Annotated in this window: 75 protein-coding genes and 2 pseudogenes; 43 read left to right on the forward strand and 34 right to left on the reverse strand. The window is 71.8% G+C overall.

The genetic code is table 11. From position 1 onward, the window contains the following. Positions 1-312: 312 nt before the first annotated feature. From ABZ453_RS36130 to ABZ453_RS36140, 3 genes are all read left to right on the forward strand, one after another. Positions 313-990, forward strand: a complete 678-nt coding sequence (locus ABZ453_RS36130) for a hypothetical protein (RefSeq protein ID WP_359021848.1) — start codon at positions 313-315, stop codon at positions 988-990. A gap of 159 nt (positions 991-1,149) precedes the next feature. Next, positions 1,150-2,325 carry a 4-hydroxybenzoate 3-monooxygenase gene (locus ABZ453_RS36135; RefSeq protein WP_359021850.1) on the forward strand — a complete coding sequence of 392 codons (1,176 nt, stop codon included), beginning with the start codon at positions 1,150-1,152 and terminating at the stop codon, positions 2,323-2,325. A gap of 157 nt (positions 2,326-2,482) precedes the next feature. Continuing rightward, positions 2,483-3,370 carry a Bax inhibitor-1/YccA family protein gene (locus tag ABZ453_RS36140; protein WP_359021852.1) on the forward strand — a complete coding sequence of 296 codons (888 nt, stop codon included), beginning with the start codon at positions 2,483-2,485 and terminating at the stop codon, positions 3,368-3,370. A gap of 71 nt (positions 3,371-3,441) precedes the next feature. On the opposite strand, the gene ABZ453_RS36145 is transcribed toward ABZ453_RS36140, so the two are convergent. After that, complete coding sequence (locus tag ABZ453_RS36145) at positions 3,442-3,672, reverse strand: DUF4287 domain-containing protein (RefSeq protein WP_133045944.1); 231 nt, start codon at positions 3,670-3,672, stop codon at positions 3,442-3,444. 104 nt (positions 3,673-3,776) lie between these two features. Here ABZ453_RS36145 and ABZ453_RS36150 point away from each other — a divergent pair, with 104 nt between their 5' ends. Continuing rightward, positions 3,777-4,088: a hypothetical protein gene (locus ABZ453_RS36150; protein WP_359021853.1), complete on the forward strand. Its 312-nt coding sequence runs from the start codon at positions 3,777-3,779 to the stop codon at positions 4,086-4,088. A 23-nt stretch (positions 4,089-4,111) separates the two neighbouring features. On the opposite strand, the gene ABZ453_RS36155 is transcribed toward ABZ453_RS36150, so the two are convergent. The 3 genes from ABZ453_RS36155 to ABZ453_RS36165 all read right to left on the reverse strand — a co-directional run bounded on the left by ABZ453_RS36155 (position 4,112) and on the right by ABZ453_RS36165 (position 7,606). After that, entirely contained in the window at positions 4,112-4,888 is a 777-nt protein-coding gene (locus ABZ453_RS36155) for a hypothetical protein (protein WP_207929874.1), read from the reverse strand. Between the two features lie 282 nt (positions 4,889-5,170). After that, positions 5,171-6,388, reverse strand: coding sequence for an acetyl-CoA C-acetyltransferase (locus tag ABZ453_RS36160; protein ID WP_359021855.1), 1,218 nt, complete (start codon positions 6,386-6,388; stop codon positions 5,171-5,173). 177 nt (positions 6,389-6,565) lie between these two features. Continuing rightward, positions 6,566-7,606 (reverse strand): SGNH/GDSL hydrolase family protein, encoded by a 1,041-nt coding sequence (locus tag ABZ453_RS36165; RefSeq protein WP_359021856.1) that lies wholly within the window; start codon positions 7,604-7,606, stop codon positions 6,566-6,568. A gap of 162 nt (positions 7,607-7,768) precedes the next feature. Between ABZ453_RS36165 and ABZ453_RS36170 the strand changes: the two genes are divergently transcribed. Next, positions 7,769-9,157, forward strand: coding sequence for a cystathionine beta-synthase (locus ABZ453_RS36170; protein WP_359021858.1), 1,389 nt, complete (start codon positions 7,769-7,771; stop codon positions 9,155-9,157). Between the two features lie 420 nt (positions 9,158-9,577). Here the strand turns inward: ABZ453_RS36170 and ABZ453_RS36175 are convergent, their stop codons facing one another. The 5 genes from ABZ453_RS36175 to ABZ453_RS36195 all read right to left on the reverse strand — a co-directional run bounded on the left by ABZ453_RS36175 (position 9,578) and on the right by ABZ453_RS36195 (position 13,373). Next, on the reverse strand, positions 9,578-10,006 hold the full coding sequence (locus ABZ453_RS36175; protein ID WP_359021950.1) for a hypothetical protein: 429 nt from the start codon (positions 10,004-10,006) through the stop codon (positions 9,578-9,580). 88 nt (positions 10,007-10,094) lie between these two features. Next, positions 10,095-11,024, reverse strand: coding sequence for an ABC transporter substrate-binding protein (locus tag ABZ453_RS36180; RefSeq protein ID WP_359021859.1), 930 nt, complete (start codon positions 11,022-11,024; stop codon positions 10,095-10,097). 12 nt (positions 11,025-11,036) lie between these two features. Beyond that, a complete protein-coding gene (locus ABZ453_RS36185) occupies positions 11,037-11,699 on the reverse strand; it encodes an ABC transporter permease (RefSeq protein WP_359021861.1) in 663 nt (220 codons plus the stop codon). Position 11,700: 1 nt separating this feature from the next. Beyond that, positions 11,701-12,342, reverse strand: coding sequence for an ABC transporter permease (locus ABZ453_RS36190; protein ID WP_133045951.1), 642 nt, complete (start codon positions 12,340-12,342; stop codon positions 11,701-11,703). Next, positions 12,339-13,373: an ATP-binding cassette domain-containing protein gene (locus tag ABZ453_RS36195; RefSeq protein WP_359021863.1), complete on the reverse strand. Its 1,035-nt coding sequence runs from the start codon at positions 13,371-13,373 to the stop codon at positions 12,339-12,341. The genes ABZ453_RS36190 and ABZ453_RS36195 overlap by 4 nt, the downstream gene beginning before the upstream one ends. A 141-nt stretch (positions 13,374-13,514) precedes the next feature. On the opposite strand from ABZ453_RS36195, the gene ABZ453_RS36200 reads away from it, so the two are divergent. From ABZ453_RS36200 to ABZ453_RS36210, 3 genes are all read left to right on the forward strand, one after another. After that, positions 13,515-15,620 carry an aromatic amino acid ammonia-lyase gene (locus ABZ453_RS36200; RefSeq protein WP_359021865.1) on the forward strand — a complete coding sequence of 702 codons (2,106 nt, stop codon included), beginning with the start codon at positions 13,515-13,517 and terminating at the stop codon, positions 15,618-15,620. Further along, positions 15,620-16,480 (forward strand): MurR/RpiR family transcriptional regulator, encoded by an 861-nt coding sequence (locus ABZ453_RS36205; RefSeq protein ID WP_359021866.1) that lies wholly within the window; start codon positions 15,620-15,622, stop codon positions 16,478-16,480. Before ABZ453_RS36200 ends, ABZ453_RS36205 begins: the two co-directional genes overlap by 1 nt. An 83-nt stretch (positions 16,481-16,563) precedes the next feature. Next, entirely contained in the window at positions 16,564-17,148 is a 585-nt protein-coding gene (locus ABZ453_RS36210; protein WP_359021868.1) for a hypothetical protein, read from the forward strand. A 19-nt stretch (positions 17,149-17,167) separates the two neighbouring features. On the opposite strand, the gene ABZ453_RS36215 is transcribed toward ABZ453_RS36210, so the two are convergent. From ABZ453_RS36215 to ABZ453_RS36235, 5 genes are all read right to left on the reverse strand, one after another. Further along, complete coding sequence (locus ABZ453_RS36215) at positions 17,168-17,542, reverse strand: hypothetical protein (protein WP_359021869.1); 375 nt, start codon at positions 17,540-17,542, stop codon at positions 17,168-17,170. A 54-nt stretch (positions 17,543-17,596) separates the two neighbouring features. Continuing rightward, entirely contained in the window at positions 17,597-18,097 is a 501-nt protein-coding gene (locus ABZ453_RS36220) for a roadblock/LC7 domain-containing protein (RefSeq protein ID WP_356768710.1), read from the reverse strand. A gap of 13 nt (positions 18,098-18,110) precedes the next feature. Then, positions 18,111-19,091 (reverse strand): transcriptional regulator, encoded by a 981-nt coding sequence (locus tag ABZ453_RS36225; protein WP_359021871.1) that lies wholly within the window; start codon positions 19,089-19,091, stop codon positions 18,111-18,113. Beyond that, the gene (locus ABZ453_RS36230) at positions 19,088-19,495 is read right to left on the reverse strand and encodes a hypothetical protein (protein WP_208781072.1); all 408 of its coding nucleotides are present in this window, start codon (positions 19,493-19,495) and stop codon (positions 19,088-19,090) included. The genes ABZ453_RS36225 and ABZ453_RS36230 overlap by 4 nt, the downstream gene beginning before the upstream one ends. Before the next feature lie 169 nt (positions 19,496-19,664). Next, entirely contained in the window at positions 19,665-21,041 is a 1,377-nt protein-coding gene (locus ABZ453_RS36235) for a diaminopimelate decarboxylase (RefSeq protein WP_359021873.1), read from the reverse strand. A gap of 163 nt (positions 21,042-21,204) precedes the next feature. Here ABZ453_RS36235 and hutU point away from each other — a divergent pair, with 163 nt between their 5' ends. The 4 genes from hutU (at position 21,205) to hutI (ending at position 26,676) form a co-directional block, all read left to right on the forward strand. Further along, entirely contained in the window at positions 21,205-22,869 is a 1,665-nt protein-coding gene (gene hutU, locus ABZ453_RS36240; protein ID WP_359021875.1) for a urocanate hydratase, read from the forward strand. A gap of 65 nt (positions 22,870-22,934) precedes the next feature. Beyond that, entirely contained in the window at positions 22,935-24,137 is a 1,203-nt protein-coding gene (locus ABZ453_RS36245; protein WP_359021952.1) for an allantoate amidohydrolase, read from the forward strand. Next, positions 24,128-25,468 (forward strand): formimidoylglutamate deiminase, encoded by a 1,341-nt coding sequence (locus tag ABZ453_RS36250; protein WP_359021954.1) that lies wholly within the window; start codon positions 24,128-24,130, stop codon positions 25,466-25,468. The genes ABZ453_RS36245 and ABZ453_RS36250 overlap by 10 nt, the downstream gene beginning before the upstream one ends. A gap of 20 nt (positions 25,469-25,488) precedes the next feature. Next, a complete protein-coding gene (hutI, locus tag ABZ453_RS36255; RefSeq protein ID WP_359021877.1) occupies positions 25,489-26,676 on the forward strand; it encodes an imidazolonepropionase in 1,188 nt (395 codons plus the stop codon). Here the strand turns inward: hutI and ABZ453_RS36260 are convergent, their stop codons facing one another. Both ABZ453_RS36260 and ABZ453_RS36265 read right to left on the reverse strand, forming a co-directional pair. Further along, positions 26,677-28,206 carry an RICIN domain-containing protein gene (locus tag ABZ453_RS36260; protein ID WP_359021879.1) on the reverse strand — a complete coding sequence of 510 codons (1,530 nt, stop codon included), beginning with the start codon at positions 28,204-28,206 and terminating at the stop codon, positions 26,677-26,679. Positions 28,207-28,407: 201 nt separating this feature from the next. Beyond that, positions 28,408-29,334, reverse strand: coding sequence for an RNA polymerase sigma factor SigF (locus ABZ453_RS36265; protein ID WP_359021881.1), 927 nt, complete (start codon positions 29,332-29,334; stop codon positions 28,408-28,410). A gap of 239 nt (positions 29,335-29,573) precedes the next feature. Here ABZ453_RS36265 and ABZ453_RS36270 point away from each other — a divergent pair, with 239 nt between their 5' ends. The 6 genes from ABZ453_RS36270 (at position 29,574) to ABZ453_RS36295 (ending at position 34,908) form a co-directional block, all read left to right on the forward strand. After that, a complete protein-coding gene (locus ABZ453_RS36270) occupies positions 29,574-29,951 on the forward strand; it encodes an STAS domain-containing protein (RefSeq protein WP_133045966.1) in 378 nt (125 codons plus the stop codon). 226 nt (positions 29,952-30,177) lie between these two features. Continuing rightward, the gene (locus ABZ453_RS36275) at positions 30,178-30,732 is read left to right on the forward strand and encodes an ATP-binding protein (RefSeq protein ID WP_359021883.1); all 555 of its coding nucleotides are present in this window, start codon (positions 30,178-30,180) and stop codon (positions 30,730-30,732) included. Between the two features lie 229 nt (positions 30,733-30,961). Next, positions 30,962-31,648 (forward strand): LPXTG cell wall anchor domain-containing protein, encoded by a 687-nt coding sequence (locus ABZ453_RS36280; protein WP_359021885.1) that lies wholly within the window; start codon positions 30,962-30,964, stop codon positions 31,646-31,648. Positions 31,649-31,691: 43 nt separating this feature from the next. Beyond that, a complete protein-coding gene (locus ABZ453_RS36285; RefSeq protein WP_359021887.1) occupies positions 31,692-32,516 on the forward strand; it encodes a hypothetical protein in 825 nt (274 codons plus the stop codon). Next, positions 32,513-33,601 carry a hypothetical protein gene (locus ABZ453_RS36290; protein ID WP_359021889.1) on the forward strand — a complete coding sequence of 363 codons (1,089 nt, stop codon included), beginning with the start codon at positions 32,513-32,515 and terminating at the stop codon, positions 33,599-33,601. Before ABZ453_RS36285 ends, ABZ453_RS36290 begins: the two co-directional genes overlap by 4 nt. Before the next feature lie 62 nt (positions 33,602-33,663). After that, entirely contained in the window at positions 33,664-34,908 is a 1,245-nt protein-coding gene (locus ABZ453_RS36295) for a hypothetical protein (RefSeq protein WP_359021956.1), read from the forward strand. A gap of 66 nt (positions 34,909-34,974) precedes the next feature. On the opposite strand, the gene ABZ453_RS36300 is transcribed toward ABZ453_RS36295, so the two are convergent. Continuing rightward, positions 34,975-36,471 carry an oligopeptide:H+ symporter gene (locus ABZ453_RS36300; RefSeq protein WP_359021890.1) on the reverse strand — a complete coding sequence of 499 codons (1,497 nt, stop codon included), beginning with the start codon at positions 36,469-36,471 and terminating at the stop codon, positions 34,975-34,977. A gap of 293 nt (positions 36,472-36,764) precedes the next feature. Here ABZ453_RS36300 and ABZ453_RS36305 point away from each other — a divergent pair, with 293 nt between their 5' ends. Beyond that, on the forward strand, positions 36,765-37,442 hold the full coding sequence (locus tag ABZ453_RS36305; RefSeq protein WP_240863652.1) for a response regulator transcription factor: 678 nt from the start codon (positions 36,765-36,767) through the stop codon (positions 37,440-37,442). A gap of 100 nt (positions 37,443-37,542) precedes the next feature. Further along, complete coding sequence (locus ABZ453_RS36310; protein WP_359021892.1) at positions 37,543-38,832, forward strand: ATP-binding protein; 1,290 nt, start codon at positions 37,543-37,545, stop codon at positions 38,830-38,832. Between the two features lie 765 nt (positions 38,833-39,597). Here the strand turns inward: ABZ453_RS36310 and ABZ453_RS36315 are convergent. Beyond that, positions 39,598-40,101, reverse strand: a complete 504-nt coding sequence (locus tag ABZ453_RS36315; protein ID WP_359021958.1) for a GtrA family protein — start codon at positions 40,099-40,101, stop codon at positions 39,598-39,600. A 237-nt stretch (positions 40,102-40,338) separates the two neighbouring features. On the opposite strand from ABZ453_RS36315, the gene ABZ453_RS36320 reads away from it, so the two are divergent. The 6 genes and pseudogenes from ABZ453_RS36320 to ABZ453_RS36345 all read left to right on the forward strand — a co-directional run bounded on the left by ABZ453_RS36320 (position 40,339) and on the right by ABZ453_RS36345 (position 44,873). Next, positions 40,339-41,532 carry a 5-(carboxyamino)imidazole ribonucleotide synthase gene (locus ABZ453_RS36320; protein ID WP_359021894.1) on the forward strand — a complete coding sequence of 398 codons (1,194 nt, stop codon included), beginning with the start codon at positions 40,339-40,341 and terminating at the stop codon, positions 41,530-41,532. Further along, positions 41,529-42,053, forward strand: a complete 525-nt coding sequence (gene purE, locus ABZ453_RS36325; RefSeq protein ID WP_208783521.1) for a 5-(carboxyamino)imidazole ribonucleotide mutase — start codon at positions 41,529-41,531, stop codon at positions 42,051-42,053. The genes ABZ453_RS36320 and purE overlap by 4 nt, the downstream gene beginning before the upstream one ends. Then, complete coding sequence (locus ABZ453_RS36330) at positions 42,050-43,237, forward strand: dipeptidase (protein ID WP_359021896.1); 1,188 nt, start codon at positions 42,050-42,052, stop codon at positions 43,235-43,237. The genes purE and ABZ453_RS36330 overlap by 4 nt, the downstream gene beginning before the upstream one ends. 25 nt (positions 43,238-43,262) lie before the next feature. Further along, a pseudogene (locus tag ABZ453_RS36335) lies at positions 43,263-43,380 on the forward strand (type II toxin-antitoxin system prevent-host-death family antitoxin); the annotation flags it as partial. 94 nt (positions 43,381-43,474) lie between these two features. Continuing rightward, positions 43,475-43,631 (forward strand): annotated as a pseudogene (locus tag ABZ453_RS36340) (Txe/YoeB family addiction module toxin); the annotation flags it as partial. A 126-nt stretch (positions 43,632-43,757) separates the two neighbouring features. Further along, on the forward strand, positions 43,758-44,873 hold the full coding sequence (locus tag ABZ453_RS36345; RefSeq protein WP_359021897.1) for a dipeptidase: 1,116 nt from the start codon (positions 43,758-43,760) through the stop codon (positions 44,871-44,873). Between the two features lie 14 nt (positions 44,874-44,887). Here ABZ453_RS36345 and ABZ453_RS36350 read toward each other — a convergent pair whose 3' ends face one another. Together ABZ453_RS36350 and ABZ453_RS36355 are read right to left on the reverse strand one after the other, a co-directional pair. After that, entirely contained in the window at positions 44,888-45,271 is a 384-nt protein-coding gene (locus ABZ453_RS36350) for a VOC family protein (RefSeq protein ID WP_359021960.1), read from the reverse strand. Between the two features lie 48 nt (positions 45,272-45,319). Further along, entirely contained in the window at positions 45,320-45,676 is a 357-nt protein-coding gene (locus ABZ453_RS36355; RefSeq protein WP_359021899.1) for a VOC family protein, read from the reverse strand. An 80-nt stretch (positions 45,677-45,756) separates the two neighbouring features. On the opposite strand from ABZ453_RS36355, the gene ABZ453_RS36360 reads away from it, so the two are divergent. Next, positions 45,757-46,257 (forward strand): CGNR zinc finger domain-containing protein, encoded by a 501-nt coding sequence (locus ABZ453_RS36360; protein WP_359021901.1) that lies wholly within the window; start codon positions 45,757-45,759, stop codon positions 46,255-46,257. Positions 46,258-46,406: 149 nt separating this feature from the next. Here the strand turns inward: ABZ453_RS36360 and ABZ453_RS36365 are convergent, their stop codons facing one another. Then, positions 46,407-47,750, reverse strand: coding sequence for a UDP-glucose/GDP-mannose dehydrogenase family protein (locus ABZ453_RS36365; protein WP_359021903.1), 1,344 nt, complete (start codon positions 47,748-47,750; stop codon positions 46,407-46,409). Positions 47,751-47,940: 190 nt separating this feature from the next. On the opposite strand from ABZ453_RS36365, the gene ABZ453_RS36370 reads away from it, so the two are divergent. Next, on the forward strand, positions 47,941-49,098 hold the full coding sequence (locus tag ABZ453_RS36370; RefSeq protein ID WP_359021905.1) for an acyl-CoA dehydrogenase: 1,158 nt from the start codon (positions 47,941-47,943) through the stop codon (positions 49,096-49,098). A 54-nt stretch (positions 49,099-49,152) separates the two neighbouring features. Here the strand turns inward: ABZ453_RS36370 and ABZ453_RS36375 are convergent, their stop codons facing one another. After that, positions 49,153-49,710, reverse strand: coding sequence for an acyl-CoA thioesterase (locus tag ABZ453_RS36375; protein WP_359021907.1), 558 nt, complete (start codon positions 49,708-49,710; stop codon positions 49,153-49,155). Between the two features lie 119 nt (positions 49,711-49,829). On the opposite strand from ABZ453_RS36375, the gene ABZ453_RS36380 reads away from it, so the two are divergent. Continuing rightward, positions 49,830-51,134: an LCP family protein gene (locus ABZ453_RS36380; RefSeq protein WP_359021909.1), complete on the forward strand. Its 1,305-nt coding sequence runs from the start codon at positions 49,830-49,832 to the stop codon at positions 51,132-51,134. Next, on the forward strand, positions 51,127-51,759 hold the full coding sequence (locus tag ABZ453_RS36385) for an HAD family phosphatase (protein WP_359021911.1): 633 nt from the start codon (positions 51,127-51,129) through the stop codon (positions 51,757-51,759). Before ABZ453_RS36380 ends, ABZ453_RS36385 begins: the two co-directional genes overlap by 8 nt. Before the next feature lie 119 nt (positions 51,760-51,878). Here ABZ453_RS36385 and ABZ453_RS36390 read toward each other — a convergent pair whose 3' ends face one another. Together ABZ453_RS36390 and ABZ453_RS36395 are read right to left on the reverse strand one after the other, a co-directional pair. Then, entirely contained in the window at positions 51,879-52,241 is a 363-nt protein-coding gene (locus tag ABZ453_RS36390) for a four-helix bundle copper-binding protein (protein ID WP_133045986.1), read from the reverse strand. A gap of 201 nt (positions 52,242-52,442) precedes the next feature. Beyond that, positions 52,443-53,915, reverse strand: coding sequence for an LCP family protein (locus tag ABZ453_RS36395; protein ID WP_359021913.1), 1,473 nt, complete (start codon positions 53,913-53,915; stop codon positions 52,443-52,445). 128 nt (positions 53,916-54,043) lie between these two features. Here ABZ453_RS36395 and ABZ453_RS36400 point away from each other — a divergent pair, with 128 nt between their 5' ends. After that, a complete protein-coding gene (locus tag ABZ453_RS36400) occupies positions 54,044-55,087 on the forward strand; it encodes a glycosyltransferase family 2 protein (RefSeq protein WP_359021915.1) in 1,044 nt (347 codons plus the stop codon). Positions 55,088-55,115: 28 nt separating this feature from the next. Here the strand turns inward: ABZ453_RS36400 and ABZ453_RS36405 are convergent, their stop codons facing one another. The 5 genes from ABZ453_RS36405 to ABZ453_RS36425 form a co-directional block, all read right to left on the reverse strand. After that, the gene (locus ABZ453_RS36405) at positions 55,116-56,636 is read right to left on the reverse strand and encodes an LCP family protein (RefSeq protein WP_359021917.1); all 1,521 of its coding nucleotides are present in this window, start codon (positions 56,634-56,636) and stop codon (positions 55,116-55,118) included. Positions 56,637-56,690: 54 nt separating this feature from the next. Next, complete coding sequence (locus tag ABZ453_RS36410) at positions 56,691-58,328, reverse strand: LCP family protein (protein ID WP_359021919.1); 1,638 nt, start codon at positions 58,326-58,328, stop codon at positions 56,691-56,693. A gap of 76 nt (positions 58,329-58,404) precedes the next feature. Continuing rightward, complete coding sequence (locus ABZ453_RS36415; protein ID WP_359021921.1) at positions 58,405-60,138, reverse strand: LCP family protein; 1,734 nt, start codon at positions 60,136-60,138, stop codon at positions 58,405-58,407. A gap of 218 nt (positions 60,139-60,356) precedes the next feature. Then, positions 60,357-61,610 (reverse strand): LCP family protein, encoded by a 1,254-nt coding sequence (locus tag ABZ453_RS36420; protein ID WP_359021923.1) that lies wholly within the window; start codon positions 61,608-61,610, stop codon positions 60,357-60,359. A gap of 77 nt (positions 61,611-61,687) precedes the next feature. Then, positions 61,688-62,449 (reverse strand): TIGR03089 family protein, encoded by a 762-nt coding sequence (locus ABZ453_RS36425; RefSeq protein WP_359021925.1) that lies wholly within the window; start codon positions 62,447-62,449, stop codon positions 61,688-61,690. 129 nt (positions 62,450-62,578) lie between these two features. Here ABZ453_RS36425 and ABZ453_RS36430 point away from each other — a divergent pair, with 129 nt between their 5' ends. Continuing rightward, positions 62,579-63,925: an N-acetylmuramoyl-L-alanine amidase gene (locus tag ABZ453_RS36430; protein WP_359021927.1), complete on the forward strand. Its 1,347-nt coding sequence runs from the start codon at positions 62,579-62,581 to the stop codon at positions 63,923-63,925. Positions 63,926-64,078: 153 nt separating this feature from the next. Then, a complete protein-coding gene (locus ABZ453_RS36435) occupies positions 64,079-65,161 on the forward strand; it encodes an NDP-sugar synthase (protein ID WP_359021929.1) in 1,083 nt (360 codons plus the stop codon). A 245-nt stretch (positions 65,162-65,406) separates the two neighbouring features. Here ABZ453_RS36435 and ABZ453_RS36440 read toward each other — a convergent pair whose 3' ends face one another. The 4 genes from ABZ453_RS36440 to ABZ453_RS36455 form a co-directional block, all read right to left on the reverse strand. Then, positions 65,407-66,411 (reverse strand): DNA-3-methyladenine glycosylase 2 family protein, encoded by a 1,005-nt coding sequence (locus tag ABZ453_RS36440; RefSeq protein WP_359021931.1) that lies wholly within the window; start codon positions 66,409-66,411, stop codon positions 65,407-65,409. 78 nt (positions 66,412-66,489) lie between these two features. After that, on the reverse strand, positions 66,490-67,800 hold the full coding sequence (locus ABZ453_RS36445) for a coenzyme F420-0:L-glutamate ligase (RefSeq protein ID WP_359021932.1): 1,311 nt from the start codon (positions 67,798-67,800) through the stop codon (positions 66,490-66,492). Further along, the gene (cofD, locus tag ABZ453_RS36450) at positions 67,797-68,756 is read right to left on the reverse strand and encodes a 2-phospho-L-lactate transferase (protein ID WP_359021934.1); all 960 of its coding nucleotides are present in this window, start codon (positions 68,754-68,756) and stop codon (positions 67,797-67,799) included. Before cofD ends, ABZ453_RS36445 begins: the two co-directional genes overlap by 4 nt. Positions 68,757-68,790: 34 nt before the next feature. Then, the gene (locus ABZ453_RS36455) at positions 68,791-69,285 is read right to left on the reverse strand and encodes a cysteine dioxygenase family protein (protein WP_359021936.1); all 495 of its coding nucleotides are present in this window, start codon (positions 69,283-69,285) and stop codon (positions 68,791-68,793) included. 669 nt (positions 69,286-69,954) lie between these two features. Between ABZ453_RS36455 and ABZ453_RS36460 the strand changes: the two genes are divergently transcribed. The 3 genes from ABZ453_RS36460 to ABZ453_RS36470 all read left to right on the forward strand — a co-directional run bounded on the left by ABZ453_RS36460 (position 69,955) and on the right by ABZ453_RS36470 (position 75,575). Further along, positions 69,955-70,218 (forward strand): WhiB family transcriptional regulator, encoded by a 264-nt coding sequence (locus ABZ453_RS36460; protein WP_003975777.1) that lies wholly within the window; start codon positions 69,955-69,957, stop codon positions 70,216-70,218. A 174-nt stretch (positions 70,219-70,392) separates the two neighbouring features. Further along, a complete protein-coding gene (locus tag ABZ453_RS36465) occupies positions 70,393-74,034 on the forward strand; it encodes a glycosyltransferase (RefSeq protein WP_359021937.1) in 3,642 nt (1,213 codons plus the stop codon). Continuing rightward, on the forward strand, positions 74,031-75,575 hold the full coding sequence (locus tag ABZ453_RS36470; RefSeq protein ID WP_359021939.1) for a DUF5719 family protein: 1,545 nt from the start codon (positions 74,031-74,033) through the stop codon (positions 75,573-75,575). The genes ABZ453_RS36465 and ABZ453_RS36470 overlap by 4 nt, the downstream gene beginning before the upstream one ends. Positions 75,576-75,590: 15 nt before the next feature. Here ABZ453_RS36470 and ABZ453_RS36475 read toward each other — a convergent pair whose 3' ends face one another. After that, positions 75,591-76,040: a metallopeptidase family protein gene (locus ABZ453_RS36475; protein ID WP_356768831.1), complete on the reverse strand. Its 450-nt coding sequence runs from the start codon at positions 76,038-76,040 to the stop codon at positions 75,591-75,593. A gap of 342 nt (positions 76,041-76,382) precedes the next feature. Between ABZ453_RS36475 and ABZ453_RS36480 the strand changes: the two genes are divergently transcribed. From ABZ453_RS36480 to ABZ453_RS36510, 7 genes are all read left to right on the forward strand, one after another. Further along, the gene (locus ABZ453_RS36480; protein WP_308286699.1) at positions 76,383-76,760 is read left to right on the forward strand and encodes a DUF3499 domain-containing protein; all 378 of its coding nucleotides are present in this window, start codon (positions 76,383-76,385) and stop codon (positions 76,758-76,760) included. A 204-nt stretch (positions 76,761-76,964) separates the two neighbouring features. Continuing rightward, complete coding sequence (locus ABZ453_RS36485; RefSeq protein ID WP_359021941.1) at positions 76,965-78,329, forward strand: phosphomannomutase/phosphoglucomutase; 1,365 nt, start codon at positions 76,965-76,967, stop codon at positions 78,327-78,329. A 428-nt stretch (positions 78,330-78,757) separates the two neighbouring features. After that, complete coding sequence (locus tag ABZ453_RS36490) at positions 78,758-78,928, forward strand: Trm112 family protein (RefSeq protein ID WP_133046004.1); 171 nt, start codon at positions 78,758-78,760, stop codon at positions 78,926-78,928. Positions 78,929-79,386: 458 nt separating this feature from the next. After that, on the forward strand, positions 79,387-80,514 hold the full coding sequence (locus tag ABZ453_RS36495) for an SIS domain-containing protein (RefSeq protein ID WP_356768629.1): 1,128 nt from the start codon (positions 79,387-79,389) through the stop codon (positions 80,512-80,514). Between the two features lie 68 nt (positions 80,515-80,582). Next, on the forward strand, positions 80,583-81,734 hold the full coding sequence (gene manA, locus ABZ453_RS36500) for a mannose-6-phosphate isomerase, class I (RefSeq protein ID WP_359021944.1): 1,152 nt from the start codon (positions 80,583-80,585) through the stop codon (positions 81,732-81,734). 122 nt (positions 81,735-81,856) lie between these two features. Further along, positions 81,857-82,837 carry a cation diffusion facilitator family transporter gene (locus tag ABZ453_RS36505; RefSeq protein ID WP_359021946.1) on the forward strand — a complete coding sequence of 327 codons (981 nt, stop codon included), beginning with the start codon at positions 81,857-81,859 and terminating at the stop codon, positions 82,835-82,837. Positions 82,838-83,119: 282 nt separating this feature from the next. Next, positions 83,120-83,816 (forward strand): adenosylhomocysteinase (locus tag ABZ453_RS36510; RefSeq protein ID WP_359021948.1); only part of this gene is annotated, 697 nt, incomplete at its 3' end.

An 83,816-nucleotide genomic window follows, 5' to 3' on the forward strand; every position in this document is an offset into this window, starting at 1 on the left:
GGCGCGTGGACGGGCTCGACCAGCGGATTCAGGAACTCCTGCGCTGCCAGGTGAGGGAGAGAGCCCGGCGATTAGAGGCCCCGGCCCGCACCCCGCCTCCCCGGCACCACCGCCCATCCGGCACCACCGCCCAACCGCCGCCAGTGCACACCCGGCACCCGGCCACACCGCCACCCGTACAGCCGGCACCCCCGGCACCACCGCACCCGTACACCCGGCACCACCGCCACAGGTACACCCGGCACCCCCGGCACCGGCACACCCCCAACCACCGCCACCCCCCACCACCGACTCATCCACCGAGGAGAACCGTTGAGCAGCCATCGAAAAGCACGACCTACCCGCAACCCCCTCACCCGTCGGGCCCTCGGCATAGGGCTGTTCGCGGCCGGTGTCGCGGGGGCCGCGACCGCCGTGCCGGCGCAGGCCGCGGGCGGGGTGTCGCACGCCGCGTTCGCGTCGGACCATGTGTTCACGCACGCCGACCGGGCCCACCACACCCAGGCCCGGGACTCGTTCACGGTGCGCCAGTTCGGCACGGTGAACGCCGCCGCCGCCCGTAACCAGGCCAACGCGGTCTCGGCGGGCTGCTCGGCGGACGACGCCTGCCGTTCCGTCGCGCTGTCGTTCCAGATCGTCACGATGGCGGGCGAGCACACGCACCTCAACGCCGTGAACCTCAGCGACGCGGCCAACAAGAAGTGCACCGGCTGCCAGACCCTGGCCGGGGCCTACCAGTTCGTCGTCTCCACGCCGACCGCGTTCAGCCTGAACGCCGACACCCAGCACAAGCTCGCCGACATCCACCAGCGGCTGGACGAGCTGACCCGCTCCTCGCTGCCCGCGGCCGACCTCAAGACCCGGGTCGACGGCCTGGCCGGCGAGGTCACCGCCGTACTGCGCGACGCCGTGGCGAACGCCCCCAAGGGCGATGTGAAGCCCGACGTCACCCTCCACCGTCACCTCGACGGCTGGCCCCCGGCGCACTGATCCCGGCGGCCCCGTGCCGACCGCCGTGCCCGTCTCCCACGGCACGGCGGTCGGCCATTGACATCCCCCGGAGGCGGGCGCAGACTCACATCCCAGAAGCTGGTGAAGTAAATTTCACTCAGCGAACAAATGGCGAACAAGACGACCAAGGGATGCGGGATGCGTACCACCGTCGGCATCATCGGCGCCGGCCCGGCCGGCCTCCTCCTCGCCCGGCTGCTGCACAACGCCGGGATCGACTCCGTCGTGCTGGAGAGCCGCGACCGGGCCTACGTCGAGCACCGCCAGCGCGCCGGGATCCTGGAGCAGGGCACGGTGGACGTGCTGCGCGCGGCCGGCGCCGGCGAGCGCATGGACCGGGAGGGCCTCCCGCACGACGGCATCGAACTGCGCTACGACAAGAAGCGCCACCGCGTCGACTTCCCCGCCCTCACCGGCGGCCGGTCCGTGATGGTGTACGCCCAGACCGAGGTCTGCAAGGACCTCATCGCCCTCCAGCTCAAGGAGGGCGGCCCGCTGCTGTTCGAGGCGGAGGCCCTCGCCGTCGAGGGCGCGGACACCGACAGCCCGTCCGTGCGGTTCCGGCACGAGGGGCGGGAGGACGTGCTGGAGTGCCGGTACGTCGTCGGGTGCGACGGGTTCTGGGGGGTGGCCCGGCAGGCGATTCCCGCCGAGCTCACCCGCGTGTTCGAGCGGACGTACCCCTTCGGCTGGCTGGGCATCCTCGCCGACGTCCCGCCCTCCCACGACGAGCTGGTCTACGCCCGCCACGACCGCGGCTTCGCCCTGCTGTCCATGCGCTCCCCGTCCGTCTCCCGCCTCTACCTCCAGGTGCCCACCGGCACCGACGCCGAGAGCTGGGGTGACGAGGAGATCTGGGACGAGCTGGAGCGCCGCTTCGAGACCGCGGACGACTGGCGCCTGGAGCGCGGCCCGATCACCCAGAAGTCCGTCACCCCGATGCGCTCCTACGTCCACGAGCCGATGCGGTACGGCAGCCTCTTTTTGGCCGGCGACGCGGCGCACATCGTCCCGCCGACCGGCGCCAAGGGCCTCAACCTGGCCGTCGGCGACGTGGTGACCTTCGCGCGGGCGCTGTCGCACGAGAAGGAGACCGGCTCGGCCGAGCTGCTCGACGCCTACTCGCAGACCTGTCTGCGCCGGGTCTGGCAGGCCGAGCGGTTCTCGTACGACATGACGACGATGCTGCACCCGGCCCCCGACGCCACCCCCTTCGACCATCGCCTGCAGCTCGCCCGTCTGGAGCGGGTCGCGGCCTCGCGTGCCGCCGAGGCCGACCTGGCCGAGGGCTACACGGGTTTCCCCCTGGACTGACGGCCGTGTGAACCCCCGCGGTGAGGGGAATCACGGACCCGCGTAGCGTGTTGCGCTGCACGACGAGGGAAAGATCCTCCCCAAGCACTAGGGTCAATCCTTTGCCTACCTATTACTCTTGAGCCAAGGCTGCGACGTGCGGCCATGGAGGAGTGAAATGAGGAGCAGAAACCCGGTCTTCTCGCGACGGGGGTTCAGCCGCGACAACGGCTACGCGGGCTTCAACACCGCGCCGCAGGCCGGGGGTCCCGCTGTCGGAACGCAGGCCAACCCCTACGCGGGCGGCAATCCCTACGCGCAGAACCCGTACGCCCAGCAGGACCTGCAGTACGGCGCCCCGCCCCAGGCCCCGGCCACCACCGGCCGGATGACCATGGACGACGTCGTCCTGCGCACCGCGTCCACCCTCGGCACCCTGATCGTCACGGCCGCCCTCGCCTGGGCGCTGCTGCCGGTCGACGACGCCCACATCAGCCGCTCCTACGGCATCGGTGTCGGCGCCGCGCTGATCGGCATGGTCCTGGCGCTCGTGCAGTCCTTCAAGCGCAAGGCCACGCCCGCGCTGATCCTGTCGTACGCCGCGTTCGAGGGTGTCTTCCTCGGCGTGGTCTCCAGCGTGGTCGACAACCGCATCGCGAGTGGCGCGGCCATGCAGGCGGTGATCGGCACGATGGCGGTGTTCGCCGGTGTGCTGGTGGCGTACAAGGCGGGCTGGATCCGCGTCAACCGCCGTTTCTACGGCTTCGTGATGGCGGCGGCGCTCGGCTTCGTGCTGCTGATGGTCGTGAACCTGCTGTTCGCGGTCTTCGGCGGCGGTGACGGCCTCGGCTTCCGCAGCGGCCCGCTCGGTGTCTTCTTCGGCATCGTCGGTGTGCTGCTCGGCGCCTGCTTCCTCGCCCTGGACTTCAAGCAGGTCGAGGACGGCATCGCCTACGGCGCGCCGAAGGAGGAGGCGTGGCTGGCGGCTTTCGGGCTGACGCTGACGCTGGTGTGGATCTACATGGAGTTCCTGCGGATCATCGCCATCCTCAACAGCAACGACTAGCCGTCCCGCGGCTGTCACGAAGGGCCTCCGGTGCTCTCACCGGGGGCCCTTCGGCATGTTGTGGTGCGCGCCTAGAGCAGTTTGCGCGCTGCCCTCCTCAGGTCGTATTCGTGGACGATCGCCTTCGCGTGGCCGTACGCGAGGTTGTGCTCGTGGCGGAGCCAGCTGACCTTTTCCTCGAAGCGGAAGAGGGCGGGGCCTTCTTCGACGGTGCGGATCCAGTCGGACACTTCACGACCGGTGCAGTGGGGGATGCGGGCGAGCATGTTGCGGTGGGTCTCCTCGGAGAGGACGTGGGACATCGGCGCCTCCGAACGCAAAGGGGATGTAAGCCGGTCCTTCAGGTCACGGTGCCTGAGCGTTCGCCTGTTGGCAACAGTCTGGCGGTGCCGCGTACGCTCGTTCCGTGGTTGATACGACGCCCTTGACGCGAGCCGTGGATCACTTCGCCGACCGGTTGAGGGCGGCTCCGCAGAGCCGGCTGCAGCGGGGAGCCGCCGCCGAGGCCCTGCAGCTGGCCCGGGAGTTGGCCTGCCGGGCGCAGGTCCTGGAGGACCCGGGAACGGAGCCCCGGCTGATGCCGGACGCCGGAATGTTCGCCGCCGCCGACCAAATCACCGTCGCCGTACACGACTTGGCCCTCGTGCTCAAGGACGAGGGCCAGCTGGAACAGGCGGTGGAACTGGTGGCTCAGGCGCAACAGCGCGCCGGCGTCTGATCTCCCTACGGGGACGCTGATCCCTACAGGGACGCGATGACCCGGTCCGCCAGGATGTACACGTTCTCCTCGCCGCACTCGAAGGTCAGCGTGTAGGCGCCGGAGACGCCCGAACCGCCGAGCAGGACCGGCGTCCGGCCCGCGCGCAGGGCGGCCGCCAGACGTTCGGCCGTCTCGCGGTGGCCCGGGGTCATGCACAGGGTCGTGCCGTCGGCGAAGACGTAGACGTCCAGCGTGCCCAGCGGGCCGGGGCGGACGTCGGTCAGTTCGGTGCGGGTGGCGGCCAGTTCCTCGAGGGTGGCCACCGTGCGCTCATGGTCGTTCGCCACGGGTGACTGCACCGGGACGAAGTCCGGGTGGGAGGGGTGACGGCGGCGGGCCGCGGCCAGTTCGGGGGAGTCCCCGGCGAACTCGTCGGCGTCGGCGGCCTGCTCGGTCACCGGCTCCAGCGGCTCCAGCCCCACGAAGTCGCTCTGCCGGGGGAGGTACAGCTCGCTGTCCGGCAGGCCGAGGAGCGAGGGCGCGTCGGAGCCGTCACGGGACTCCTGCGCGGCCCAGAAGGCGCGCGCCTCGGCCAGTTCGCGTTCGCGCTCCTCGGCGAGCGCCTCGGCGACGGCGGCGCGTATCTCGTCGGCCTCCGTCGACAGACGGGCGGCGGGCACGAGACCGTGCGGGGCGTGCTGCTCGGCGAGCTGGGTGTGCAGGGCGGCGACCTCACGTCGCAGCACCATGAGGGTGCGCAGGACGGCGACGCCCACGGCGCCCGTGGCGGCCGTGATGAGCAGCAAGGCGATCGGCATGGCGCTCACTGACGTACTCCCGGTTCAAAGTCGACCCCCGACTTCCTACATCAGCTTGAAGGGCGGACTGACCAGCTGTCAGTGCGTAACGTCACGAACCGGACAGGACTTTGGGTCCCAGAAGGGTTGTCGTACCCGCACTGAGCTGCGTGAATCCCCCCGCTAAGGGAGATAGGTCACATCCTGGGGGAGATTGGATCACAAAACGGCCCGGAGGCCGGTGGTGTTCCGGACTCCGGGCCAGAGGCTCACCATTGGTGCCTCAGTGGTTACTCAGCGGGTTCAGCTCAGGCGCTCGATGACCATCGCCATGCCCTGGCCGCCGCCGACGCACATCGTCTCCAGACCGAACTGCTTGTCGTGGAACTGCAGGGAGTTGATGAGGGTCCCGGTGATGCGGGCGCCGGTCATGCCGAAGGGGTGGCCGACGGCGATCGCGCCGCCGTTGACGTTCAGCTTCTCCAGCGGGATGCCCAGGTCGCGGTAGGAGGGGATCACCTGGGCGGCGAACGCCTCGTTGATCTCGACCAGGTCGATGTCGTCGATGGTGAGGCCGGCCAGGCGCAGGGCCCGCTGCGAGGCCTCCACCGGGCCGAGACCCATGATCTCCGGGGACAGGCCCGAGACGCCGGTCGACACGATGCGGGCGAGCGGGGTCAGGCCCAGCTCACGGGCCTTGGTGTCGCTCATGATGACCACGGCCGCGGCGCCGTCGTTCAGCGGGCAGCAGTTGCCGGCGGTGACCAGGCCGTCGGGGCGGAAGACCGGCTTGAGGCCGGAGACGCCCTCCAGGGTCACGCCGGGGCGCGGGCCGTCGTCCTTGCTGACCACCGTGCCGTCGGGCAGCGTGACCGGCGTGATCTCGCGCTCCCAGAAGCCGTTCTTGATGGCCTCCTCGGCGAGGTTCTGTGAGCGGACGCCGAACTCGTCCATGTCCTCGCGGGTCACGCCCTTCCAGCGCGCCAGGTTCTCGGCGGTCTGGCCCATCGCGATGTACGGGTCGGGGAGCAGGCCGTCCTCGCGCGGGTCGTGCCAGGTGGAGCCCTCGGAGGCGGCCGTGGCGTCGGTGCGGGCCTCGGCGTCGGCGAAGAGGGGGTTGCGTCCGCTCGGCATGTCGGAACTGCCGTTGGCGTAGCGGGAGACCATCTCGACACCGGCCGAGATGAAGACGTCGCCCTCGCCGGCCTTGATGGCGTGCAGGGCCATACGGCTGGTCTGCAGCGAGGAGGAACAGTAACGGGTGATGGTGCAGCCCGGCAGGTGGTCCATGCCCATCTGCACGGCGACGATCCGGCCGAGGTTGTGGCCCTGCTCGCCACCCGGCAGGCCACAGCCGAGCATCAGGTCGTCGATGTCCTTCGGGTCCAGCTCGGGGACCTTCGCCAGAGCGGCCTGGATGATCGTGGCGGTGAGGTCGTCCGGGCGCAGATCCTTGAGCGAGCCCTTGACGGCACGGCCGATCGGGGAGCGGGCGGTCGAGACGATGACTGCTTCGGGCATGACGGCTCCAGACAGGAAGAGGTGGCGCGCAGCGCCTCGTTGAGGGGTGGTGGTCGGGCGACGGGCGGGCGTACGAGACGGTCGGGGCTGCTTGGGAAGTTACCCGTACGTATGGTCAGGGTCACGTCTGTCGCGGTGTGACCCTGACCGCAATTTTCTAAGCGCTTGCTTTGTCGCTCAGGGGGCCGGCTGCGTCGAGGAGACGGAACTCTGCTGCGGCGCCGGCTCGTGCACCCGCCGCCTGCGCCTGCGCTTGAGCAGCGCCCACGGCCCGCGCGGACCCGTCGGCATCGCCGCCGTGACCTCGGTGCCCGGCTCGGACGCCGCTTCCGCCGCCGCCCTCGCCACGGGCAGGAAGCCCTCCCGCCGCGACACGTCCGGACGCTCCTCCTCGGCCGGCCACAGGCCGAGCGCCGCGCACACCGTCGGCAGGACGGCCATCGCCGCCGTCGCGTAGCCCTCGGCGGAGGGGTGGTAGTTGTCCGGGCCGAACAGTTCGCGGGGGTTGGCCTCGAACTCGGGGCCCAGCAGGTCGCCCAGGGACACGGTGCGGCCGCCCTGTTCGACGGTTCCGATCGTCTGGGCGGCCGCCAGCTGGCGGGAGGCGCGGCGGGCCAGCCAGCGCAGCGGCTGCTGCACCCGCTCCACCGTGCCCAGGTCCGGACAGGTGCCGACCACCACCTCCGCGCCGGCCGTGCGCAGCCGCCGTACCGCCGCCGAGAGATGGCGGACGGAACGGGTCGGGGGCATGCGGTGCGTGACGTCGTTCGCGCCGATCATGATCACGCAGACGTCCGGGACCAGGGCGGGGTTGGCGAGGACCAGGGCCACCTGGCGGTCCAGGTCGTCGGAGGTCGCCCCCGGAAGGGCCACGTTGTGGAGCTCCACCGGGCGTTCGGCCACCGCCGACAGCCCCGAGGCCAGCAGCGCGCCCGGCGTCTGGCCGGCCCGGTGCACGCCCTGTCCCGCGGCCGTGGAGTCGCCGAGCATCGTCAGCCGCAGGGGAGCTTCGTCGGGCACGGTGTAGGCGGTGCCGTACAGGCCGTCCGCCACCGGCACCCGGCCGCTGCTGCCGTTGCCCACATGGCGCTTGGCCAGCTGGACCTCCGCCAGCAGCAGTCCCATGGCGGCCGCACCGGCCAGCCCGATCCCGCCGCCGCCGTATGCGGCACCGGCCGCGATCCGCCGGGCCACCCGTGCCCTCGACATGCTCGTCATACCTCGCCGCCACCTCCTTCGTTGCCGTACATCCACTCCTTGCCCCGTACCGACCGTTCGCCAATCTCAACGGGGAGTGAACGACCGCCGTGGGCGGACGACAGGGCCTACGCTGGCGGAACCACTAGGACCACTTTCTTTTGCAAGCAACCGGAGACAACGGTGCAATTCCACGACTCGATGATCAGCCTCGTCGGCAACACCCCGCTGGTGAGGCTCAACAGCGTGACCAAGGGCATCAAGGCGACCGTCCTGGCCAAGGTCGAGTACTTCAACCCGGGCGGCTCCGTGAAGGACCGCATCGCCCTGCGCATGATCGAGGCGGCCGAGGAGAGCGGGGCGCTCAAGCCCGGCGGGACGATCGTGGAACCGACCAGCGGGAACACCGGGGTGGGGCTCGCCATCGTGGCGCAGCAGAAGGGGTACAAGTGCATCTTCGTGTGCCCCGACAAGGTGAGCACCGACAAGATCAACGTGCTGCGGGCGTACGGGGCCGAGGTCGTGGTCTGCCCCACGGCCGTCGACCCGGAGCACCCGGACTCGTACTACAACGTCTCCGACCGGCTGGTGCGCGAGACGCCGGGCGCGTGGAAGCCCGACCAGTACTCCAACCCCAACAACCCGCTCTCCCACTACCACTCGACCGGCCCCGAGCTGTGGGAGCAGACGGAGGGGAGGATCACCCATTTCGTGGCGGGCGTGGGGACCGGAGGCACCATCTCCGGCACCGGCCGCTATCTGAAGGACGTCAGCGACGGCAAGGTGAAGGTGATCGGCGCCGACCCCGAGGGTTCGGTGTACTCCGGCGGCTCCGGGCGCCCGTACCTGGTCGAGGGCGTCGGTGAGGACTTCTGGCCCACCGCCTACGACCGGACGGTCGCCGACGAGATCGTCCCGGTCTCCGACAAGGACTCCTTCCAGATGACCCGCCGGCTCGCCAAGGAGGAGGGGCTGCTGGTCGGCGGCTCCTGCGGGATGGCGGTCGTCGCGGCGCTGGAGGTCGCGCGGCGCCTCACGGAGGACGACGTGGTGGTCGTCCTGCTGCCGGACAGCGGGCGCGGGTACCTGAGCAAGATCTTCAACGACGAGTGGATGGCGGACTACGGCTTCCTCGAGGACGAGGGTCCCAGCGCCCGCGTCGCGGACGTGCTCAGCGACAAGGAGCACGGCGCCATCCCCTCGCTCGTCCACATGCACCCGGACGAGACCGTCGGCCAGGCCATCGAGGTCCTGCGCGAGTACGGCGTCTCGCAGATGCCGATCGTGAAGCCGGGGGCCGGTCACCCGGACGTCATGGCCGCCGAGGTCGTCGGCTCGGTCGTGGAGCGGGAGCTGCTGGACGCGCTGTTCGCCAAGCGGGCCTCGCTGGAGGACCCGCTGGAGAAGCACATGTCGGCCCCGCTGCCCCAGGTGGGCTCCGGCGAGCCGGTCGCCGACCTGATGACCGTGCTCGGCGCGGCGGACGCGGCGATCGTCCTGGTCGAGGGAAAGCCGACCGGGGTGATCAGCCGGCAGGACCTGCTGCACTTCCTGGCCAAGGGCGGAAAGTGACGGCGAACGTCCGGTGAACGGAGCCTCACCACGGCGAACTTGCGGTTGCCTACCGAAGTGGTGGACTTCGCGGAAGTGGTACGAGCGTGTCACGTGCACGCAGCACACGCTTAACACGGCTCCGGCACATTAGTGGGTGTCGGCAGGGCGGGAGCGGCTCCCCGCCCCAGCCGGCGCCGAACGTCCAAGGACCTCCGGAGCGGCTCCCGGACCTCCATGGACGCCGGACGCGAGACCCGGCCCTGACCCGGTCAGCGTCCTTCGCGGGGACCGCCGTCGTCCCGCCCCCCGGCAACGGGGGTGCGGCGGTCCCCGCGCATTACTTTGCGCCTGAACCGGCGCCGCTCTCGCGGACGTGGTTGCTCGCCGTCGGGGTTCCTCAATTGATGGTGGCGGCCGTCGTCGCATGACAAACAGCAGTCACTCTTCCCAGCGGTCCTCGTCCTTGTCGCGCTTACGGCGACCGCCGAACAGGCTCGGGTTGACGCGGGCCGCCGAGAAGGCGTTGACGCCGACGATCCCCGCCCAGGCGACCAGCAGGCCGGGCAGGTGTGCGATGCCGCCGCCGATCGCGGACAGCGGGATCGCCAGGACCAGCGAGACGATGCCGAAGCCGAAGCGCTCGCCCCAGGAGTCGGTGGGCTTCGGCGCCCGCGCCCCCCGGGCCACCACCATCTGCTGCTCGGCCATCTGCCGCCGCACCCGGCGCTCCACCGCTCCGTCGATACGCTGGTCGACCTTCTCAAGGAACGAGTCGACCAGCGCGGACTCGTACTCCTCACCCAGTTCCCTGCGGGCCTGCAGAGTGGCGTTGAGCTCCTTCTTGAGCTCGGCGTCCCGCGCGTCCATGCTCGTCTCCATTCCCGTCATGACAATCCACGGTAAGGAGCCGCGCCGCCGGCCGCACTGGGGTTAGCCCCCCTGTTCGGGCTGGGGATCAGACCAGCCCGTGCTGCTTGGCGTAGGCGTTGGCCACGTCCTCGGGGTCCTTCTTGTCGTTGTCGACCTGGCTGTTGAGCTGGGTGAGCTGCTCGGTGGTGAGGATGTTGCCGAGCTTGGCCAGGGCCTTGCGGACCGTGTCGTCGGACTTGCGGTCGGCGATGAGCGGGACGATGTGCTGGCTGGGGATCAGGTTCTTCGGGTCGGCGAGCACCACCCAGCCGTTGGCGGCGATGTCGGTGTCGGTGGTGAAGAGGTTCGCCACGTCGACGTCCCCCTTCTTCAGGGCGCCCTTGACCAGCGGACCGTCGGAGTCCAGCGACTTGAACTCCTTGAACTCCACGCCGTAGAAGTCGTTCAGGCCCACCGCCCCCACCCGGCGCTTCTTCACCTCGGGCGCGGCGCCGATGACCAGCCTGCCGTTCTGCTTGGCCAGGTCGGCGAGGGTGGTCAGGCCGTATTTACGGGCGGTGGCCCGGGTGACGACGAAGCAGTCCGAGTCGGCCGCCTGTCCGTAGGGGAGCACCTGGAGGCCGGCGGGCAGCGCGAGGGTGAGCGCGTTCTGCATGGTGCCGGGCTCCGAGGAGTTGTCCTTCGGTGCGAGGTAGTTCAGGAGGGCGCCCTGGTACTCGGGCAGCAGGTCGATGTCGCCCGCCTTCAGCGCGGGGATCACGATCTCCCGAGTGCCGAGGTTGGGGCGGACCTTGACCTTGACGCCCGCGGCCTTCAGGACGGCCGCGTAGAGGTAGCCGAGGACCTGGTTCTCGGTGAAGTTGGCGGTGCCGATGGTGATGCCGCTCTTGCTGGAGCCACCGCCGCCGGACGTGGAGCCCTGGCTGTCGAGCGAGGTGATGCCGCTCGCGCAGGCGGACAGGGCGGGGACGGACGCGGCCGCGAACAGGCCGCCGAGGAGGGTGCGTCGGTTCATGGTCGGATTTCCCTAGGCGGTGCGGTGGCGGAAGAGGAAGCGCTGCAGGCCCGACAGGGCCAGGTCGAGGACGACGGCGACCACGGCGACCAGCACCGCGCCGCCCAGCACCTGTACGAGGTCGCGCTGGGCGAGGCCGTCGAAGACGTAGCGGCCGAGGCCGCCGAAGGAGACGTACGCGGCGATGGTGGCCGTGGCGACGACCTGGATGAGGGCGAGCCGCAGACCGGTCATGATCAGGGGGAGCGCGAGGGGCAGCTCGACCTGGAACAGGACCTGGTGGCCCCGCATGCCCTGCCCGCGCGCCGCGTCCTTCACGTCCGGGTCCACAGCGGTCATCCCGGCGTAGGTGTTGGTGACGATCGCCGGGACCGCGAGGGCGACCAGGGCGACGTACACCGGCAGCATCGACAGCCCGCCCGCCAGGAAGACCAGCACGACCAGGCCGACGGTCGGCAGCGCGCGGCCGAAGGACGCGAGGTTGATCGCGACGAAGGCGCCCTTGCCGGTGTGGCCGATGAGCAGGCCGAGCGGGAGGCCGATCGCGGCGGCGATGAGGGTCGCGAGCAGCGAGTACTGGAGGTGCTCGGCGAGGCGGTGGGCGATGCCGTCGTTGCCGGACCAGCTCGCGCCGCTCGTCAGCCATGTGCCGAGGTTCTTGAAGAGCTCGTACATCTCAGGCCCGCCTCCTGCGCCACGGGGTCAGCACGTACTGGAGCGCCACCAGCAGGGCGTCCGCGACCACGGCGAGCAGGATGGTGAGGACCACGCCCACGATCACCGGGGTCGGGAAGTCGCGCTGGAAGCCGTCGGTGAAGAGCTGGCCGAGGCCGCCGTCGCCGATGTAGGTGGCGACCGAGACCAGCGAGATCGACATGACCGTGGCGATGCGGACACCCGCCATGATCACGGGGAGGGCGAGCGGGAACTCGACCGTGAGGAGCGTGCGCAGGGGTCGCGTGCCCATGGCCTTCGCCGCCTCCTTGGTCTTCGCGGGGACCGAGTCGAGGCCCTCGACGGTGTTCCGCAGCAGCACGACCAGGGTGTACACGGTCAGGCCGATGACGGTGGTGGTGCGGGTCAGTCCGCTGACCGGCAGCAGCAGCACGAAGATCGCGATCGACGGGATCGTGAAGAGGACGTTCGAGACGCCGAGCAGGAAGCCGCGCAGCGGGCGGATCCGGTGGGCGATCACCGCGAGCGGCAGCGAGATGAGCACGCCGAAGAAGACGGCGGTCATGGCGGCCTGGAGGTGGGAGAGCGTGAGGGAGGTCAGGTCGTCGGTGTGGTCGCCGATCCACGACCAGTCGATGGTCATGCGGCCACCCGCGCTTCCGTGTGCGCCCGGCCCGCGTGCTCGTGGATGTCGTCGCGGGAGGAGACCCCGGTGAGGACGCCGTCCGCGTCGACGCGGGCGACCAGGCCGGTGGGGGAGGCGAGCGACTCGTCGAGCGCGGACAGCAGCGAGTCGGTGTCGCGCAGCGGCCGTACGGGGAGTTCGGCCTCCTTCGACGCCCAGTGCCGGGGCCTGCGCTGCTCGTCGAGGACGAGGGTCCAGGTGCCGCCCTCCGGCGCCGGGCCCTGCGGGACGTTGGCGAGGGTCTTCAGCGACAGCAGCTTCAGACCGCGCTCGGCGCCGAGGAAGCCGGCCACGAAGTCGTCGGCGGGGCGGGCGAGAAGCTCGGCGGGGGTGGCGCACTGGACCAGGTGGCCCCCGGTGCGGAAGATCGCGATCTGGTCGCCGAGGCGTACGGCCTCGTCCACGTCGTGGGTGACGAAGACGATGGTCTTGCTCAACTCCTTCTGCAGCCGCAGCAGTTCGTCCTGGAGCTGGGTGCGCACCACCGGGTCGACGGCGCCGAAGGGCTCGTCCATGAGCAGGACCGGCGGGTCGGCGGCCAGGGCGCGGGCGACGCCGACGCGCTGCTGCTGGCCGCCGGAGAGCTGGTGCGGGTAGCGCTTGCCGGCGTCGGCGGCCAGACCCACGGTCTCCAGCAGCTCCGCGGCGCGGGCGCGGGCCTTCTTCCGGTTCCAGCCGAGCAGGAGCGGCACGGTGGCGACGTTGTCCAGCACCGTGCGGTGCGGGAAGAGGCCCGCCTGCTGGATGACGTACCCGATGGAGCGCCGCAGCTCGGCGGCGTCCTGCCGGGTCACGTCCTTGCCGCCGACCCGGATGGTGCCCGAGGTCGGCTCTATCATCCGGTTGATCATCCGAAGGGTGGTCGTCTTGCCGCAACCGGAAGATCCGACGAGGACGGTCACGCCGCCTTCCGGCATCTCCAGGGAGAGGTCGTGTACTGCTGTCGTGCCGTTGGGGAAGCGCTTGTGCACCGCGTCGAACTGGATCATGAGTTGTCCCTTGCCCGGCTGCATAACGTCATGCAGAGTTCTTCGTAGCTGAATAGCTTGTCAACGGTTTGGCGTTAATCCGAGGTAACGGATGACCGCACAGCAAGATCAGGTGTCCGGATTGGGAAGGATTTGGGCTTGATGTCGTCTCGGATCGTGGACACGCCGGAAGCCGTGCACACGGGGCTCGTGGTCCTCGACGGGATCGGGCTGGGCGTCGCGGACGTCGTGCGCCTCGCCGACGGCACCGCGCGGCCGGTGCCCGGGACCGACGCGATGAAGCGGGTGACCGAGTCCTGGGACGCGGCCCGGCAGATCGCCGCGACCGGTCGCGTCTACGGCCGCTCGACCGGCGTCGGCGCCAACCGGAACGAGGACGTGCCCACCGAGGCGGCCGCCGAACACGGCCTGAGGCTGCTGCGCAGCCACGCCGGCGCGATCGGCGACGAACTGCCCTCCCGGCAGGTGCGCGCCATGCTCGCCGTACGGGCCAACCAGCTGCTCGCCGGCGGGGCGGGCCTGCGCCCGACGGTGGTGACGGCGCTGTGCGAGGCGCTGGAGAACGGGGTCCACCCGGTCGTCAACGAGTTCGGCTCGGTCGGCACCGGGGACATCGCGGCCCTGGCACAGGTCGGACTGGCGCTCGCGGGAGAGCATCCGTGGCGGGAGCCGGGCGCCCCCGTGGGCGGTGCGGCCGGCGTTCCGGGGTCGGGGGCGGCGGGCGCTCTGGGGTCGGGTGCGGCGGGCGCTCTGGGGTCGGGCGCGGCTGGCATTCCGGGGTCGGGTGCGGCCGGTGCTCCGGGGTCCGGTGCGGCCGGCGTTCCGGGGGCGGGTGCGGCGGGCGCTCTGGGGTCGGGTGCGGCCGGTGCTCTGGGGGCCGGTTCGGCAGGCGTTCTGGGGGCCGGTGCGGCTGGCATTCCGGGGTCGGGTGCGGCGGGCGGTCTGGGGTCGGGTGCGGCGGGCGGTCTGGGGTCGGGCGCGGCCGACAGTCCGGGGTTGGGTTCGGCGGGCGGTCTGGGGTCGGGCGCGGCCGACAGTCCGGGGTTGGGTTCGGCAGGCGTTCTGGGGGCCGGTGTGGCTGGTGCTCCAGGGTCCGGTGCGGCGGGCGTTCTGGGGGCCGGTTCGGCGGGCGGTCCAGGGGCCGGTGTGGCTGGTGCTCCGGGGTCCGGTGCGGCGGGCGGTCCGGGGTCCCATGTGGGTGCTGCTCCGGGGGCCGAGGTGGCCGGTGTTCCGGGGGCCGGTGCGGCCGCCGCTCCCGGGTCCAGGGTGGGCGGCGCTCCCGAGGCCCAACCCCTCGACAACAACGACGCGTTGGCCTTCATCAGCAGTAACGCCCTCACCCTCGGGCAGTCGGCGCTCGCCCTGTACGAACTGCGCGGGCTGATCGAGGCGACCCAGGTCGTCGCCGCGTTGTCGCTGCTCGCCGTCGACGGCTCGCACGAGGCGTACGCCGCCCCCGTGCACGCCGCCCGCCCGCACCGGGGGAGCGCCCGGGTCGCCGCGCGGATGCGGGAGCTGATCGGCGCCGCCGACCGGCCCAACCCGCCGCTCGGCCGGATCCAGGACCCCTACGGCTTCCGCTGCCTGCCGCAGATCCACGGCCCGGCGCACGACGCCGCCGACGCCTTGGAGGAGGTGCTGGCGATAGAGATCAACGCTGCTGCCGAGAACCCCCTCATCTCGCCCGAGGACATGGCCGCCTACCACCACGGCGGCTTCTACCAGGCCCAACTCGCCCTCGCCCTGGACCACTTCCGGCTGGCCCTGACCCAGGTGGCCCGTCTGTCGACCTCCCGGCTGTCCACCCTCAACGAGCCCGCCTACACCCGGCTGCGCCCCTTCCTCGCCGACCACGAGCCGGCCTCCTCCGGTGTGATGATCCTCGAGTACGCCGCCGGGGCCGCTCTCGGCGATCTGCGCGCGTTCTCCGCTCCCGCCTCGCTCGGGCACGCTGTACTCTCCCGGGGCGTCGAGGAACAGGCCAGCTTCGCCTCGCTCGCCGCACGTCAGACCGGGCGCGCCTGCCGCGCGTACCGGCTCGTCGTCGGCTGCGAACTCGTCGCCGCCGTACGGGCGCTGCGCCAGCGCGACCTCAGGCCCGAGCCGGACCTTCCGGTGGGCCGAGCGTTCCGGCTCGCCGAGTCCGTACTGCAGGAGGACCAGGCCGACCGGCCGCTCACGGACGACGTGACGGCGGCGGCCGCACTGCTCGACCGGTTCACGGAGATCTGGAGGGGGAGCGAGTGATGGGCGCGGAGAGGGAGACGGGTGTGACGGACAGTCCCGCGGGGCGACTGCAGGCGCTCTTCGAGGGGCACCGTCTGACGCCGACCCAGCGGCGCATCGCGCACAGCATGGTGCGGCGGGCGGCCGATGTGCCGTTCCTGTCCAGCGTGGAGCTGGCCGAACTGGCCGGGGTCAGCCAGCCGTCCGTGACGCGTTTCGCCGTCGCCCTCGGCTTCGACGGCTACCCGGCCCTGCGCAAGCACCTGCGCGAGGTCGCGCCCGCCGAGCCGACGGACCGGCCCGGTTCCTACAACGAGTACCAGCAGGCCGTCGAGGCCGAGATCGAGAACCTCAGGCACCTCGCCGACCTGCTCGCCGACCCGCGGCCCGTGCAGCGGGCCGGGCGGCTGCTGGCCGCCTCGCGTCCCCTCCCCGTCCTGGGCCTGCGCGCCGCCGCCTCCCAGGCCTACGGCTTCGCGTACTTCGCCGCCAAGGTCCACCCGGACGTCCGGTTGCTCAACGAGGGCGGCACGATGATCCAGGACCGCATCGAGGCCGCCGTGCTGGCCGGAGCGAGCGCCCTGCTGTGCTTCGCGCTGCCCCGGCATCCGCGCGAGGTGGTCGACAGCCTCGCCTTCGCCAAGGAGGCCGGGCTGACGGTGGTGACCGTGGCCGACTCCGCCTTCGCGCCGGTCGCCAAGGTCTCCGACCTCCTGCTGCCCGCCGCCGTCGGCACCGGCCTCGCCTTCGACACCGCCTGCGCGCCCATGCTGCTCGGCCGGGTGCTGCTGGAGGCCATGTGCGACGACCTGCCCGACGCCCAGTCCCGCCTGGAGGAGTTCGACGCCCGGGCGGCGGCGCGGGGCCTGTTCGTGGAGTAGGAGCGCGTTTTCACAGTCGTCTCAGATTCGCTCGTTAGCCTTCGGCCCCACAGGACTGTGCCAGGACGACGAGGAGGCGGAACGTGGCACGCGGAGGTCTGGGACTGGCTCGGGTGGCTGTCGTCGTACGGGCCGGGGCCGCGCCGCTGTGGTGGGCCGGGGTGTTCGCGGCCGGTGTCGGGGTGCTGCTGCCGGGCGTCACGGGGCGGCGGATCGGGGTGATGGCCGGGGCGGCGCTGTTCCTCGTCGCGGCGGCCGTGATGTCGTACACCCGCCGCAGGCGCTACGTGGCCCTCGCCCGCTCGGCGGTCCGCGCCGGCAAGCACGACGTGCTGCAGGACCGGGCGGTGAGTGTGCGCACCTGGCGGCGCGGGCACCGCTGGTGGCTGCTGCTGGCGTTCGTGGTGGCGCTGGCCGCCTCGTTCGTCGTGCCGACCGCGGGCGGCATGCTGCTCGCCGGTGCCGGCACCGGGCTGCGGCTGAAGGCGGCCTGGCTGGGGCGGCGCGAGCGGGCCGAGGACGCGCTGCTGTGGGTCCGTGTCGACTGGCTCGCCGGCAACGGCGGCCGCCCGGCCGGCAAGGCGGTCAAGGCCTACCGCAGCACGGGCATCGCGGCCGGCGACGCGGCCCCGGGCGGGGCGCGTCGCCGCACCGCGGCGCTCGTCTAGCCGGATCGGCGGGGGAGGGTCAGACCTCCAGGTCCTCCTCGATCTTCCGCAGCTGGTGGCGGGCCATCGCCAGGTTGGCCCGCTTGGCGTCCAGGACCAGGTAGATGAACAGGCCGTTGCCGCCCCGGCCGCTGATCAGGCGGATCAGGTGGTACTGGTCGGACAGCGTGATCAGGATGTCCTCGATCTGGCCCTTCAGGCCCAGGTGCTCCATCGTGCGCATCTTGGCGCGGACGACGTCGGTGTTGCCGGCGGCGGCCACGTTCAGGTCGAAGGTCTTGCCGCCGCCCAGCGTGCCGAGCGCCATGCCGCTGGTGTAGTCGACGAGCGCGACGCCGGTCGCGCCCTCGATGGAGGCGAGGCACTCTTTCAGCGTGGTCTCGGTGTTGGCCATGGTTGTGATTCCTCGTTCCCTTGTCTTCTCGACTGTGTCGACCATTCGGGTCGACTATTCGGTGGTGCGCGCGTTGGTCGTGGTGCGTGCCGCGCGCGGGGTTCTGGTTCGTGCGGCCGCCGTCCTGGCGGCCGGTTTGGCCGGCTGCTTGGCCGGTGCGGCCCGGTTCGCCGCCGCCGTACGGCTGTCGAGGAGCTCGGCGACCCGGGCCGCCGCCCGGCGCCCCTCCAGCAGCAGCCGGCCCACGTTCACCCGGTCCTGGGCGAGCAGGGTCAGTACGGCCGTGGGGGCGCCGCCCGCCGCGAAGGTCGCCGCGTAGCCGTACACGCCGCGCACCAGCAGCTCGCGGAACTCCCCCTGGCCCGTGGCGTCCGCGAGCTCGGATGCGGCCGCGTGCGCCTGGACGGTGAGCGCGGCCGTGGCCCTGGGGTCGACGCCCGGGGTGTCCTGGGCGAGGACGGCTCCGTCGGGGCCGGTCGCGAGCGCGCCGGTGAGCTGCGGGACCCGGGCCCTCAGCCGGCGCAGCTCGTCCAGGATGTGGGGGTCGGCGGCCATCCGGTGACTCCTCTCAAAGGGCCTCCAGCGCATCTCTGAGCCTCTTCAGCAAGGTGATGTGGGGATCGGGCGGCAGCGGTTCGGCGGGGACGGGCGGTGCGTAGCCGTCCGCACCGGCCGGGTCCGGCCGGTGCGGCTGCCCACGGCCCTGCGGTGGCCGGCCCCGGCCGGGCAGTTGGGCGTGGCCCGTCGGGGGCTGGTCGGGGGGTGGCGGCGGCTGCCCGCGGTCCGAGGCGTCGCGGGTGCCGCCCGGCGGTGGCTGGACGCGAGCCGGGGCGGCGGTGGTCACGACCCCGGCCGCCGTCAGCCGCCGCACGTCCACCAGGGTGTGGAAGGCCAGGTGGCCCAGCGCGCGCGCTATGTCCGTGGCCGTGCGGACGCCGTCGACCAGCTCCAGGACCGCGAGCTGACGGCGGGTGAGCGCGGGCGTGCCCGGCAGGTGCGTCCGGGCCAGCGGGATGCCGTCCATGCCGGGGTGGGGCCAGATGCGGTGCAGGACGTCACGGCGGCGCAGCGTCTCGCGCTCCAGCGCCTCCACCGGCACCGGGCGGACGGAACCGAGCCAGTGGACGGGCCCGTAACGGAAGCGGGGCGGAGTGCTGCTCGGGGCCAGGACGAAGTACGCCGCGTCGTACAGCGCCGCCAGATGGCACAACTCCAGGGCGCCGAGCGGGAGATGACCGGCGTCGACCAGATGGCGGCCGACGCGGTGGTGGTCGGCGGCCTCGTTGACCGCCTGGTGCCAGGCCTCCGGGGCGAGCGTGCCGTGCGCGGTGAGCAGGGCGCCGAGCCCGGGCGCGTGCCGGCTCTCGGCCTGGACGACCAGGCCCTCGGCGAGGTGCAGCGTGCCGTGCTCGCGGACCAGGACACCGGTGGCCCGCTCGGCGGCGAGCCGGGTCAGCATCGGCGAGACCCCGCCCCAGCCCCGCGCGCCGGCGGCCGCCTTGTCCCGCACGGGCAGCCGTGGGGGTTCGGTGGTCCGGACGACCGTCATGCCAGCACCAGCCGTTCCGCCATCTCGCCCAGCCGGATACGGGCCAGCGCCAGATTGCCCTCCGCGCGCGCCAGCCACAGGTGCAGAAAGACGCTGCCGTCGAAGGACGAGCCCACGAACCTGAGCACGTGATAGCTGTCCCGGTTGCTGACGATGAGGTCCTCCACCGGCAGCTCCGTGTCGGCGGCCGCCGGTGCCTCCGGATCGTCGTCCGGTGCGAAGGCGTGCTGCTCGGCGGCCAGCCGGGCGATCTCGGCGGCCTCCGCCGCGGCCGTCTCCTGGTCACCGCCCGGGGACTCGCCCACGGTGCCCAGGGCCAGCCCGCTCGTCCAGTCGATCAGCGCGGCGCCTCGGGCACCGGGCAGTCGCATGGCTTCCAGCAGACACTCGTCGATTCCGGGCACCGCGGTTCCCCTCCCGCCTGGGGTTCGGCTGAGTGACGCCGAAACTACGCAACGTGTGCGCGACGGGTGAGCGATCGGGCATTTTCCGGTGGAACATGCTGCGGGCGGCTAAGGTAGGTCGACTGACCCTGTTTTCACACGGGTTGACCTGCATGTCCGCCGTAGCGTGTCAACGGCGGCCCGGGGTGCGCAGGGTGGTGAGCGCGCGGGCGTGCGCCCCTCCCGACTCGGCGACGATCTCGGCCGGGGTCTGCGCCTCGCGCACGACCGCGAAACCGATGCCCCCGGACCCGTCCGGAGCGAAGCCGTGAATGGCGGGCCGGGCGAGGGAGTTGTACGCGTAGTGGTGCGCGAAGTAGTACGCGCCCGTGTCCAGCGCCGCCGCGTAGTCCCCCTGCTCCAGCAGCGGCAGCGCCCGCCCCTCGGCCAGCAGGTCGCCCGCGAAGCACGCCGGTCCGGCGATGTCCTGCACCACCTGCGGCCCCTCCTTCGGTCGCCCCTTGGCGTCGTAGGCGGCGATCCGCAGCGGCCACGACCCCGGTACGTACACCGTCCGCGTCGCCACCTGCACGCCCGCGTGCGTCACCGCGACCGGCCGCCCGCCCGCGCTCTTGGCGTACTCGACGCGGGCCACCACCGTCCCGTGCTTGGCCAGCAGCGACCGCCCGAACTCGGTCACCAGCCCGTACCGCCCGTCGAACAGCCCCGGCACCGTCTCCTCCAGCAGTCGCGCGTACTGGGCGTACGTCGGCGTCGCCGCGTCCGAACCGAAGTCGACCGGCAGTCCGCCGCCGATGTCGAGGGTGTCGATCTGCCGCCGTCCCAGCCGCCGGTTGATCTCCTCCGCGAGCGCGTACGCCTCGCCCACGCCCTGCGCCATCAGCGACAGCGGGATGCCCTGGGAGCCGGTGTGCGCGTGCAGCCGCGTCAGCCACGGCCGCTCGGCGTACGCGCGCACCACCCACTCCCGCGCCCCTTCGTCGCGCAGCGCCACCCCGAACTTCGAGGTGGCCGTCGCGGTCGAGGTCGCCGCGATCGACCCGCCGCCGACCTGCGGGTTCACCCGGATGCCGAGCGGGGAACGGCTGTCGGCGGACCGCATGAGGGCGTCGATGCGGCCGAGCTCCTGCGGGTTGTCGGCGTTGACGGCGATGCCCAGCGCCAGCGCCTCGCGCAGCTCGGCCGGCGTCTTCGCGGGCGAGTCCAGGACCGTCAAGCTCGGCGGCACTCCCGCGGCCCGCGCCAGCGCCAGTTCGCCCGGGCTCGCCACCTCGGCGCCCAGGCCCTCCTCGTACAGCAGCCGCAGCACCGGCACCAGCGGGGTCGCCTTCACCGCGAAGGCGTGCAGCACGGGCGTGCCGGGCGCCACGACCGCGTCGAACGCCGCCCGCAGCTCCGCGGCCGACTCCCGGATGCCCTCGACGTCCAGCAGGCCGACGATGGGAGCGTCCGGCCCGAGCAGCCCCCGCTCCACGGCGGCCCGCACCGCCTCGTCCCGCCGTGCCGCACGCCCGGCCCCGACTTCGTCCCCGTGCCTGCCCTCCACGTCGTCCCCCGTTCTCCGTCGTCCACGTCCGTGCGGTCCCAGCCAAACACCTCCGGCGGGCCGATGCTGGCCCGCGAAGGTATTGACTAGTTCTATTCAGGAAGTCAGGATGTGAATAACCGCAGTAACAGTTCACCGGGAGCAATCCGCTAGGAGGCAGACCATGTCAGGACCCCGCCCCGTACGAGCGCCGCGCGGTACGGAACTGAGCGCCCTGGGATGGCAGCAGGAGGCCGCCCTGCGGATGCTGCAGAACAACCTCGACCCCGAGGTCGCCGAACACCCGGACAAGCTCGTCGTCTACGGCGGCACCGGCAAGGCCGCCCGCGACTGGCGCTCCTTCGACGCCATGGTCCGCACGCTGAGGACGCTCAAGCAGGACGAGACCATGCTGGTCCAGTCCGGCCGCCCGGTCGGCGTGATGCAGACCCACGAGTGGGCTCCGCGCGTCCTCATCGCCAACTCCAACCTGGTCGGCGACTGGGCCAACTGGGAGGAGTTCCGCCGCCTGGAGGCCCTGGGCCTGACCATGTACGGCCAGATGACCGCCGGTTCCTGGATCTACATCGGCACCCAGGGCATCCTCCAGGGCACCTACGAGACCTTCGCCGCCGTCGCCGCGAAGAAGTTCGGCGGCACCCTCGTCGGGACCATCACCCTCACCGCCGGCCTCGGCGGCATGGGCGGCGCCCAGCCCCTCGCGGTCACCATGAACGACGGCGTCGCCATCTGCATCGACTGCGACCCGCGCGCCATCGACCGCCGCATCGAGCACCGCTACCTCGACGTCCGGGCCGACTCCCTCGACCACGCCCTCCAGCTGGCGACCGAGGCCCGCGACGCCCGCCGTCCGCTGTCCATCGGCGTCCTCGGCAACGCGGCCGAGCTCGTCCCGCAGCTGCTCGCCATGGGCGCCCCCATCGACATCGTCACCGACCAGACCTCGGCCCACGACCCGCTGGCCTACCTGCCGCTGGGCACCGACTTCGAGGACATGGCGGACGCGGCGGCCAAGGACCCGGCCGGCTTCACGACCCGGGCCCGCGAGTCCATGGCCCGGCACGTCGAGGCCATGGTCGGCTTCATGGACGCCGGCGCCGAGGTCTTCGACTACGGCAACTCCATCCGGGGCGAGGCCCAACTCGCCGGATACGAGCGTGCGTTCGCCTTCCCGGGCTTCGTCCCCGCCTACATCCGCCCGCTGTTCTGCGAGGGCAAGGGCCCCTTCCGCTGGGCCGCGCTGTCCGGCGACCCGGCCGACATCGCCAAGACCGACAAGGCGATCCTGGACCTCTTCCCGGAGAACGAGTCCCTGGCCCGCTGGATCAAGATGGCCGGCGAGCGGGTCCACTTCCAGGGCCTGCCCGCGCGCATCTGCTGGCTCGGCTACGGCGAGCGGGACAAGGCGGGCGAGCGGTTCAACGACATGGTGGCCTCCGGCGAGCTGGCGGCTCCGCTGGCGATCGGGCGCGACCACCTCGACTGCGGCTCCGTCGCCTCCCCCTACCGGGAGACCGAGGCCATGCTCGACGGCTCCGACGCGATCGCCGACTGGCCGCTGCTGAACGCCATGGTCAACGTGGCCTCGGGTGCGTCCTGGGTCTCCATCCACCACGGCGGCGGCGTCGGCATGGGCCGCTCCATCCACGCCGGCCAGGTGACGGTGGCCGACGGCACGAAGCTCGGCGGCGAGAAGATCCGCCGCGTGCTGACCAACGACCCCGGCATGGGCGTCATCCGGCACGTCGACGCGGGCTACGACATCGCCGAGTCGGTGGCGGACGAGCGGGGCGTGCGGGTGCCGATGCGCGAGGGTGACCCGGCGTGAAGCAAGGCGGCAACTCTCCGGTGGGCGCCGAGGTCTCGTCGCCGGGCGCGGAGTCCTTCCAGGAGATGTGGCGCGAGCTGCTTCCCATCGGGCGGCACCCCGAGTCCCGCGGCTACCGGCGGTTCGCCTGGAGCGGGGCGGACCTCGAGTGCCGGGAGTGGTTCAGGGCGCACGTCGAGGCGCGCGGGCTCACGTACGAGGTCGACCGGAACGGGAACCAGTGGGCCTGGCTCGGTGACCCCACCGCGGGGGACGCCGTCGTCACCGGTTCCCATCTGGACTCCGTGCCCGACGGCGGCGCCTTCGACGGACCTCTCGGGGTCGTGTCCTCCCTCGCCGCCCTGGACGAACTCCGCCGCAGGGAAGTGGAGTTCACCAGGCCCCTCGCCGTCGTCAACTTCGGTGACGAGGAGGGCGCCCGGTTCGGGCTGGCCTGTGTCGGGTCCCGGCTCACCGCCGGGGAGCTCACCGTCGAACAGGCGCACCGGCTGACCGACGGGGACGGCATCAGCCTGCCCCGGGCCATGGAGGCCGCCGGGTACGACCCGGAGGGCATCGGCGCCGACGCCGAGCGGCTCGGCCGCATCGGCGCGTTCGTCGAGCTGCACGTCGAGCAAGGCCGCGCGCTGGACCTGTCCGGCGACCGGGTCGGCATCGCCAGCGCCATCTGGCCGCACGGACGCTGGCGGTTCGACTTCCGGGGCGAGGCCAACCACGCCGGTACGACACGGCTGGTGGACCGGCGCGACCCGATGCTGTCGTACGCCGAGACGGTCATCGCCGCCCGGCGCGAGGCGGAACTCGCCGGTGCCGTCGCCACCTTCGGCAAGATCGCGGTCGAGCCGAACGGCGTCAACGCCATCCCCTCCCTGGTGCGCGGCTGGCTCGACTCCCGGGCCGAGGACCAGGCCACCCTCGACACCGTCGTCGGCGGCATCGAGAACGCCGCCCGCTCCTACGCCGAGGCGCACGGCATCGACCTCGACGTCGTCCGGGAGTCCTTCACGCCCGTCGTCGAGTTCGACCACGCCCTGCGCGACGAACTCGCCCGGATCCTCGGCAAGGACACGGACCTGAGGGTGCCCGTCCTGGGTACCGGTGCCGGACACGACGCCGGGATCCTCTCCGGACGCATCCCGACCGCCATGCTGTTCGTGCGCAACCCCACCGGCGTCTCGCACTCCCCGGCCGAGTACGCGGCCGAGGACGACTGCGTGGCCGGGGTGCTCGCACTCGCCGACGTACTGGAAGGACTGGCCTGCACGTGACGCAGACGTACTGGCTGGAGCACGCCTGGCTCGACACCCACGTCGAGCCGGGCGTCGCCCTCGGCATCGACAGCGGCCGCATCACCACCGTCCGCACGGAGGTCGCGAGCCCGCCCCCCGGAGCCGAGATCCTGCGCGGACTGACCCTCCCCGGACTCGCCAACGCCCACTCGCACGCCTTCCACCGGGCCCTGCGCGGCACCGTCCAGGTCGGCTCCGGCACCTTCTGGACCTGGCGCGAGGTCATGTACTCCGTCGCCGACCGGCTGACCCCGGAGACCTACCACGCCCTCGCGCGCGCCGTGTACGCCGAGATGGCCCTGGCCGGCATCACCGCCGTCGGCGAGTTCCACTACGTCCACCACGCCCCCGGCGGCACCCCCTACGCCGAGCCCAACGCGATGGGCGAGGCGCTCGTCGCGGCCGCAGCCGAGGCCGGTATCCGCATCACCCTCCTCGACACCGCCTACCTCTCCTCCGGCTTCGGCGAGGCGCCCAACACCCACCAGCTGCGCTTCTCCGACGGCCATGCGGAGGCCTGGGCCGAACGCTGTTCACTTCTCAAGGAACGCGATCACGCACGGATCGGGGCCTCCGTCCACTCCGTACGGGCCGTGCCCGCCGGGCAGTTGGCGACGGTGGCGCGCTGGGCCGAGGAGCGGCGGGCGCCGCTCCATGTGCACCTGTCCGAGCAGACCGCCGAGAACGACGCCTGCCAGGCCGCCCACGGCTGCACACCGACCCGGCTGCTCGCCGACCACGGAGTCCTCGGCCCGCGCACCACCGGTGTCCACAACACCCATCTCACCGACGAGGACATCGCCCTCATCGGCGGCAGCGGCACCGGCACCTGCATGTGCCCGACCACGGAGCGGGACCTCGCCGACGGCATCGGCCCGGCCGTGGAGCTCCAGAAGCAGGGCTCCCCGCTCTCCCTCGGCTCCGACAGCCACGCCGTCGTCGACCTGCTCGAAGAGGCACGCGCGATGGAGCTCAACGAGCGCCTGCGCACGCGCGCCCGGGGCCACTGGACGGCGGCGGCCCTGCTGCGCGCCGCCTCCGCCGACGGTCACGCGGCCCTCGGCTGGGACGAGGCGGGGACGATCGAGGAGGGCGCGCTCGCCGACCTCACGACGATCGCGCTGGACTCGGTCAGGACAGCGGGCCCGCTGCCCAGGCTCGGCGCCGAGACGGCCGTATTCGCGGCGACGGCAGCGGACGTACGGCACACGATCGTGGGCGGACGGCACGTCGTACGCGACGGGGCGCACACCCTCGTACCGGATGTGCCGCAAGCACTCGCGCGGGCGGTCGAAGCCCTCCGCGCCTGACGACCACCCACGAGGACGCCATGAGCAGCAGCACCGTCATCACCAACATCGCCACGCTGGTCACCAACTCCCCCTCCCTGGGTGACGGATCCCCTCTCGGTCTGGTCCAGGACGCGGCCGTCGTCATGGAGGGCGACCGGGTCGTGTGGACCGGTGAGTCAAGCAAAGCACCCGCCACTGACAATCGGGTCGACGCCGGCGGCCGGGCGGTGATCCCGGGCTTCGTGGACTCGCACTCCCACCTGGTCTTCGCGGGCGACCGCACCCAGGAGTTCAACGCCCGCATGTCCGGCCGGAGCTACACCGCCGGCGGCATCCGCACCACCGTCGCCGCCACCCGGGCCGCCACGGACGAGGAGCTGGAGGCCAACCTCACCCGCTACCTCGCCGAGGCCCTCCGCCAGGGCACCACCACCTTCGAGACCAAGTCCGGCTACGGCCTGACCGTCGCCGACGAGGCCCGTGCCCTGCGCATCGCCGCCGCGCACACCGACGAGGTCACCTACCTCGGCGCCCACATCGTCTCCCCGGACTTCGCCGACGACCCGGCCGCCTATGTCGCCCTGGTCACCGGCGAGATGCTCGACGCCTGTGCCCCGTACGCCCGTTGGATCGACGTCTTCTGCGAGAAGGGCGCCTTCGACGGCGACCAGGCGCGCGCGATCCTCACCGCGGGCAGGGCCAGGGGCCTGACCCCGCGCATCCACGCCAACCAGCTCTCCCACGGTCCCGGCGTCCAGCTCGCCGTCGAACTGGACGCGGCCAGCGCCGACCACTGCACCCACCTCACCGACGCGGACGTGGACGCCCTGGCGAACGGCGACACGGTCGCCACGCTGCTGCCCGGCGCCGAGTTCTCCACGCGCGCCGCGTGGCCGGACGCCCGGCGTCTGCTGGACGCGGGCGTCACGGTCGCCCTCTCCACCGACTGCAACCCGGGCTCGTCCTTCACCTCGTCCGTGCCGTTCTGTGTCGCCCTCGCCGTACGGGACATGGGCATGACCCCCGACGAGGCCGTCTGGTCGGCCACGGCGGGCGGCGCTGCGGCCCTGCGCCGGGACGACATCGGCCGTCTGGCCCCCGGCGCCCGGGCGGACCTGCTCGTCCTCGACGCCCCGAGCCATGTCCACCTGGCCTACCGCCCGGGCGTGCCGCTGGTCAGCGAGGTGTGGCGCGAGGGCGTCCGGCGGTACTCCCGGCCGGACTGATCAGGACGCCCCCGCCCGCCACCGCTGCCCCGCGCCCCCGTTCAGCGGTGCCAGGGACACCCCGTCCCCGCCGGCCGGGGTGAGGCCCGTCTCGATGGCGATGGCCGGGCGGATCACGCCGTCGGAGTCGACGGTGAAGCGGAGGTTGTCGCCGTGGTCGCCGTCGAGGGAGTCGCACTCCCAGATGCCGACGCCCTTGTCCACGTCGCCCCGGCTGTCCAGGCAGAAGCCGGAGTCGGCGTACGACTGCACGACCCCGCGGGCGGTGTCGACCCGCCAGCGCTGGGTGGCGGACCCGGTGCAGGGTGCCGTCACCACGTCGGTGCCGTTGGACAGCTCGCCGTCGAGGATGTCCAGGCAGCGGCCCGTGGAGACGTTCACGACCTGGGCGTAGGTGCCGTTCGGGGCGTGGGCGGGGGAGGAGGTCGGCCTCGGTGACGCAGGCGGCGCGGAACTCTTCGTGGGGGACGGGGACTTGGCGCTCGGCGAGGCCGACGCCGACGGCGTCGTCGAGACCGTCGCCGTCACCGTGACCTGCGGCGCGGTCGTCGGGGTGCCCCCCGCCCCCGCCGACTGCCGGGCGGGCGCCGAGGGCGAACCGCGGGTGAGCAGGAACACCAGCAGCGGCGCGAGGGCCACGCCCAGGGCGGCCGAGGCCAGCAAGTAGCGCCGGGAGCGGGGCCAGGGCGGCGAGGCGGCGCGGGAGCCCGGGCGGCGGGGCGCGTCCTCGTCGGTCGCGTACGCCGTGCCCGCCCACGGCAGCAGCCCTTCCGCCAGCGCGCTGCGCGGCGAGTCGCGCAGCGCCGACAGCTCCTCGTGGGCGGTCGTGCAGTGGGCGCAGTGGGCCATGTGGGCGTGCAGGTCGGCGCTGTCGCGGGGGCTGTCCGGCCGTACCGACTCCTCGATCAGCCGGCGGAAGTCGGCGCACTGGGGGTCGTCGGAGGCCGCCAGCCGGGCCCGCAGGCACGTCTGCGCCAGCTGCTGGAGCGCCGGGTCGGTGCCGTAGGCCACGTCCTCGGGGGTGACGCCGAGGAACTCCGCCGTCGCGGCCGCCGGCTGCTCCTCCACCACGCGGTACCAGACCAGGCCCTGCGTCCGGGACGGCAGGCTCTGGAAGGCGGCCAGCATCGGCGGCACGGGGCCGCCGGGGCCCGCCGTGTTGAGGACCAGCAGGAGCCCGGCGTCCAGGCCGCCCGCCCGGTCGTCCATCGCCCAGGCCGCCGCCAGCCGGGAGGTCAGCAGCAGCAGTTGGTGGCGCCAGGGCCCGCCCGGGTCGATGCCGCGGGCCGTCTCCCGGGCGGCCAGGGTGAACGCCTGCGCCGCCAGCTGACGGGCCGCCGACTCGCTCGTGGTGCACAGCCGGGCGTAGCGCAGCACCCGCGGACGGTGCCGGGCGCGCAGCTCCTGCAGCGCCTGGAAGGCGCTCGCGGTGTCGGCGCGCAGCAGCTCGGTCAGCCGTGCGTCGGACGCCCCCGTATGAGCAAGTTCCCCGGTCTCGACATCCTTGTCGGTCCCGCCGGCCCGAGCCATCCACCGCCTCCTCGGCCCCTCGCCACGCGTGCCGGTCCTGACTAACCGGCCAGTTTGGGGGGTGACCATAGTGGTGGAAGGGAACCTCCGGAAAGGGGTTCCTGGGGGTAACCGGAGAAACGCCTGGTGCGGCGCACCCGTCGGCGCACCGCACTCACGAAGGCGGCTTCGGGTCCCGGACTCACCCGTCCTGCGGGACCCTCATTCCTCGATCGTCAGCCCCTTGCGCAACCGCACCAGCGTCCGCGACAGCAGCCGGGACACATGCATCTGCGAGATGCCGAGCTCGTCCCCTATCTCCGACTGGGTCAGGCCGGCCACGAAGCGCAGCGAGAGGATCTGCCGGTCCCGGGCGGGAAGTTCGGCGATCAGCGGCTTGAGCGACTCGACGTACTCGATGCCCTCGATCCCGTGGTCCTCGTAGCCGATCCGGTCGGCGAGCGCGCCCTCGGCGTCGTCCTCCTCCGGCTGGGCGTCCAGCGAGGAGGCGGTGTACGCGTTGGAGGCGGCCATGCCCTCCACGACCTCGTCCCGGGTCAGACCCAGCCGCTCGGCCAGCTCCGCCACGGTGGGCGCCCGGTCCAGCTTCTGGGCCAGCTCGTCGCCGGCCTTCGCCAGGTCGAGCCGCAGCTCCTGAAGCCGGCGCGGGACGCGCACGGACCACGAGGTGTCGCGGAAGAAACGCTTGATCTCGCCGACGATGGTTGGCATCGCGAAAGTCGGGAACTCCACGCCGCGTGAGAGTTCGAAGCGGTCGATGGCTTTGATCAGGCCGATGGTGCCGACCTGGATGATGTCCTCCATCGGCTCGCTGCGGGAGCGGAAGCGGGAGGCGGCGAACTTGACGAGCGCGAGGTTGAGCTCGACCAGGGTGTTGCGGACGTACGAGTATTCGTACGTCCCTTCCTCGAGGGACTCCAGCCGCTCGAAGAGGGTCTTGGACAGGGCTCGTGCGTCGACGGGCCCCACCTCGTCGTAGGGGGGAATCTCCGGAAGACCGGCGAGCAGGTCCTCGCCGCTGTCATCGTGATGGATGGTCTCGATGGGATCCAGATGTTCCGGAGGGGGTGCCGACGTCGCCTGCTGGGTATGCGATGCGTCGAGCCGGGGTGACATGATGTCCTCCATCGTTCTCGGCATATGGCTGCCGAAGCCAGTCCGTGCACTGCGGTGTGCGGCGCCTCCAAAGCCGGCCGTGTCGGTTACGTATCTCTACTAGCCCTACCCGCTTTACGACACCCGCCGCAAGTGCGCTACGTGCGGTTATGTCCGTTTGCGGGTGGTTGTTCGGGTGTCGGAGAGTGTGGAGAAGGCGTAGTGTTCGAGGGCGTCAGTCAGCAGCCTCGACGTCGGGAGAGAGAGACGGCATGGACCGCGGGACGGTCGGCAGCGCACAGTCTGGCCGGCTACTGGTGGAGGTCAGGGAAGAGGGCTCCAGTGCCGTCGTGACCCCGGCCGGTGAGTTGGATCACCATACGGCCGATTTGTTGCGTGAGCCGCTCGAGGACTGCCTCGACAAGGGATTCAGTCGGCTGGTCGTGGACTGTTCACGGCTGGAGTTCTGTGACTCCACCGGGCTCAACGTGCTGCTCGGGGCCCGCCTGAAGGCGGAGGCCGCCGGGGGCGGGGTGCACCTGGCCGCGATGCTGCCGGTGGTGGCCCGGGTCTTCGAGATCACCGGGGCGGACGCGGTCTTCAGCGTCCATGACACCCTCGAGGCCGCCCTTTCCGGCGAAGCCGGCTGAGTGGGGCCCAAAACCGGCCGCCCGGCCGGCGGTGTGCCCCGCTCACCCCTCGGTGACCGGCACTTTCCGGGCGTCACGCCTTCCGTGCCGAATCAGGGGGTGTTCTGCCGGTTCGGTCGGGCAGGAGACATCCTGGACCCGTCGGCGCGCACTTCGGCGCGACCGCCGGTGAGCTGCGTACAGACTTTTGAATTGTGAACTGGTGAATCGGTGAGGTGAAGCGCTGATGAGCACCACCCGGCCCTACTCGCCGGGCGACCGCGGCCCGGAGCCCAGCGGCGCTTCCGGGACGTCCGGTGGGGACGGGCCGGCGGCCGGGGTGTCCGGAGGGGACGCCGCCGCCTCGTCGGCGCCGGCCGCGCCGCCCGGGGGGCGCCAGGTCCGCAGGCTGAACTTCGACGGCGAGAGCGGGGTCGTCCCGCTCGCCCGTGACTTCACCCGCCAGGCGCTGTACGCCTGGGGCTGGCTGCCCGCCGACACGGCCGACCGGCGGGCCGCCGCCGAGGACGTGCTGCTCGTCGTCTCCGAGCTGGTCACCAACGCCTGTCTGCACGCCGAGGGCCCGGACGAGCTGCGCCTGGCCTGTGACAACAAGGTGATCCGTCTGGAGGTCGCGGACAAGGGCACCGGCCAGCCGTCCCCCCGCACCCCGCACCGCGCGGGCCGCCCCGGCGGCCACGGCATGTTCATCGTGCAGCGGCTGTGCCTGGACTGGGGGGTCGTACGGACCCCGGGAGTGGCCGGCAAGACGGTCTGGGCGGAGCTGGGCGCACCCGCGTAGTCAGTGGCCCGCCCCCGCGAGCCGAGACAGCCGCCGCCCCCACAGGTGCCCCGCCCTGGGGTTACCGAGGGTTAGCCCCCCGGGGGTGGGTCTCCACTCGAACCCCCTTTCCCACGCGCCGGATCCCCACAACTCCGGCGCGTACCTTCTCTTCCCTCCTCACGAGCCCGGGCGTACCTTGACGGCCCATCTGATGTGCCGTCAGGAACTCGAAGAGGGAGCGGAAACCGTGTCGTACCGGAATCGAACCGCCGCGTTCGCGTCCGTCGCGGCCCTGGCCGGCTCGGCGGTGCTGCTCGCCGCCCCCCTGGCCCGAGCCGAGGTCGTGGACGTCAACTACCAGTGCCAGACGCCGATCGGGCCCAAGAGCGCCGTCTCGCCCATCGACATCAAGAGCGTCAAGAGCGGCAGCGGGTACAAGCTGACCATGTCCTGGCAGAAGGGCGTCTCCTCCAGCCCGGTGGAGCTGGGCAAGGGAGCGGTCAACCCGAGCGCCCTCATCACGGTGGGCGGCGCCGACAGCGGCACCGTGACCGTCACCGGGCCCCCCAACGCGGCCGCCATACCGGCCAACACCCCCATCAAGATCAATGACCTGACGGGGACGTACACGCCGAAGAAGACCGGCAAGGTCACCTTCACCCCGGGCGTGCTCACGATCACGGCCCTGGGCACGAAGACGACCTGCAAGCCGTCCAACAACCCCAAGCCCGCGCTGACCCTCGACGTCACGGCCGCCGGCGGCGGTTCCACGGGCGGGACCGGCACGACCGGCACGGACTCCGGCGGTTCGCTCCCGCAGACCGGTCCCGACGACTCCGCGATCGCCCTGGGCACCCTCGGCGGCACCGTGCTCCTCGCCGGTGCGGCGGGCGCGCTGTGGATCACCCGGAGGAACCAGACGGCCCGTCGCTGAACCGCCGTACGACCGCACCGAGTACGACTGCTGGAGCCGCCGGATGTCGTCCGCCGCACGTGCCCTGTTCGTGTCCCTGCTACTGGTGATGGTCGCCGCGCCCCCGGCCCTCGCCGCCGACGGCTGGTCGCTCGTGCCCGCCGGGGGCGGGCGGCCCGCCTTCTACGCCGAGGGCGCCCCCGGGGCCGTGCTGCAGGACACCGTGTCCGTGGTGAACCGGGGCGGGCGGGCGGTCACCGTACGGTTGAGCGGCACCGGCGCGGCGGTCACCTTCGCGGCGAGCCGGGTCAGGGTGCCGGCCCGCACCCGCGCCGACGTGCCCTTCACGGTGAGCGCCCGCGGCGACGGCACCGGCGAGATCGTCGCCCGCGACACCGCCGGACGCTCCCGCTCCGTGCCGCTGCACCTTCGCGTGGGCGGACCGCCGCTGTTCGCGCTGACCGTCGAGCACGTCTCGGTGCACCCCGACCGCATCACGTACGACCTGGTCAACCGAGGCACGACCACCCTCGTCCCGCGCCTCGCCGTGCACGCCGACGGAGTCCTCGGCACGGTCCTGGACCGGGCCCCGCGCACCCTGCCGGTACACCTCGCGCCGGGCCACCGCCTGCGGCTCACCGAGCCCTGGCGCGACCGGCCCGTACTGGACGCGGTGGACGTGCGGCTGACGGTGACCGCGGCGGGCGGCGCGCACGACACGGCGAGCGGGTCGGCGCGGTTCGTGCCCTGGGGCGCGGTGACCGGGACCGCGGCGGCGCTGGCGGCGGGCGGCGCGCTGCTTCTCGTACGGCGTCGCAGGCGGCGTACGACCGACCTCGAGCCGGAACCCCCGCGGACGGAAGTCGAGTTGACGGGAGCGGTGACGTGAACGGCAAGCTGCGGACCACGGCGCTGGTGGCGGTGCTCGCGCTGCTCCTGCTGCCGCTGACGGCGGGCACGGCGACGGCCGAGGGCCCCACCGTGAAGGTCTCCACGTCCCAGGCCGGCGCCGGCGGTTCGATCACCGTCAGCGGCAGCGGCTGGCGGCCGCACGCGCTGCTGATGATGCTGGTCTGCGGACAGGCCACGCCCGCGCGAGGCGTCGTCGGCGGCACCAACTCCTGCGCCAACGCCGACGGAAGGGCCGTCACCACCGACGGCAAGGGCGGCTTCGGCAAGAAGATGCCGGTGTCCGAACCGCCGGTGCCGTGCCCGTGCGTGGTGCACGTGGCGACCGTGGAGGGCGCCAAGGCGCAGGCCGACGCGGCCTTCCAGGTGGCCGGGCACGCGGTGGAGCCACTGCCCGCGGAGCAGACCGGCGGCCGTCTGTCGATGCTGACCGACACCCGGCTGGACGGCTCCAGCGGTCTGCTCACCTGGTTCGGCGCGCCGGCCACCCGCACGCTGGTCTTCACCGTCGGCAACGCGGGCACGTCACCGATCAAGAACCCCGTCTTCCAGGTCGGCACCTCGCACGGCGTCTTCGCCCCGCAGTGGGACGACCAGGAATGGCGCGGCACGATCGCCTCCGGCAAGAAGGCGCGGATCGAGCTGCCCGTGGAGCTGACCGCGGGCGCGCACGGCGACTACACGGTCTCGCTGAAGTACGAGGGCAAGGTCCTCGCCGAGCAGCCCTGGGGCGTCGGCCGGCCCTGGGGCGTGACCCTGTTCTGGATCCTGGTCTGCCTGGTCGTGCCGGCCGCGGTCTTCCGCGCCGGCATGGCGATCGTGGACCGGGTACGGCCGCGCCGGGCCGGCGGGCTGCGCCACCGAGGCCTGCGGATGCCCGAACTGGCCCTGCGCGTACCGAGGTTCACCGCCCACCGGGCCGCCCGGCCGGAGCCCGCCCCGACTTCGACCCTGCCGTGGTTCACCCCGGACTCCGATCCGGGCACGGCGACCGGTCGGCTCTCCGCACCGCACGACGACAGTCCGACGAGTCCAACGACTCCCACCAGGAAGGGACCCACGTGAGACAGCGAAGGAGAGTCACAGCGGCCGGCAGAGGGAGGCTCGGCGCGGCGGGGGCCGCCCTGGTGCTCGGCGGCGCGGGTGCCCTGCTGGGGCTGGCCGCGGGAACCGCGCAGGCGGCGGAGGTGTCGTACGCGACGCACTGTGTCCCGCCGGCCGGCATCACCCCCGTCGACGGCACCTCGAAGGTCGAGATCACCGCGCCGGCCACGGCCAAGGTGGGCGACACGGTGAACGTGGTGTGGAAGTTCGTCCAGGCGGCCTCGAAGAACCCGAACATCATCGACCTGCCCGCCGACTCCGTGCAGCCGTCGGGCGTGCTGAAGGCGGCCGGCGCGCAGACCGCGGACATCGCCATGCAGGGGCCGCGGAAGAACCCGGCGATCCCCAAGGGCGGCGACATGGTGCTGTCCGACATGACGGGCTCGCTGAAACTGACCACGGCGGGGGAGGTGACGCTGACGCCGGACGCGTACACGGTCAACGCGATGTCGACGGACACCAAGTGCACGCCGACCGTGACCGTGCCGAAGGCGGCGACCATCGAGGTGTCACCGGGCGCCGGCGGCACGTCGAGCACGACACCGTCCCCGACGGACACGGCCTCGCAGTCCTCTTCCCCGTCGACGTCCCCCTCCGACACGGCGAGCGCCTCGGCCTCCCCCAGTGACGGCACCGGCGGCGGCCAGACCGACTTCACCGGCAAGGAGGTCGACATCCCCTACACCTGCCAGTCGCCCCTCGGCACGAAGAAGGCGACCTCGCCCATCCAGATCAACGCCAAGAAGGACGGCGGCAGTTTCGACCTCACCGTGCAGTTCAAGAAGTCGGTGATGGACAGCCCGGCCGACATCCCCAAGGGCTCGGTCAAGCCGTCGATGGAGGTCGTCCTGGGCGGCGCGGACAAGGGCACCGTGCATGTGGAGGGCCCGGCCAACGCCTCGGACATCAAGACCGGCGATCCCATCGAGATCCCCGACCTCACCGGCACCTACAAGCCGGGGGCGAGCGGCTCCTCGACCCTCTCCCCGGGCGTGCTGACCATCAGCGCCCTGGGTACGACGACGACCTGCAAGCCCGACAGGACGGCCGTCTCCCTGACCCTGGACACCACTGAGCAGGCCAGCGGCGCCTCGGGCGGTTCCTCCACCTCCGGAGGCACCTCGACCGGCGGTTCGTCGAGCGGCGGCCTCGCGGCGACGGGCTCCAGTGACCACGGCGCCCTGAAGGCGCTCGGACTGGTGGCCGGCACGGCGGTCCTGCTGGGAGCCGGCGTCTTCACGTTCATGCCGGGACGGCGGACCAGGTGACCCCGTAGAACGGAAAGGCCCTCCGCACCTCGATGAGGTGCGGAGGGCCCTTGGCCGGGACGTCGGTCAGTGCACGTCGCCCATGAGTTCGCGGACCTTCCTGCGGTACATCCACACCGCCGCACCGGCGACGACCGCGAGCACGGCCTCCAGCGTCACGATCCCCGTCTTGTTGAGGTCCACCCCGGCGATGGACAGCAGACCGGTCGTCGCGTCACCGGCGGTGACCGCCAGGAACCACACACCCATCATCTGCGACGCGTACTTCGCCGGCGCCATCTTCGTCGTCACCGACAGGCCCACCGGCGACAGCGTCAGCTCACCGACGGTCTGCACGAAGTAGATGCCGACCAGCCACAGCGCGGCCGCCTTGTGACCGCCGTCGGCGATCGCCAGCGGCGCCAGGAACAGGAAGAACGACGCCCCGATCAGCACCAGGCCCATCGCGAACTTCACCGCGGTGCTCGGCTCCTTGCCGCGCCGGGCGAGCGCCAGCCACGCCCAGGCGAAGACCGGCGCGAACGCCATGATCATGACGGGGTTGACCGACTGGTACCAGGAGACCGGGAACTCCCAGCCGAGGACCGTGTTCTTCGCGGACGCCTCGGCGAACAGCGAGACCGTCGAGCCACCCTGGTCGTAGATCATCCAGAAGACGGCGGCGGCGACGAAGAACCAGATGTAGGCGCTCATCTTCGACTGCTCGGTCCGGTCCAGCTCGCGGTCCCGCTTGATCCGGGCGATGACCATCACCGGGATGATCAGGCCGGCGAGCGTGATCGGCACCAGCAGCCAGTTCAGCGTGTAGTGGCCGGAGAAGCCGACGACCGCGTAGAAGACGACCGCCACGGCCGCCCACAGCGCCGACTTGCGCAGGGTGGCCGCCTTCTCGGCGGCGGACATCGGGGTGGGCACGACGTCCGAGCGGGCGTCCAGGTGCCGGCTGCCGAGCAGGAACTGGGCCAGACCCAGCGCCATGCCGAGCGCGGCCAGCGCGAAGCCCAGGTGCCAGTTGACGTTCTCGCCGACGGTGCCGATGACCAGCGGCGCGGCGAAGGCGCCCAGGTTGATGCCGATGTAGAAGACCGTGAAGCCACCGTCGCGGCGCGGGTCGTCCGGGCCGTCGTAGAGGTGGCCGACCATCGTGGAGATGTTGGCCTTCAGCAGACCGGAGCCGATCGCGACGAGGCCGAGGCCCGCGTAGAAGGTGCCGGCGTTCGGCAGGGCCAGGGTGAGATGGCCGAGCATGATGACCGCGCCCGCCACGGCGACCGTCTTGCGGGGGCCCAGGACCCGGTCCGCGAACCAGCCGCCCGGCAGGGCGAGCAGGTACACGAGCGAGAGGTACACCGAGTAGATCGCGGTCGCGGTGGCCGCGCTCAGGTGCAGGCCGCCCGGGGCGACCAGGTACAGCGGGAGCAGGGCCTTCATGCCGTAGTAGGAGAATCGCTCCCACATCTCCGTCATGAAGAGGGTGGCCAGACCGCGGGGGTGGCCGAAGAAGGTCTTCCCGGAGCCGGGGGTGCCCGGGCGGACCGAGTCCTTCGTCAGGCTGGACGCCATGGTTGATCCTTGCTGGTGGGGGTTTACCGCACACAAAGAAGACCTTCGGCGTCAAGTGCGCCAAAGGTCCCCGCAGTGCTACAGGCGTTCTTTCACCATACGGCAGGACACTGCCGGATATGGAAGGACTTGAGACACGAATCACAGGCGATCGTGGAACCGTACACCCTCTTTCCAAGGTCCTACGGGGCTACCGCCGTGTAGTCACAGGTTCGCCTCGAAGTGGTCAAAGGTAAGAACCCCGCGTGCCGATCACACCCCAGCACAGCTCAGGAGCGGACTACCATCAGCTCATGACCCGTGTACTGCTCGCCGAGGACGACGCGTCCATCTCGGAGCCGCTGGCCCGCGCCCTGCGCCGGGAAGGTTACGAGGTCGAGGTCCGCGAGGACGGCCCGACGGCACTGGACGCCGGAATGCAGGGCGGCTGCGATCTCGTCGTGCTGGACCTCGGGCTGCCCGGCATGGACGGCCTCGAGGTCGCCCGCCGGCTGCGCGCCGAAGGCCACACCGTGCCGATCCTCATCCTGACCGCGCGGGCCGACGAGGTGGACACCGTCGTCGGCCTCGACGCGGGCGCCGACGACTACGTCACCAAGCCGTTCCGCCTCGCCGAACTGCTCGCCCGGGTGCGGGCCCTGCTGCGGCGCGGCGCGGCCGAGCCGGCGCAGCCGCCCGCCACGCACGGGGTGCGGATCGACGTCGAGTCGCACCGGGCCTGGATGGGCGACGAGGAACTCCAGCTCACCGCCAAGGAGTTCGACCTGCTGCGGGTGCTCGTGCGGGACGCGGGCCGGGTCGTCACCCGCGACCAGCTGATGCGCGAGGTCTGGGACACCACCTGGTGGTCGTCGACGAAGACGCTCGACATGCACATCTCCTGGCTGCGCAAGAAGCTCGGCGACGACGCGGCGAACCCGCGGTACATCGCCACGGTGCGGGGCGTCGGCTTCCGTTTCGAGAAGAGCTAGTTCCGAGCCGGGAAGAGCCGGGAGGAGCTGGAGGGACTACGCGCGTCACAGTCGCCCCGAGGCACACTGGTCCGCATAAAACCGCTGCCCGGAGGGCCCCGTGCGTCGTCGTCTGATTCAGTCCACCCTCGCTGTCGTGCTGGTGGTCATCGCCGTCTTCGGGGTCTCCCTGGTGATCGTCGAGACGCGGACCATCAGCAGCAGTGCCCAGGAACGGGTGAGTTCCGAGGCGCAGCGGCTGGCCAGCATCGTGGACAGTCGGCTGAGCGGGGCCGGGACCGGGAAGAGGACCGTCAGTCCGGACGTGCTCAAGAGCCAGGTCACCGGCGAGCGGTACGCCATCGTGCACATCCCCGGGCAGCCCGCCTTCACCCTCGGCACCAAGCCCGAGGGCGAGGTCATCCGCGGGCACGCCAAGGGCGAGGAGGGCGAGACGGTCGTCATCGAGGAGCCCCGCTCGACCGTCAGCCGCGAGGTCGGCCGGACCCTGCTGGTCATCGGCCTGGTCGCGCTGCTCGCGGTCGTGGCCGCCGTCCTGCTCGCCATCCGGCAGGCCAACCGGCTCGCCTCCCCGCTCACCGACCTCGCCGAGACCGCCGAACGCCTCGGCTCCGGCGACCCGCGGCCCCGCCACAAGCGGTACGGCGTCCCCGAGCTGGACCGGGTCGCCGATGTGCTGGACTCCTCCGCCGAGCGCATCGCCCGGATGCTCACCGCCGAGCGACGGCTGGCCGCCGACGCCTCCCACCAGCTCCGTACGCCGCTGACCGCGCTGTCGATGCGGCTGGAGGAGATCACCCTCACGGATGACCCGGACACCGTGAAGGAGGAGGCCAACGTGGCGCTCACCCAGGTGGAGCGGCTGACGGACGTGGTGGAACGTCTCCTCACCAACTCCCGTGACCCGCGCGCCGGCAACGCCGTCTCCTTCGACCTGGACGAGGTCATCCAGCAGCAGCTCGCCGAGTGGCGGCCCGCCTACCGCAGTGCGGGGCGGGCCATCGTCAGCTCCGGCAAGCGGCATCTGCAGGCCGTGGGGACCCCGGGCGCTGTCGCCCAGGTGCTGGCGGCGCTGATCGAGAACTCGCTCATGCACGGCGGCGGCACGGTGGCGCTGCGCACCCGCGTCACCGGCAACCAGGCCGTCGTGGAGGTCACCGACGAGGGACCCGGCGTGCCGGCCGACCTCGGGGCGCGGATCTTCGAGCGGACCATCAGCGGCCGCAACTCCACGGGCATCGGGCTCGCGGTGGCCCGCGACCTGGCGGAGGCGGACGGCGGCCGCCTGGAAATGCTCCAGACGAAGCCGCCGGTGTTCGGCCTGTTCCTCTCCCGCACCCCCCCACTGAAGCGCCCCCAGCCGGAGGACGAGGAGCCGACGGTCAGGTGAGCGAGACCTCGGCCGCACCGGGCATCAGGCGAGCCGGGACCGCGCGGGCGTCAGGTGAGCCGGGGCTGGTTGGATCGGGCGCCGAAGGGCAAGGGTCCCGGCGGACCGGGCGTCAGACGGACCGGGTGTTGGGCGGGCTGGGGCCGGCTGGGTAGGGGCCGAGCGGGCCCGGTGCCGAATGGGGCGCGTGTCGGACGGTCCGGGTGCCGGGCGGTCCGGGTGTCAGGTGAGCCGGGTTTCGGGCGGATCGGGTGCGGGGCGGGTCGGGCGCCGGACGGGCGGGGTTTCGGATGGGCGGGCATCAGGCGGGCGGGCTGCCGGGCGTCGAATGGGCAGGCGTCAGGCGGGTCGGGCGCCGAAGGGGCTGGGACTGGAATCGCGGGGCATCGCGCGGGCGGAGTGCCGCGTGCCGAATGGGCGAGGTGTGGGGCGGCCGGGCGCCGACCGGGCGGGGTATCGAGCGGGCCGGGCCAGACGGGCGGGGTTTCGGATGGGGGGCACAGGCGGGCGGGCTGCCCAGTGCAGCGGGGTCGTCCCAGACATGAGACCGGGGCCCGCGCTCGACGCGCGGGTTCCGGTTCTCCGCTGGAAGCGAGTACCCGGCCGTGCCGGTTCAACCGAATGGGCCACGCGGGCGGGGGCGCCGGATGGGCGAGGTGTCGGGCGGCCGGGTGCCGGACCGGCGGGGTGCCGAATAGGTAAGGAGGACCATCAGTGCGCGGGGTGCCGGGGGCCGGAGCGGCAGGGTGTTGGCCGGGGTGGGTGTCAGCTGACGCGCTGTTCCGCCTTTGGGCTCAGTGAGCGCTTCATCGCCTCGGCCTCCAGCAGCGCCTCCGCGTCCGCGACCGGCAGGGCCTTGAAGACCCAGGTGCGGTAGGACCAGAACCGGAACAGCGTGCCCAGGCCGATGCCGACCACCTTGAAGATGTTGCGCTGCAGCGAGCTGTCCCAGCCGAAGCCGTAGATCGCGGCGTACAGCACACCGTTCTCGATCACCAGGCCGACCAGGCTGAACACCAGGAACAGCGTGAGTTCCTTGGTTCGGGCGCCCTTGTCGCGGTCACGGTAGGTGAAGTACCGGAAGCCGAGATAGTTGACGCCGATGGCGACCACCGTGGCGATCACGTTCGCGCGCACCGCCTGCAGCGTGGTCAGATGCCACAGCAGGTTGGAGACGCCGAAGTTCACGACGGTACCGAGGGCACCCACCGCACCGAACTTGGCGATCTCCTGTACGAGCCTTCGCAGCCCTGAGGAACCTTGTTCCATGGTCCTGAAGGCCCCCATCCGGGTCGTTGCGTCGTCGTTCTCGGCGCTCTCGGCTGTTCTCGCCAACTCAAGCCATGCTAACCACCCAGCCTCTCAATCTCCCGTGGATGAGTTCACGGGTCGGAAACAGCTTGGGAAGAGAGCGGGAAGAGGATGAAAAGTCCGGGAAGAGCCCGGTAAGAGGGCAAGATTTCGACCGGAAACCGGTCGCGGCCGCACGGCCGATACCCTAGGGGCGTGACGTTCCCGGTAGTCGGCATGGTCGGCGGGGGTCAGCTCGCGCGTATGACGCACGAGGCGGGCATCCCGCTGGGCATCAGGTTCAAGCTCCTCAGTGACACCCCTCAGGATTCCGCGGCGCAGGTCGTCGGCGATGTCGTCGTGGGCGACTATCGCGACCTCGACACGCTCCGCGCCTTCGCGCAGGGCTGCGACGTGATCACCTTCGATCACGAACACGTACCCACCGAGCACCTCCGGGCCCTGGAGGCGGACGGCATCCCCGTGCGCCCCGGCCCCGACGCGCTGGTGCACGCCCAGGACAAGGGCGTGATGCGCGCACGGCTCGACGCACTCGGCATCCCCTGCCCCCGGCACCGGATCGTGAGCGACCCGGCCGACGTGGCCGCCTTCGCCGCGGAGCTCGAGAGGGGCGGGCACGAAGTGCCCTCCGGCAAGGGCGGTGGCGGGCGACGGGCGGGCGGATTCCCGGTCGTGCTCAAGACCGTCCGCGGCGGCTACGACGGCAAGGGCGTGTGGGTCGTGGACAGCGCGGAGGAGGCCGAGGACCCCTTCCGCGCCGGCGTCCCGGTCCTAGCCGAGGAGAAGGTCGACTACGTCCGCGAGCTCGCCGCGAACGTGGTCCGCTCCCCGCACGGCCAGGCGGTCGCCTACCCCGTCGTGGAGTCCCAGCAGGTCAACGGCGTGTGCGACACGGTCATCGCCCCGGCCCCCGACCTCGACGAGACCCTGGCCCTGCGGGCCGAGGAGATGGCGCTGACCATCGCCAAGGAGCTGGGCGTCGTCGGCCACCTCGCCGTCGAGCTGTTCCAGACCCGCGACGGCCGCATCCTCGTCAACGAACTGGCCATGCGCCCGCACAACTCGGGCCACTGGTCCCAGGACGGCGCGATCACCTCCCAGTTCGCCAACCACGTCCGCGCCGTCCTCGACCTCCCCCTAGGCGACCCGCGCCCCCGCGCGAAGTGGACGGTCATGGTCAACGTCCTCGGCGGCGACTACCCGGACATGTACTCCGCGTACCTGCACTGCATGGCCCGCGACCCCCAGCTGAAGATCCACATGTATGGCAAGGACGTGAAGCCCGGCCGCAAGGTGGGCCACGTCAACACCTACGGCGACGACCTGGACGACGTCCTCGAACGCGCACGTCACGCAGCCGGTTACCTGAGAGGCACGATCACCGAATGAGCCCCGTTGTAGGCATCGTCATGGGGTCGGACAGCGACTGGCCCGTCATGGAGGCCGCCGCCAAGGCACTCGACGAGTTCGAGATCGAGTACGAGGTCGACGTCGTCTCCGCGCACCGGATGCCGCGCGAGATGGTCACCTACGGCGAGCAGGCGGCCGAGCGGGGGCTGAAGGTGATCATCGCGGGTGCGGGCGGCGCCGCCCATCTGCCCGGCATGCTCGCCTCCGTCACCCCGCTGCCGGTGATCGGCGTCCCCGTGCCGCTGAAGTACCTGGACGGCATGGACTCCCTGCTCTCCATCGTGCAGATGCCGGCCGGTGTCCCGGTGGCCACGGTGTCCGTCGCCGGAGCCCGTAACGCCGGTCTGCTGGCGGCCAGGATCCTCGCCGCGCACGACGAGGACCTGCTGCAGCGGATGCGGGACTTCCAGCAGGATCTCAACGACCAGGCCACCGAGAAGGGCAAGCGGCTGCGCGCCAAGGTCGAGGGCAACGGCGGCGGCTTCGGCTTCGGGAAGTGACGGCCGTGAGCTTCCTGGACGAGGCCCGGGAAATCCTGCGCGAGTTCCCGGTCGTCGACGGTCACAACGACCTGCCCTACGCGCTGCGTGAGCAGGTCCGCTACGACCTCGCCGCCCGCGACATCGCCGTACACCAGAACGCGCACCTGCACACCGACCTCCCGCGGCTGCGCGAGGGCGGGGTCGGGGCGCAGTACTGGTCGGTGTACGTGCGCTCGGACCTGCCGGACGCGGTGCCCGCGACGCTGGAGCAGATCGACTGCGTACGGCAGCTGCTGGCGCGGTATCCGGCGGATCTGGCGCCCGCGCTGACGGCCGCGGACATGGAGGCGGCCCGCGCCGAGGGCCGTATCGCCTCCCTCATGGGCGCCGAGGGCGGGCACTCGATCGCCAACTCGCTCGGCACCCTGCGCGGGCTGCACGCGCTGGGCGTCCGCTACCTGACGCTCACCCACAACGACAACAACGACTGGGCGGACTCGGCGACCGACGAGCCCAGGGCCGGCGGCCTGACCGCCTTCGGCCGTGCGGTCGTGCGGGAGATGAACCGGCTCGGCATGCTCGTCGACCTCTCGCACGTGGCGGCGACGACCATGCGGGACGCGCTGGACGCCACCAGCGCGCCGGTGATCTTCTCGCACTCCTCCTCCCGGGCCGTCTGCGACCACCCCCGCAACATCCCGGACGACGTCCTCGAACGCCTCCCGGGCAACGGGGGCGTCGCGATGGTGACGTTCGTGCCGAAGTTCGTGCTGCAGGCGGCCGTGGACTGGACCGCCGCGGCCGACGAGAACCTGCGCTCCCACGGCTTCCACCACCTCGACACCGGCGAGGAGGCGATGAAGCTGCATCGCGCCTTCGAGGAGCGCAACCCGCGCCCGGTCGCCACCGTGGCGACCGTCGCCGACCACCTCGACCACATGCGCGAGGTCGCCGGCGTCGACCACCTCGGGATCGGCGGCGACTACGACGGCACGGCCTTCACCCCCGACGGCCTGAACGACGTCTCCGGCTACCCCAACCTCATCGCGGAGCTGCTGGCGCGAGGGTGGTCGCCCTCGGATCTCGCCAAGCTGACCTGGCAGAACGCGGTACGCGTGCTGGGCGCCGCGGAGGACGTGGCGCGCGGTCTGCAGGCCACCCGGGGGCCGTCGAACGCCACGATCGAGGAACTGGACGGCTGACATTCGATACCAAAGGGTGGTCGTCATGACCATCAGCGCCAGTGAGGCACGTCGGGATCTGTTCCCCCTTGATCAAACGGGTCAACGATGATCACGTCCCCGTGCGCATCAGCTCGAAGGGCGGCGACGCCGTCCTGAACTCAGGAGGTAGATCGTCTCCAGCCAGGACTCGTAGTCGTCGGCCGACATCAGAGGGTTCATTGCGACCCCGACGGCTGGGAGGACTTGCCTCGGACCCAGCGAGGAGCCCTTCGCCGGTATCGGAAAACCCGAGCCTCTCAAGGGCGACCTGTCCGGCTACTGGTCCCGCCGGATCGACGACGAGCACCGGCTGGTGTACCGGGCGGACGAGAAGGAAGTGAAGATCCTCAAGGCTCGCTTTCACTACGACTGAGCGCGGGCTCGTCTTCGAGCGGCCGGTGTACTCCGAACGCTCCGCCCACCAGGAACGCCCCCGGATGCCGTGCGACGGTGACCGTACTGCTGATCTCGCCGCCGATCACGACGTACGGAGCCCGCCATGGCAGACCTCCAGGACGAACTGCACGCCGCCGCCGAGGTCGGCACGCTCGACGGACTGCCGGACTCCTTCGCGGCCGAGCCCTACACGCCCGTCTCCGACCCGGACGATGCGCCGCTGGAGCGCGCCCACGCCATCCTCGCCGCCCATCCCGTCGCCGACGGCTACAGCGGGCTGCCCTGGGCCCTCAGACACCTGCCCTGGTACGACCTGGAGCTCGGCGAGAGTTCCGTCGACACGGACGTGCCCCGGATGCGCGAGGGACACGTCGGCGCACTGTTCTGGTCGCTGCACCTGCCGGAGGGTCTCGCCGGGGACCGGGCCGTAGGGGCGACCCTGGAGCAGCTGGACCTGGTGAAGACCGTGGCGCGCGCCCACCCCGAGGGCCTGCGCCTGGCGTACGCCGCCGGGCAGGTCAGCGACGCCCGCAACTGCGGCCGCGTCGCGGTCCTGCTGGGCCCCGCCGGGGCGGCGGCCCTCGGCGACTCCCTCGGCATCCTGCGCTCCCTGCACGCCCTCGGCCTGCGCGCGCTCACCCTGTCCGGCGCCAGCTGGGCGAGCGGGGCCGGGTTGACCCGGTTCGGCGAGGAGGTCGTGCGGGAGATGAACCGGCTCGGCGTCCTCGCCGACCTCTCCGGCGCGTCCGCCGACACCATCCGCCGTGTCTTCGCGGTCTCCAAGGCGCCGGTCGTCTTCACCCGCTCAGCCGCCCGCGCCCTGCGCCCCCACCCCGCGAACCTCCCCGACGACCTGCTCGCCGAGCTGGGCGCCGTCAAGGGCCTGTGCATGGTGCCGCTGACGGCCGAGCAGACCGGCCCGTTCGTCCGTGACGTCGCCGACCATCTCGACCACGTCCGCGAGGTCGCGGGCCCGGAGTGCGTCGCCCTGTCCGGCACCTACGACGCCGGCACCGCGCACCCGCAGGACCTCGGCGACGCCTCCTGCTACCCGCACCTCGTCGCCGAACTCCTGCACCGCGGCTGGTCCGAGCCCGACCTGGCCCTGCTGACCTGGGGTAACGCCCAGCGGGTGCTGCGCACCGCCGACTTCACGGCCCGCGCCGCCCAGCAGCGCCGCGAGCCGTCGACGGCGAAGATCGCCGACCTGGACGGGTAACCGTCCCCGCGGGCCTACGGGTGCTCGATCCGGCAGAGGCAGAAGGGATGCCCCGCCGGGTCGGCGTACACCTGGAAGTCCTTCTTCTCCCGGTCCTCCAGGTCCAGCGGCCGCGCCCCGAGCGCCAGCACCTTCTCGTGCGCCGCGTCGATCTCCTCCCACGTCGACCCGGCGTCGAAGTCGAGGTGGAACTGCTGTGAGTTGCGGTCCGCGCGCGGCCACTCGGGCGGGGTGAACCCCTCCGCCCGCTGGAAGGCGAGCCGCGGCCCGTCCGGCACCTGGAGGACGACCCACTCGTCGTCCTCCGCCCGAGGGGTGCCGCCGACGACCTGGGCGTAGAAGTCGGCGAGCGCGCGCGGGTCGGGGCAGTCGAGCACTACGGAACGCAAGCGGGCCACGGTCACGAAGGTTCCTCCTGGTTCGGCACGGAGTTCAGCAGGCGGGGTTCAGCAGGCACAGAGGCAGAACGGGTGCCCGGCCGGGTCGGCGTAAACCCGGAAGCTGCTGCCGCCCTCCTGGGCCAGGGGCTTCGCACCCAGCGCCAGCACCCCCTGCTCGGCGGCGTCGAGGTCGTCGACGACCAGGTCCAGATGGAACTGCTGCGACTTTTCGGGCGAGGGCCACTGGGGCGGTACGAATCCCTCGGCGGCCTGGAAGGCCAGCGGCTGACCGCCGGGCACCTTCAGGTCCACCCACTCTCCTTCTCCCTCGACCGTGCCGCCCAGGATCTCGGCGTAGAACCCGGCGAGCGCTCGCGGATCGGGACAGTCCAGGACGACGGCGCCCAGCTTGGCGAGAGCCATGACTTCCTCCTGTTACCTGTAGAAGGACTCTTCCAGTAACGGTTACTGCATGCTGCCGCATTGGCGGTAACGTCGCAAGGGTGAGTGACAGATCGGCCGCACCGGGAAGCCTGGCCCTGGTGGAGGCCCTGGTGAACACGCTGGACATCGAGTCGGGGGCGGACGCGCTCGACACGGTGGACGGTCGCGCGCCGTTCGGCCTGACCCCGGACGAGGTCCCCGCCGGGCGCGAACTGCGCGAGTCCCTGCGCGCCACGCTGCTCGCCCACGCCGGCCACCCGCCGCACGCGCCGGTCACACCCCTGGACGACCTGCTGGCGTCCGCGCCGCTGCGGGTGAGGGTCGACCCGGCGGACGGCTCCGCCGCCCTCGCCCCCGCCGACGCCGGCCCGCTCCGCTCCCGGGTCGCCGCCGCCGTCGCCCAGTCCCTCGTCGACGGCACCTGGACCCGCCTGAAGGCCTGCGAGAGCGAGACCTGCCACTGGGCGTACTACGACCGCAGCCCGGCCGGGCGCGGCCGCTGGTGCTCGATGCAGGTGTGCGGGGCGCGGGCGAAGATGCGGCGGTACCGCGCCAAGTAGTCCCGCACCCATTCCCCGGCCGCCGCACAGGCCGGTGGTGCAGAATGCAACAAGACGCCGGTTCGGCCGACTGAGCCTCGGCCGAACCGGCGTCGCCTATTGATCGTTCGTTCGCCCCCGGGCGCTTTCAGCCGTGCCCCTCGGCTCTCTCACGCCGTGGGGCGACCCATGGCCCGGTACGTCCAGCCGGCCTTCCGCCACAGTGCCGGGTCCAGGGCGTTGCGGCCGTCGAGTACGACACGCGCCGCCACGACCTCGCCGAGGGCCGCCGGGTCCAGCTCGCGGAACTCCCGCCACTCCGTCAGATGCAGGACGACGTCGGCGCCGCGCACCGCCTCCAGCGCCGTGTCCGCGTAGCCGAGGGTCGGGAAGACCCTGCGGGCGTTGTCCATGCCCTTCGGGTCGTACACCGTGACCTGGCCGCCCTGCAGGTGTATCTGGCCGGCCACGTTCAGCGCGGGGGAGTCGCGCACGTCGTCCGAGTCGGGCTTGAAGGTCGCGCCGAGCACCGCCACCCGCTTGCCCAGGAACGGTCCGCCGCCCAGCACCTGCCGGGCCAGCTCCACCATCTGCCCGCGCTGCCGCATGTTGATCGAGTCGATCTCGCGCAGGAAGGTCAGCGCCTGGTCGGCGCCCAGCTCACCCGCCCGCGCCATGAACGCCCGGATGTCCTTGGGCAGACAGCCGCCGCCGAAGCCGATGCCGGCCCGCAGGAACTTCCGGCCGATCCGGTCGTCGTACCCGATCGCCTCGGCGAGCTTGGCGACGTCGCCGCCGGAGGCCTCGCACATCTCCGCCATCGCGTTGATGAAGGAGATCTTGGTGGCCAGGAAGGAGTTCGCGGAGGTCTTCACCAGCTCCGCGGTCGGATAGTCCGTCACCACGAACGGCGTGCCCTCGACGAGCGGGGTCGCGTACACCTCCCGCAGCAGCTTCTCGGCCCGCTCGCTGCGTACGCCGACCACGATCCGGTCGGGGTGCAGGGTGTCGTCCACCGCGAAGCCCTCGCGCAGGAACTCCGGGTTCCAGGCGAGCTCGGCGTTCTCGCCGGCGGGGGCGTTCTCGGCCAGGAAGCGGGCTAGCCGGTCGGCCGACCCGACGGGCACGGTCGACTTGCCGACGACCAGGGCGGGCCGGGTCAGATGCGGGGCGAGGGAGGCGAAGGCGGACTCGACGTACGACATGTCCGCCGCGTACTCGCCGTGCCGCTGCGGGGTGTTGATGCACAGGAAGTGCACGTCGCCGAAGGCCCCCACCTCGGCCCAGTCCATGGTGAAGCGCAGCCGCCCCGTCGATCCCTCGATCCCGGCGACATGCCGGCGCAGCAGCTCCTCCAGCCCCGGCTCGTACATCGGGGCCTCGCCGCGCTCCAACTTCTCGATCTTCTCGGGCACGACGTCCAGCCCCAGCACCTCGAACCCCAGCTCGGCCATGGCCGCGGCGTGGGTGGCGCCGAGGTAGCCGGTGCCGATCACGGTGATCTTGAGGCTCATGGGGGCTCCAGTGGGGACGTGGTTCGCTGCGCTGCCCGAGCATATCCGGGGCATGCCACAGGCCTTCAGCGGGCAACTTTCCCGCTGTCGCCAAGCTCACGTATCACTCCCGTGGGCCGCCCCCTAAAATTTGAGTTACTTAACGGTAATTAGCGTCGGCAAGCGCAGTTTCTTTGGAGCGTGAGACACCTTGGCCGGATCGGCTGACTTCGACCTGTACCGCCCGTCCGAGGAGCACGACATGCTCCGCGACGCCATCCGCTCCCTGGCCGAGGCGAAGATCGCGCCGTACGCCGCCGCGGTGGACGAGGAGGCCCGCTTCCCGCGCGAGGCCCTCGAGGCCCTGGTCGCGAACGACCTGCACGCCGTGCACGTACCCGAGGAGTACGGCGGCGCTGGCGCGGACGCGCTGGCCACGGTCATCGTGATCGAGGAGGTGGCCCGCGTCTGCGCCTCCTCCTCCCTGATCCCGGCCGTGAACAAGCTGGGTTCCCTGCCCGTCATCCTCTCCGGCTCCGAGGAGCTGAAGAAGAAGTACATGACCCCGCTCGCCAAGGGCGACGGCATGTTCTCCTACTGCCTCTCCGAGCCGGACGCGGGCTCCGACGCGGCCGGCATGAAGACGAAGGCCGTACGCGACGGCGACCACTACGTGCTCAACGGCGTGAAGCGCTGGATCACCAACGCCGGCGAGTCCGAGTACTACACGGTGATGGCCGTGACGGACCCCGAGAAGCGCTCCAAGGGCATCTCGGCCTTCGTCGTCGAGAAGTCCGACGAGGGCGTCTCCTTCGGCGCGCCGGAGAAGAAGCTGGGCATCAAGGGCTCCCCGACCCGCGAGGTCTACCTGGACAACGTCCGCATCCCGGCGGACCGCATGATCGGCGACGAGGGCACCGGCTTCGCCACGGCGATGAAGACGCTGGACCACACCCGTATCACCATCGCCGCCCAGGCCCTCGGCATCGCCCAGGGCGCCCTCGACTACGCCAAGGGCTACGTCCAGGAGCGCAAGCAGTTCGGCAAGCCGATCGCCGACTTCCAGGGCATCCAGTTCATGCTCGCCGACATGGCCATGAAGATCTCGGCGGCCCGCGCCCTCACCTACCAGGCCGCGGCCGCCTCGCAGCGCGTCGACCGCGACCTGACCTTCCAGGGCGCCGCCGCGAAGTGCTTCGCCTCGGACGTGGCGATGGAGGTCACCACGGACGCGGTGCAGCTGCTGGGCGGGTACGGCTACACCCGCGACTACCCGGTCGAGCGCATGATGCGCGACGCGAAGATCACGCAGATCTACGAGGGCACGAACCAGGTCCAGCGGATCGTCATGGCCCGCAACCTGCCGTAACACCCACGCACGACGGCCCCCGGCGTCCCGTCGGGGGCCGTCGTGCGTCCGGGCTCAGTCGTCCAGGCCCTCCGCCGCCCGCTTCTCCCGCAGCTCCATGATCTCCCGGCGCCTGGCCAGGCGGTGGGTGCGGCGGATCTGGGCCTCCTGGTAGCGGCGCCTGTCCTTCTCCGTCTCCGGGAGCACCGGCGGCACCCGGCGGGGCCTGCCGTCGGCGTCGACCGCGGCGAAGACGAGGTAGGCGGAGCCCACCTGGGTGGGCGGGGTGGACTCGTTCCAGCGCTCGGCGAGGACCCGGACCCCGACCTCCATGGAGGTCCGCCCGGTCCAGTTGACCTGCGCCTTCACATGCACCAGGTCACCCACCCGGACCGGCTCCAGGAACGCCATCTCGTCCATCGACGCGGTGACGGCGGGCCCCCCGCTGTGCCGGCCGGCCACGGCTCCCGCGGCGTCGTCCACCAACTTCATGATCACCCCGCCGTGCACGGTGCCCAACAGGTTGGTGTCGTTGTGCGTCATGATGTGGCTGAGCGTGGTCCGCGACGCCGAGGTGGGCTTGCCCGGAATGTCCGCGCTGCCCGTTTCCGCAACGCCAGCCTGGTCTGTCATGGCCTCCACCTTATGCCGACGTGACATCTGCGGACTTTGTGTTGGGTTCGCAACAGCGGTGCCCTGATTTTCCTACGACCCTTGTAAAGGACCTGGCCAGCACCGGCACACTAAGCCCCATGAATGATTGGCCCGAGGCATGGTCCGACGACAACCGCGGCAACCGCTACGGACGCGGCAGCGCGAGCGCACAGCCCGACCCTGCCCGCGTGATGCGGCAGGTCCGCCGGCCCGCCTCGGACGCGTACGGGGGCTCCGGCCCGTCCGCGCCTCCGTACGGCGGCGGCGTGCCCCAGCAGCCCTCGTACCAGGGCGGCCAGGGATACGGTGACGACGCCGGTTATGACGGGTACGACAGCGGCTACAACACCGGCCACGTCTACGGGTCGCCGGGCGGCGGCGGACCGGGCGGTCCCGCAGGCCCCGGCGCGGTCCGGCCGCGGCCGAACTGGCGGCGCCGTATCAAGTGGACGGCGATCACCCTGGTCACCGTGCTGGTCGTGACGTCCGTCGCCACCTACTTCTGGGCCGACTCCAAGCTGCACCGGGACGTCGACCTGTCCAAGGTCGTCGACCGGCCCGCGTCGGGCGACGGCACCAACTACCTGATCGTCGGCTCCGACAGCCGCGCCGGCCTGTCCGCCGAGCAGAAGAAGAAGCTGCACACCGGCTCCGCCGAGGGCAAGCGGACCGACTCGATGATGATCCTGCACGTCGCTGACAACGGCGACGACGTGCTGATCTCCCTGCCCCGCGACTCGAACGTGACGATCCCCTCGTACAAGGGGTCGACGTCCGGCAAGCTCTACCCCGCCACCGGCCGGCAGACCAAGCTCAACGCCGCCTATGCGGAGGACGGCCCGACGCTGCTCGTCCGCACGGTCGAGGCCAACATGGGCCTGCACATCGACCACTACGTGGAGATCGGCTTCGCCGGCTTCGCGAACATCGTGGACGCGGTCGGCGGCGTGACCATCGACATCGACAAGGGCTTCAAGGACAAGTACTCGGGCGCCGACTTCAAGGCGGGCAAGCAGACGCTGAACGGCGAGCAGGCGCTGGCCTTCGTCCGCACCCGGCACGCCTTCGCCGCGAGCGACCTGCAGCGCACCAAGAACCAGCAGAAGTTCCTCTCCGCGCTGGCCCACCAGGTGGCCACCCCGTCGACGGTCCTGAACCCCTTCAAGCTCTACCCGACGATGGGCGCCGGCCTGGACTCCCTCACCGTCGACAAGGGCATGAGCCTGTGGGACCTGGCGTCCATGTTCTGGGCGATGAAGGGCGTCAACGGCGGCGACGGCACGTCGATGAACATGCCGATCTCCGGCTCGGTCGGCGGCAACCTCGTCTGGGACAAGGCGAAGGTGAAGACCCTGGTGGACGAGCTCAACAGCGACCAGAAGGTCACGGTCTCGAGTGACTGACAACAACAACGCCAGACCGCCCTTCGGGGCGGTTCTGTGCGACGTGGACAACGTGGTCCGCACCTTCGACTCAGCCCGCCTGGAGGCGCTGGAGCGAGCCGCGGGCATAGCCGAGGGCACGACGAAGAAGATCGCCTTCGCCCCCGGCATGGACCTTCCCCTGCTGCTCGGCGAGATCACCTCGCAGGAATGGGCGGAGGCGGTGGCGGACGGCCTCGCCGGTCTGGTCCCCGAGCCGCAGGCGGCGTACGACCTGGCCCGGGCGCTCCTGGAGTCCCCCTTCCACGCGGACGAGGAGGTGGTCGCCCTGCTGCGCCGGGCCCGGATCCGCGTCCCCCTGGTCCTCGTCTCCAACGCGGCCCTGGAACTGGAGTCCGACCTCGCCTCCCTCGGCCTGGCCGATCTCGCCGACCACGTCGTCAACAGCGCCCGCGTAGGCCTCGCCAAGCCGGACCCGCTCATCTACCGCCTGGCCGCCGACCTCGCCGGCACCAGCCCCGACCGCTGTCTGTTCATAGACGACAGCGAGGAGAACGTGGCAGCGGCCGAGGCCCTGGGCATGCACACGGTCCACTTCCACGAGCCGGCAGACCTGGAACAGGCCCTGCAGCCCCTGTTCACCTGATCCACATCTGCCCCGCAGCCGCCGACCCACCCACCGGTGGGCCGCGTTGGGCACCCCTGGCGAGAGGGGTGCCCAACGTGCTCAACGTGTCCGACGTAACGGCGTCGGCGTCGGCGTCGTCACATGGTGGCGCCCGCCATCGCGCGGCACATCTCGGCGCAGCGGCGACACGCCTCGGCACATCGCATCATCTGCGGATCGTCGGGCATGGCCATACACGCCTCGGCGCACATGTCACAGGCCCTGGCGCACATCGCGCACATCTCGGCCGCCATGGGGGAGCGGCGCATCATCATGTCCGCGCACATGCGGGTCATCTCGGAGCAGTCGATCAGCGCGCGCATGACCTGCATCTGCGCCTGCCCGCCCATCTGCATGCAGGAACTCATGGTCTCCTCGCACATGCTGTGGCAGGACATGCACGCCTCGACGCAGTCCTGCATCTCCTTGCTCATGGCGCTCATGGGTCCGGTCTGGGTCATGGCTCCTCCTGGGAGGGAGAGGGGCCCGGGGCGGGCCCCGTGTGCCTCCCGTCCTACGCCCTCCCCGACCCGGGCGCCATCGGGCGGACGCACTCAATCCGTATTCTTCGCCGCACACGGAACGGTCGAACACATTCCGTCACGCCGCCATTGGAGTTACGACTGGAGTTACGCCCAGAGTCACGACCTCAGCCCACGGCCCTACGGGCACACCACCTGATCCCCGGTCACCGCCTCGAACCGCCCCTGTGCCGCATCCTGCGCCCCCACCTTCCGCACCGCCGTGAAGTCCGCCCCCGCGATCACCTTCAGGGTCGGCCCGAGCCCCTTGACCGCGCGCAGCTCGCTGCCCGGCAGCGCGGCCGCCAGGGACCGGGCGGAGCGGTCCCAGCGGGGGTCGTACGCGACGACCGTCCGCTTCTGCGTGCGGTCGGCCGCGTTCACGGGCGTACGGGTCGTGGTGAAGCCGGCGCCCGCCAGCGCGCCGTCCACCCGCTTGCCGAGCCCGGCCGTGGCGGTGCCGTTCTCGACCTGGACACGGATCCGTTGCGGGGCCACCTCCACCTCGACCACCTTGGCGGCGGCCGGCCGGTGCACGGTGAGGGGTTTGTCGTCGCGGAGGCCGCGGAAGAGGGCCGCGGCCCGCGCGGTGTCCCACTTCACGGTCGAGCCGACGCCCTTGACGACGTATCCCATCTGGCCGACGGGGACGGTCGTGAACTCCGAGGAGGAGGGGGAGAAGTTGCGCATCGCCCGGCCCAGGTCGAGGAGTTCGTCCGTGCCGAAGCCCTTGTCGGCGCGGACCGAGCCCAGCACGGAGGTCGTGACGTCGCGGAACCGCATCGGGTTCAGCAGGGTCCCGGAGGACGTGGCGCGTTCGATCAGCGCGGCCAGGAAGCGCTGTTGGCGCTTCATCCGGCCGAGGTCGGAGGCGCCGTCGACATGGCGGGCCCGGACGTACTGCAGCGCCTGGCCGCCCAGGAGGGTGTGGGTGCCGGCGGGCAGGTTCAGACCGGTGTAGGCGTCCTTCAGGGGCGCGGGGGTGCAGATCCGCACTCCGCCGAGCACGTCGACGGTCCTCATGAAGCTGATGAAGTCGACCTCCAGATAGTGGTCGATCTTCACATGGGTCATGTTCTCGACGGTCCGCACGGTCAGGTTCGGACCGCCCTCGGCGTAGGCCGCGTTGAGCTTGGCGGGATGCGTGCCGTGTCCGTCGGAGTCCGGCACCTCGGCGTAGGAGTCGCGGGGCAGGCTCACCACGCTGGCCCGCTCCCGGTCCTCCGAGATGTGCACGATCATGATCGTGTCGGTGCAGTGGCAGGGCGCCCCGCCCAGGTGGTACCGGTGCCGCTCGCGTTCGGTGATCCGGTCCCGGCCGTCCGTGCCGACCAGCAGGAGGTTCATGCCGTTGCCGGCGCGCGGACGGTTCTTCATGTCCTTGAAGGGGTCGACCCGGGTGATGTCCGCGTCGAGGCTGGTGACCACCGCGTGCCCGATCCCGGCCGAGGCGAGGACGACGACGGAGAGCGTCGTCACCGCGCGCATCGCCCAGCGCGGCTTCCTGCGCGGCACGGGGGGCCGGGGCCTGCCGCCGCGCTGCTGCGGGGTGCGGGGCGGCCGGGTGGGGCGCTGCGGGCGGGAGGGGGCGGCGGACCGGGGCTGCGTGGGCAAGGGGGAACACCTCCGGGCGACGGCCGTACGTGGGATCGTGAGCACCGTAGGCCGATACGATCTGTGGCCCGGTCCGCCGCCCCGGCGGGGCGCGGAGCTGTCCCCCGTTCGCGGTAACGTGAGCACCGATGAACGCCAATTCCGACGTGCGGCTCCCCGCCGTGTCTGTGATCATGCCCGTCCTGGACGAGGAGCGGCATCTGCGCGGGGCCGTCGAAGCGATCCTCGCGCAGGAGTACGCCGGCGAGATGGAGGTCGTGATCGCCCTCGGTCCGTCCACGGACCGCACGGACGAGATCGCGGCCCAGCTCGTCGCCGAGACCGCGGCCGACGCGAACAAGCGCGTCCACACCGTGCCGAACCCGACGGGCCGTACACCCGCCGCCCTGAACGCCGCGATCAAGGCCTCCCGGCACCCGATCGTCGTCCGCGTCGACGGCCACGGCATGCTCTCCCCGAACTACATCGCCACCGCCGTACGGCTCCTGGAGGAGACCGGCGCGCAGAACGTCGGCGGCATCATGCACGCCGAGGGCGAGAACGCCTGGGAGCAGGGTGTGGCCGCCGCGATGACCTCGAAGATCGGTGTCGGCAACGCCGCCTTCCACACCGGCGGCGAGGCGGCCCCGGCCGAGACGGTCTACCTCGGTGTGTTCCGGCGCGAGGCGCTGGAGCGGCAGGGCGGCTACAACGAGGAGTTCATCCGCGCGCAGGACTGGGAGCTGAACTTCCGGATCCGCGAGGCGGGCGGGCTGATCTGGTTCTCGCCGGAGCTGAGGGTGTCGTACCGGCCGCGGCCGAGCGTGCGCGCGCTGGCCAAGCAGTACAAGGACTACGGCCGTTGGCGCCATGTCGTGGCCCGCTACCACGAGGGCTCCATCAACCTGCGCTACCTCGCCCCGCCGACGGCGCTGCTCGCCATCGCGGCGGGCCTCGTGGTGGGCGCGCTGGTCACCCCCTGGGCTCTGCTGATTCCCGGCGGCTACCTCGCGGCGATCGTCCTCGGCTCCGTCCCGGCCGGCCGGGGCCTGCCGCTGAAGGCCCGGCTGCAGATCCCCGTCGCCCTCGCGACCATGCACATGTCCTGGGGCTGGGGCTTTCTGACCAGCCCCAAGTCCCTCGCGAGGAAGGTCATCGCCTCCCGGCGCCCCGCGGTGCTCACCTCCAACTGAGCTCGGCGGGGCCTGAATTCGACCCGGACTACCAGGTGTAGTCCGGGTCGACGTGCATGCAGGCCGTGGTGTCCGCGCCGTTCAGGGCGCTCGCCGAACTCGGCGTGCTGTCGTCGTCGTCCGCGGCCGTGTATGTCGTACCCGACCGCCAGTCCGCGCCGACGACCACGGTGACCCCGTCGACGTCCGTGGACTTCTTCACCTGGGCGGTGGGGACGCCGAGGGCCGCCGCGACCCGCTGGGCGTCGCCCTTCAGGTCGGCGCTCGGGTAGCGGACGACGGTGATGTCCTCCCTCAGCGGCGCCGAGGAGTCCGCCACGGCCTCGTCGAAGCCCTTGCCGGCGAGCAGTTCGGCGACCGTCCGCGCCCGGCCGGGAACGGCGGCCTCGGTGGCGCCGCGGGTGCCGTTGCGCACCTGTACGGCGATCTTGTCGTCCGCGTGGGCCGGTCGGGCGGTGGCGGCCGGCCTGGTGGTCTTCTTCTTGTCCTTGCCGTCCAGCGCGATGTCCTCGCGCACCAGCCGGAACAGCTGCCGGGCCTCCTCGGTGGGCTCCACGCGGGCACCGACGTACCGGTTGGGCATGGTGGTCATGGTGATGCGCTCGGGCTTGACCCGCCGCAGCTCGTCGGCGAGGTCGTAGAGCTTCTTCACGGTGTCCAGGCCCGGGTCGACGGTGAGCGACTCGGTGGCCCGCTCGGCGAGCGTGCGGAGCTTGCCCGGGTTGCCCAGGGTGGCCTTGGCGCGCAGCTCGCGGATCATCGAGTTGAGGTACATGTGCTGCGCCTTGGCCCGGGCGAGATCGCTGCCGTCCTCGAAGCCGTAGCGGGTGCGCAGCCACTGCAGGGCCTGCTTGCCCTTGACGGAGGTGGTGCCCTTCTTGAGTTTGAGGCCCGAGCCGTGGCCGGTGGAGGTGTGCGAGTAGATGTCGGCGTCCACGCACACGGGCACCCCGCCGATCGCGTCGGCCATGGAGACCACGCCGGAGAAGTCGACCATCATGAAGTGGTCGATGTGGATGCCGGTGAGCTTCTCCCAGGTGGCGACCGTGCACCCCGGACCCCCGTGCCCGAGGCTCTGGTTGGTCATCACCCGTCCCTCGCTCGCCGGATGGACCTTCCCGCTGCCGGGATCGGTGCACTTCGGAATCCGTACGAGGGTGTCGCGCGGCATGCTGACGACCGACAGGCTGGTCCGGTCGGCGGACAGGTGCACCAGCATCTGGACATCGGCCAGCGGAGTGCCGCCGAAGGTCTCGCGCGCCCCGCCGAGCTTCTGGTTCTCCTTCGTGTCACGGGCGTCGGAGCCGATGAGCAACAGGTTCAGCGGGGTCTGGCCGGCGGTGTTCGGCGTCGGCGCGGGCGCCTTGTCGTCACCGAGGTTGAGGTCGGCCTGCTGGATGTTGGCGTTGAGGTGCCGGTAGTAGAGCCAGCCGGCGCAGGCCGTGCCCAGCAGCAGGGCGGCGAGGGTGGCCGCGGACCACGTGAGCACGCGTCGCCGCACGCTGTTCTGCCCCAATTTCCCGTACTCCCCACGCGTTTGGGCGCCCATGGCGGGCCCGCCGTACGTCCAGGAGACCTACGACGGACCCGTTGGGTTGCCCTGCTACCAGCGATAGGGCGCGTAGACGTCCATGCACTGGCCCTTGTCCGAGCCGTTGATGGCGTCCGAGCCCGCCGGCAGGTCGCCCGCCCTGGGAGCGGAGGCCTTCGGATACGTCGTACCGTCGCGCCAGTCGGCGCCCACGACGAGCGTGACACCGGAGACGTCGGTGGACTGCTTCACCGAACTCAGCGGAACACCGAGGGACTTGGCGATCCGCTGGGCGTCTCCCTGGAGTTCGGCGCTCGGGTAGCGCACCACGGTCCGCTGCGCGGTCAGGCCGCCCGTCACGTCCTTCGACGCCTTGGTGAAGCCTTTCTGCACCAGCGCCTGCGCGATGGTGCCGGCGCGTCCGGACACCGGGCCGAGCGTGGACGTGGCGGTGGCGTTCTGGACGGTGACGCCGATCTGGTCGTCCGGCGCCGAGGGGGCCTTGGTGGCCTCGGCGGTGGTCTTCTTCGCGCCCGACGCCTTGCCGTGCTTGTCGAAGGGCACGTCGTCGCGGAGCATCTGCCACATCTTGTCGGCGTTGGCGCCGTCGGGCACGAGGTGGTCCTTGTTCTGCGGGTCCTCGACGTTCGGCATCGTCAGGCTCGTGATGCGGTCCGTCGGCACCGACTTCAGCTGCATGCCCAGGTCGTAGAGCTTCTTGGGGGTGCCGATCTCCTCGGAGACCGTCAGGGACTTCGTGGCCGACTCGGCCAGGTCCATCAGCCGCCCGGTGTCGGTGAAGACGTTCTGGCCCTTGAGCGTGCGGATCATCGAGTTCAGGTACATGTGCTGGGCCTTGGCCCGCAGCGGGTCGCTGCCCCAGGCGTGCCGGGTGCGCAGCCACTGCAGCGCCTGCTTGCCCTTGACCTTGTGCGTGCCGGCCGTCAGCTTCAGCCCGGAGCCGCCGGGCACCGCGGCCGTCGGCCGGTCCCACACGCTCTGCCGCACACAGACGTCGACGCCGCCGATGGCGTCCGCCATCTGCACCACGCCCGAGAAGTCGATCGTGATCCAGTGGTCGATGTAGACCCCGGTGAGGTTCTCCCAGGTGGCCAGCGTGCAGCCGGCGCCGCCGCGGGCCAGCGACTCGTTGATGATGGTGTTGGTCGCCGGGTAGACCTTGCCGGTCTTGGGGTCGGTGCACTTGGGGATGTCGACCCGGGTGTCGCGGGGGATGCTCACCATCGCGGCGCTCTTGCGGTCCGCGGACAGGTGGATCAGCATCTGCACGTCGCCGAGGGGCGGGCTGCCCCGGTCGTACCTGGCGCCGCCGAGTTTCACGTTCTCGTCGGAGTTACGGCTGTCGGAGCCGATCAGCAGGATGTTCAACGGCGTCTGGCCGGCCGCGTTGGCCCTGCTCTTCTGCGCCTTGGCGTCGCCGCTGCTGCGCTCGCCCTTGTGGATGTTGCCGTTGAGGTGCTCGTAGTACAGGTATCCGGCGCCGGCCGTCCCGAGTATCAGCACCGCCAGCGTGGTCGCCGACCATCTCAGCACCCGGCGCCCGCGCCGCCGCGGCTCCCGCCGCCGGTGCCCCGACCCTGGCCCGTCCCCCGATCTGCCGGAGCCGTCCTCCCGCGCGACCGCGTGATCCTGCGCACCGCGCCGGACGCCCCCTCGCGTCCCCTCCGCGCGCACACTGCTCTGCGTCATTCCCCGTCCTCCCCACCCTTGCGCCATGAAACGGGCCTGTCGTGCGTCCTGTTAGACGCACGACAGGCCCCTCAGGTCACTTGGCGCACTCGACCTTGTCGGCCGTGGACTTCTGGACCCCCGCCGGTGCCGTCCCCGAGGAGGCGTTCAGCTTCACCCCGGCTCCCTTGAAGTCCTTGCCCAGGGTCAGTGTGATCGTCGGCAGTCCCTGGTCGTTGAGCACGCTCTTGCCCGGCTTCATCGCCGCGCCCGACAGGCCCATGATGTCGGCCAGGCGGCGTGCCTGGTCGGCCTGGTCCGGACCGTACTCCAGCGTCGTCTTCGCCAGCACGGCGTCCGCGTTGCCGTCGTTCGACGACTTCAGCACACCGGCCTCGTTCTGCAGGTAGTTCAGCTCCGCCTGGGCGCTGCCGGAGTCGGCACCGCCGTTGAGGATCCGTACCCGGACCGCGGAGGCGGCCGACTTGGGGCCCTTCAGGCGGGCGGCCACCGCGGCGGCCTCCTTCTTCTGCTGCGCCTTGACCGCGGTGAACGACACATCGTTCTTGATCATCTGGAAGACCTGCTGGGCCGGCGCCTGGTTGAGGACGACGGTCGCCTTCACCTTCTCCGCCGGGTTGTCGACCACCGGCACGGTGGTGAACGTCAGGTTCTTCGGGTTGAGCTTGCCGAGTTCCAGACCGAGGTCCTTCAGCTTGCCGATGCTCTTGAGGTTGTCGTCGACGGTCAGCGCCTTGGTTCCCGCCTCGGCGACCTTGATCATCTTCGCCGGGTTGGTGAGCGTGTCGTTCGACTTCAGCTTGCGCATCAGGGCGCTGAGGAACTGCTGCTGCAGCGTGATCCGGCTCAGGTCGCCGCCGAAGCCGACCGCGTGCCGGGTGCGCACGAACGCGAGCGCGGTCTCGCCCTCGATGTGCCGCATGCCCTTCTTCAGGTTCAGGTGCGACTTGGGGTCGTCGATGTCCTTGCCCAGGCACACGTCGACGCCGCCGACCGCGGTGGTGAGCGTCTTGACCGCGTTGAAGTCGGCGACCATGAAGTTGTCGGGCGTGATGCCCGTCAGTTCCGTGACGGTGCGCGCGACACAGCTCGGCGTACGGTCGTCCTGGCCGAGGCTGGTGTTGAAGCGGACTTCGCTGGTGCCGCCGATGACCTTCTGGGTGCCGTCGGCCAGGGTGGTCGGACAGTCCGGGACGTCGGTGATCAGGTCACGGGGGATGCTGAGCGCGGTCGCGTTCGAGCGGTCCTTGGAGACGTGCAGCAGGATCGTCGTGTCCGCGTGGCCGACGCTGCCCGCGTCGCCGTACTTGTTGTTGCCCTTGCCGGTGCGCTTGTCGGTGCCGATCAGCAGGATGTTGATCGCCTTGCCCTTGCTGAAGCCGCCGGTGCTCGCGCCGTCGTCGGAGACGGATGTGATGTTGCCGTTCAGGTGCTCGATGTAGAGGTAGGCGGCGCCGGCCGTGCCGACCAGGACGAAGGCCATCGTCCCGCCGGTCCACAGCAGGATCTTCTTGCCCCTGCCCTTCTTCTTCACCGGCCGGCGTCCGCGCCGCCCGGGCAACGGCTCCTCGGGCGCGCCACGGCGCCGGCGCGGACCCGGGACCTCACGGCCGGGCAGCCGGTCGGGCGTGACCGTACGGCTGCGCACGCCGGCCCCCGCGTCCCGCGGGGCGGATCTGCGCGGACCGGGTACCGCCGACTGCGGTGCGGAAGGGCTCAGTCGCAGTTCGTATTCGCCGGTGGTCGGATTGAGCACCCACTGGTCTGCGGGATCGATGTCGTCCGCCCGCCCACGGCCTGTCGCGTCCACGGTTGTCCGATTCCTCCGTCGGGGCGCGGCGCCTGTCCCCCCTCAAGGCGCTCGGGTCTCGGTCTCACAGTGCACAAGCCCATACGGCCGAGGGCACCGGATCGCTCACACTATCCGCCCTGTTCGGCACCCAATGACGGCGGTGGGAAATTCCACGCCCCGACGGGGGCCAATTCGTCCTTTTTCTCGGACATAAGTGCGACGATTTGACAATCCCTTTACTTGCAGGTGTCTTCTGCCGCGGTGTTTCCCCGGAACGTCGGTGCGGGCGAAACCCCGTTCGACGGCTCATCCGCCCCCATTGCTCCGGACTTTCCGTCGCCGATTCCGTACGCGCCGTAGCCGTAAGGCCCCTCGGCCGAATCCGAATTGCCGCTCTTTGCGCCGGAATTCCCCGGGGTCGCCCGGGCCACCTTCACCGGCTGGTCCGCGCGCAGCCGGTCGAACAGCTTCCGCGCCTCCGGCTCCACCAGCTGGTCGCGGTTGGCGTCGTACACATACGACTCCCGCGGAACCGTGAGGAATTGCACCCGTTTCGTGGGGATGTCACGCAGCCCCCGCACGAGGTCGTACAGGCCCCGCAGGCTCGCCAGACCCGGGTCGGCGGTCAGTGACGAGGTGGCCGCGTCCAGCACGGGATACAGCTTCACCGGATTCAGCAGTACGTCGTTGCCGCGCACCTTGTTGACGAGCGCGCCCAGGAACCGCTGCTGACGGTCCATCCGGTCCGTGTCGCTCCCGTCGCCCAGCGACTTGCGCGCCCGCACATAGCCCAGGGCCTGCTCCCCGTCGAGCGTCACCCGCCCCGCGGGCAGCCGCAGCTTGGCGTCGCGGTCGTCGATGGGCTCCTTCAGGCAGACGCGCACCCCGTCGACGGCGTCGACCATCTCCTTGAACCCGTGGAAGTCGACGACGACGTGATGGTCGATCCGCACGTCCGTCAGCTGCTCCACGGTCCGGATCGTGCAGGCCGAACCCCCCGTCTCGAACGCGGAGTTGAACATCGTGAACGCCGGCTCGGAGCGCGTCCCGTCGGGCCGCAGACAGGCCGGGACGTCCACCATCAGATCCCGCGGCAGCGACACGGCGGTGACCGTGTGACGCCCCGCCGACAGATGCAGCAGGATCGTCGTGTCCGACCGCTCGGTCCCCGAGTCGCGCCCGTAGCGGGCGTTGCCGTCCCCGGAGCGCGAGTCCGAACCGATCACCAGGATGTTCTGCGCGTCCTTGACGAGCGACGTGGGCCGCTCCTTCTCGAACCGGGCGAGCTCGGCGGCGGCGGCCTCGTCGGCGGTGATGTTCCCGTCCAGCTTGAGATAGACGCCCCATCCGACCCCGACCGCGGCGACGACGACCACCGCGACACCGAGCCCGCCGGCCCGGACCCACCTGCGCCGGCGCCGCCGTACCAGCCCCTTGCCCGTGGCCGACGACCCGGCACCGGGACCACGGGAGCTGACGCTGTCGTTCACGCGCGGGCCCACCCCTCATGGCGTACGGACGTGTGGCTCCTACGACCATGACCCGCAGGGGGAGAGGGGGGCGGGCGTTAGTGCACCGTTCGGGTGACGGAGACCCGCTCGCTCTCGATCCGCCGGGCCAGTCCCTCGGCGTCCAGCTCCTGAAGGTGCCGGCACAGCACCACGGACCCGCCTACGGCGAGCGGCCCGTACAGCCCGGCGTTGAGGCCCTCCCAGGTGTCGTAGGGCAGCCCGGACAGGATCCGCGACCCCGGCCCGGTCAGCCCCAGCCCCGTCGCCTCCTCCCGCGCCCGCTCCACGACCTCCGCCCCGCTGAACTCCCGCCCGGCCACGATCAGCGCGGGCTCCTCGGGAACCACCGGGGCGAACGCCACGAACCGGTCCCCCTGGCTCGGCGCCTCGACGGCGTAGTCGACGAAGCCGTCCGGCACCTGCGGGAACCGCCCGCCCAGCGGCCGCAGCGCGAGCGCGACCCGCTCCCCCTTGCAGGCCCGAGCCGCCTGAAGGGAATCCGGCCCGCTCACCACCACGGCGGCCGCCGCCGCGTTCCCGTCCACGTCCGCAAGCACCCCGACCGACGCGCACGCCAGCAGCCACACGGCGGTCTGCCAGTGCGCCGGCAGCAGCAGCGCCACCCGGTCGCCGGGCCCGGCGCCGAGGTCGCCCTGGAGGAGGTTCGCGGTCTTGGCCACCCAATTGGCGAAGGTGGCCACGGACAGTTCGACCCGCTCACCCGTGGCGTCGTCGTAGAAGGTCACCAAGGGGCGTGCGGGATCCGCGGCGAGCGCGGAAGACAGCAGGTCGGCAGGGGTGCGATCACTGGCGTTCACCCGCGCAAGGGTACGCGCGCACCCGCCCGCGCACCCAGGCGAGGCGCCACCGGTTCGGACGAACGGGAGCCGACGAACCGTCAGTTCCGCAATAGACATATATGTCTGACTATGTTCAAGATCAGGGGCATGCGTGGATTCCTTGCTTCTACGATCGCCTCCTCGATCGGCGTCAGCTGCGCGGCCGCCCTGGTCCTCCCGCTCGCCCCGCCCGCGACCGCCGCCCCGACGAGCCCGGCGTCGCCGCCCGGCGCGAGATCCGCGCGGCCGGCGGCCCTGCCGAACGCCCCCGACGCCGCCGTCCCCGGCAGTACCCAGTCACTCGCCCTCGTCCCCGTCGCCCGTGCCCGCGCCCGGGGCCCGGCCACCGCCGAACAGGGCCTGACCCGCGACGACGTACGGCACTTCGCCCTCGTCGGAGTGGTCTGGGACGACCCCGACACCCCGCTCCACGGCCGGGTCCAGGTCCGCACCCGCTCCACCCGCGACGGCGCCTGGAGCGGCTGGCGGGACCTGGAGACCCACAACGACGACGCGGCCGACCCCGGCGCCGCCGAGCGCGCCTCCGGTCGGGTCCGCGGCTCCACCGCCCCCTTGTGGGTCGGGGAATCCGACGGTGTGGACGTGCGCGTCCGCGCCGAGAGGCGGCACCGTACGGGCGGGACGGCCCGCGGCGCCCGTACCGGCACGGCCGAGGGCCCGCTGCCCTCGGGGCTGCGCCTGGAACTCGTCGATCCCGGCGACCCGCCCCCGAACCGCGCCCAGGGCCGCGGCGCCACCGAGATCCCGGCCCTGACCAAGGCCGCCACCGAGGGCGAACTGCGGACGCTCTCCGGCGTCGCGTTGACGCCCCGTCAACGCGCCAACCCCTACATCGGCCCGCGCCCGCGCATCGTCACCCGGCGCGGCTGGGGCGCCGACGAGAAGCTGCGCGAGAGGGGGTTCGTCTACACGAAGAAGGTCAAGGCGGCCTTCGTGCACCACACCGTGTCGGGCAACGGGTACCAGTGCTCCCAGGCGGCCTCCGTCATCCGCGGTATCTACCGCTACCACGTCCGGAGCATGGGCTGGCGCGACATCGGCTACAACTTCCTCGTCGACAAGTGCGGAACCATCTACGAGGGCAGGGCCGGCGGTGTGGCGAAACCCGTGCTGGGCGCCCACACCCTCGGTTTCAACACCAACAGCATGGGGATCGCCGTCCTCGGCAGCTTCGGCTCGGCGAAGCCGCCGGCGGCGGTGCTCGACGCCATCGCCCGCCTGACGGCCTGGAAACTCGGTCTCTACGCGGCCGATCCGCAAGGCAAGACATATCTCACCTCCGGGGGTGGCAATCTCTACCGAAAAGGGAAGAACGTACGACTGAACGTGATCTCCGGCCATCGTGACGGTTTCGCCACGGAGTGCCCGGGCCGCCGGCTCTACAGCAAGCTCGGCACGGCCCGCTCGACCGCGGCCCGCTATCAGGGCCGTTGACGCCGGGAGGGGACCCGCGTTCACCGCCGTCGGGGGACATGGAGCGGAACCGACACACGCCACCGGGCCGTCGAAGGCGTCGCGCGACGATCTGCATACACTGGCCGGCCAAAGGACATTTCGGCCGGTCCCGGCAGGAAGCAGAGACGACAGGTGACAGAAGCGATCCTCCTGGTCGGCGGCAAGGGCACGCGGCTGCGTCCGCTCACGGTGCACACACCGAAGCCCATGGTCCGGGCGGCCGGGGTCCCCTTCCTCACACATCAGTTGGCGAGAGCGAGAGCGGCGGGCGTCGAACACATCGTCCTCGCCACCTCCTACCTCGCCGAGGTGTTCGAACCGTACTTCGGCGACGGCTCGTCGCTGGGGCTGCACCTCGAGTACGTGACGGAGGAGGAGCCCCTCGGCACGGGCGGCGCCATCCGCAACGTGGCCTCCCGCCTCCACTCGGGTCCCGACGACCCCGTCCTGATCTTCAACGGCGACATCCTCACCGGCCTGAACATCGGGGCGCTCGTCGACACCCACGAGACGACCGGCGCCGACGTCTCCCTGCACCTCACCAAGGTGACCGACCCCCGCGCCTACGGTCTGGTCCCCACCGACGACACGGGCCGGGTCCTGGCGTTCCTGGAGAAGCCGCAGACCCCCGAGGAGATCGTCACCGACCAGATCAACGCGGGGGCGTACGTCTTCCGCCGCTCGGTCATCGACACGATCCCGCAGGGCCGCCCGGTCTCGGTGGAGCGCGAGACGTTCCCCGAACTGCTGTCGACGGGGGCCCATCTGCAGGGCATGGTCGACTCCACCTACTGGCTGGACCTCGGCACCCCGGCGGCCTTCGTCCGCGGCTCCGCGGACCTGGTCCTGGGCCGGGCCCCGTCACCCGCCGTACCGGGCCGCTGCGGCGACCGCCTGATCCTCCCGACGGCCACGGTCGCCCCGGACGCGAAGCTGACCGGCGGCACGGTGGTCGGCGAGGGGGCGTTCGTCGCCGAGGGCGCCCGGGTCTTCGGCTCGACCATCCTGCCGGGTGCCGTCATCGAACCCGGCGCCGTCATCACCGACTCCCTCATCGGCACCCGCGCCCGCGTCGGCGAACGCTCGGTCCTCACCGGCACGGTCATCGGCGACGGCGCGGTGATCGGCGCCGACAACGAACTGCGGGACGGCATGCGGGTGTGGTGCGACGCGAGGATCCCGGCGGGGGCGGTGAGGTTCTCCTCGGACCAGTAGGGATGCGGGCCGGATCACCCAGCCCTTCTTTTGAGCCCGCCCGGAGTCCGGCGATCGGTGCTTCTTCTTCCGCCCGGCGATCGGTTTTTCAGCCCGTCCGGCGTTTGAGGACGAGGCCCGGAGGGCCGACGGGGGTCCAGGGGGCGGAGCCCCCTGGACGGGGTCGAAGGGGCGGCAGCCCCTGGGGACGGGACGGGTAGGGGCGGCGGGGGCGAGAACAAGCCGGGGGTCTCGCCCACCGCGCCTCACAACCGTCCGATGTCCACGCGCGGCATCTTCGGCGCCCGCCGAGCCGGCGTACGTCCGCTCAGCAGGATCAACCGGGCGGCCCGATGCCGCTGCCCCGCATACGGCTCCAGCAGCTTCAGCATCACGGAGTCGTCCGCGTCCCGGTCCCCGGCCAGCGCCCACCCCACGATTCCCGGCAGATGCAGGTCGCCCACGGTCACCGCGTCCGCCGCCCCATGGCTGCGCTGCACGACCTCCGCCGATGTCCACGGCCCGATCCCCGGCACGACCTCCAGCCGGGCCTGCGCCTTCTCCGGCGACATCCCCACGGCCTCCTCCAGCCGCCCGGCCACCCGGACGGCCCGCAGGATCGTCGACGCCCGCTTGTTGTCGACCCCGGCCCGATGCCACTCCCACGACGGGATCAGCGCCCAGGTCCGGGGCCCCGGCATCACCCACAACCGTCCCCCGGCCGCGGGTCCGGGCGCCGGCTCCCCGAACTTCCGCACCAGCAGCCGCCACGCCCGGTACGCCTCGTCGGTCGTGACCTTCTGCTCCAGTACGGACGGGATCAACGACTCCAGCACCAGCCCGGTCCGCGTCAGACGCAACCCCGGCCGCCGGTGCCACGCCGACGCCACCACCCGGTGCCGCGGCACGAACGCCTCCGGCTCGTCGGCTCCGCCCAGCAGCTCCGGCAACTGCTCCAGCAGCCACTCGGCCCCCGGCCCCCAGGCCTCGCCCCGGACCGCGCCCCCGCTCACGGACACCCGCAGCGTCCCGGGCCCGCCGGGCGTCAGACTCGCCCGCCACACGGACCCGTCGGGCATGGCCCGGAAGGTCGGATCCCCGGGCCCGCGCCGCAGCACGCCCAGCACCAGCCCCAGCTCCAGCGGCCCGGCGGGCACCACGGTCCGCACCCGACCGGGCGCCGCGGCCTGCCGGGGTATCCCGGCGGGCACACCGACATGCCCGCCCCGCACGGTCGTACGAGTGGGCCGAGGAGAGAAGCGTCCTGCCAAGGCTGCGTTCCTGGATGTCGGGGACGTCCCGAGGGACTGTCGGGGGCGTGCAAGAGCCTAGGGGGTACGGGCTCTGGATCACCGCACCTCGACGAACCCCTCCACATCCCGCTCGCCGCGCGCCCGCGGCTCCTCGGCCGGATGCCCCACGGCCACCGCCCCCATCGGATCCCACTCCTCGGGCAACCCCAGGACCTCCCGCACCACGTCCCGGCAGAACATGGTCGACGACACCCATGCCGAGCCCAGCCGCTCACCGGCCAGCCCGACCAGGAAGTTCTGCACGCCGGCGCCCGTCGCGACGACGAACATCTCCCGCTCGGCCCCGTCGCGTCGCGGGTCCCCGTATGTGTGCGATCCGTCCATCACCAGACACGGCACCACCAGGTAGGGCGCGTTGCGCAGCACGTCCCCCCGCCGCACCCGTCTGGCGATCGACTCCTCGCTCTTGCCGTCGCGCCGCAGGTCCGCGATCCACGCGTCCCGCATCGCGTCGAGCAGCCGGGTCCGCGACTCCGTCGACTCCAGCAGCACGAACCGCCACGGCGTGGTGTGATGCGGCGCGGGCGCGGTGACCGCCAGGGCCACGGCCCGCCGCACCGCCCCGGGGTCGACGGGCTCGTCCGTGAAGGCCCGTACGGTACGGCGCTGGGTCACCGCCTCCCGTACCGCCTCGGAGGTCCCCAGCCGGAACATGTCGTCGCGCGCCTCGCGCACCATGGCCCGCGCCCCTTCCCCCTGGTCCTGGGCGACCACGTGCGCCAGCCCGCGCACCACGGCGACGGGGCGTCCGGCGGCCTTGCCCTTGACCAGGTCACCGGCGGCGGCGAGCTCGTCCGCGGTGGCCACGACGGTCGCGCTCAGCGGATTGCCGTACGCGTCCGTGCCCCCGCGCAGATCGTCCAGCACGCGCACCCCGGCGGCGCCGATGGCGACGTCCGTGAGCCCCGCGCGCCAGGGCCGGCCGAAGGTGTCGGTCACCACGACCCCCACATCGACGCCGAGGGCCGCGCGCAGTCCGTCGCGGATCGCGCGCGCGGAGGCGTCCGGGTCCTCGGGCAGCAACAGGACGGTGCCCGCCGGGGTGTTGGAGGCGTCGACGCCGGCCGCCGCCATGACCAGCCCCTGCCGGTTCTCGACGATCCGCAGCGCCCCGCGCCGGGCCACGACCCGCACGGTCTCGGCGTCGATCGCGGCCTCCCGGTCCGCGGCGGCGACGATCCGCCCCTCCGCCTTGGACACGATCTTCGAGGTGACGAGCAGGACGTCCCCGTCGGCCAGCCCCGGCTCGGCGGCGGCGATCAGCTTGGCGACGTCGTCCCCGGGCTGCACCTCGGGGAGCCCGGGCACCGCCCAGACCGTGTAACCGTCGGACGGGGTCCCGCTCACGAGGCCCGCACCTCCTCCGCCAGCTCCAGCGCCTCCCGGGCCATCCGCGCGGTCGCCTCCAGGTCGGTCATCATCAGCGGCACGGCCCGGCACCGGATCCCGGCGGCCTCGACGCGCTCCACGGCGCCCGCGTCCACGGTGTCGACGAGCCAGCCGTCCAGCAGCCCCGAGCCGTAGTGCTCGGCGACCGCCGCGGCCGTCGACTCCACGCCCACCGCCGCGAGCACCTTGTCGGCCATGCCGCGCACGGGCGCGTCCCCGACGATGGGGGACAGGCCCACCACCGGCACCCCGGCCTCCGCGATCGCCTCCCGTATCCCCGGCACCGCGAGGATCGTGCCCACCGACACGACCGGGTTCGACGGCGGGAAGAGGATGACGTCCGCCTCCGCGATCGCCTCCAGCACTCCGGGCGCCGGCTTCGCCTGCTCGGCCCCGACCGGTACGACCGCCTCGGCCGGCACGGAGGCCCGCAGCCGCACCCAGTACTCCTGGAAGTGCACGGCCCTGCGCTCGCCGTCGACCTCGACGGCGACATGCGTCTCGACGCGGTCGTCGGTCATGGGGATCAGCCGTACGCCCGGCTGCCACCGGTCGCACAGCGCCTCCGTCACCGCGCTCAGCGGATAGCCGGCGCCCAGCATCTGGGTCCGCACGATGTGCGTGGCGAAGTCCCGGTCGCCGAGCCCGAACCACTCCGGGCCCACACCGTAGGCCGCGAGCTCCTCCTTGAGGTGGAAGGTCTCGTCGGCCCGCCCCCAGCCCTGGTCCTCGTTGATGCCGCCGCCGAGCGTGTACATCACCGTGTCGAGGTCCGGGCAGACCTTGAGCCCGAAGAGGTGGATGTCGTCCCCGGTGTTGCCGATGACCGTGACGTCCGCGTCCGGCACGGCCCGCTTCAGACCGCGCAGGAACCGGGCACCACCGATGCCGCCTGCCAGAACCACAATGCGCATGGGGCCAAGTCTCGCAGGCGGGTACGACAACGCGTCAGGCAGTCACCGGACGCGCCTCGCAGGCGGCACTCGTGTGCATCGGCATCTCGGTCAGGCCCGGGTAGTAGACGTGCAGACTGATCGCGGGCTCCAGGGCGTCGTTGACGACCTCGTGCACGTACCCCGGCGCGAACACGCGCTGCGCCCCGGCCGCCAGCGCGCGCGTGCCGCGTCCGGTGCGCTCGGTCAGCGTGCCCTCCAGGACCGTGAGCACCCCGGAGGAGCGCCCGTGGTCGTGCGGCCCGCTGCCCTGGCCCGGAACCCAGGACAGCAGCCACACCTCGTAGCCGGGGCCGGTGCGCAGCCGGTGGTACCAGCGCGTCGTGGCGTCGTACTCGACGAGGTGCTCCCACTGGGCGCGGTCGGTGGCGATGGCACGGGCCAGGCCCACGAACTCGGCCACGGTGGCCGGGTGCTCGCGCGGCGGCTGCAGCAGGTGGGTGACTTGAAGGATGTCGCCGGCGATCTGGAGGTCGTTGTCGCTGTTCATAAGGAGTGCTGTGGTTCCTCAGTGAAAGAAGGTCAGAGGGAACGGGGTGATGGGAAAACGCCGACCGGGTCGCAGGGGACTCGGTCACAGCCGGAGCGAGACGTGGCTCAACAGCTGGAACAGCAACAACAGCTACAGCGCGCGCGGGCAGCACCATGGGACCCGGCGGAGCCGGTCGAGGTGAGTGCCAAGTTCGCGAGCATGCCCACAAGGCAATCGGTTCACACCTCGACTGTCAACTCGACGCCCGGTATGTGGGACCGGTTTCACCTCATCCGGTTCAACTGAGAGGTGAAAGGTTTGTGCTGGCGTCCTCGGGGACACATGGCGCACAACCGGGCGCACAAGCCTCGTTGTGATCCCGTGATCCGACTGTGATCCGGCTTGCTTCGGGATGCGCGTGGAACGAGATCGAACATCCGGGCGTCCTTCCCCGTACAAGGCTCTGTACGGGCCGGAGGCCCTCGGGGGCCTCGTCTGCATGTCAAGGTTTATGCCGATTTGAACACTTTCCGCATGGCCTTGGTTCCGCAGAGTGAATAAGGGGCTCAATAGCAGATCTCGGCTTGACTCGCCCGGAGCAGCACACTTGTAATTTCACTCGTGTCGTTCAGCCGGAATCGGTAACGGCTACATCACGGGGACGCGAAAGACGGACGAGGGGCGCACATGACCGAGCTGGTGCAGCAACTGCTGGTCGACGACGCGGACGAGGAACTCGGCTGGCAGGAGCGCGCGCTGTGCGCCCAGACCGACCCCGAGTCCTTCTTCCCCGAGAAGGGCGGCTCGACCAGGGAGGCCAAGAAGGTCTGCCTCGCCTGTGAGGTCCGCTCCGAGTGCCTCGAGTACGCCCTCGCCAACGACGAGCGCTTCGGCATCTGGGGCGGCCTGTCCGAACGGGAGCGACGCCGCCTGAAGAAGGCGGCCGTCTGAGCGGACGGCCCCCACTCCCCACGCAACCGAACGGCCCGTCGCAGGTGGGTTATCCACAGGCGGCGGGCCGCCCCTGTGCCCAGCCGATAGTGTGGTCGCTCGTCCGAGACGCCTCGCTGCCCCCACCGGGCACAGACGTCCACCGCAGTCCAGCGAACCGGGGCCCGTACCTCGATGTCCGTGCACAGCCACACGGCAGCCCAACACGACGCTGCCACGCCTGAGTTCCCGCGTCACGTGGTGACCGCGGTGCTCGTCTCCCACGACGGCGCCCGCTGGCTGCCCGACGCGCTCGCCGGGCTGCTCGGCCAGGAGCGGCCCGTCCAGTTCGCCATGGCCGCCGACACCGGCAGCGCCGACGACTCCGCCCAGCTGGTCACCCAGGCCCTCGGCGCCGACCGGGTGCTGCACCTCGCCCGTCGCACCGGCTTCGGCCAGGCCGTCGAGGAGGCGGCCCGGACCGCCCCCGTGCTCACCCCGGACGAACTGCCCTATCTGAAGCGGCCCAGCGGCTGGGACCCCGTCACCCGCACCTGGCGCGACGACGCCTACGACATGCCGGAGCTGCCGCACGGCGAGCCGGTCCAGTGGCTGTGGCTGCTGCACGACGACAGCGCCCCCGACCCCGACGCCCTGGCCCAGCTGCTGCGCGTCGTGGAGAACGAACTGGAGCTCGGCCGCGACGACGTGGCCGTCGTCGGCCCCAAGCTGCGCGGCTGGTACGACAAGCGCCAGCTGCTCGAGGTCGGCGTCTCCATCGCCAACTCCGGCCGCCGCTGGACCGGCCTGGACCGCCGCGAGCAGGACCAGGGACAGCACGACCACGTCCGGTCCGTGCTGTCGGTGTCCACCGCCGGCATGCTGATCCGGCGCGACGTCTTCGAGCAGCTCGGCGGCTTCGACAAACGGCTGCCGCTGATGCGCGACGACGTCGACCTGTGCTGGCGCGCCACCGCCGCCGGCCACCGCGTCCTCGTCGCCCCCGAGGCGGTCGTACGGCACGCGGAGGCCGCCTCCCGCGAGCGCCGCACCGTCGACTGCGTGGGCCGCAGCGCCGCCTCCCCGCACATGGTCGACAAGGCGGGCGCCGCCTACACCCTCCTCGTCAACGCGCGTACGGCCGCGCTGCCCTGGGTGCTGCTGCGCCTGGTGCTCGGCACGCTCGTGCGTACCGTCGCCTATCTCGTCGGCAAGGTCCCCGGACAGGCCCTCGACGAGATCCGCGGCCTGCTGGGCACCCTCTTGCGGCCCGAGCGGATCATCGCCGGCCGGCGCAGACGCGGGCAGCCGCAGATCGACAAGGGCGAGCTGCGCGCGCTGTTCCCGCCGCCCGGCGCGACCGTGCGGGCCACCGTCGAGCAGGTCGCGGGCGACCTCTTCGGCAGCTCCGACCCCGACGCCACCTCCGGCGCGGGACGGCACGGCGGCGGGATCGAGTCCGGGCCCGGCGGCGACGACGCCGACTTCCTGGAGATCGAGCAGTTCGCCCGCCTCAAGCGCATCGCCCGCGCGCCCGGCCCGATGCTCTTCCTGGTCCTGCTGTTCGTCTCCCTGATCGCCTGCCGCGACCTGCTCGCAAGCGGCGCGCTCTCCGGCGGCGCCCTGCTGCCCGCGCCGGGCGACTCCAGTGAGCTGTGGTCGCGCTACCTCGACGCCTGGCACGCGGTGGGCGCCGGTGGCACCCCGTCCGCGCCGCCGTACCTGGCGATCGTGGCGACGCTGTCCTCCATGCTGTTCGGCTCGACCGGGCTCGCCGTCACGGTCCTGCTGGTCTGCTCGGTGCCGCTGGCCAGCTTCACCGCCTACTTCGCCTCCCGTCCGCTCATCGAGTCGCGGCTGCTGCGCGCGTGGGCGGCCGTCGTCTACGCCTTCCTGCCCGCCGCCACCGGCGCCCTCGCGGGCGGCCGCATCGGCACCGCCGTACTCGCCGTCCTGCTGCCGCTCGTCGCCCGCGCGGGCGTGGCGGCGAGCGGCCTGGCGAACACCTCGGGAACGCGCGGCAGCTGGCGCGCCACCTGGGCGTACGCGCTGCTGCTGACGATCACCACCGCCTTCACGCCGATCGTGTGGCCGATCGCCCTGATCCTGGGCGTCGCGGTCCTGGCCGTGCGCCGCACCGACATCACCGCCCACGGCCTGCGCTTCCTGGCCCAGCTGGGCACGCCCCTGCTGGTCCTCGCCCCCTGGTCGCTGACCCTGCTGCCGTCCGGCTTCTTCAAGGAGGCCGGTCTGGACTACGGCCCCTCGGCCGCCTCCGCCCTCGACCTGCTCGGCGCGAGCCCCGGCGGCCCGGGCACGGTCAGCGGACTGATGCTGATCGGCATCGTGCTGGCCGCACTGGCCGCCCTGCTGCGCTCGGAGCGCCAGTCCGGCATCTGGGCGGCCTGGGTGGTCGCCCTCGTGGGCCTGGTCTTCGCCGTCCTGTCCAATGACTCGACCTGGGCGGGACCGGCGACCCTCGTCTATGGCATCGCCCTGCTCGCCGCCGCCGCCCTCGGCGCCGACGGGGCCCGCGCGCGGGTGGCCGAGCAGAGCTTCGGCTGGCGCCAGCCGGTGGCCGCGCTGATCGCCTTCGCCTCGCTCGGCGGCCCGCTGCTGATCGCCGGCGGTTGGATGCTCCGCGGCGCCGACGGCCCGGTCGAACGGCGCGACCCCACCCAGGTGCCCGCGTTCGTCGCCGAGGAGAGCGGCACCCGCGACCAGGCACGCACGCTGGTCCTCGACAGCGACTCCACCGCGCGCGTCGGCTACACCCTGGTCCGCGGCTCCGGCGCCCGCATGGGCGACGCCGAGACGGCCGCGGCCGACGGCGAGAACGCCCAGCTGGACAAGGTCGTCGCCAACCTGGTCGCCGGCTCCGGCGCCGACCAGGCCGACCAGCTCGGCAAGTTCGCCGTGCGCTACGTCCTCGTCCACAAGGGCGCGCCCCGCGAGATCACCCGCGTCCTGGACGCCACGCCGGGTCTGTCCCGGCTGAGCCAGCAGCGCGGCAGCGCGCTGTGGCGGGTCGACCAGGAGGTCGCGCGCGCCACCATCGTCTCCGGCACCGGCGCCCCGCAGCCTGTCGCCGCCGGACCCGTCGACATCCACACCACGGTCCCGGCCGGCCCCGACGGCCGCGTCCTGCGCCTGGCCGACACCGCCGCCGAGGGCTGGACGGCCACCCTCGACGGCAAGCCGCTCACCCGCACCACGGTCGACGGCTGGGCCCAGGCCTTCCAGCTCCCCGCCTCCGGCGGCCGCGTCGACGTCACCTACGACGCCCCGATCACCCACACCGCCTGGCTGTGGGCCCAGGGCGCCCTCGCCGTCGTCCTCGTCGTCCTCGCCCTGCCCGGCAGGCGCCGCGACGTCGACGACGACCTCCCCGAGGAGCCGTCGGTCCCCGCCGAGGCCGTCGCCGGCGAGGGCCGCCGCGCCCGACGCCTGCGCGCCCAGGCCGAGACCGAGGCCGAGGAAGCCGACCAGAGCGAGGAGTTCCCGTCTCCTCCGCAGGAGGAGACTCCGGTCGCCGTCCCGCAGCAGCAGGCCTACGACGAGTGGAACCCGGCGACCTACGCGGGCGCCCAGTACGGCGACTACGCCGAGCAGCAGCAGTACCAGGGCGCCCAGCAGTACCCGGCGGGCTACGACCAGACCTACCAGGCGGACCCGTACCAGAGCGGCCAGTACGACCCGTACGGCTACGGCGGCCAGACCCAGGCGTACGACCAGACCGCCTACGACCCGACGTACCAGCAGGGTCACGACCCCGCGTACGACCCGGCGCAGCAGCACCCGCACGCCCCTGAGCGCCCCGACGGGAGTCAGCAGTGAACCGCACCACCCTGTCCCTGATCGCCGGGACCGCCGCGCTCGCCGCCGTCACGGGCTTCGCGTCGCTGTCCGCGCCGGGCGCCTCCGGCACGGACACCGCCAGGGCGGCCGCCGAACTGCCCGTGGAGCGCACCTCACTGCTGTGCCCGGCACCCAGCACCTCCGACCTCGCCGAGACCTCGTACACGTCCTTCACGCCCGTCACCAAGGGCACGGGAAGCGACGGCAGGTCCGCGTTCCAGGCCGCCGCCGGGCAGTCGGCCGACGGGACGGGCGACACCGGCAAGACGGACGGCAAGAACGGCGACAAGAAGGGCGGCGACAAGAAGGGCGGCAAGAAGAAGACCGGCGCGCCGACCCTCACCCCCAAGGAGCCCGGCACTCCGGTCACGGCCGACGCCTCCGGTTCGGACACGCCCGGTCTGGTCGGCACGGCCGAGGGGAAGTTCGCGCCCGGCTGGACGGTCCAGGAGACCACCGAGGTCGCCGCGGGCAACGGGCGCGGCCTGCAGGGCGTCAACTGCACCGCTCCCGACACCGAGTTCTGGTTCCCGGGCGCCAGCACCGCCACCGGCCGCACCGACTACGTGCACCTGACCAACCCCGACGACTCCGCCGCCGTCGCCGACATCGAGCTCTACGGCAAGGACGGCGACCTCAAGTCCACGGTGGGCGAGGGCATCACGGTCCCGCCGCACTCCAGCGAGCCGATCCTGCTGTCCACGCTCACCGACGAGAAGCAGACCGACCTCACCGTCCACGTGAACGTCCGCAGCGGCCGGCTGGGCGCCGCCGTCCAGGCGCTGGACGACAAGGCCGGTGGCGACTGGCTGGCCGCCGCCACCGACCCCTCGGGCAGCCTCGTCCTGCCGGGCATCCCCAAGGACGCCACATCCGTGCGCCTGATCGCCTTCACGCCCGGCGACGCGGACGCCGACCTGAAGGTGCGTCTCGCCTCCCCGACCGGTTCGATCACCCCGGCGGGCAACGAGACGCTGCACGTCAAGGCGGGCATGACGACCGCCGCCGACCTCGGTGACGTCACCCGTGGCGAGGCGGGCTCCCTGATCCTCACGCCGACCGGCCAGTCCGTGCCGGTCGTCGCCGCGCTGAAGGTCGTACGGGGCAAGGGCGCCAAGCAGGAGACGGCGTTCATCCCGGCCACCGCGCCGGTCGGCACGCGCGCGACGTCCGCCGACAACAGCGGCAAGGGCACCACCCTGTCCATCACCGCGCCCACGCGCACCGCGCAGGTGAAGGTCACCGCCTCGGCGGGCAGCGACGGCGGTACGGCGGTCTCGAAGACGTACACGATCAAGGCCGGCACCACCCAGGACGTCGACGCCCCGGTCCCGAGCGGTCCGAAGGGCACGTACGCGCTGACGGTCGAGCCCGTGTCCGGCGGCCCCGTGTACGCCGCGCGCACCCTGGCGGTGACGGAAGGGGGCGTGTCGGGCTTCACGGTGCAGACGCTGCCGGACGACCGGGGGATGGTCGCCGTACCGGAGACGGACCAGGACCTGTCGGTGCTGCAGAAGTAGGTGGGCGGCGGGGGGTCAGTCCTCGCCGTAGCGCGGGTCGACCGTCTCGGGGGTCAGCCCCAGGATCTCGGCGACCTGCTCGACGACGACCTCGTGCACCAGGGCGGCCCGCTCGTCGCGCCCCTTCGTGCGGATCTCCACCGGCCGCCGGTAGACCACCACGCGCGCGGGACGTCCCTCGCGCGCGGCGATCGTGCCGCCCAACGGCACCGCCTCGTCGTTCCAGCTCTGCCCGGGGCCGTCCAGACGCGGCACCTCGAGGACGAGGAAATCGATGTCGGCGAGCTGGGGCCAGCGCCGCTCCAGGCGCTCCACCGAGTCCTGCACCAGATCCGCGAACGCGTCGGCGCGGCTCGCGGCGAGCGGCACCTGGGGCGGTGCGATCGGCCCGCGCATGCCGCGGCCGTGGCGGTCACGACGACGGGGCCCGGGGGCAGCGGCCCGGGGCGGTACGGGGTTGTCCATCACCGGTGAAGCGTAGTCCCCGCGCGGACCGGCCGCCCGACCCCACGCGGCATACCGGACGGTCCCGGGGGCCCGATAAGCCCTGTCCCAGGATGACCATTCCAGCCAAGGTTGGGCTCGATTCCGTATCTCTCCGAGACCGTCGATGTCGAGGCAAATGACGGTGTTTGTACGGAGTGTTGATCGTACGAGAGGTCGGTCGATGCCCTGTGAACGGATGTCCCCGCAGGTCAGCGGGGGGTGGCGGAAGGGGTGTGTGGGGCGATTCACAGCACGACACGGTGGGGTGACCTGGGGGAGAGTCGTCGCGGCCCGCTCAAGAGTGCGGTACCGTCCAACGTCGTGAGCCCTGTACGTCGCTGTTCGCGAACCGCCTGCGGCCGACCCGCCGTCGCGACGCTGACGTACGTCTACGCCGACTCGACCGCGGTCCTCGGCCCGCTCGCCACCTACGCCGAACCCCACTGCTACGACCTGTGCGCCGAGCACTCCGAGCGCCTCACCGCCCCGCGCGGCTGGGAGGTCGTCCGCCTCCTCGACGGCTCCGCCCCGGCCCGCCCCAGCGGCGACGACCTGGAAGCGCTTGCCAACGCGGTGCGCGAAGCGGCCCGTCCGCAGGAGCGGGCGGCCCAGGCGGGCGGCGGCGGGGCCCGCTCGGCGGACCCCATGGAGGTCGCGCGCCGCGGCCACCTGCGGGTACTGCGCTCCCCGGACAACTGACCGGCTCCCGGGGACAGTTCCGTTTCGGGCTCCGCAGGTCCTCCCTCGGTTTCCCCGTCCGGGCGTTCCCGCCCGCGTCCTTTGCCCGTACCCGGTCCTGACCCGAGCCAACGGCTCAGATCGCGCTACGCGACGTCCGGACGGCACCCGGTCATCCGGTACGGGTAGTTTGTGGCCACCGATAGGACTCCAGGAGGGTTGGCCGTGGCTGCTGATCTGTCGCAGATCGTGAAGGCGTACGACGTACGCGGAGTGGTCCCGGACCAGTGGGACGAGACACTGGCCGAGCTCTTCGGCGCCGCCTTCGTCCGCGTCACCGGGGCGGACGCGATCGTGACCGGCCACGACATGCGCCCGTCCTCGCCGGGCCTGTCCCGTGCCTTCGCGCGCGGCGCGGCGGCCCGGGGCGCCGACGTCACCGAGATCGGCCTGTGCTCGACGGACCAGCTGTACTACGCCTCGGGCGCGCTCGGCCTGCCGGGCGCCATGTTCACGGCCTCGCACAACCCGGCCCAGTACAACGGCATCAAGATGTGCCGGGCGGGCGCGGCGCCGGTGGGCCAGGACACGGGCCTGGCCCAGATCCGCGAACTGGCGGAGGAGTGGACCGAGTCGGGCGCGCCGGAACCGGCCGCGTCACCGGGAACCATCACACAGCGTGACACGTTGACGGACTACGCGGCCCACCTCCGCTCCCTCGTGGACCTGACCTCCATCCGCCCCCTGAAGGTCGTGGTCGACGCGGGCAACGGCATGGGCGGTCACACCGTGCCCACGGTGTTGGAGGGCCTGCCCCTGACCGTCGTCCCGATGTACTTCGAACTCGACGGCACCTTCCCCAACCACGAGGCCAACCCGCTCGACCCGGCCAACCTCGTCGACCTGCAGCAGCGCGTGCGCGAGGAGTCCGCCGACCTCGGCATCGCCTTCGACGGCGACGCGGACCGCTGCTTCGTGGTCGACGAGCACGGCGACCCGGTCTCCCCGTCCGCGATCACGGCGCTGGTGGCCGCGCGCGAACTGGCGAGGAACGGCGGCAAGGGCGTGATCATCCACAACCTGATCACGTCGTGGTCGGTCCCCGAGGTGGTCAGGGAGCACGGCGGCACCCCGGTCCGCACCCGGGTCGGCCACTCCTTCATCAAGGCCGAGATGGCTTCGTCGGGCGCGATCTTCGGCGGCGAGCACTCCGCGCACTACTACTTCAAGGACTTCTGGAACGCCGACACGGGCATGCTGGCGGCCCTGCACGTCCTCGCGGCCCTGGGCGGCCAGTCCGACCCCCTGTCCTCACTCGTGGCCGCATACGACCGCTACGTGGGCTCCGGCGAGATCAACTCCACGGTGGCCGACCAGAAGTCCCGCCTGGCGGCGATCCGATCGACGTACGGCGCCCGCGAGGACGTCACCCTCGACGAACTCGACGGCCTCACCGTCACCTCCACCGACTGGTGGTTCAACGTCCGCCCCTCCAACACGGAACCGCTGCTGCGGCTGAACGCGGAGGCGAGGGACGAGGCGACGATGACCAAGGTGCGGGACGAGGTACTGGCGATCATCAGGGCCTGAACCGGACTTCTCCGGCTGACCTGAGTGACCCGGCTTGTCCAGCGCTTGACGTCGGTCGCATCACTCAGCCCGTCGAGTGCTTGACGCCGGTCCGCATCATCCATTCCGTCGAGCGTGTGACGCCGGTCCTGATCATCCAGCCCGTCCGGCGTTTGAGGACGAGGCCCGAAGGGCCGATCGGGGTCCGGGGCGGAGCCCGGGCGGCGGTGAAGGGGGCGGAGCCCCCCGGAGCGGGGTCGAAGGGGCGGCAGCCCCCGGGGATGGGACGGGTAGGGGCGGCGGGGACGAGAAACCAGTCCCGCCCGCCCACCCACCCCCACCCAACCCCCGCCACCCCGCCCCTACCGGCGGTACCCTGACCAGGCACATCCGCGCACCCCGCACACCGACCCGCACGCGCACGCGTACCCGCCCCGAAGGGACACCCCATGCCGCTCGAAGCCGGCCTCCTGGAGATCCTCGCCTGCCCGGCCTGCCACGCCCCCCTCAAGGAGCAGGACACCGAGCTGATCTGCACCGGCCAGGACTGCGGCCTCGCCTACCCGGTCCGCGACGACATCCCCGTCCTCCTCGTCGACGAGGCCCGCCGCCCCGCGTAAAGCGAGCCGCGCCCCGCGCCAAGCAGGCGCAGAGGCGACCTGCTCACCAGACGACGAGCGCCGCCTGCAAGCGCCGCAGCCCGCCGCCGACGCGAGACCCCTGTCACCGACGCGAGCGCCGATCTCCGCCCCGACGCAAGCGGACAAGACCGCAACCACTGCGCGAAACGAGCCTCCGTAGCCGCTCCGAGCGACACAGCCCGCGACCGACGTGCCTCACGGGCCGCCGACGTACCCGACAGCCCCGCCGCCCGCACAACTGACAAACCGCAACAAGCCACAGACAGCACAGACAGCCGCAACAAGCCACAGACAAGCCGAAGACAGCCGCAACAAGCCACAGACGAGCAACATCAAGGCGTCCCCCCGGCCGACAACCCCAAGGACGCCCGCCCACACGCCCGCCCGCCAAGCCGCCACCGGCACAACCGTCGCCGGCGATCGGAGGCCGCCGCCCCATGCTCGACGAATCGCTGCTCGACACCCCCGAGGCCCTGTCGGAGGCCGACCGCCGCGGCCTGCTGCGCGGCGCCGCCGAGGCCGGCGCCCGCGTCCGTACCGCCGCCCGGCACGCCGCCGAGGCCGGCGTCAACGACCTCAAGCCCGACGGCCGCCCCCGCGCCGTTCTCATCGCGGGCCCCGGCGCCGCCGCCACCCACGCCGCCGACCTCCTCGGCACCCTCGCCGGCCCCGGCAGCCCCGTCATCCGCCTCGCCCCGACCGGCGTGGCCCCCGCGGCCGGCGCCCTGCGCTGGGAACTCCCCGGCTGGGCCGGCTCGGTCGACCTGCTCCTGATCGCCACCCCGGACGGCACCGAACCAGGCCTGTCCCTCCTCGCCGACGCGGCCTACCGCCGGGGCTGCACGGTCGTCGCCGTCGCCCCCGCCCGCACGCCCCTCACCGAGGCGGTGGAAGGCGCCCACGGCTTCTTCGTACCGATGGCGACGGCCCCGTACGACCAGGACGAGCCCCTCGCGGCCTCGGCCCCCGGCGTCCTGTGGGCGCTGTTGACGCCCCTGCTCGCGCTCCTGGACCGCACCGGTCTGCTCAGCGCCCCGGCGGACGCGATCGAGAAGGTCGCCGACCGCCTCGACCAGGTCGCCGAGCGCTGCGGCCCCGCCATCGCGACCTACAGCAACCCCGCGAAGACCCTCGCCGCCGAACTCGCCGACGCACTGCCGGTCGTGTGGACCGAGGGCACCTCGGCGGGCCCGGCCGGGCGGCGGTTCGCCGCCGCGCTCGCGGAACTCTCCGGCACCCCCGCCGTCGTCGCCGAACTCCCCGAGGCGCTCGCCGCGCACAGCGCCCTCCTGGCCGGCCCACTCGCCGCCAGCGCCGACCCGGACGACTTCTTCCGCGACCGTGTGGAGGAGCCGCCCGCGCTGCACGCGCGCGTGGTGCTCCTGCGCGACCGTCCCATCGGCGGCCTCACCGCGGCCCCGGCCGCCCGTGACCTGGCCCTCAGCCACGACACGCCGATCAGCGAGCTGGAGCCGCAGGAGGGCGGCGAACTGGAGACGCTCGCCGAACTGATCGCCATCACCGATTTCGCCGCCGTTTACCTGGCGCTCGCCTCGGGGGCCTGATCTTGACGCCTGCGCCCTGAACAGCCCTACCCGCACGCGCGTACCGATCGACCGGCAGAGAGAACCGCATGGACCGCCTGGACAACACCATCCGCCCCTACGCCTGGGGTTCCGCCACCGCCATCCCCGCCCTCCTCGGCGTCGAACCGAGCGGTGAACCCCAGGCGGAGATGTGGATGGGCGCCCACCCCGGTGCCCCCTCGCGTACCGCACGCGGCACCCTGGTGGAGGTGATCGACGCGGCCCCGGAGAAGGAACTGGGCCCTGAGGCCGTCGCCAAGTTCGGCCCCCGTCTGCCGTTCCTGTTCAAGATCCTCGCCGCCGGCGCCCCCCTCTCCCTCCAGGTGCATCCCGACCTCGCGCAGGCGAAGGAGGGCTACGAGGACGAGGAGCGCCGCCAGATCCCCGTCGACGCCCCGTACCGCAACTACAAGGACGCCAACCACAAGCCCGAACTGATCTGCGCGCTCACCGAGTTCGACGGCCTGTGCGGCTTCCGCGACCCGCTCCGGGCTGCCGATCTGCTGGACGGCCTCGGCGTCGACTCCCTCAAGCCGTACGTCGACCTGCTGCACGCCCACCCCGAGGACGCCGCTCTGCGCGAGGTCCTCACGGCGATCCTCAGCGCCGACCCGGAGGAGATGCGCCACACGGTCACCGAGGCCGCGGCCGCCTGCGCCCGCCTGGGTGGCGAGCACGCCCCGTACGCCGAGATCGCCCACCACTACCCGGGCGACCCCGGCGTCATCGCGGCGATGCTGCTCAACCACGTCCGTCTGCAGCCGGGCGAGGCCCTCTTCCTGGGCGCCGGCATCCCGCACGCGTACCTCAACGGCCTGGGTGTCGAGATCATGGCCAACTCCGACAACGTGCTGCGCTGCGGACTGACCCCCAAGCACGTCGACGTCCCCGAACTGCTGCGGATCGTCCGCTTCGAGGCGAGCGACCCGGGCGTGCTGCGGCCCGAGGCATCCCCGGACGGCGAGGAGGTCTACGAGACCCCCATCGACGAGTTCCGGCTGTCGCGGTACGTCCTCCCCGAGGGCGGCACGACCCACGACCTGACCCGCGCCACCCCGCAGATCCTGCTGTGCACGGCCGGCTCGGTACGGGCCGGAGAGCACGAACTGGCCCCCGGCCAGTCCGTGTTCGTCCCGGCGGGCGAGCAGGCCGAGGTGACGGGCGCGGGCACGATTTTCCGTGCCACTGTGATCGTATGACCGGGGTTGTGGATACCTGAGACGTCAGTGCCGGCCGGGACTGCAAGAATGGCCCACCGGCAAAGGACGGGCAAAGGCCGACACCGGCCGGACGGACGAGGGCGAAGGGACAACGCGGACACATGAGTGCGTCAGGCGGCACCAGGGCGATCGTGGCGGCACTCGGCGCCAACCTCGCGATCGCGGCATCGAAGTTCGTCGCGTTCGCCTTCAGCGGCTCCTCCTCGATGCTCGCCGAGGGTGTCCACTCGCTCGCCGACTCCGGCAACCAGTTCCTGCTGCTGATCGGCGGCAGGAAGGCCCAGCGCGAGGCGACCCCGCAACACCCCTTCGGCTACGGCCGCGAGCGGTACATCTACGCCTTCCTCGTCTCGATCGTGCTCTTCTCGGTCGGCGGCATGTTCGCCATCTACGAGGGCTACGAGAAGATCCGCCACCCGCACGAGGTGGAGCACTGGTACTGGCCGGTGGGCGTTCTCGTCTTCGCGATACTCGCCGAGGGCTTCTCCTTCAAGACGGCGATCAAGGAGTCGAACGAACTGCGGGGCAAGCTCTCCTGGTCGCAGTTCATCCGCCGCGCCAAGGCACCCGAGCTGCCCGTCGTCCTCCTGGAGGACTTCGGCGCACTCATCGGTCTGGTGCTCGCCCTCGGTGGCGTCGGCCTGGCCCTGCTCACCGGCGACGGCGTCTGGGACGGCATCGGCACGGTCTGCATCGGTGTGCTGCTCGTCTCCATCGCGCTCGTCCTCGCCGCCGAGACCAAGTCCCTCCTGCTCGGCGAGGCCGCGGGCCTGGAGGAGGTCAAGAAGATCGAGGCCGCCATCGTCGACGGTGACACCGTCACCGGCATCATCCACATGCGCACCCTCCACCTCGGTCCGGAGGAACTGCTGGTCGCCGCCAAGATCGCCGTCCAGCACGACGACACGGCCGCCGAGGTCGCCTCCGCCATCAACGCCGCCGAGGCCCGCATCCGCGCCGCGGTCCCCATCGCACGCGTGATCTACCTCGAACCGGACATCTACAGCGAGGCTGAGGCCGCCAAGGGCCCGGACCGCGAAGCGACACCGGGCGGCCCGGCCCCCCACCCCGCCGGCCACTGAACGGCCCGTCCGCCACCCGCAACACACCGTGATCGGCCTGATGTGTTCGATGGTGGACTGGGGACCGCCGGGGCGACCGGTGTAGCTTGGAACCGAGCCAGACGTCGCTGCTGATGGCGGTCGGGCGGTCCCACCGCGGACCGACCGAGGGAGAGAGGGCCTCCGACGGACTGCGCTGCGCGTACGCGGGCATGCCTGTGTCCTCTTTCGGGCACCCCTGTGTCCGCCGCCGCGCAGACCAGCCGTACCCAACCTCGCCCCAACCCCGAGGAGCAGCTCGCAATGACGACTGTCGAAAACCGACAGGACTTCAAGGTCGCCGACCTCTCCCTGGCCGAGTTCGGCCGCAAGGAGATCACCCTCGCCGAGCACGAGATGCCCGGCCTGATGTCCATCCGCAAGGAGTACGCCGACGCGCAGCCCCTGGCCGGCGCCCGCATCACCGGCTCCCTGCACATGACGGTGCAGACGGCCGTCCTCATCGAGACCCTCGCCGCCCTGGGCGCGCAGGTCCGCTGGGCCTCCTGCAACATCTTCTCCACCCAGGACCACGCGGCCGCCGCCATCGCCGTCGGCCCGAACGGCACGCCGGACAACCCCCAGGGCATCCCCGTCTTCGCCTGGAAGGGCGAGACGCTGGAGGAGTACTGGTGGTGCACCGAGCAGGCGCTGACCTGGCCGGACAGCCCCACCGGCGGCCCCAACATGATCCTCGACGACGGCGGTGACGCCACCCTCCTCGTCCACAAGGGTGTCGAGTTCGAGAAGGACGGCAAGGTCCCCTCCGTCGACACCGCCGAGTCCGACGAGCACCGCGTCATCCTCGAACTCCTGCACCGCACCATCACCGACGGCTCGCAGAAGTGGACCCAGCTGGCCTCCGAGATCCGTGGTGTGACGGAGGAGACCACGACGGGTGTGCACCGTCTGTACGAGATGCAGCGTGACGGCGTCCTGCTGTTCCCGGCGATCAACGTCA

This window comes from Streptomyces sp. NPDC005799, assembly GCF_040630525.1.
In the GTDB taxonomy this organism is placed as follows: domain Bacteria; phylum Actinomycetota; class Actinomycetes; order Streptomycetales; family Streptomycetaceae; genus Streptomyces; species Streptomyces griseorubiginosus_B.

What these genes read in the sequence shown, in the direction of transcription:
- ABZ453_RS36375 (WP_359021907.1), bottom strand. Translation starts at nt 49,710, where the DNA reads ATGACAGACCAGGCTGGCGTTGCGGAAACGGGCAGCGCGGACATTCCG.
- ABZ453_RS36145 (WP_133045944.1), bottom strand. Translation starts at nt 3,672, where the DNA reads ATGTCCCACGTCCTCTCCGAGGAGACCCACCGCAACATGCTCGCCCGC.
- ABZ453_RS36215 (WP_359021869.1), bottom strand. Translation starts at nt 17,542, where the DNA reads ATGGCCAACACCGAGACCACGCTGAAAGAGTGCCTCGCCTCCATCGAG.
- ABZ453_RS36380 (WP_359021909.1), top strand. Translation starts at nt 49,830, where the DNA reads ATGAATGATTGGCCCGAGGCATGGTCCGACGACAACCGCGGCAACCGC.
- ABZ453_RS36140 (WP_359021852.1), top strand. Translation starts at nt 2,483, where the DNA reads ATGAGGAGCAGAAACCCGGTCTTCTCGCGACGGGGGTTCAGCCGCGAC.
- ABZ453_RS36300 (WP_359021890.1), bottom strand. Translation starts at nt 36,471, where the DNA reads ATGGCGTCCAGCCTGACGAAGGACTCGGTCCGCCCGGGCACCCCCGGC.
- ABZ453_RS36460 (WP_003975777.1), top strand. Translation starts at nt 69,955, where the DNA reads ATGACCGAGCTGGTGCAGCAACTGCTGGTCGACGACGCGGACGAGGAA.
- ABZ453_RS36175 (WP_359021950.1), bottom strand. Translation starts at nt 10,006, where the DNA reads ATGGACGCGCGGGACGCCGAGCTCAAGAAGGAGCTCAACGCCACTCTG.
- manA (WP_359021944.1), top strand. Translation starts at nt 80,583, where the DNA reads ATGGACCGCCTGGACAACACCATCCGCCCCTACGCCTGGGGTTCCGCC.
- ABZ453_RS36165 (WP_359021856.1), bottom strand. Translation starts at nt 7,606, where the DNA reads ATGACGAGCATGTCGAGGGCACGGGTGGCCCGGCGGATCGCGGCCGGT.
- ABZ453_RS36305 (WP_240863652.1), top strand. Translation starts at nt 36,765, where the DNA reads ATGACCCGTGTACTGCTCGCCGAGGACGACGCGTCCATCTCGGAGCCG.
- ABZ453_RS36505 (WP_359021946.1), top strand. Translation starts at nt 81,857, where the DNA reads ATGAGTGCGTCAGGCGGCACCAGGGCGATCGTGGCGGCACTCGGCGCC.
- ABZ453_RS36275 (WP_359021883.1), top strand. Translation starts at nt 30,178, where the DNA reads ATGAGCACCACCCGGCCCTACTCGCCGGGCGACCGCGGCCCGGAGCCC.
- ABZ453_RS36180 (WP_359021859.1), bottom strand. Translation starts at nt 11,024, where the DNA reads ATGAACCGACGCACCCTCCTCGGCGGCCTGTTCGCGGCCGCGTCCGTC.
- ABZ453_RS36455 (WP_359021936.1), bottom strand. Translation starts at nt 69,285, where the DNA reads ATGAACAGCGACAACGACCTCCAGATCGCCGGCGACATCCTTCAAGTC.
- ABZ453_RS36405 (WP_359021917.1), bottom strand. Translation starts at nt 56,636, where the DNA reads ATGGGCGCCCAAACGCGTGGGGAGTACGGGAAATTGGGGCAGAACAGC.
- ABZ453_RS36475 (WP_356768831.1), bottom strand. Translation starts at nt 76,040, where the DNA reads ATGGACAACCCCGTACCGCCCCGGGCCGCTGCCCCCGGGCCCCGTCGT.
- ABZ453_RS36410 (WP_359021919.1), bottom strand. Translation starts at nt 58,328, where the DNA reads ATGACGCAGAGCAGTGTGCGCGCGGAGGGGACGCGAGGGGGCGTCCGG.
- ABZ453_RS36135 (WP_359021850.1), top strand. Translation starts at nt 1,150, where the DNA reads ATGCGTACCACCGTCGGCATCATCGGCGCCGGCCCGGCCGGCCTCCTC.
- ABZ453_RS36205 (WP_359021866.1), top strand. Translation starts at nt 15,620, where the DNA reads ATGGGCGCGGAGAGGGAGACGGGTGTGACGGACAGTCCCGCGGGGCGA.
- ABZ453_RS36190 (WP_133045951.1), bottom strand. Translation starts at nt 12,342, where the DNA reads ATGACCATCGACTGGTCGTGGATCGGCGACCACACCGACGACCTGACC.
- ABZ453_RS36260 (WP_359021879.1), bottom strand. Translation starts at nt 28,206, where the DNA reads ATGGCTCGGGCCGGCGGGACCGACAAGGATGTCGAGACCGGGGAACTT.
- ABZ453_RS36345 (WP_359021897.1), top strand. Translation starts at nt 43,758, where the DNA reads ATGGCAGACCTCCAGGACGAACTGCACGCCGCCGCCGAGGTCGGCACG.
- hutU (WP_359021875.1), top strand. Translation starts at nt 21,205, where the DNA reads ATGTCAGGACCCCGCCCCGTACGAGCGCCGCGCGGTACGGAACTGAGC.
- ABZ453_RS36270 (WP_133045966.1), top strand. Translation starts at nt 29,574, where the DNA reads ATGGACCGCGGGACGGTCGGCAGCGCACAGTCTGGCCGGCTACTGGTG.
- ABZ453_RS36225 (WP_359021871.1), bottom strand. Translation starts at nt 19,091, where the DNA reads ATGACGGTCGTCCGGACCACCGAACCCCCACGGCTGCCCGTGCGGGAC.
- ABZ453_RS36355 (WP_359021899.1), bottom strand. Translation starts at nt 45,676, where the DNA reads ATGGCTCTCGCCAAGCTGGGCGCCGTCGTCCTGGACTGTCCCGATCCG.
- ABZ453_RS36155 (WP_207929874.1), bottom strand. Translation starts at nt 4,888, where the DNA reads ATGCCGATCGCCTTGCTGCTCATCACGGCCGCCACGGGCGCCGTGGGC.
- ABZ453_RS36390 (WP_133045986.1), bottom strand. Translation starts at nt 52,241, where the DNA reads ATGACCCAGACCGGACCCATGAGCGCCATGAGCAAGGAGATGCAGGAC.
- cofD (WP_359021934.1), bottom strand. Translation starts at nt 68,756, where the DNA reads ATGCGCATTGTGGTTCTGGCAGGCGGCATCGGTGGTGCCCGGTTCCTG.
- ABZ453_RS36365 (WP_359021903.1), bottom strand. Translation starts at nt 47,750, where the DNA reads ATGAGCCTCAAGATCACCGTGATCGGCACCGGCTACCTCGGCGCCACC.
- ABZ453_RS36490 (WP_133046004.1), top strand. Translation starts at nt 78,758, where the DNA reads ATGCCGCTCGAAGCCGGCCTCCTGGAGATCCTCGCCTGCCCGGCCTGC.
- purE (WP_208783521.1), top strand. Translation starts at nt 41,529, where the DNA reads ATGAGCCCCGTTGTAGGCATCGTCATGGGGTCGGACAGCGACTGGCCC.
- ABZ453_RS36195 (WP_359021863.1), bottom strand. Translation starts at nt 13,373, where the DNA reads ATGATCCAGTTCGACGCGGTGCACAAGCGCTTCCCCAACGGCACGACA.
- hutI (WP_359021877.1), top strand. Translation starts at nt 25,489, where the DNA reads ATGAGCAGCAGCACCGTCATCACCAACATCGCCACGCTGGTCACCAAC.
- ABZ453_RS36200 (WP_359021865.1), top strand. Translation starts at nt 13,515, where the DNA reads ATGTCGTCTCGGATCGTGGACACGCCGGAAGCCGTGCACACGGGGCTC.
- ABZ453_RS36185 (WP_359021861.1), bottom strand. Translation starts at nt 11,699, where the DNA reads ATGTACGAGCTCTTCAAGAACCTCGGCACATGGCTGACGAGCGGCGCG.
- ABZ453_RS36265 (WP_359021881.1), bottom strand. Translation starts at nt 29,334, where the DNA reads ATGGAGGACATCATGTCACCCCGGCTCGACGCATCGCATACCCAGCAG.
- ABZ453_RS36465 (WP_359021937.1), top strand. Translation starts at nt 70,393, where the DNA reads ATGTCCGTGCACAGCCACACGGCAGCCCAACACGACGCTGCCACGCCT.
- ABZ453_RS36315 (WP_359021958.1), bottom strand. Translation starts at nt 40,101, where the DNA reads ATGGAACAAGGTTCCTCAGGGCTGCGAAGGCTCGTACAGGAGATCGCC.
- ABZ453_RS36495 (WP_356768629.1), top strand. Translation starts at nt 79,387, where the DNA reads ATGCTCGACGAATCGCTGCTCGACACCCCCGAGGCCCTGTCGGAGGCC.
- ABZ453_RS36220 (WP_356768710.1), bottom strand. Translation starts at nt 18,097, where the DNA reads ATGGCCGCCGACCCCCACATCCTGGACGAGCTGCGCCGGCTGAGGGCC.
- ABZ453_RS36245 (WP_359021952.1), top strand. Translation starts at nt 22,935, where the DNA reads ATGTGGCGCGAGCTGCTTCCCATCGGGCGGCACCCCGAGTCCCGCGGC.
- ABZ453_RS36430 (WP_359021927.1), top strand. Translation starts at nt 62,579, where the DNA reads ATGCGTGGATTCCTTGCTTCTACGATCGCCTCCTCGATCGGCGTCAGC.
- ABZ453_RS36400 (WP_359021915.1), top strand. Translation starts at nt 54,044, where the DNA reads ATGAACGCCAATTCCGACGTGCGGCTCCCCGCCGTGTCTGTGATCATG.
- ABZ453_RS36160 (WP_359021855.1), bottom strand. Translation starts at nt 6,388, where the DNA reads ATGCCCGAAGCAGTCATCGTCTCGACCGCCCGCTCCCCGATCGGCCGT.
- ABZ453_RS36285 (WP_359021887.1), top strand. Translation starts at nt 31,692, where the DNA reads ATGTCGTCCGCCGCACGTGCCCTGTTCGTGTCCCTGCTACTGGTGATG.